At 73.1% G+C, this 85,814-nt stretch carries 71 protein-coding genes and 1 tRNA gene (1 of these 72 cut by a window edge); 28 read left to right on the top strand and 44 right to left on the bottom strand.

The annotated features are described in order from the left end of the window. On the bottom strand, nucleotides 1-1,057 hold a 1,057-nt coding region (locus ACZ6ZT_RS18160), incomplete at its 3' end, for an adenosylhomocysteinase (RefSeq protein ID WP_469720156.1). Nucleotides 1,058-1,412: 355 nt separating this feature from the next. Here ACZ6ZT_RS18160 and ACZ6ZT_RS18155 point away from each other — a divergent pair. Both ACZ6ZT_RS18155 and lepB read left to right on the top strand, forming a co-directional pair. Next, a complete protein-coding gene (locus ACZ6ZT_RS18155) occupies nucleotides 1,413-3,482 on the top strand; it encodes a fructose-specific PTS transporter subunit EIIC (RefSeq protein WP_469720155.1) in 2,070 nt (689 codons plus the stop codon). Nucleotides 3,483-3,654: 172 nt separating this feature from the next. Continuing rightward, complete coding sequence (gene lepB, locus ACZ6ZT_RS18150; protein WP_469720154.1) at nucleotides 3,655-4,419, top strand: signal peptidase I; 765 nt, start codon at nucleotides 3,655-3,657, stop codon at nucleotides 4,417-4,419. Nucleotides 4,420-4,497: 78 nt separating this feature from the next. Here the strand turns inward: lepB and ACZ6ZT_RS18145 are convergent, their stop codons facing one another. The 6 genes from ACZ6ZT_RS18145 to ACZ6ZT_RS18120 form a co-directional block, all read right to left on the bottom strand. Continuing rightward, nucleotides 4,498-5,448: a cation diffusion facilitator family transporter gene (locus ACZ6ZT_RS18145; RefSeq protein WP_469720153.1), complete on the bottom strand. Its 951-nt coding sequence runs from the start codon at nucleotides 5,446-5,448 to the stop codon at nucleotides 4,498-4,500. Nucleotides 5,449-5,522: 74 nt separating this feature from the next. Further along, on the bottom strand, nucleotides 5,523-6,680 hold the full coding sequence (manA, locus tag ACZ6ZT_RS18140; RefSeq protein ID WP_469720152.1) for a mannose-6-phosphate isomerase, class I: 1,158 nt from the start codon (nucleotides 6,678-6,680) through the stop codon (nucleotides 5,523-5,525). Between the two features lie 85 nt (nucleotides 6,681-6,765). After that, on the bottom strand, nucleotides 6,766-7,899 hold the full coding sequence (locus tag ACZ6ZT_RS18135; RefSeq protein WP_469720151.1) for an SIS domain-containing protein: 1,134 nt from the start codon (nucleotides 7,897-7,899) through the stop codon (nucleotides 6,766-6,768). 80 nt (nucleotides 7,900-7,979) lie between these two features. Beyond that, complete coding sequence (locus tag ACZ6ZT_RS18130) at nucleotides 7,980-8,165, bottom strand: Trm112 family protein (RefSeq protein WP_351829954.1); 186 nt, start codon at nucleotides 8,163-8,165, stop codon at nucleotides 7,980-7,982. A gap of 494 nt (nucleotides 8,166-8,659) precedes the next feature. After that, nucleotides 8,660-10,030 carry a phosphomannomutase/phosphoglucomutase gene (locus ACZ6ZT_RS18125; RefSeq protein ID WP_469720150.1) on the bottom strand — a complete coding sequence of 457 codons (1,371 nt, stop codon included), beginning with the start codon at nucleotides 10,028-10,030 and terminating at the stop codon, nucleotides 8,660-8,662. Nucleotides 10,031-10,108: 78 nt separating this feature from the next. Then, nucleotides 10,109-10,483: a DUF3499 domain-containing protein gene (locus ACZ6ZT_RS18120; RefSeq protein WP_469720149.1), complete on the bottom strand. Its 375-nt coding sequence runs from the start codon at nucleotides 10,481-10,483 to the stop codon at nucleotides 10,109-10,111. A gap of 261 nt (nucleotides 10,484-10,744) precedes the next feature. Here ACZ6ZT_RS18120 and ACZ6ZT_RS18115 point away from each other — a divergent pair, with 261 nt between their 5' ends. Continuing rightward, a complete protein-coding gene (locus tag ACZ6ZT_RS18115; protein ID WP_469720148.1) occupies nucleotides 10,745-11,227 on the top strand; it encodes a metallopeptidase family protein in 483 nt (160 codons plus the stop codon). 25 nt (nucleotides 11,228-11,252) lie between these two features. Here ACZ6ZT_RS18115 and ACZ6ZT_RS18110 read toward each other — a convergent pair whose 3' ends face one another. From ACZ6ZT_RS18110 to ACZ6ZT_RS18100, 3 genes are all read right to left on the bottom strand, one after another. Next, nucleotides 11,253-12,728: a DUF5719 family protein gene (locus ACZ6ZT_RS18110; protein ID WP_469720147.1), complete on the bottom strand. Its 1,476-nt coding sequence runs from the start codon at nucleotides 12,726-12,728 to the stop codon at nucleotides 11,253-11,255. Continuing rightward, nucleotides 12,725-16,375: a glycosyltransferase family 2 protein gene (locus ACZ6ZT_RS18105; RefSeq protein WP_469720146.1), complete on the bottom strand. Its 3,651-nt coding sequence runs from the start codon at nucleotides 16,373-16,375 to the stop codon at nucleotides 12,725-12,727. The genes ACZ6ZT_RS18110 and ACZ6ZT_RS18105 overlap by 4 nt, the downstream gene beginning before the upstream one ends. A 400-nt stretch (nucleotides 16,376-16,775) precedes the next feature. After that, a complete protein-coding gene (locus ACZ6ZT_RS18100) occupies nucleotides 16,776-17,039 on the bottom strand; it encodes a WhiB family transcriptional regulator (protein ID WP_469720145.1) in 264 nt (87 codons plus the stop codon). A gap of 651 nt (nucleotides 17,040-17,690) precedes the next feature. Here ACZ6ZT_RS18100 and ACZ6ZT_RS18095 point away from each other — a divergent pair. The 3 genes from ACZ6ZT_RS18095 to ACZ6ZT_RS18085 are packed head-to-tail and all read left to right on the top strand — an operon-like array spanning nucleotide 17,691 to nucleotide 20,507. Then, entirely contained in the window at nucleotides 17,691-18,242 is a 552-nt protein-coding gene (locus ACZ6ZT_RS18095) for a cysteine dioxygenase (RefSeq protein WP_469720144.1), read from the top strand. A 13-nt stretch (nucleotides 18,243-18,255) separates the two neighbouring features. Then, nucleotides 18,256-19,215 (top strand): 2-phospho-L-lactate transferase, encoded by a 960-nt coding sequence (gene cofD, locus ACZ6ZT_RS18090; protein ID WP_469720143.1) that lies wholly within the window; start codon nucleotides 18,256-18,258, stop codon nucleotides 19,213-19,215. After that, entirely contained in the window at nucleotides 19,212-20,507 is a 1,296-nt protein-coding gene (locus tag ACZ6ZT_RS18085; protein WP_469720142.1) for a coenzyme F420-0:L-glutamate ligase, read from the top strand. The genes cofD and ACZ6ZT_RS18085 overlap by 4 nt, the downstream gene beginning before the upstream one ends. Before the next feature lie 17 nt (nucleotides 20,508-20,524). On the opposite strand, the gene ACZ6ZT_RS18080 is transcribed toward ACZ6ZT_RS18085, so the two are convergent. Beyond that, entirely contained in the window at nucleotides 20,525-21,523 is a 999-nt protein-coding gene (locus tag ACZ6ZT_RS18080; RefSeq protein ID WP_469720141.1) for a DNA-3-methyladenine glycosylase family protein, read from the bottom strand. Between the two features lie 93 nt (nucleotides 21,524-21,616). After that, entirely contained in the window at nucleotides 21,617-23,032 is a 1,416-nt protein-coding gene (locus tag ACZ6ZT_RS18075; RefSeq protein WP_469720140.1) for a peptidoglycan recognition protein family protein, read from the bottom strand. A 140-nt stretch (nucleotides 23,033-23,172) separates the two neighbouring features. Here ACZ6ZT_RS18075 and ACZ6ZT_RS18070 point away from each other — a divergent pair, with 140 nt between their 5' ends. From ACZ6ZT_RS18070 to ACZ6ZT_RS18055, 4 genes are all read left to right on the top strand, one after another. Beyond that, nucleotides 23,173-23,922, top strand: a complete 750-nt coding sequence (locus tag ACZ6ZT_RS18070; protein ID WP_469720139.1) for a TIGR03089 family protein — start codon at nucleotides 23,173-23,175, stop codon at nucleotides 23,920-23,922. Between the two features lie 144 nt (nucleotides 23,923-24,066). After that, nucleotides 24,067-25,329: an LCP family protein gene (locus tag ACZ6ZT_RS18065; RefSeq protein ID WP_469720138.1), complete on the top strand. Its 1,263-nt coding sequence runs from the start codon at nucleotides 24,067-24,069 to the stop codon at nucleotides 25,327-25,329. Between the two features lie 221 nt (nucleotides 25,330-25,550). Further along, nucleotides 25,551-27,290 carry an LCP family protein gene (locus ACZ6ZT_RS18060; RefSeq protein WP_469720137.1) on the top strand — a complete coding sequence of 580 codons (1,740 nt, stop codon included), beginning with the start codon at nucleotides 25,551-25,553 and terminating at the stop codon, nucleotides 27,288-27,290. Nucleotides 27,291-27,397: 107 nt separating this feature from the next. After that, on the top strand, nucleotides 27,398-29,110 hold the full coding sequence (locus tag ACZ6ZT_RS18055) for an LCP family protein (protein WP_469720136.1): 1,713 nt from the start codon (nucleotides 27,398-27,400) through the stop codon (nucleotides 29,108-29,110). 83 nt (nucleotides 29,111-29,193) lie between these two features. Here ACZ6ZT_RS18055 and ACZ6ZT_RS18050 read toward each other — a convergent pair whose 3' ends face one another. Further along, complete coding sequence (locus tag ACZ6ZT_RS18050) at nucleotides 29,194-30,234, bottom strand: glycosyltransferase family 2 protein (RefSeq protein ID WP_469720135.1); 1,041 nt, start codon at nucleotides 30,232-30,234, stop codon at nucleotides 29,194-29,196. 191 nt (nucleotides 30,235-30,425) lie between these two features. Here ACZ6ZT_RS18050 and ACZ6ZT_RS18045 point away from each other — a divergent pair, with 191 nt between their 5' ends. Continuing rightward, on the top strand, nucleotides 30,426-31,955 hold the full coding sequence (locus ACZ6ZT_RS18045) for an LCP family protein (protein ID WP_469720134.1): 1,530 nt from the start codon (nucleotides 30,426-30,428) through the stop codon (nucleotides 31,953-31,955). Between the two features lie 28 nt (nucleotides 31,956-31,983). On the opposite strand, the gene ACZ6ZT_RS18040 is transcribed toward ACZ6ZT_RS18045, so the two are convergent. Both ACZ6ZT_RS18040 and ACZ6ZT_RS18035 read right to left on the bottom strand, forming a co-directional pair. Beyond that, the gene (locus ACZ6ZT_RS18040; protein WP_469720133.1) at nucleotides 31,984-33,477 is read right to left on the bottom strand and encodes a glycosyltransferase family 39 protein; all 1,494 of its coding nucleotides are present in this window, start codon (nucleotides 33,475-33,477) and stop codon (nucleotides 31,984-31,986) included. A 144-nt stretch (nucleotides 33,478-33,621) separates the two neighbouring features. After that, complete coding sequence (locus ACZ6ZT_RS18035) at nucleotides 33,622-34,158, bottom strand: acyl-CoA thioesterase (protein WP_469720132.1); 537 nt, start codon at nucleotides 34,156-34,158, stop codon at nucleotides 33,622-33,624. Between the two features lie 106 nt (nucleotides 34,159-34,264). Between ACZ6ZT_RS18035 and ACZ6ZT_RS18030 the strand changes: the two genes are divergently transcribed. Then, complete coding sequence (locus tag ACZ6ZT_RS18030) at nucleotides 34,265-35,644, top strand: LCP family protein (RefSeq protein ID WP_469720131.1); 1,380 nt, start codon at nucleotides 34,265-34,267, stop codon at nucleotides 35,642-35,644. A 178-nt stretch (nucleotides 35,645-35,822) separates the two neighbouring features. Next, nucleotides 35,823-36,983 (top strand): acyltransferase family protein, encoded by a 1,161-nt coding sequence (locus ACZ6ZT_RS18025; RefSeq protein ID WP_469720130.1) that lies wholly within the window; start codon nucleotides 35,823-35,825, stop codon nucleotides 36,981-36,983. An 81-nt stretch (nucleotides 36,984-37,064) separates the two neighbouring features. On the opposite strand, the gene ACZ6ZT_RS18020 is transcribed toward ACZ6ZT_RS18025, so the two are convergent. From ACZ6ZT_RS18020 to ACZ6ZT_RS18010, 3 genes are all read right to left on the bottom strand, one after another. Then, entirely contained in the window at nucleotides 37,065-37,781 is a 717-nt protein-coding gene (locus ACZ6ZT_RS18020) for a polyprenol monophosphomannose synthase (RefSeq protein WP_469720175.1), read from the bottom strand. A 121-nt stretch (nucleotides 37,782-37,902) separates the two neighbouring features. After that, nucleotides 37,903-38,985, bottom strand: a complete 1,083-nt coding sequence (gene manB, locus ACZ6ZT_RS18015) for a mannose-1-phosphate guanylyltransferase (protein ID WP_469720129.1) — start codon at nucleotides 38,983-38,985, stop codon at nucleotides 37,903-37,905. Between the two features lie 387 nt (nucleotides 38,986-39,372). After that, the gene (locus ACZ6ZT_RS18010) at nucleotides 39,373-39,849 is read right to left on the bottom strand and encodes an ATP-binding protein (RefSeq protein WP_469720128.1); all 477 of its coding nucleotides are present in this window, start codon (nucleotides 39,847-39,849) and stop codon (nucleotides 39,373-39,375) included. A 202-nt stretch (nucleotides 39,850-40,051) separates the two neighbouring features. Here ACZ6ZT_RS18010 and ACZ6ZT_RS18005 point away from each other — a divergent pair, with 202 nt between their 5' ends. Further along, complete coding sequence (locus ACZ6ZT_RS18005; RefSeq protein WP_469720127.1) at nucleotides 40,052-40,903, top strand: helix-turn-helix domain-containing protein; 852 nt, start codon at nucleotides 40,052-40,054, stop codon at nucleotides 40,901-40,903. Between the two features lie 13 nt (nucleotides 40,904-40,916). Then, entirely contained in the window at nucleotides 40,917-41,108 is a 192-nt protein-coding gene (locus ACZ6ZT_RS18000) for a hypothetical protein (RefSeq protein ID WP_469720126.1), read from the top strand. Between the two features lie 282 nt (nucleotides 41,109-41,390). On the opposite strand, the gene ACZ6ZT_RS17995 is transcribed toward ACZ6ZT_RS18000, so the two are convergent. Then, the gene (locus ACZ6ZT_RS17995; RefSeq protein WP_469720125.1) at nucleotides 41,391-42,548 is read right to left on the bottom strand and encodes an acyl-CoA dehydrogenase; all 1,158 of its coding nucleotides are present in this window, start codon (nucleotides 42,546-42,548) and stop codon (nucleotides 41,391-41,393) included. A 226-nt stretch (nucleotides 42,549-42,774) separates the two neighbouring features. On the opposite strand from ACZ6ZT_RS17995, the gene ACZ6ZT_RS17990 reads away from it, so the two are divergent. Beyond that, entirely contained in the window at nucleotides 42,775-44,118 is a 1,344-nt protein-coding gene (locus tag ACZ6ZT_RS17990) for a UDP-glucose dehydrogenase family protein (protein WP_469720124.1), read from the top strand. A gap of 103 nt (nucleotides 44,119-44,221) precedes the next feature. After that, nucleotides 44,222-45,547 carry a glycosyltransferase 87 family protein gene (locus ACZ6ZT_RS17985; RefSeq protein ID WP_469720123.1) on the top strand — a complete coding sequence of 442 codons (1,326 nt, stop codon included), beginning with the start codon at nucleotides 44,222-44,224 and terminating at the stop codon, nucleotides 45,545-45,547. On the opposite strand, the gene ACZ6ZT_RS17980 is transcribed toward ACZ6ZT_RS17985, so the two are convergent. From ACZ6ZT_RS17980 to ACZ6ZT_RS17965, 4 genes are all read right to left on the bottom strand, one after another. Continuing rightward, nucleotides 45,544-46,629, bottom strand: a complete 1,086-nt coding sequence (locus ACZ6ZT_RS17980; RefSeq protein ID WP_469720122.1) for a membrane dipeptidase — start codon at nucleotides 46,627-46,629, stop codon at nucleotides 45,544-45,546. The genes ACZ6ZT_RS17985 and ACZ6ZT_RS17980 overlap by 4 nt on opposite strands. A 148-nt stretch (nucleotides 46,630-46,777) precedes the next feature. Next, nucleotides 46,778-47,956, bottom strand: a complete 1,179-nt coding sequence (locus ACZ6ZT_RS17975; protein WP_469720121.1) for a dipeptidase — start codon at nucleotides 47,954-47,956, stop codon at nucleotides 46,778-46,780. Next, a complete protein-coding gene (purE, locus tag ACZ6ZT_RS17970) occupies nucleotides 47,953-48,495 on the bottom strand; it encodes a 5-(carboxyamino)imidazole ribonucleotide mutase (protein ID WP_469720120.1) in 543 nt (180 codons plus the stop codon). The genes ACZ6ZT_RS17975 and purE overlap by 4 nt, the downstream gene beginning before the upstream one ends. After that, a complete protein-coding gene (locus ACZ6ZT_RS17965; RefSeq protein WP_469720174.1) occupies nucleotides 48,492-49,610 on the bottom strand; it encodes a 5-(carboxyamino)imidazole ribonucleotide synthase in 1,119 nt (372 codons plus the stop codon). Before ACZ6ZT_RS17965 ends, purE begins: the two co-directional genes overlap by 4 nt. Before the next feature lie 208 nt (nucleotides 49,611-49,818). Here ACZ6ZT_RS17965 and ACZ6ZT_RS17960 point away from each other — a divergent pair, with 208 nt between their 5' ends. Further along, on the top strand, nucleotides 49,819-50,379 hold the full coding sequence (locus ACZ6ZT_RS17960; RefSeq protein WP_469720119.1) for a GtrA family protein: 561 nt from the start codon (nucleotides 49,819-49,821) through the stop codon (nucleotides 50,377-50,379). Between the two features lie 61 nt (nucleotides 50,380-50,440). On the opposite strand, the gene ACZ6ZT_RS17955 is transcribed toward ACZ6ZT_RS17960, so the two are convergent. Beyond that, nucleotides 50,441-51,706 (bottom strand): ATP-binding protein, encoded by a 1,266-nt coding sequence (locus ACZ6ZT_RS17955; RefSeq protein ID WP_469720118.1) that lies wholly within the window; start codon nucleotides 51,704-51,706, stop codon nucleotides 50,441-50,443. A 48-nt stretch (nucleotides 51,707-51,754) separates the two neighbouring features. Continuing rightward, complete coding sequence (locus tag ACZ6ZT_RS17950; protein ID WP_469720117.1) at nucleotides 51,755-52,432, bottom strand: response regulator transcription factor; 678 nt, start codon at nucleotides 52,430-52,432, stop codon at nucleotides 51,755-51,757. Nucleotides 52,433-52,901: 469 nt separating this feature from the next. On the opposite strand from ACZ6ZT_RS17950, the gene ACZ6ZT_RS17945 reads away from it, so the two are divergent. Then, nucleotides 52,902-54,431: a peptide MFS transporter gene (locus ACZ6ZT_RS17945; protein ID WP_469720116.1), complete on the top strand. Its 1,530-nt coding sequence runs from the start codon at nucleotides 52,902-52,904 to the stop codon at nucleotides 54,429-54,431. A gap of 489 nt (nucleotides 54,432-54,920) precedes the next feature. On the opposite strand, the gene ACZ6ZT_RS17940 is transcribed toward ACZ6ZT_RS17945, so the two are convergent. The 8 genes from ACZ6ZT_RS17940 to hutU form a co-directional block, all read right to left on the bottom strand. Beyond that, nucleotides 54,921-56,303, bottom strand: coding sequence for a hypothetical protein (locus tag ACZ6ZT_RS17940; protein WP_469720115.1), 1,383 nt, complete (start codon nucleotides 56,301-56,303; stop codon nucleotides 54,921-54,923). Between the two features lie 14 nt (nucleotides 56,304-56,317). Beyond that, nucleotides 56,318-57,439 carry a hypothetical protein gene (locus ACZ6ZT_RS17935; protein WP_469720114.1) on the bottom strand — a complete coding sequence of 374 codons (1,122 nt, stop codon included), beginning with the start codon at nucleotides 57,437-57,439 and terminating at the stop codon, nucleotides 56,318-56,320. After that, nucleotides 57,436-58,419, bottom strand: coding sequence for a COG1470 family protein (locus ACZ6ZT_RS17930; RefSeq protein WP_469720113.1), 984 nt, complete (start codon nucleotides 58,417-58,419; stop codon nucleotides 57,436-57,438). The genes ACZ6ZT_RS17935 and ACZ6ZT_RS17930 overlap by 4 nt, the downstream gene beginning before the upstream one ends. A 17-nt stretch (nucleotides 58,420-58,436) precedes the next feature. After that, the gene (locus ACZ6ZT_RS17925; protein ID WP_469720112.1) at nucleotides 58,437-59,126 is read right to left on the bottom strand and encodes an LPXTG cell wall anchor domain-containing protein; all 690 of its coding nucleotides are present in this window, start codon (nucleotides 59,124-59,126) and stop codon (nucleotides 58,437-58,439) included. 102 nt (nucleotides 59,127-59,228) lie between these two features. After that, entirely contained in the window at nucleotides 59,229-60,413 is a 1,185-nt protein-coding gene (hutI, locus tag ACZ6ZT_RS17920) for an imidazolonepropionase (RefSeq protein WP_469720111.1), read from the bottom strand. 215 nt (nucleotides 60,414-60,628) lie between these two features. Then, nucleotides 60,629-61,978, bottom strand: a complete 1,350-nt coding sequence (locus ACZ6ZT_RS17915) for a formimidoylglutamate deiminase (protein ID WP_469720110.1) — start codon at nucleotides 61,976-61,978, stop codon at nucleotides 60,629-60,631. Beyond that, nucleotides 61,969-63,159 carry an allantoate amidohydrolase gene (locus ACZ6ZT_RS17910; protein ID WP_469720173.1) on the bottom strand — a complete coding sequence of 397 codons (1,191 nt, stop codon included), beginning with the start codon at nucleotides 63,157-63,159 and terminating at the stop codon, nucleotides 61,969-61,971. The genes ACZ6ZT_RS17915 and ACZ6ZT_RS17910 overlap by 10 nt, the downstream gene beginning before the upstream one ends. Nucleotides 63,160-63,275: 116 nt before the next feature. Further along, entirely contained in the window at nucleotides 63,276-64,940 is a 1,665-nt protein-coding gene (hutU, locus tag ACZ6ZT_RS17905) for a urocanate hydratase (RefSeq protein WP_469720109.1), read from the bottom strand. 106 nt (nucleotides 64,941-65,046) lie between these two features. Between hutU and ACZ6ZT_RS17900 the strand changes: the two genes are divergently transcribed. Beyond that, nucleotides 65,047-66,411: a type III PLP-dependent enzyme domain-containing protein gene (locus ACZ6ZT_RS17900; RefSeq protein WP_469720108.1), complete on the top strand. Its 1,365-nt coding sequence runs from the start codon at nucleotides 65,047-65,049 to the stop codon at nucleotides 66,409-66,411. Nucleotides 66,412-66,459: 48 nt separating this feature from the next. Here the strand turns inward: ACZ6ZT_RS17900 and ACZ6ZT_RS17895 are convergent, their stop codons facing one another. Beyond that, nucleotides 66,460-67,302, bottom strand: a complete 843-nt coding sequence (locus ACZ6ZT_RS17895) for a MurR/RpiR family transcriptional regulator (protein WP_469720107.1) — start codon at nucleotides 67,300-67,302, stop codon at nucleotides 66,460-66,462. Nucleotides 67,303-67,457: 155 nt separating this feature from the next. Here ACZ6ZT_RS17895 and ACZ6ZT_RS17890 point away from each other — a divergent pair, with 155 nt between their 5' ends. After that, the gene (locus tag ACZ6ZT_RS17890) at nucleotides 67,458-67,844 is read left to right on the top strand and encodes a hypothetical protein (protein WP_469720106.1); all 387 of its coding nucleotides are present in this window, start codon (nucleotides 67,458-67,460) and stop codon (nucleotides 67,842-67,844) included. A 582-nt stretch (nucleotides 67,845-68,426) separates the two neighbouring features. Here the strand turns inward: ACZ6ZT_RS17890 and ACZ6ZT_RS17885 are convergent. Further along, complete coding sequence (locus ACZ6ZT_RS17885; protein WP_469720172.1) at nucleotides 68,427-69,812, bottom strand: cystathionine beta-synthase; 1,386 nt, start codon at nucleotides 69,810-69,812, stop codon at nucleotides 68,427-68,429. A 126-nt stretch (nucleotides 69,813-69,938) separates the two neighbouring features. On the opposite strand from ACZ6ZT_RS17885, the gene ACZ6ZT_RS17880 reads away from it, so the two are divergent. The 3 genes from ACZ6ZT_RS17880 to ACZ6ZT_RS17870 all read left to right on the top strand — a co-directional run bounded on the left by ACZ6ZT_RS17880 (nucleotide 69,939) and on the right by ACZ6ZT_RS17870 (nucleotide 73,596). Next, entirely contained in the window at nucleotides 69,939-70,940 is a 1,002-nt protein-coding gene (locus ACZ6ZT_RS17880; protein ID WP_469720105.1) for an SGNH/GDSL hydrolase family protein, read from the top strand. A gap of 275 nt (nucleotides 70,941-71,215) precedes the next feature. After that, nucleotides 71,216-72,436, top strand: a complete 1,221-nt coding sequence (locus tag ACZ6ZT_RS17875; protein ID WP_469720104.1) for an acetyl-CoA C-acetyltransferase — start codon at nucleotides 71,216-71,218, stop codon at nucleotides 72,434-72,436. 326 nt (nucleotides 72,437-72,762) lie between these two features. Continuing rightward, nucleotides 72,763-73,596 carry a hypothetical protein gene (locus tag ACZ6ZT_RS17870; protein WP_469720171.1) on the top strand — a complete coding sequence of 278 codons (834 nt, stop codon included), beginning with the start codon at nucleotides 72,763-72,765 and terminating at the stop codon, nucleotides 73,594-73,596. On the opposite strand, the gene ACZ6ZT_RS17865 is transcribed toward ACZ6ZT_RS17870, so the two are convergent. Next, a complete protein-coding gene (locus ACZ6ZT_RS17865) occupies nucleotides 73,580-73,978 on the bottom strand; it encodes a hypothetical protein (RefSeq protein ID WP_469720103.1) in 399 nt (132 codons plus the stop codon). The genes ACZ6ZT_RS17870 and ACZ6ZT_RS17865 overlap by 17 nt on opposite strands. Nucleotides 73,979-74,080: 102 nt before the next feature. Here ACZ6ZT_RS17865 and ACZ6ZT_RS17860 point away from each other — a divergent pair, with 102 nt between their 5' ends. Beyond that, on the top strand, nucleotides 74,081-74,311 hold the full coding sequence (locus ACZ6ZT_RS17860; RefSeq protein ID WP_469720102.1) for a DUF4287 domain-containing protein: 231 nt from the start codon (nucleotides 74,081-74,083) through the stop codon (nucleotides 74,309-74,311). 99 nt (nucleotides 74,312-74,410) lie between these two features. Here the strand turns inward: ACZ6ZT_RS17860 and ACZ6ZT_RS17855 are convergent, their stop codons facing one another. Together ACZ6ZT_RS17855 and ACZ6ZT_RS17850 are read right to left on the bottom strand one after the other, a co-directional pair. Further along, nucleotides 74,411-75,265 carry a Bax inhibitor-1/YccA family protein gene (locus ACZ6ZT_RS17855; protein ID WP_469720101.1) on the bottom strand — a complete coding sequence of 285 codons (855 nt, stop codon included), beginning with the start codon at nucleotides 75,263-75,265 and terminating at the stop codon, nucleotides 74,411-74,413. Between the two features lie 156 nt (nucleotides 75,266-75,421). Beyond that, nucleotides 75,422-75,503, bottom strand: a tRNA-Leu gene (locus tag ACZ6ZT_RS17850). A gap of 462 nt (nucleotides 75,504-75,965) precedes the next feature. On the opposite strand from ACZ6ZT_RS17850, the gene ACZ6ZT_RS17845 reads away from it, so the two are divergent. After that, nucleotides 75,966-76,733, top strand: coding sequence for an ABC transporter ATP-binding protein (locus ACZ6ZT_RS17845; RefSeq protein WP_469720170.1), 768 nt, complete (start codon nucleotides 75,966-75,968; stop codon nucleotides 76,731-76,733). Between the two features lie 66 nt (nucleotides 76,734-76,799). After that, nucleotides 76,800-79,343, top strand: coding sequence for an ABC transporter permease (locus ACZ6ZT_RS17840; protein WP_469720100.1), 2,544 nt, complete (start codon nucleotides 76,800-76,802; stop codon nucleotides 79,341-79,343). A gap of 65 nt (nucleotides 79,344-79,408) precedes the next feature. Here the strand turns inward: ACZ6ZT_RS17840 and ACZ6ZT_RS17835 are convergent, their stop codons facing one another. Next, nucleotides 79,409-80,785 carry a class I SAM-dependent methyltransferase gene (locus ACZ6ZT_RS17835; protein WP_469720099.1) on the bottom strand — a complete coding sequence of 459 codons (1,377 nt, stop codon included), beginning with the start codon at nucleotides 80,783-80,785 and terminating at the stop codon, nucleotides 79,409-79,411. A 165-nt stretch (nucleotides 80,786-80,950) separates the two neighbouring features. Next, the gene (locus ACZ6ZT_RS17830; protein ID WP_469720098.1) at nucleotides 80,951-82,336 is read right to left on the bottom strand and encodes an NAD(P)/FAD-dependent oxidoreductase; all 1,386 of its coding nucleotides are present in this window, start codon (nucleotides 82,334-82,336) and stop codon (nucleotides 80,951-80,953) included. Between the two features lie 492 nt (nucleotides 82,337-82,828). On the opposite strand from ACZ6ZT_RS17830, the gene ACZ6ZT_RS17825 reads away from it, so the two are divergent. Next, on the top strand, nucleotides 82,829-83,101 hold the full coding sequence (locus ACZ6ZT_RS17825) for a type II toxin-antitoxin system Phd/YefM family antitoxin (protein ID WP_469720097.1): 273 nt from the start codon (nucleotides 82,829-82,831) through the stop codon (nucleotides 83,099-83,101). Nucleotides 83,102-83,255: 154 nt separating this feature from the next. On the opposite strand, the gene ACZ6ZT_RS17820 is transcribed toward ACZ6ZT_RS17825, so the two are convergent. From ACZ6ZT_RS17820 to eno, 4 genes are all read right to left on the bottom strand, one after another. Then, a complete protein-coding gene (locus ACZ6ZT_RS17820; RefSeq protein WP_469720096.1) occupies nucleotides 83,256-84,227 on the bottom strand; it encodes a Ppx/GppA phosphatase family protein in 972 nt (323 codons plus the stop codon). Next, entirely contained in the window at nucleotides 84,224-84,763 is a 540-nt protein-coding gene (locus ACZ6ZT_RS17815) for a DUF501 domain-containing protein (protein ID WP_469720095.1), read from the bottom strand. Before ACZ6ZT_RS17815 ends, ACZ6ZT_RS17820 begins: the two co-directional genes overlap by 4 nt. Before the next feature lie 67 nt (nucleotides 84,764-84,830). Beyond that, nucleotides 84,831-85,319, bottom strand: coding sequence for an FtsB family cell division protein (locus tag ACZ6ZT_RS17810; protein ID WP_469720094.1), 489 nt, complete (start codon nucleotides 85,317-85,319; stop codon nucleotides 84,831-84,833). 90 nt (nucleotides 85,320-85,409) lie between these two features. Continuing rightward, nucleotides 85,410-85,814: the 3' portion of a phosphopyruvate hydratase gene (gene eno, locus ACZ6ZT_RS17805; RefSeq protein ID WP_401185177.1), read on the bottom strand. Its footprint extends 882 nt past the window's final position; the window shows 405 of its 1,287 coding nt (coding positions 883-1,287); its start codon lies beyond the right edge, outside the window — the gene reads right to left on this strand; its stop codon occupies nucleotides 85,410-85,412.

Below are 85,814 nucleotides of genomic sequence, written 5' to 3'. Positions count from 1 at the left end.
TGTCGATCTCGTTGTCGAAGTGACCGATGTTGCCCACGATCGCCTGGTGCTTCATCCTGGCCATGTCGGCGGCCATGATGATGTCCTTGTTGCCCGTCGTGGTGATGAAGATGTCGGCCGTCTCCACCACGTCCTGGAGCGTGGCGACCTGGTAGCCGTCCATCGCCGCCTGGAGCGCGCAGATCGGGTCGATCTCGGTGATGATGACCCGAGCGCCCTGGCCGCGCAGCGACTCCGCGCAGCCCTTGCCGACATCGCCGTAACCGCAGACGACGGCGACCTTGCCGCCGATCAGCACGTCCGTGGCCCGGTTGATGCCGTCGATCAGCGAGTGGCGGCAGCCGTACTTGTTGTCGAACTTCGACTTCGTCACCGCGTCGTTCACGTTGATCGCCGGGAAGAGCAGGGTGCCCTCGGCCATCATCTCGTAGAGGCGGTGGACGCCGGTGGTGGTCTCCTCCGTCACGCCGCGGATCTCGGACGCGAGCTGCGTCCACTTCTGCGGGGCCTCACCGAGGGTGCGGTTGAGGAGCGTGAGGATGTGGGCGTACTCCTCGGAGTCCGCGGTGGACGGGTCCGGGGCCGCGCCGGCCTTCTCGAACTCGACGCCCTTGTGGACGAGGAGGGTGGCGTCGCCACCGTCGTCGAGGATCATGTTCGGGCCGCCGGTGGGGGTGTTCGGCCAGGTCAGCGCCTGCTCCGTGCACCACCAGTACTCCTCCAGCGTCTCGCCCTTCCAGGCGAAGACGGGGACGCCCTGCGGGTTCTCCGGGGTGCCGTTCGGGCCGACGGCGATGGCGGCGGCCGCGTGGTCCTGGGTGGAGAAGATGTTGCAGGACGCCCAGCGGACGTCGGCGCCGAGGGCGACGAGGGTCTCGATCAGGACGGCGGTCTGCACGGTCATGTGCAGGGAGCCGGTGATGCGGGCACCGGCCAGCGGCTGCGCCTCGGCGTACTCCCGGCGGATCGACATCAGGCCGGGCATCTCGTGCTCGGCGAGGGTGATCTCCTTGCGGCCGAAGGCGGCGAGGGAAAGGTCGGCGACCTTGAAGTCCATGGGTGCTGCTCCTCATGGGTCGAGAGGGTGGGTACGGCTGAGCCTGGCACCGGCCGAGCCTGGGCAGGGCGGCGCACCGCGCACAGTCCGTCGGGGGCCCTCTCTCCCCTCGGCCGGTCACGAGGACCGCCCGACCGCCATCAGCAGCGACGCCTGACACTGATGACGAATCTACACCGGTCGGCCTAGCGGCCCCAGTCGGCCGGGCTTCATGTCATGCGCTCGTTTCGGGTCCTCCGGCGGAACGGTTCGGGGTCTTTCGGACTTTTGATGCCCGCCTCACCTGGGGCAGGATGCCGAGTGGATCGGGTCGTGTGCGCGGTCCCGCAGGACCTACGGGTGAAGGAGATTTCCAGTGACCAGTCCAGCCGGCCCTCCCGGTGGCGGGGGCGCAAGCGGGCACAAGCGCCTGAAGTTCGTGGCCGTCACGGCCTGTCCGACGGGGATCGCCCACACGTACATGGCCGCGGAGAAGCTACAGCGGGCCGCCGAAGAACTCGGCGTGGACATCAAGGTGGAGACCCAGGGGTCGATCGGGGCCGAGAACGTCCTCTCTGACAACGATGTCAGGGAGGCGGATGGCGTCATCATCGCCGCCGACAAGGAGGTCGACCGCGAGCGCTTCGCCGGCAAGCGGGTCCTGTCGACGGGGGTGGCCGACGGCATCCACCGGCCGAAGGAGCTGATCGAGCGGGTGCGGAGCGCGCCGGTACAGACGGCCGCGACCGTGGCCGGCGGGGGCGGGGGCGGGGGCGCTGGCGGTGGCGGTGGCGGCAAGGAGCGCAGCCTCGCCTACAAGGCGCTGATGAACGGCGTCTCGTACATGATCCCCTTCGTGGTGGTCGGCGGTCTGCTGATCGCCATCGCGCTGGCGCTGGGCGGCCATGCCACGGACCAGGGGTACGTGGTCACCCCGGGCACCTTCTGGGACCACCTCTTCCAGATCGGCGTCATCGGCTTCACCCTGATGATCCCGATCCTGTCGGGCTACATCGCGTACGCGATCGGCGACCGGCCGGCGCTCGTGCCCGGCATGATCGGCGGGTTCATCGCGAACACCGGCGCGCTGTACGACTCCAAGTCGGGCGCGGGCTTCATCGGCGCCATCGTGACGGGCTTCCTGGCGGGCTATCTGGTCCTGTGGATCAAGAAGGTCAAGGTCCCCAAGGCGGTCCAGCCCATCATGCCGATCATCGTGATCCCGATCGTGGCGACGACGGCGCTCGGCCTGTTCTTCATCTACGTCATCGGAAAACCCATCGCGTGGGTCTTCGAGAGCCTCACCGGCTGGCTGGCCGGCATGACCGGCACCAGCGCGATCCTGCTCGGCGCGATCCTGGGCCTGATGATCGCCTTCGACATGGGCGGTCCGGTCAACAAGACGGCGTTCCTCTTCGGTACGGGGCTCATCGCCTCCGGCAACTACGCCGTCATGGGCATGTGCGCGGCGGCCATCCCGGTGATGCCGCTCGGCCAGGGCCTGGCGACCCTGCTGCGCCGCGGGCTCTACTCCGACCAGGAGCGCGAGACGGGCGTGGCGGCCCTCTTCATGGGCATGTTCGGCATTTCGGAGGGTGCGATCCCCTTCGCGGCGGCGCGGCCCGCGCTCGTCATCCCGGCCAACATGCTCGGCGGTGCGGTGGCCGGCGCCATCGCCGGTGTGGCGGGTGTGGGCGACCACGTCCCGCACGGCGGCCCGGTGGTGGCCGCGCTGGGCGCCGTCGAGGGGGTCGTCTGGTTCCTGATCGCCATCGTGGCCGGCACGGTGGTGACGGCGCTGACGACGAACGCGCTGATCGGCATCAAGGAGCGCGGCGGCGGCCGGGTGGCGCCCGCCGCCGCCCCGGCCGCCGCGCCCGAGCCGGTACCGGCCATGGTGGGCGCCGGTCCCGCCGCGATGACGGCGGCCCAGGCCGTGCCCATCGCCGCCGCGGTCGCCGCCGCCCCGGCCCTGGAGGACGCGGGGCCCGAGGTGCTGTCGGGGTACCTGACCGCGCGGACGGTCAAGACGGAGCTGGCCTCCGACTCCAAGGAGGCGGCGATCCGGGAAATGGCCGAGATGCTGGCCACCACCGGCAACGTCCGCGACGTCGACGAGCTGGTCCGGGTCGCCCTGGCCCGCGAGGCGCAGGGCACGACGGGGCTCGGCGAGTCCATCGCCATCCCGCACGCCAAGACCGACGCGGTGGCGCGCCCGACGGTGGGCTTCGCCCGGTCCGGCGAGGGCATCGAGTGGGGCGCGCTGGACGGTACGAAGGCCCGGCTCATCTTCATGATCTCGGTACCGGAGGCCGCCGCCGGTGACGAACACCTGCGGATCCTCGCGCTGCTGTCGCGCAAGCTGATGGACACCGCTTTCCGGGAGCGGCTCCAGTCCGCGCCGGACGAAGCCGCCGTCCTCGACGTGCTGAGCGAGATCCGCTAGCGCGCCGCGCGCCGCTCCCCCGTCGGGCCCCGTACCGCTCCGGTACGGGGCTCGACGGCGTACACGCAGTGTCCGAATCGGTATGTCCGGAGTCGGCACAGCGGCCCCCCGGCGGCATCGGGGGCGTCCCCGTCGACCTACGATGCAAGGCAGGTACATCGGAAGGGACGAAATGGAACACAGGCCAGGACGCAGACGCGGGATCGCGGCGATCGTCCTGCTGGTGCTCGGAGCGGTCATCCTCGGGGGGGTGACGGTGGCGAAGGCCGTGAACCCGCCCCCGCGGTACACGGAGGGCAGGCAGGTCGGCTGGACCATGACGCCGACGTACACCAACGGGGAGAGCATCTACCTGGAACCGGTCGCCAAGGGAACGCTGCGGCGGGGGGACGTCGTACTCGCTTCCGTGCCGTGGTCCCTGCAGAAGACCCAGATGAACCGGGTCGTCGCAGTCGGCGGGGACCGCATCCGCTACAAGCCCAGCAGCAAGGTCGCGGGCCAGTACCGGCTGGTGCTGAACGGCATGCCGCTGGACGAGCCGTACCTGGAGCAGTGGAAGAACCCGTCGGCGGTGGCCTTCGACGTGACGGTGCCCAAGGGGTACGTCTTCCTGATGGCGGACAACCGGATGAACTCGGACGGCTCGCAGTACGCGAACAACGGCCCGGTCCCGGTCGGCAAGGTCACCGCCAAGGTCGTGGCGTACCCGATGGCTAAGCTCGCCGTGTGGGGGCAGCTGGCGGGTGGGCTGGTGATCCTGATCGGCGCCGCGCTGCTGGCCGTGGCCCGGCGGGCGCGCGGGCGCGGCGGGCGGACGGCCGCCGCGGCTCCGGCCACGGCCCCGTTGCCGACGTCGGCGTCGGTGCCGGCGGCCGCCGCGGGTGGCGAGGCGCAGGCGCCGGTGGTGCCCGGTGGGCGCGCGGACGTGTCCTCGTAACGTCTCCCCCGTACGGACCGATGACGAAGGCCCCCACGGCTCATGCCGTGGGGGCCTTCACGCGTACGGGGCCGGGTGTCAGCTCCCGAGGGTCTTGCCGGTGTTCTTCTCGGCGGCCGCGGGGTGGTAGATGTCCGGCTCCAGGTAGATCACGCGGGCGATCGGGACGGCGGCGCGGATGCGGGCCTCGGCGGCGTTGATCGCGTCGGCGACCTCGGTCGCGGTGTCGTTGCCCTCGACCGCGATCTTGGCGGCGACGAGCAGCTCCTCGGGGCCGAGGTGCAGCGTGCGCATGTGGATGACGCGGGTGACCACGTCGCCGTCGACGACGGCGGCCTTGATCTTCTCGACCTCTTCGGTGCCCGCGGCCTCGCCGAGGAGCAGCGACTTGGTCTCCAGGGCCAGCACGACGGCGATGACGATGAGCAGGACGCCGATGCAGAGGGTGCCGATACCGTCCCAGACGCCGTCGCCGGTCAGCAGGGCGAGGCCGACGCCGGCGAGGGCGAGGACGAGGCCGATGAGCGCGCCGAGGTCCTCCAGGAGGACGACGGGCAGTTCGGGGGCCTTGGCGCGCTTGATGAACTGGGGCCAGGTCTGGCTGCCGCGCGTCTCGTTGGACTCCTTGATCGCGGTGCGGAAGGAGAAGCCCTCCGCGACGATCGCGAAGAGGAGGACGCCGACGGGCCAGTACCAGGCCTCGATCGGGTGCGGGTCGTGGATCTTCTCGTAGCCCTCGTAGATGGCGAACATGCCACCGACGGTGAAGAGCACGATGGAGACGAGGAAGGCGTAGATGTAGCGTTCCCGCCCGTACCCGAAGGGGTGTTGGGGGGTCGCCTCGCGCTGCGCCTTCTTTCCGCCGAGGAGCAGCAGGCCCTGGTTGCCGGAGTCCGCCAGCGAGTGGACGCTTTCGGCGAGCATCGACGAGGATCCGCTGAAGAGGAATGCCACGAACTTGGCTACAGCGATGGCGAGGTTGGCGGCGAGTGCCGCCACGATCGCCCTGGTACCGCCCGACGCGCTCATGGGTGCCGTTGTCCCTTCCTAGCCACTGACTACGGCCGCACATTGTTGCAGCCACTTGTGCGGCCGACGGTACGTCAGACGACCACCGTGGCGCGGAAGAGGGTGCCCGAACCGGACAGTTCGACCTTTTCGCCCGCCGGTACGAAAACGGATTCGCCCGGGGCGAGGGTCACTTCGCCGGCCGTGGGCGCGCCGGCCGTGCAGAGCAGGATCTGCGGGGCGCCGTCCGGGAGGGTGTGGGGGACGGCGCCGGGGGCCAGGACGAAGCGGGAGAGCCGGAACTCGTCGATGGGGGTCTCGTAGACCTCCTCGTCGCCGCCCTCGGGGCGCAGGACGCCCGGGGCGCTCGGCTCGAAGTGGACGACCTTGAGCAGTTCGGGGACGTCCACGTGCTTGGGGGTCAGCCCGCAGCGCAGCACGTTGTCGGAGTTGGCCATGAGCTCGACGCCGAGGCCGTCGAGGTAGGCGTGCGGGATGCCGGCGCCGAGGAACATGGCTTCGCCGGGCTGGAGCCGTACGTGGTTGAGCAGCATGGCCGCGATGACGCCCGGGTCGCCCGGGTAGTCGTGGACGAGCGTGGCGTACGGCTCGTACGGGCCGCCGAGGCGTTCGGCGGCGGCCGCGGCCTCCGTGACCGTACGGGTCATCTCGGCGCGGTCCGCGGTCAGGACGGCGGTGAGCACCTCGCGCAGGGCCGCCTCTTCGGGGTGGGCGCGCAGCAGGTCGGCATACGGCTTGAGGGAGTCGACGCCGAGGCCTTCGAGCAGTGCGGCGGCCTCCAGCGGCGGGCGGAAGCCGCACAGGCCGTCGAAGGGGGTGAGGGCGCAGATGAGCTCGGGCTTGTGGTTGGCGTCCTTGTAGTTGCGGTGGCCCGCGTCGATCGGGACGCCGCGCCGCTCCTCGTCCGCGAAGCCGGCCCGGGCCTGGGCGAGGTCGGGGTGGACCTGGAGGGAGAGGGGGGCGCCGGCGGCGAGCAGCTTGAGGAGGAACGGCAGGCGGGGGCCGAACTTGGCGACGGCCGCGGAGCCGAGCTGGCCCTCGGGGTCGGCCGCGATGACGGCGGCCAGGGTGGTCTCGCCCTCGCCTCGGTCGAGCCGGGAGGGGGCGCCGGGGTGGGCGCCCATCCACATCTCGGCCTGGGGCTCACCCGTGGGCTCGGCGCCGAGGAGGGCCGGGATCAGGGTGGGGGATCCCCAGGCGTAGGGGCGGATCGTGTTCGTCAGGCGGTCCATCGTGGTCTTCCGTCGGTCTTCATGGATCTGTGGATCTGTGGCTCTGCGTGCGGGGGCGCGGGGGCGGGCGTCGCGGGGGCGCGCCTCAGCCGTGGCCGCGGGAGGCCAGCGCCAGGTAGGCGGTGGCGAAGTCGGTGACGGCGAGGAGTTCGGCGAGCTGTTCCAGCTCGGTGCCCTCTTCGGGTTCGAGCTCGCTGATCGCCGTGTCGTGGCTGAGGGCGAGCTCACGGGCGGCGGGGGCGGCGGAGAGTCCGCCGGTGGGCCGGTCGCGCAGCAGGACGACGCGGGCGTGCAGGGGCTGGGGCTCCTCGACGCGGTCGCGGAAGAAGTCCTCGGGGTCGGCTCCGGCGGCGAAGGCCCCGGCGAGCAGGACGCCGTGCGCGGGCAGCGCCTCGGGGAGGTCGGCGGCGAGCGCGGGGCGGCCGGCGAGCTCGGCGAGGGTGGCGGCGAAGCGGCGGCCGGCCGGGCCGGCCGCGGGGCCCTCGCTCCAGATGAGGGGGAGGGAATCGGCCAGCTCGGCGGCGAGGGTCTTGGCCGGGTTGGAGTAGGTGACGATGGCCGGGCCGCAGCGCTCGGCGGTGCGGTCGAGGCGGTCGGCGACGAGCTGGAGGGTGTCGGGGGCGGCGGTGACCAGCCCGAGCTTGTCCAGCAGGACCAGCAGCGGGGTCAGCAGCGCCCACAGGGCGCCGGGGCCGGCCGCGGCGGACTCGTCGTACTCCTGGTACGGGGCCTTGGCCATCGGTACGAGAACCCCGTGCGCGCCGTCCACCGCCTCGCTCAGCGGCGAGCGTTCGGGGGCGACGGCGACCACGGTGCAGCCGCGCCGGTAGGCCTGCTCGGCGAGGACGGCGAGGCCGGGTTCGGTGCCGTCGGTGGTGGCGATGAGCAGCAGGTCGACCGGGCCGGCCCAGCCGGGGAGCGCCCAGCGCAGGGCGCCGGCGGCGTGGGCGACGCCGGTGGGGTGCAGGCGGGTCACGGGGGCGGAGGCTCCGGCGAGGGCGCCGAGGAGGTCGGCGACGCCGGTGGCGGCGGTGCCGGGGCCCGCGATGAGGACGGCACGGGGCCGGCCGTCGGGGCGCAGGTCGGCGAGGCCGGCCTCGGTGGCGTGCCGGGCGGCGGTGCGGACCCGGGCCCCGGCTTCGGCGGCGCCGCGGAGCAGGCCCCGACGGTCGGCCCGGGCGAGATCGTCCGGTGCGTCGAGGAGTGGCTCGTCGAGCATGGCGGCCTCCGGCGGTGGTGTCGGGGTCTGCGGTGTGCGGGGCGCTGCGCGGGCGGGGTGGGGCGTGGTGCGGGGTGCGGTTACGCGGGGCGGCGGGCCTCGTCCACGAGGAGGACCGGGATGCCGTCGCGGACCGGGTACGCGAGGCCGCAGTCCTGGCCGGTGCAGATCAGCTCGGGTGCGGTCTCGTCTGCCGAGTTGTCCTGGAGGGGAGCGTGGCAGGCGGGGCAGGCGAGGATCTCCAGCAGGCCGGCTTCGAGCGGCATGGGGCGTTTCCCTTCGGGGAGGCGGATCGCTTATCGCGGATGGGGCGTGGTCAGCGTACCGCCGAGTCACCTGGCGGTGGGCCTGGTGGTGGGGGCGGCGTCCGGTGGGCCGGGTCGGCGCCCTGGGGTGGGTGGTGGCGCGGGCCGCGGGCGGGTGCGGGTCTGTTGCCGGGGGCTCTGCCCCCGGACCCCCGCGCCTCAAACGCCGGCGGGGGCTGGTTTTCGCGACCCGGAGCCGGAGCGGTGGGGGCTGCCGGGCCGAGCTCAGCGGTCCGGCAACGGACCGGTGCAGCCGACCCGGCTGATGTCGGCCCCGGCACCAGCCGAGGGCGGTCAGCCGGACTGCGTTCAGAGAGTCGGCACCAACCGCTGCAGCCGGTCCGGCCGAATTCAGAGAGCCGGCGCCAGACCGGTGCCGGCGGCCGGGGGGATTGCGGAGAGCCGGTGGCGGGCCTGGGGCGCCGCCCGCCCGGGGGGGTGGGCGGCGCCGGGGGTCAGGCGCGGATCAGGGTCAGGACCTCGTCGCGGATCTTGGTCAGGGTGGCCTCGTCGCGGGCCTCTACGTTGAGGCGCAGGAGGGGCTCGGTGTTCGAGGGGCGGAGGTTGAACCACCAGTCGGCGGCGGAGACGGTGAGGCCGTCCAGCTCGTCGAAGGTGACGCCCTCCTGGGAGGCGTACGCGGCCTTGACGGCGGCCGTGCGGCCCGCCTGGTCGGCGACGGTGGAGTTGATCTCGCCGGAGCCCAAGTAGCGGTCGTACTCGGCGACCAGGTCGGACAGGGTGCCCTGCTGGCCGCCGAGGGCCGCGAGGACGTGGAGCGCGGCGAGCATGCCGGTGTCCGCGTTCCAGAAGTCCTTGAAGTAGTAGTGCGCCGAGTGCTCGCCGCCGAAGATGGCGCCGGAGCGGGCCATCTCCGCCTTGATGAAGGAGTGGCCGACGCGGGTGCGGACCGGGGTGCCGCCGTTCTCGCGGACGACCTCCGGGACGGACCACGAGGTGATCAGGTTGTGGATGACCGTGCCCTCGCCGCCGTGGCGGGCCAGCTCGCGGGCCGCGACCAGGGCGGTGATGGCGGACGGGGAGACGCCCTGGCCGCGCTCGTCGACGACGAAGCAGCGGTCGGCGTCGCCGTCGAAGGCGAGGCCGATGTCGGCGCCCTCGGCGATCACGCGGGCCTGGAGATCGACGATGTTCTTCGGGTCGAGGGGGTTGGCCTCGTGGTTCGGGAAGGTGCCGTCCAGCTCGAAGTACATCGGGACGAGCTCCAGCGGGAGGCCCGCGAAGACGGTGGGGACGGTGTGGCCGCCCATGCCGTTGCCCGCGTCGACGACGACCTTCAGGGGGCGGATCGAGGTGAGGTCGACCAGGCCCTTGAGGTGCTCGGCGTAGCCGGGGAGGCTGTCCAGCTCGGTGATGGTGCCCGGGACCGTGCCGGCGGGGATCTCGGGGGCGCCCTCGTCGGTCCACTTCTCGGCGAGCTCGCGGATGGTGGCGAGACCGGTGTCCTGGCCCACGGGGGCGGCGCCGGCGCGGCAGAGCTTGATGCCGTTGTACTGGGCCGGGTTGTGGGAGGCCGTGAACATGGCGCCGGGCAGGTCCAGCTTGCCCGAGGCGTAGTACAGCTGGTCGGTGGAGCACAGCCCGATCAGGGTGACGTCCACGCCGCGGGCGGCGGCGCCGCGCGCGAAGGCGGCGGACAGGCCGGGCGAGGAGGGCCGCATGTCGTGGCCGATGACGATCGCCGTCGCGCCGGTGACCTCGACGAACGCAGCACCGAACAGCTCGGCCAGGGGCTCGTCCCACTCGTCCGGTACGACGCCCCGCACGTCGTATGCCTTGACGATGTTCGAAAGATCTGCGGCCACTGCCTGCCCTCCTGAAGGTTCTGTGCGGTGGAGCAAACCTACCCTGTGCGGAGCGGGGCTTTTCAGACGATCCCGGTGTCAGGAGTCCGGCGAACGCAGGACGCGCAGGTGTCCGCGGCGGGTCTCGCCGCCGGCCTGCGGGCCGGGGCCGGCGCCTCCGGCCTCGGCCGCGCGCTCCGGCGGACGGGCCGCCTCGCGTACGGCGTTGGCGAGTGCCTCCAGGTCGTCACCGCTGGGGCGGGACGGGCCGGATCCGTCCGAAAGGCGTACGACGTCCCAGCCGCGCGGGGCGGTCAGGCGCTCCGAGTGCTCGGCGCACAGGTCGTAGCAGTGGGGTTCGGCGTAGGTGGCGAGCGGGCCGAGAACTGCGGTCGAGTCGGCGTAGACGTACGTCAGTGTGGCGACGGCAGGGCGGCCGCACGCGGTGCGCGAACAGCGACGTACAAGGCTCACGACGTTGGACGGTACCGCACTCTTGACCGGGCCGCGACGACTCGCCCCCCGGCCGGCCCCCCGTGTCGGCTCCGGCGGCGGGTGTGGCGGCGGGTGCGGAGGGGCCCGGCGGGGCGGTGCGGGGGCCCGGAGGCGGCCGGATCGTGCGGGACGTGGCCCTGGTGTGGCCCTGGTGCGAGCCCGGCGGGACACCGGCGCGACACCGGCCCGTGACCGGATCGGGGGCCTTCCCGCCGGTCGGGTGAGGGCTACCCTGCGGGGGTGACGGACAGTTCGCTTCCCCCCCGCCCCACCCCGCCCGCCGACGTCCCGCCCCCGGGGGAGCCGAGGCCGCGGCGGCGCGACCGGCACGGCCGGGGGATGCGGGGGCCGCTGGCGCCGCCGCAGGTGCCGCTGTCGGCGAGCCGGGCGGAACTGTTCGGGGACCTCGTACGGGATTCGGTGGAACGGCTGGAGCGGCGCTGGGCGCAGCTCGCCGAGGTGGAGTTCGTGGTCGCGGACGTGCCGGGGCCGCCCGGCGGCCCGGACGGCGGCTGGAACGACGAGGCGGTGCCGCTGGGCGCCCTGGTGGACGCCCGCGACGGGCTCCCGGCGCGGGTGGTGGTCTTCCGGCGGCCGGTGGAGATCCGGGCGAAGACGCGGGACGAACGGGCGCTGTTGGTGCACGAGATCGTGGTCGAGCAGGTGGCGGAGCTGCTGGGGCTGTCGCCGGAGACCGTGGACCCCCGGTACGGGCAGGACTGAGCCGTACCGGGAGCCGGGGCGGCCGTCAGCGGACCAGGATCGAGGGGTCCTGGACGGCCCGGGGGACGGAGACGGCCGACTGGTCGTCGCCGAAGGTCTGGACGGTGAACATCGGGATGCCCTCGTGCGGGAGGGTCAGGGTGCGGGCCGCGTGGACGGGGCCGCCGGAGAGGGTCTCCAGGGTGAGCGCGTAGGCGCCCTTGCCGCCCGCGGGGGCCGGCGGCGGGGTCACCGCGAGGGTGGTGCCCGCCTTGACGGTGACCTCCTTGACGGTGGGTTCGCCGCCCTCGGTGCCCGCCGAGGCGGAGACGCGGACCTTGGCGTCGGAGCCGGTGGCGGTCAGCGCGAGGACGGTGGCCTTGTCGTCGGTGCGGTTGTCGGCGACGGTGGCCCGCGCGCCGACCGGGGCGCTCGCCGGGATGAAGCCCAGTTCCTGCTTGGCGCCGGCGCCGCGGACCACCCGGAGGGCGGCGACCACGGGGACGGCCTTCTTCGGGTCGGCGGGGGTCAGCAGGACGGAGCCGGCCTCGCCGCGGGTGAGGTCCTTGAGGTCCACGCTCGCGGTCATGCCGGCCTTGAGGTGGACCTGGTCGTTGCCGGCGGGGCTGATGGAGCCGGTGGGGCCGGCGAGTTTCAGGCCGAGGTCGGCGTCGTCCTCGCCGGGGGCGAAGGCGACCAGCCGTACGGAGGTGGCGTCGGCGGGGATGCCGGGCAGGACGAGGGAGCCGGCGGGGCCCGTGGAGGCGGGCAGCCAGTCGGCGCCGACGCCGTCCTCGCCGATCTGGGCGGAGGCGCCGACCCGGCCCGAGCCGGCGGTCACGTGCGCGGTGACGTCGGTGAGCTGGGTGTCGGGGGCGAGGGAGGACAGCAGCACCCGGGTGGTGGAGCGGGGGTCGACCGCGATGACGGCGTCGGTGGTGCCCGGCTTCCCCTTGACCAGTCCGTCCGGCCCGTACAGCTTGACGGCGACCTCGGCGACGGTGTCGTCGGGGTTGGTGAGGTGGAGGTAGTCCTGGCGGCCCTTGGCGGTGCTGACGCCCGGGAACCAGAAGTCGGTGCCGGGTGCGGTGCAGGCCACGCCGAGCAGGCCGCGGGCCTGGCCGACGGCCACCTTGGTGGTCTGCTGGGCGGTCCAGCCGGGGGCGAGGGCCCCGTCGGCGGCGCCCGTGAGCGCGGGGGCCTCGGCGCCGGAGGCGGTGGCGCCGACGGGCTTGCCGGGCTGCTTGACGTCCAGGACCGCCTTGCCGTCCTTGGTCAGCAGCCGGGCCGTGCCCGTGCCGGAGCCCTTGCCGGGGGTGAGGGAGGTGTACGTGGTCTCGGCGATGTCGGAGGCGCTGGGCGAGGGGCACACCAGTACGGAGCGCTCCACCGGCATCCGGGCGGCGGCGGGGCGGGCGCCGCCGGCCGGGGTGGCGGCGGGGGCGGTGAGGAAGGCCAGGCCGCAGACCGCGGCGAGGGCCGCCGTCACGGCCGCGAGCGTCAGGGGGGCGCGCTGCTTCACTGCTGGGGGCTCCCGTCCGGACGCGGGTCGTGCTGTCCGTAGGCGTCGTACCGCTGGTCGTACTCGTACTCGTACTCGTACGGGTGGGGCTGCTGCTGGTGCTGCTGGTGCGGGAAGTGCGACTGCTGGGGGTCGTACGGCTGCTGCGGGTCCGGGTAGGGCGGCGGGGCGGCGGCCGGCTGGGGCTGCTGGGCGTACGGGTCCTGGTAGGCGTCCGGGTAGCCGTCCTGGTAGGGCTGCTGCTCGTGGACCTGGGGGGCGTAGGGCTCCTGGTAGGCGTAGGACTCCTCGCCGTACACCTGCTGCGCGGGGATCTGCGCGTACGGGTCGACGACGGCGCCGTCCGGTTCGGGCCCGGCGGCCGCGGGGGCGGCGAGGCGGCGGGCGCGGCGGCCCTGTCCGGCGCCGTCGGCGGCGGGTGCGGCGTCGGCGGCGGGGGCCTCCTCCGCCTCCTCCTCGGGCAGGTCGTCGTCGAGCCGGGCCCGGCGGCCGGGCAGAGCCATCACCAGCAGCACCAGCGCGAGGAGGCCCTGCGCCCAGTGCCAGGCGTCGCGGGGCAGGGAGTCGGCGTGGTCGAGGTCGAGGCGGCCGCCCTCCTTGGGGAGGGCGAAGCCCTGGGCCCAGCCGTCGACGGTCTTCGGGGTGAGCGGCTTGCCGTCGAGGGTGGCGTGCCAGCCCGGGTCGGCGCGGTCGGCGACGCGCAGGGTGCGGCCCTCCTCGCCGGCCGGGATCTTGGCGTGGGCCGCGACGGGTCCGGCGTCGACGGCGATGGGGGCCTGTCCGCGCTTGGCGGGGACGACGGTGACGCGGGCGGGCAGCCGCTGGACCTCCCAGACGGCGGTGCCGTCGTCCTGGTGGCGCTGGCGCAGGCCCGGGGTGGCGTCGAGGGTCCGGCGCATCGCGGCGGAGCCGCCGGGCGGGATCATCACGTAGCGGACGGCGAAGGCGCCGAGCTGTTCGGACTGGTCGGCGCCGGAGCCGGAGGCGAGGCTGGAGACGGCCTTGGCGAGGCGGGGCTCCGAGCCGGCCTCGGCGAGGAGTTCGGCGTCGCCGAGGCGGACGCCGGAGCCGCGGACCAGGGTGTAGGAGACGGTGGCGGGCGAGTCGCCGCCGAGGACCAGGGTGCGGGTGCGGTTGCTGTCGTCGGACTGGGCGGCGACGAACGCGGGGACCTGTACGGGGTCGCGCCGCCTGATCGGCCCATCGGCCCCGGCGGCCGCCCAGGTGGCGCCGAGGAGCAGCGGACCGCAGGCGGCGGCGAGGGCGACGAGGACGGCGAGCGGCTGGCGCCAGCCGAAGCTGCGGGCGGCGACGCGTTCGCGGGCGCCGTCCGCGCCGAGGACGGCGGCGGCGAGCAGGGCGAGCCCGTAGACGAGGGTGGCGGGGCCGGCCCAGCCGTCGTGGTTGAGGAGGACGGCCAGGAGCAGCGCGGTCAGGGCGGTGGCCCAGGCGGTGCGGACGGCGAACCGGCGGTCGGCGCGCAGCAGCGCGGCGAGGGCGGCGAGGACGGTGCCGGCGAGCAGCAGCGCGGCGGCGGTGCCGGGGCCGCCGGGATTGGCGCCGAGCAGGCCGAGGGGGGTGGCGGAGCCGCTGCCGTAAGGCAGTCCGGCCTCGCGCAGGAAGCGGGACGGGTGTGTGAGCAGGCCCAGGGACCAGGGCGCGAGGACGGTCATCGGGACGGCGAGGGAGGCCAGCAGCCGGGGGGCGTACGTCGTCCAGCGCGCGCGGCGCGCGAGGAGCGCGCCGGCTCCGAGGACGGCGGCGAGCGGCCATACGACGGGGGTGAAGGCGGTGGTCAGGGTCAGCAGGAGGGTGTACGTCCACACGGCGCGCCAGGATCCGGTGCTCCCGGGGGCCGCGAAGCCGAAGGCGGAGACGGCGCAGCGGGCCAGCAGCGGCAGGAACACGGCGAGGACGGCGGTGCCGAGGCGGCCTCCGGCGAGGGCGCCGGTGACGGCGGGCAGGAAGGCGTAGGCGACGGCGGCCCAGGCGCGCAGCAGCCGGGAGGTGACCAGGGGCCGGGAGGCGAAGTAGGCGGTGAGTCCGGCGAGCGGGACGGAGCAGACGAGGAGCAGGGTCAGGGCGGCCTGGGTGGAGCCGAGGAAGGGGAGGGCCAGGGCGGCGAGGACGGCGAGGTAGGGGGGTGCGCCGGCGGTGGTGCCGGTGCCGACGGGCTGCCAGTCGCCGGTGTAGCCGTGCCACAGGTCGAGGGCTCCGGCGGGGGCGGGCAGGAGGGCGCCGCCCATGAGGGAGCCGCCGCCGATGAGGGCGCGGCAGGCGACGAGGGAGACCAGCAGGAGGAGCGCGAAGAGGACGGGGGCGGGTCTGCGGGCAATCCGCTTGAGCCGGCCGGAGCCCGCGGTGTCCAGGTATTCGGCGTCCTCGCCGCCGGGTCCGGATTCGACGGCTCCGCCGTGGCGTCCGGCGGGGGCGGTGTCGGCGCCGCGGCCGGAGCCGAAGTACCCGGCGAGCTGTTCGGCGTTGGCGCGCAGGGTGGCGCCGGGCGGCGGGAAGAGGGGGCGCAGGTCGGCGGCGGGGACGGCGGGGCGGCGGCGGGCCCGGCGCGCGGCGAGGATCCGGCCGGGGCGCAGCAGGGTGGCGAGGAGGCCGGTGAACTCGTCGACGGCCTGGCCGGGGGCCTTGCCGATGAGGTAGCCGAGGGTGCGCAGGGCGGTGCCGAGGACGAGGCGGAGCAGGACGTAGGGCAGGGCCCGGCCGGAGGAGTTGGCGAGGACGGTGTAGACGGCGCCGGCCTTGTCGACGCGGTGGGGGTCGACGGCGGAGCGGCCGGCGCAGTCGACGGTGCGGCGTTCGCGGGCGGCGGCCTCGGCGTGGCGCAGGACGGCGTCGGGGGCGACGAGGACGGTGTGGCCGGCGCTGTGGGCGCGCCAGCAGAGGTCGACGTCGTCGCGCATGAGGGGCAGGCGGCGGTCGAAGCCGCCGAGGGCGTCGTAGACGTCGCGGCGTACGAGCATGCCGGCGGTGGAGACGGACAGGACGGTGCGGACCTGGTCGTGCTGTCCCTGATCCTGTTCGCGGCGGTCGAGGCCGGTCCAGCGGCGGCCGCCGCGGGCGATGGTGACGCCGGCTTCGAGGAGCTGCTTCCCGTCGTACCAGCCGCGCAGTTTGGGGCCGATGACGGCGGCGTCGGGGTTCTCGTCGGCGACGCGCAGCAGTTCGGCGAGGGCGTCGGGTTCGGGCGCGCTGTCGTCGTGGAGCAGCCAGAGCCACTGGACGGGTTCGCCGTACGGGAGTTCGGGGAGGTCGTAGGCGTCGTCGCGCCAGGTGCGGCTGACGGGGTCCCAGCCGCTGGGGCGCTTGAGGTACGGGAGTTCCTCGGGGGTCAGGACGCCGGCGGAGCGGACGGCTTCGTCGACGGCGGTGCCGAAGCCGGTGCGGCGGGCGAGGTGCAGGACCCGGTCGCCGCCGAAGGCCTCGGCGAGCAGGCGCGCGGAGTCGTCGGCGCTGCCGGTGTCGGCGGCGACGTGGCTCTGGGCGGGGCGTTCCTGGGCGAGGAGGCCGGCGAGGGTCTGGGGCAGCCAGCGGGCTCCGTCGTGGGCGACGAGGACCGCGGTGACGACGTGCCGGGGGAACTCGGGGGTCGCGGCGCTCTGGTGGGAGGCCGTCGAGTTGCTGTGCAGGGACATCGCGGTACGGGCCCTCCGGCCGGGGATCCGGGGGTGGTGTGCCCTCGGGGCTGCTGGACAGCGCCCCACCCTAACGGCTGGGAGGGGGCGGGTCCGCCTCCCGCCGGGAAGGCCTTGAACGCAGCCGTCCGCTTAGCCCGGCCCCGGCCTCGGCGCGGCGGCGGACGCGGCCGTGAACACGGACGGGAGCAGCGGCGGGGGGCAGGGGCGGGGGCATGGCCGCGAACGCGGACGGGAGCCGGGACGGGAGCCGCGGCGGGGGCCGGGGCGCGGCCGAACGCGACGGTCCGCCTCCTGCGGGGAAGGTGCGGGAGGCGGACCGTTTGCTCGGTGCGGGCCGTGCTGTGGGGTATGTGGTCGGCGGTCGGGTGGGTGTCCGGGCGGGTGCGCCGCGGCCGGTTCAGACCGCTGCCTTTTTCAGCCGGCGGCGCTCACGCTCGGACAGGCCGCCCCAGATGCCGAATCGCTCGTCGTTGACGAGGGCGTACTCCAGGCATTCGGAGCGGACTTCACAGGCCAGGCAGACCTTCTTGGCCTCGCGGGTGGAGCCGCCCTTCTCCGGAAAGAAGGACTCGGGGTCGGTCTGGGCGCACAGTGCGCGCTCCTGCCATCCGAGCTCCTCGTCCGCCTCCTCGACCAGCAGTTCCTGAAACAGCTCGGTCATGTGCGCCCCTCGCTCTGTCTGTGCGTCCCCGTGATGTTGCCGCTACCGGTCACCGGGTAACGACACGAGTGAAATTACAAGTGTGTGGCTCCGGCGCAGTCAAGCCGAGATCTGCTATTGGGCCCCTTATTCACTCTGCGGAACCAAGCGTATGCAGAAAGTGTTCATATCGCCAAAAATCGTGACACATGCCACCGGCCTACCACCGCACCCCTCCTGCCGCCTCCCCACCCCTTAGCCACGTATGACCCGTGAGCGGGGTTGCAATCCGGCCGAAGATGCGGTGCGGATCACATTCCGGTCACGAGTGGGCGCGGCTGGTTTGAGAGCGGTGAGGACGGGACCGAGCGGCACATCCCCTGGCATCGACTGCACAAACCTTTCTCCGCGCACGGCAACCGGATGAGGTGAAACTTTTCCCGCTATTCGGACATTGGGTTGACAGTCCGGCCCTCCCCCGCTCTCCTTGTACGCATGTCAGCGCCCGCAGCCGCCACCCGGACCCCCATTCGTGGGTTCCTGCGTGCTGCCCAGGTTCGCTGTTGCTGTTGCAGCTGTTGATGCTCCCGGAGCCCCGGCTCCCCCGAGCTCCGGCCACCACCCCCACGGCAACCGCCCCGCACGACTGACATCCGTCGAGGACACCCCACGATGAACAGCGCCCCCGCCACCCCCGCCGCTTCCGTCGACGCCCCCGCGGCCCCCGCCGCCGAGATCGAGAGCGACCTCCAGATCGCCGGCGACATCCTGGCCGTCCAGCACCTCCTCCAGCCCGCCCGCGAACACCCGGCCACCGTCGCCGAGTTCGCCGGCCTCGCGCGCTCGATCGCCGAGGACCGCGCGAGCTGGGAGCACCTCGTCCAGTACGACGCCACCACCCGCTGGTACCACCGCCTGCGCACCGGTCCCGGCTACGAGGTCTGGCTGCTCAGCTGGGTCCCCGGCCAGGGCAGCGGCCGCCACGGCCACGGCGCCTCCTCCGGCGTGCTGACCGTCCTGGCCGGCGAGCTCACCGAGCACAGCGCCCGCGGCCCCCTCGCCCTCGGCCCCGGCTCCCAGCGCGTCTTCGCCCCCGGCTACACCCACGAGGTCGTCAACGACACCCTCGACGGGGCCGTCAGCCTGCACGTGTACTTCCCCGGCCTGACCGAGATGCCCGTGCACAGCTGCTCCCCGGCCCGCGAGGAGCACGTACCGGCCTGACACACTGCGGAGCATGCGCATTGTTGTTCTGGCCGGCGGTATCGGCGGCGCCCGTTTCCTGCGCGGACTCATGTCCGCGGTCCCCGACGCGGACATCACGGTCATCGGCAACACCGGTGACGACATTCACCTGTTCGGGCTGAAGGTGTGCCCCGATCTGGACACGGTGATGTACACCCTCGGCGGTGGCATCAACGAGGACCAGGGCTGGGGCCGCACCGACGAGTCCTTCACCGTCAAGGAGGAGCTCGCGGCGTACGGCGTCGGACCCACCTGGTTCGGCCTCGGCGACCGCGACTTCGCCACCCACATCGTCCGTACCCAGATGCTCGGCGCGGGCTACCCGCTCAGCGCCGTCACCGAAGCCCTCTGCGACCGCTGGAAGCCCGGCGTCCGGCTGCTGCCCATGTCCGACGACCGCGTCGAGACCCACGTCGCGCTCACCGACCCCGAGTCCGGCGAGCGGCGCGTCGTCCACTTCCAGGAGTACTGGGTGCGGATGCGCGCGGCGGTGGACGCGGAGGCCGTCGTGCCCGTCGGCGCCGACCGGGCCAAGCCCGCGCCGGGTGTCCTGGAGGCCATCGCCGCCGCCGACGTCATCCTCTTCCCGCCCTCGAACCCCGTCGTGTCCGTCGGCACCATCCTCGCCGTCCCCGGCATCCGCGAGGCCGTCGCCGCCGCCGGGGCGCCCGTCGTCGGGCTCTCCCCCATCGTCGGCGGCGCGCCCGTGCGCGGCATGGCCGACAAGGTGCTGGCCGCCGTCGGCGTGGAGGCCAGCGCGGCCGCCGTCGCCCTGCACTACGGCACCGGGCTGCTCGACGGCTGGCTGGTGGACACCGCCGACGCGGACGCCGTCGCGCCCGTGGAGGCGGCCGGCATCACCTGCCGGGCGGTGCCGCTGATGATGACCGACCTGGCCGCCACCGCCGCGATGGCCCGGGCCGCGCTGGAGCTCGCCGAGGCGTCCCGGTGACGGTGCCCTCGTACGAGGTGCGCGCCCTCGCCGGGATCCCCGAGGTCCGGCCCGGCGACGACCTGGCGGCGCTGATCGCCGCCGCCTCGCCCGGTCTGCTCGACGGGGACGTGCTGCTGGTCACCTCGAAGGTCGTCTCCAAGGCGGAGGGGCGGATCGTCACCGCCTCCTCCCGCGAGGAGGCCATAGACGCCGAGACCGTACGGGTCGTGGCGCGGCGGGGCGCGCTGCGGATCGTGGAGGACCGGCGGGGGCTGGTGATGGCCGCCGCCGGGGTCGACGCCTCCAACACCGAGCCGGGCACGGTGCTGCTGCTGCCCGAGGACCCGGACGCCTCGGCGGCCCGGATCAGGGCGCGCCTGCGCGAGCTGCTGTCCGTGGACGTCGGGGTGCTCGTCACCGACACCTTCGGGCGGCCCTGGCGCAGCGGGCTGACGGACGTCGCGATCGGCGCGGCCGGGGTGCGGGTCCTGGACGACCTGCGCGGCGGCAGCGACGCGCACGGCAACCCGCTGAGCGCGACCGTGGTCGCCACCGCCGACGAGCTGGCCGCGGCCGGCGACCTCGTCAAGGGCAAGGCGGCGGGGCTGCCGGTGGCGGTCGTGCGCGGGCTGGCCCATGTACGCGGTGAAGGGTCCTCGGCGCGGGACCTGGTGCGCGCGGCGGCCGACGACATGTTCCGTCTCGGCACCTCGGAGGCCGTACGGGAGGCCGTCACGCAGCGGCGTACCGTACGGGCCTTCACCGCGGAGCCGGTCGATCCGGGCGCGGTACGAAGGGCCGTGGCGGCGGCGGTGACGGCCCCGGCGCCGCACCACACGACGCCGTGGCGGTTCGTGCTGGTGGAGTCGGCGGCGGCGCGGGTGAAGCTGCTGGACGCGATGCGGGACGCGTGGGTCGCGGACCTGCGGGCGGACGGCAGGACGGAGGAGTCCATCGCGAAGCGGGTGCGGCGCGGGGACGTGCTGCGGCAGGCGCCGTACCTGGTGGTGCCGTGCATGGTGACGGACGGCGCGCACGACTACGGGCACGCGCGGCGGGACGCGGCCGAGCGGGAGATGTTCGTCGTCGCGATGGGCGCGGGCGTGCAGAACTTCCTGGTCGCGCTGGCCGGGGAGCGGCTGGGCTCGGCATGGGTGTCCTCGACGATGTTCTGCCGGGACGTGGTGCGCGAGGTGCTGGCGCTGCCGGAGCACTGGGACCCGATGGGCGCGGTGGCGGTGGGGCATGCGGCGGAGCCGCCGCGGGAGCGGCCGGCGCGGGCGGCGGAGGAGTTCGTCGAGGTCCGGTAGGCCGCCGCCGCCTGGCTTCAGAGGCGGGCGATGTCGCTGCGGTACATGCGCGGGGCGCGGCGGGGCGGGGTGCGGCCAGCCAGGAGGATCAGGCGGGCGGCGCGGTGGCGCTGGCCCGCGTACGGGGCGAGCAGCTCCAGCATCCGGTCGTCGTCGGCGTCCCGCTCGCCGGTGAGGGCGTAGCCGACGATGCCCGGGAGGTGGAGGTCGCCGGTGGTGACGGCGTCGGGGGCGCCGTTGCTGCGCTGGAGGGTCTCGGCGGAGGTCCACGGGCCGATGCCGGGAACGGCCTCCAGGCGGGCGGCGGCCCGCGGCAGGTCCATGGCCGCGGCTTCCTCCAGCCGGGCGGCGACGCGGGCGGCGCGGACGATGGTCGAGGACCGCTTCATGTCCACGCCGGCCTGGTGCCAGCCCCAGGAGGGGATCATCGCCCAGGCGTGGGCGTCGGGCATGACGTACATGTCCTGCGGGCCGGGGGCGGGCTCCCCGTAGCGGCGCACGAGGCGGCGCCAGGAGCGGTAGGCCTCGTCGGCGGTGACCTTCTGCTCCAGGACGACCGGGATCAGCGATTCGAGGACCAGGCCGGTGCGGGTCAGGCGCAGGCCGGGGCGGCTGCGGTGGCTGGCGTGCAGGAGGCGGTGGCGGGGGACGAAGGCGGCGGGGTCGTCGTCGGCGCCGAGCAGGGCGGGCAGTCCGGCCAGTACCCAGTCGGCGCCGGGTCCCCAGGCCCGCGCGTCGACCGCCCCGTCGGGGGCGGTGGCCACCCGCAGGGTGGCGGGTCCGTCGGGGGTCCGGGTGGCCCGCCAGAGCGCTCCGTCGGGGGCCACCCGGAAGGTGGGGTCGCCGGGTCCGCGCCGCAGCGGCCCGAGGACGAGCCCCAGGTCGACGGGCCCGCCGGGAACCCAGCGCCGATGGCGCGCGGCGGGCGTGGCGGAGCCCCCGCCCGCGGGCGGGGGCACCTGGGTGCGGCCGCCGCGGACGGCGGCGCGGGTGAGGGGGTCGAAGCGGCCGGCCATGCTTCGAGCCTAGCCCGCCGCCCCGCCCCGGCGGACCGCCGCGGAGGAGCGCCCCGGCGGGCCGCTGCGGGGAGGCCCCCCGCCCGGCGGGGGTCAGCGGCCCTGGAGCCGCGCCGAGGTGGTGCGGGCCGGGGGGAGCTGGTTGTAGAGGAGGCGGCCCGGGCATTCCGTGGCGAAGCCGTCGCGGTGGCCCGAGATGACGTTCAGCCTGACGTGGGTGCCCTTCTTGTACAGGTTGCCGCCGCCCGACGTCAGGGTGGTCTTGCCCCTCGGGTTGGCGCCGAAGAGGCCGAGCTTCCAGGCCGTGAGGCGGGCCACCGCGTCGACGGCCGCCTTCGGCGGGGCCGCGGAGCCGAAGGATCCGATCACCGCGATGCCCATGCTGTCGGAGTTGAAGCCCATGGTGTGGGCGCCGAGCACCGGCTTGGCGACGCCGCCCGCGCGGCCCTCGTAGACCGTTCCGCAGCGGTCGACGGCGAAGTTGTAGCCGATGTCCCGCCACCCCTGGCTGACGACGTGGTAGCGGTAGAGGCTGCGCAGCACCGCCGGGGCGTCCTTGCAGGCGTACTTGTTGCCGGAGGCGGTGTGGTGGACGAAGGCCGCCTTGACGGTGTGCGTGTAGACGAAGCCCTTCTCGCGCAGGCCCTCGTTCGCGCCCCAGCCCCGCCGGGTGACGATGCGCGGGCGCGGGCCGATGTACGGGCGGGCGGCCTCGGCGATGGTGCCCTCGGCGGCCAGGACCGCGTCGGCGGTGGAGTCGGCCTTGTCGAGCTCGCCGATCTCCAGGGCGCCGAGCGAGGCGAGCGGCACGTTGGCCTCGGAGGCCTCGGCCGCCTCCATCCCCAGGTCGGGCAGGGCCACCGCCTTTTCGTCGCCCTTGTCGTCGGCGTCCGGGATGTCGGCGGCGTTCTTGCCGTCGACGACGGTGACGGGCTCGGCCGCGCCCGGGTCGACGAGTTCGATCCGCAGGCCCGACGGCAGCCGGGCCGGGGCGCGGGTGTCCGGGCTGCCGGTCTCGGCCTGGACCCGGACCTCGACGCCGTCGGAGGCGCCGACCCACAGCGGGGCGGTGCTGCCGCGGACGCGGCCGCTGCCGCGTTCCACCGCGTCGGGGTCGGCGGCGTGTTCGCTGTTGTGGGTCTCGACGTCCTGCCAGTCGGACCAGTTCCCGGTGCCGAGTGCGCGGGTGCGGACCTGGACGCGGCCCAGCAGCTGGGTGGCGGCGTCGTCCCATACGACGCCGACCAGCGAGAAGGTCCGCACGTCGCGGGCGGCGAGGCCGCGGGTCTCGGGGCCGCCGGGCGCGGTGCTCATGCCGGGGACGCCGGGGATCCGTCCGCCGGAGGAACCGAGGGGGGTGAGGGGGAGGGACTGGGTGGACCCCGCGGGGGTCACGGGGGCAGCCACGCCCACGGACGGGGTGGCCAGGGCCGGGGTGGGGAGCGCGAGCGGCAGGGCCAGTGCGGCCGCGGTCGCGACGCCGATGGAGGAAGCAAGGAATCCACGCATGGAAGCGATGCTGGGCACTGTCCCGGCCGCCCGCCATCGGAGAACTGACGATCCGTCCGGCAGCGGCGGGCGGGCGCCTCCCTCGTACGGGCGAGCCGGCGCCCCCCGTACGGCGGAGGCGCCCGCGTACGCTGGGGCGGGTGAACGCCACTGACCGCACCCCTGCCGACCTGCTGCGATCCGCGCTCGCCGCCGATCCGGGCCGCCCCCTCGTCACCTTCTACGACGACGCCACGGGCGAGCGGGTCGAATTGTCCGTCGCCACCTTCGCCAATTGGGTGGCCAAGACCGCCAATCTGCTCCAGGGCGACCTGGGCGCCGGGCCGGGCGACCGGCTCGCGCTGCTGCTGCCCGCGCACTGGCAGAGCGCCGTGTGGCTGCTCGCCTGCGCCTCCGTCGGCGTCGTCGCCGAGGTGGGCGGCGACCCGGCCGGGGCGGACCTGGTCGTGAGCGGGCCCGACACCCTGGAGGAGGCCCGCGCCTGCTCCGGCGAGCGGGTGGCCCTCGCGCTGCGGCCGCTGGGCGGACGGTTCCCGCAGCCGCCGGCCGGGTTCGCGGACTACGCCGTGGAGGTGCCGGGGCAGGGTGACCGCTTCGCCCCCTTCGTCCCGGTCGACGCCGACGGCCCGGGGCTGGTGGTCGGCGGCGAGGAGCTCTCGTACGCGGACGTGGTCGACCGGGCCCGCCGGGACGCGGCGGAGCGGGGGCTCGGCGAGGGCGCCCGGGTGCTGTCCGGTCGGGGCTACGACACCTGGGAGGGACTGTCGGCGGGCCTGTACGGGGCGCTGGCCGCCGGAGGCTCCGTGGTGCTGTGCCGCCACCTGGACCGGCTCGCGCCGCACGCGCTGGAGCAGCGCGTCGAGAGCGAGCGCGTCACCCACACCGTCTAACGGCGAAACCGCGCGATCTGTCACCCGGACGGCCCTTGACGGGGCCCCGCCCAAAGGCCGTCCCCGGCCCCCGGGGGCAGGATCGGCCCGAGGCCGTGCTCACCGTACGGCCGGGGGCCGGTACGGCGAGGGGACGGAGCGCCAGTGAGGGACAGCGCGGGCATACCGGGCGGCGACCGCCGCCCGGCCGCGGGCGGTACGCCGCCCACGGCCGGGCGCCGGCGCCGTCTGCTGCGCTGGTCGGGAGCCGGGGCCGCCGCGCTGGCCCTGGCCGGGGCGGGCGCGGGCTGGTGGCTTTACGCGAAGCTCGACGGGAACATCACGTCGGACACCTCCGCCGAGGCCGAGCTGCGCCGCTACGAGCGCGAGCGCCCGGCGCACCTCGCGGAGGGCGCCCAGAACGTCCTGCTCATCGGCTCGGACTCGCGGGCCGGCCGGGAGAACGCGCGCTACGGGCAGGACAAGGGCACGCAGCGCTCCGACACGACGATCCTGCTGCACCTGCCGGCGGACCGGAAGAGCGCGACGGCCGTGTCGATCCCCCGGGACCTGCTGACGCGGATCCCGAGCTGCCTCAGCGCGGACGGTACGCGCACCCCGGAGCGGTTCGCCCAGTTCAACTGGGCCTACGAGTGGGGCGGGGCCGCCTGCACGATCCGTACGACCGAGAAGCTCACCGGGATCCGGATCGACCACCACATGGTGCTGGACTTCGGCGGCTTCAAGAAGATGGTCGACGCGGTCGGCGGGGTGGAGGTGTGCCTCAGCCGGCCGGTGAACGACCCGGAGGCCGCGGTGAGACTGCCGGCGGGGCGCCAGCTGCTGCGCGGGGAGCAGGCGCTCGGTTTCGTCCGGGCCCGGCACAGCCTGGGCGACGGCAGCGACACCGAACGCATGGAGCGCCAGCAGCAGTTCCTGGGCGCACTGGTCACGAAGGTGCAGAGCAACGGTGTCCTGCTGAACCCGGGGCGGCTCTACCCGCTGCTGGACGCGGCCACCTCGGCGGTGACCACGGACCCCGGGCTGGCCTCGCTGCGCGGACTGTACGAACTCGTCCGGGGCGTTCGGGACATACCGTCCGACCAGGTCAGGTTCCTGACCGTGCCGCGGCGGCCGTACCCCGCGGACCCGAACCGGGACGAGCTGGTGGAGCCCGACGCGAGCAGCCTCTTCGAGCGGCTGCGGCGGGACCGGCCGGTGACGGTCACCCCGCCGACGGCCACACCGACGCCCGCCGCGTCGGGGACGGGTGCCGGAACAGGCGCCGGGACGGCCACGGGCGGCCGTGGGGAGGGCTCCGCCGAGGATGTCCGAAAGTCTGTGCGGCCAAAAAACGGAACCACCTCCACCCCCACACCCGTCCCCACCTTCACAGGAACCACGGCCGACACGGCCGAGTGCCGGTAAAGCAATCCAAAAGCCCGTGTTCCCACCGCGTGGGATGGGCGCTTTGCCCCTTATCGGGGGAGTGGATTTTGTCACCGGCATGGTTCGCGGCTGACCTGGCCGGATAAGGTGAGCGATCCGGTGCACAGGAAGCCAAGAGACCATGCACCAGCAGCCGGATCGTTGACCGCGCGCCTGGGGGGAGGCGCGTCGTGAGGCACCGACGGAGGATTCGAGCAACCGTGGATGCGCAAAGCCGTGGGCGGGCGGACGAGATCGACCCCGCAGACCAGTGGGTGCTCAATCCCCGCACTGGCAACTACGAACTGCGACTGGGTCATTCCCCTGCGCAGCAGCCCTCCGTCACCACCCCCCGCAGAACCCGCAGATCCGCCGCGGCTCCCCCGGCGCCGGCGGTCCCCGCGGTCCCGAAGCCGCGCCGCGGCGACGGCCCGCCCGGCGGTCGGCGCTCCGGCCGCCCCCGCGGGCCCGGCGGCAGCGGCGGCGGTGGCGGCGGGATGTCGGCGCGGCGCCGCAAGAGGCTGGCCATCACCGGCGGCGCGCTGGCGTTCCTGCTGGTCGGCGGCGGGCTGGGCTCGTACCTCTACTACCAGCACCTCAACGGCAACCTGAACGTCATCGACACCGGTGGCGCGGGCGGCGGCTTCAAGAAGGACCAGCCGATCAACATCCTGGTCATCGGCACCGACAAGCGCAGCGGCGAGGGCAACCAGGGGTACGGGGACGCCGACAGCGTCGGCCACGCCGACACCACGATCCTCTTCCACGTCTCGAAGGACCGCAGCAACGCCACCGCGCTGTCCATCCCGCGCGACCTGATCACCGACATCCCGGTCTGCCCGACGAAGTCGAACGGCTCGGTGAAGCAGATCCCCGCCTCCAACGGCAGCCGCTTCAACAACAGCCTGGGCCAGGAGGGCCGCGACCCGGGCTGCACGATGCGCACGGTCAAGCAGCTCACCGGGCTCGACGTCGACAACTTCATGATGGTCGACTTCAACGCGGTCAAGGCGCTGAGCACGGCGGTCGGCGGCGTGCCCGTCTGTGTGGCGAAGGACGTCAACGACCGTGACTCCAAGCTGAACCTCAAGGCCGGCGAGCACCGGCTCCAGGGCGAGCAGGCGCTGGCCTTCGTACGGACCCGGCACGCCTTCGGCAACGAGAGCGACCTCGACCGGATCAAGACGCAGCAGCAGTTCCTCAGTTCGATGATGCGCGAGATGAAGTCCAAGGAGACGCTGACCAGCCCGAAGAAGTTCTTCTCGCTCGCGGAGGCGGCCACCCAGTCGCTCACCGTCGACCAGGGTCTCGGGTCCATCGGCAAACTCACCGATCTCGCCGGTGAGCTGAAGGACATCAACCTCAAGAACGTCACCTTCACCACGCTCCCGGTGCTCGACAACCCGAACGAGCCGTCCAACCGCAAGGCGACCGTCGTCCTCAACACCGCGCAGGCCACCCCGCTGCTGGACATGATCCGGGGGGACGTGTCGCTCACCGAGGTCGAGAAGAAGGAGCACGCGGCGAAGGAGGCGGCCGGCGCCAAGCAGGACGCGCTGCTCCAGGGCAACCGCGCGCCCGCCGGGGACGTCCGGGTGGACGTGTACAACGGCGGGGGGCCGCCGGGATCGGCCTCCACCACGCTGACCTGGCTGCAGAACGCCAAGGGCGTGTACAAGGCGAGCAACCACGGCAACGCCTCCGCGCGGCTCACCGCCACGCAGCTGGAATTCGCGCCCAACCAGGCCGACATGGCCCGGGCCCTGGCGGACATGATGGGGCTGTCCGCCCCGGCCCTGAAGATGGGCACCGTGGACGCGGGGCCGAAGACCCCGATGAAGCTGACCCTGGGCTCCGACTTCAAGGAGCCCGGAGCACCCCTCGGTGCGCCCGAGGCCCCGCAGCAGGCCCCGGACGGCCTCCAGCGGGTCGAGGCGGACAAGGCGGTCTGCGCCAAGTGACGGGGCCGCGGTGATGTGACCGCTCACCCACCGGCCGCCACGGGGCGGGCGGTCGCCGGCAGGCCCGGCACGACTTCGACCATGAGTGAATTCCTAGGGGGGTACGCGTGAGGCAGAGCAGCGTGCGGGGGGAGGGGGCGCCCGACCAGGCCGCCGGTGGCATATCCGGCGGGGCGGCGGGCGCTTCCGGCGCGGTGCCGCCACCGCGGGCGGGTGCGGGCGGCGGCGGTGGCAGACCCGTACGGCGACGCCGCCGGCGGGTGCTGTTCTGGGTGGCCTCCGTACTGGCGTTCCTGATCCTGGGAACCTCCGCGGCCGGGTACCTCTACTACCGTCACCTCGACGGGAACATCCGCAGCGGACAGCGCCTCAGCGGCGAGAGCGGCGTGGAGAAGACCCACGCCAACGCCAAGGGCCAGAGCCCGCTGAACATCCTGCTGATCGGCTCGGACAGCCGCAACAAGCCGGAGAACGTGGAGCTCGGCGGCAGCCGCGACACGGTCGGCAACCCCCCGCTGGGGGACGTCCAGATGCTGCTCCACGTGTCGGCCGACCGGGAGAACGCCTCCGTGGTGAGCATCCCGCGCGACACCAAGGTGGACGTGCCGGAGTGCACGGACCCGAAGACCGGGGAGAAGTTCAAGAAGGCCCGGCTCATGATCAACGAGTCCCTCGCCCGCGGCGGCCCCGGCTGCACCCTGGCCACCTGGGAGAAGCTGACCAACATCTACATCGACCACTGGATGATGATCGACTTCTCCGGTGTGGTGCAGATGGCGGACGCGATAGGCGGCGTGCCGGTCTGCGTCAAGGAGAACGTCTGGGACCGTCCGCTGGCCACCTCCGACGGCGGCTCCGGCCTCAAGCTGACGGCCGGCACCACCAAGGTCAAGGGCGAGCAGGCGCTCCAGTGGCTGCGCACCCGGCACGCGTTCAGCAGCGACCTGGGCCGGGCGCAGGCCCAGCACATGTACATGAACTCGATGATGCGCGAGCTGAAGGGCCAGAACGCCTTCACCGACGTCGGCCGGATCACGGCGCTCGCCGAGGCGGGCACCAAGGCGCTGGAGGTCTCCGAGGAGATCGGTTCGGTGAAGAAGCTCTTCAACCTGGCCATGCAGCTCAAGGACATACCGACCAACCGCATCACCATGACGACGATGCCGACGCTGCAGGACCCGCAGGACGAGGACCGGCTGATCGTCAACCCCGGTGACGCGGACCGGCTGTGGACGATGGTCCGCCAGGATGTCGCCTTCGACAAGAACGGCGCCCCGACGGCCCCGCAGAGCCCCTCCCCCTCGGCTCCGGCCTCGGCTCCGGCCTCGGCGCCCGCCTCTCCCCCGGCCCCCGGCGCCTCGGCGCCCGGTACCGCGCCGGGCCAGGGGCCCTCGAAGGCTCCGGTCACCACCCCCGACAAGATCGCCGTCCAGGTGGTCAACGGCACGGCGGCCGATATGCCGCTGGCGCCCCGGCGGGCCGCGGAAGTGACGCAGGCGCTGGTCTCCAAGGGCTTCACCGGGGCCCGCGCGGACAGCGCGCTCACCCCGGAGAAGACCACCGTCGTGCGCTACCCGACGCCCGACCTGGAGGACGAGGCGCGGAAGGTGGCGGAGGCCCTCGGGGTCCCCGGGACCGCGGTGCGGCAGTCCGCCGACGTCGCGCGGATCACCCTGGTGGTGGGCGCCGACTGGCGTCAGGGCACCGCCTATCCGCAGCAGGCGCCGCCGGAGGCCGGTGCGCTGCCGGACACCGCCGACGCCATCAACGGCTCGGACAGCGGGGCCTGCATGGACGTATACAAGCCCTACCGCTGGTAGCCGCGGGGCGCGGGAACGCGGAAGGGGTGATCCGGTCCGGGAAGGACCGGGTCACCCCTCGCGCGTGGACGGCGCTACGGCGCTCAGACCCCGGAGGCGTCGCGGCGCACCGACGGGCGGCGGCTGGCGATGACCTTCGCGGCGAGCGCGCGCGGGCTGGTGAGGAAGCCGAAGCCCCAGCTCATGTGCATGGTGGCGAGGGCGACGGGGATCTGCGCGCGGGCCTTGAGGGAGAGCCCCCGGCCGGCCGGTACGGAGCCGGCGGTGATCGCCGCGAGGTAGCCGGCCGGGAGGACGAGGGCCCACGGGGTGAGCGCCGCGCCCGCGACCAGCCCGGCCGCGATCGCGCAGACGGCGGCCGGCGGGGCGAGGTAGCGCAGGTTGATGGAGCCCGGGTGGTAGCGGGCCACGACGTGCCGCCAGCGCCCGTAGTCCTTGTACTGCTTGGCCAGGGCCCGTACGGAGGGCCGCGGGCGGTAGCGGACCTTCAGCTCGGGCGAGAACCAGATGAGCCCGCCGGCCTCGCGGATGCGGAAGTTGAGCTCCCAGTCCTGGGCGCGGATGAACTCCTCGTTGTACCCGCCCTGCTGTTCGAGGGCCTCGCGGCGGAAGACGCCGAGGTAGACGGTTTCGGCCGGGCCGGCCGCGCCGCCGGTGTGGAAGGCCGCGTTGCCGACGCCGATCTTCGAGGTCATCGCGGCGGCGACGGCGTCCTCCCAGGCGTTCTCGCCCTCGGCGTGCATGATGCCGCCGACGTTCTGCGCGCCGGTCTCCTCCAGGAGGCGGACGGCGGTGGCGATGTAGTCGGGCGAGAGCAGGCCGTGTCCGTCGACGCGGACGACGATCGGGTGGCGGGAGGCCTTGATCGCGGCGTTGAGGGCGGCGGGGGTGCGGCCCGTGGGGTTCGGGACGGTGTGGACGCGCGCTCGGGGGTGGGAGGCGGTCTCGCGGACGAGTTCGGCGGCGATCTCGTCGGTGCGGTCCGTGGACGGCCCGAGTGCGATCACCACCTCCATCTCGCCTGCGTACTCCTGGCCGAGGATGTGCCGGACGGAGTCGCGCAGGTGACGCTCCTCGTTGAGCACCGGCATGATCACCGAGACTGCGGGCTGCTGGGCGGGCATGTGGTCCTTCACGGTCGGGTACCCGTGTCACGTTACCGCGTACGGGGGAACGGGGTGCGCGGCGGACGGGCGGTACGGACAGAGGCTGATCGTATGGGCCTACTGTTCGGACGAATGTGAATAATCCCCGCACATCGCATGCTTTCGCCTGCTGTCCGCTGTGCCCGCCGTCCCCCGCGGAGGTGTCCCCCGTGCCCCAGCCGCAGCCTTCCCTCCGACGCTCCCCCGGTTTCCCGCCGCCCCCGCCGCCGCCCCCGCCGCAGCGTGCGCGGGGCGGCGGGGGCGGCGGCGGGCGCCGGACCGGACGGCGCCGCCGGGAGAACCGGCCGCGCTGGGGCGTACGGATCGCGGCGGGCGTCTCGCTGGTGGTGCTGGGCTCCGGCGCGGTCGGGCACGCCGTCATGACCGGCCTGGACACCGGGATCGAGCGGGTCGACCCCTTCAAGGACATGAAGAACCGCCCGCAGGCCGGGCACGGCCTGAACATCCTGCTCGTCGGCACCGACGGCCGCGAGAAGATCTCCCCGGACGAGAAGCGCGAGTACCGGCTCGGCGGGGCGCCCTGCCACTGCACCGACACGGTGATGCTCGTCCACCTCTCCGCCGACCGGGAACGGGCGAGCGTCATCAGCCTGCCCCGCGACAGCTACGCCGAGGTCCCCGCGCACCAGGACCTGATCAGCGGCACACCGCACCAGGCGCACCCGGTGAAGCTGAACGCCGCCTACGCCGAGGGCGGACCGAACCTGACCGTGCGGACCGTGGAACACATGACCCGGGTGAAGATCGACCACTACCTGGAGGTCGACTTCACCAGCTTCATGAAGACCGTCGACGCGATGGGCGGGGTGGAGATCTGCACGGCCAAGGCCATGCACGACAGCCACACCGGTCTCGACCTGCTGCCCGGCACCCACCGGCTGACCGGCGGCCAGGCCCTGCAGTACGTGCGCTCGCGCTATGTGGACGGGGCCTCGGACCTCGGCCGGATGCAGCGCCAGCAGCGGTTCATCGCCGCGCTGATCAAGCAGGCCACCGGCAGCGGGGTGCTGCTGAACCCGGTGAAGTTCAAAGAGGTGAGCTCCACCCTGCTGGGCTCGGTGCGCGCCGACCGGGGCTTCGGCTCGGAGCAGATGGTGGCGCTCGGGCAGGCCATGCGGGACTTCACCCCCTCCTCGTCGGAGTTCGCCTCCGTGCCGGTCGGGGACGCCTCGTACGAGGTCAAGGGCATCGGCTCGACGGTGAAGTGGGACGAGCCGAAGGCCGCCAAGCTCTTCGACGCGCTGCGCCACGACCGCCCGCTGGCCCCCGCCCGGCCGGGGCGGGCCGCGCACGGGCCGGCCGCCGTACCGGTCGACGTACCGCCGGGGCAGATCCGGGTCCAGGTCGAGAACGGCACCCGGATCGACGGGCTCGGCGGGCGGGTGGACGCGGCCCTGCGCGCCACCGGCTTCGACACCACCCAGGCCCCGGCGGCCGGCGCCAGCCGGGAGGTCCGGCGCACCGTGATCGCGTACGACCCGCGCTGGGACCGCTCCGCCCGGACGGTCTCGACGGCGCTTCCGGGCAGCGAGCTGCGCGCGGTCGCCGGGCAGGGCCGTACGGTGCTGGTCATCGCGGGGACGGACTTCAAGAAGGTCGTACCGGTCCGGGCCGAGGACCCCTACCAGGGCGAGTTCGGCGTGGTCACCGGCGACCAGGTGGTGTGCGGGGCGCCCTAGGGCCGGGCGCCGCTTTGACGACAGGCCCTTAGCGGGTGCGTTCCAGCAGGGAGACGTGCAGGCCGCGCACGTCGGTGGTCGAGGCGATCCGGTAGTGGGCCTTCAGCGCGCGGGCCTGGTCGGCGGGGAGCCGGTCGTACGGGTCGTGCTTGGCGGTGGCGCGGGTGACGAGCCAGATCCGGCCGGTGTCGCCGAGGCACCGCTCGGCGTCCGGGCATTCCTGCGGGAACAGGTCGTCCCGCTGCCGCGCGGAGCGGGCGGCGAAGACGTCGCGGAGGTGGACGCGGTCGGGCAGGTAGTACGCGATCTGGTAGTCGACCATGTAGACCCGGTCCTCGCCGCGTCCGGGGACGAAGCCGTCGCCGGGCCGGTAGCCCTGGGCGATGACCCGAGCGGCGGCCCGGCCGTCGGAGGTCTCCTTCGCCTGCTCGGTGCGCAGGTGGCGCTGGTCGGGCACGCCGAGCAGGATCAGCGCGGCCAGGCCGGCGGCGCCGGCGGCGCGCGGCCTCAGCGCGGCCAGCCCGGCGGCGGCCAGCATCACCCACGCCGGGACCGTGAAGAGCACGTAGCGGTCGATGAAGTACGAGGTGCCGCCCTGGGAGACCACGTAGACGGCGGCGATGGGCGCGGCGCCCAGCAGCAGCAGTTCCACGGCGGGGCGCCGGCCCCGGCTCCAGGCGAGCGGCAGCAGGGCCACGGCGGCGATGCCGAGTGCCACGAGGGGGGAGGCGAAGAGGTTGTCCCAGAGGCCGGCGATGTCCCTCATCCGGGGGGTTTTGATCCAGTTGATCTGCCGGCCGACCTGCTGCCGGCCGAGCAGCACCAGCGGGAGAACCGGCAGCAGTCCGGCGAGGGCCGCGGCGGCGAAGGACAGCGCGGTGCGGGTGCGCCGGTCGCGCCACCAGCGCAGGGCGGTGATCAGGGCGTGCGGCAGCAGGAACAGCAGCGCCACCATGTGCAGCAGCCCGGCGAGCGCCACGGCGACGGCGTACGCGGCCCAGCGCCCCGGGGCCGGCCGCTCCAGCGCCCGCAGCAGCAGCCAGGTCGCGGCGCTCACCGCGAGCACCACGAAGGCGTACGAGCGGGCCTCGGTGCCGTACCGGGTCACCACGGGCAGCAGCGCGAACAGCAGCCCGGCGAACACGGCGGTGCGGCGGTCGAACAGGGCCCGGGCGGTCAGCACCACCAGGGCGGCCGAGCCGGCCATGGCGAGCGCGGAGGGCAGCCGGAGCATCGCGGCGGAGTCACCGAAGACGGCGACCCAGCCGTGCAGCAGCAGGTAGTAGAGGCCGGAGACGGCGTCGACGTGGCCCAGCATCGCGAGCAGCTCGCCGGTGTCGCGGGAGGCGGCGTTCCAGCTGGCCAGCTCGTCCCGCCAGAGCTGCGGGGTGCCGCCCCGGAAGGCGGTGACGGAGAGGGTCAGCAGCGCCGCCCACAGCCAGTCGGGCCCGGGCAGCCGCCGGGCGCCCCGGCGGGCGGGGGCGGGCGCCGGCGCGGCGGTGGTCTGGGTGGCGGTCGGCATCAGGGTTCTCCGCGGCAGGGCCGGTCGGGGGGCGGGCCGTCGCTCGGGCGGAGCAGCCGGACGTCGGCGCCCCAGTCTACGGGGCCCTGGTAAGCCGGGGGTGAGGCGATGGCGCGGGGGGCCACCCCGCCCCCCGCGCCCCCGTCAGTCTTCCAGGCCGTCCGCGGCGCGGCGGGCGCGGAGTTCCGTGATGGCCTGGCGGCGGGCGAGGCGGTGCGTGCGGCGGATCTGGGCCTCCTGGTAGCGGCGCTCGTCCTGTTCGGTCTCCGGGATCACCGGCGGGACCTGGCGCGGCTTGCCGTCGGCGTCGACCGCCGTGAAGACCAGGTACGCGCTGCCGACCTGGGTGGCGGGGGTGGACTCGTTCCACCGCTCGGCCAGGACCCGTACGCCGATCTCCATCGAGGAGCGGCCGGTCCAGTTGCACTGCGCGCGGACGTGGACCAGGTCGCCGACCCGGACCGGGGCGAGGAAGGCCATCTCGTCCATCGACGCGGTGACGGCGGGCCCGCCGGAGTGGCGCCCGGCCACCGCGCCCGCGGCGTCGTCCACCAGCTTCATGATCACGCCGCCGTGCACGGTCCCGAGGAGGTTGGTGTCGGCGGCCGTCATGATGTGGCTGAGGGTGGTCCGCGAGGCCGAGATCGGCTTGCCCGGGGGCGCCGCCGGTATGTCTGTCATGGGCCCACCTTAAGTGGGTACGGCAGGCATCAGCTCTGCAACAGCCCCGGTACGAAGCGACCACCGGGGTGTCGGGCGACACGCCCGGGCAGGCATGCTTGTGCGCATGAGTGACAGGGACGGGTGGAACGGCGAGCGCGACGCGCGCGGCCGCCGCGATGACGGGTACGGGCGCGGCAGCGGGCAGGCGCAGCCGGAGGGTGCGCAGCGGATGCGCCACGTCCAGCGGCAGCCGCAGCAGCCGCCGCGCGGGCCCCAGCCGCACCCGCCGCAGCGCCCGGGCCGGCCGCCGGTCCCCCCGCAGGCGCCGCCGCCGGGAGGACCCGCGTACGGGGTGCCGCAGCAGACGCCGGGCCCGGAGGCCTCGTACGACAGCGGCTACAACACCGGCCAGGTCTACGGGCGCCCCCAGGGCCCCGGCGGCCCGGCCGGCCCGGGCCGCCCCGGGCGTCCGGGTCCCGGCGCCCCCGGAGGGCCGGCCGGACCCGCCGGACCCGCCGGGCCGGCTCCGGACTGGCGCAGGCGGATCAAGATCGGCTCCATCGTGCTGGTCTCCGTCCTCGTGGTCACCGGCGTCGGCACCTACTTCTGGGCGGACTCCAAGGTGCGCCGCGAGGTGGACCTCTCCAAGGTGATCGAGCGCCCCAAGGAGGGCGACTGCACGACGTACCTGATCGTGGGCTCCGACAGCCGCGAGGGCATGTCCGACGAGGAGAAGAAGAAGCTCCACACCGGCTCCGCCGAGGGCAAGCGCACGGACTCGATGATGGTCCTGGCGAAGTGCTCCGGCGGGAACACCATGATCTCGCTGCCGCGTGACTCGGACGTGGAGATCCCCGCCTTCGTCGGCTCGCAGTCGGGCAAGAAGTTCCCGGCCCAGGGGCGGCGCGTCAAGCTCAACGCGGCGTACGCGGAGGACGGTCCGGAGCTGCTCGTGCGGACGGTGGAGTTCAACACCGGGCTGCGCATCGACCACTACGCCGAGATCGGTTTCGCCGGGTTCGCGAACATCGTGGACGCGCTGGGCGGGGTGGAGCTCGACATCGAGCAGGGCTTCAAGGACGAGAAGTCGGGCGCGGACTTCAAGGCGGGCCGGCAGACCCTCAACGGCGAACAGTCGCTGGCCTTCGTACGCACCCGGTACGCCTTCGCGGAGTCGGACCTCCAGCGGACGAAGAACCAGCAGAAGTTCCTGTCGTCGCTGGCGAGCCAGGCGGCCACGCCCGGCACGCTCCTCAACCCCTTCTCCCTCTACCCGGTGCTGGGCGCGGGCCTGGACACCCTGGTCGTCGACAAGGACATGGGGCTGTGGGACCTCGGGCAGATGTTCTTCGCGATGAAGGGCATCACCGGGGGTGACGGCGTGTCGATGAACATGCCGATTTCCGGTCAGCGGGGCGGCAACCTCGTCTGGGACAAGGCGAAGGTGCAACAGCTGGTCAAGCAGATCCAGAACGACGAGAAGGTCACCGTCCGGGGGCAGTGAACCGGCCCGCGGGGCCCGTCACCGGGCGTGTGGTCAACCACGTGTGGTGGACAGTGCGATGGTTTTCTCGTAAGACTGTTCCGGCCCAAGCGCCGGGGGGGATAGCCCGGATGGGCCGCGCCGTCGGGCGCGGCCGCCGCACATCCGGGCACGCGTCCGTCCTGCCCGTGGAGCGTCCATGTCGTTGCATCCGTCCCCGCGCGTCCTGACCGAACCGCGGGAGGACGGCGCACCCCCCTTTCCCCGGCCCTCCGTGCCGGACGAGCCGCCACCCGTGCCCCCGCCCGCCCGGCCGCGGCTGCGCGTCCTGGACGGGCTGCGGATCCTCGCGGCGGTGCTGGTGCTCATGCACCACTACACCCGTCAGGAGGTGTGGGGGCGTGACGCTTTCGGGTGGTTGACGGTGGTGGGCCGCTACAGCTGGATGGGCGTCGAGCTGTTCTTCATGATCAGCGGCTTCGTCATCTGCATGTCGGCCTGGGGACGGCCGCTCGGCGGCTACCTGCGCAGCCGGGTGATCCGGCTCGGGCCCGCGTACTGGTTCTGCGTACTGGTCACCATGGGGGTGCTGCTGGCCGACCGGAAGCCCTTCGGCGGCGCCGGGCCGGGACTGAGCCAGATACTGACGAACCTGACGATGTTCCAGACCCCGCTGGGCAGCGCCGAACTGGACGGGTCGTACTGGACGCTCTGGTCGGAGGTGCGGTTCTACCTCATCTTCGCGGCGCTCGCCTGGACCGGTCTGACGTACCGGAAGGTCCTGAACTTCTGCTGGATCTGGACGGTGGCCTCGCTGCTGGCGCCCGGCTCCGGGCTGCCGATCCTGAACGTGCTGGCGAACCCGACGTACTCCCCGCTCTTCATCTCCGGCATCTGCTTCTACCTGATCCGCCGTGAGGGACCGCGCGTCGGCGAGCCGTGGGTGCTGCTCGCCTTCTCCTGGCTGCTGATGCAGCGCTGGCTGAACGACATCGTCCAGTGGAACACCGTGAAGGGCGACCGGCTGTCCTGGGAGATGTGCCTGGCCGTCGTGACCCTCTGCTACGTGGCCATGGCCGCCGTGGCCCTGGGATGGTTGGACCGGATCGACTGGCGCTGGCTGTCGGTCGCGGGCGCGATGTCGTACCCGCTGTACCTGCTGCACCAGCAGATCGGCATCACGCTGCTGCACCAGTGGCGCAAGGACGTCGAGCCGTGGACGCTGCTGCTGTCGGCGACGGCCGTGATGCTGCTGGCGTCCTGGCTGATCCAGCGGTTCGTGGAACGGCCGCTGGCGGGCCGTCTGAAGCGCTTCCTGGAAAGCCGCCCGGGCCGGCCGGGTAGGCCGGTACGGACCTGAACCGGGCCGCGGGCGTACGGCCCGCGGGCACACGGAGAAGGGGCACCCCCGAGGGGGTGCCCCTTTCCCGTACGCGTGGGGTTACTTGCCGGCGCGGGCGCGCAGCTTCCACGGCATCGCGATGGACTCCAGCTGGACGGCCAGGTTCATCTTGGACTCGCCGACGGTGCGGTCCTCGAAGTGGATCGGGACCTCCATCACCTGGAAGCCGCGGCGCAGGGCCTTGTACTTCATCTCCACCTGGAAGCTGTAGCCGGCGCTGCCGATCGACGCGAGGTCGATCGCCTTCAGCGCGTCGGCGCTCCACAGGTTGAAACCGCCCGTGATGTCACGGACGCGGGTGCCGAGGATGGTGCTCGCGTACGCGTTCGCCCAGCGGGAGAGCAGCTTGCGGTGCGCGCCCCAGGCGTCGGAGAGGGTGCCGCCCGGCACGTAGCGGGAGCCGACGACGAGACCGGCGCCGGTGGAGCGGGCGACGCCCAGCATCTCGGCGACCTTGCCGGCCGGGTGGGAGCCGTCCGCGTCCATCTGGAGCACGTACTCGGCGCCGTCCTCGACGGCCTTGGCCATGCCGGCCGCGTAGGCGCGGCCGAGGCCGTCCTTGGCGGTGCGGTGCAGGACCGACATGCGCGGCTTGCCGTCCTCGGTGAGGAAGCCCTCCGCGAGCTCGTCGGCGATCTTGCCGGTGCCGTCGGGCGAGGAGTCGTCGACGATCAGCAGGCGCAGGCCCGGCTGGTCGAGACCCATGAGCAGCTCCACCATGCCCGGCAGGTTGCCCGCCTCGTTGTACGTGGGCATGACGACGGTGAGCGGGGTGTCCGCCCAGGTGTCGGGGAGCTTCGTGGTGGCGACGTCGGTCGCGCGGGGAGTCTGCTGCTCGCCTATCACAGGTTGTGCCTCACTGGAGTTGGTCACAGGATCAGCGGTCGGAGGAGAAGCGGACGGCGGCGTCGGGCAGTTCGGCCTCGCACCACACCCGCACCCCCGCACGGAGTTCGTTGTCGGCGCCGACGACGGCACCGTCACCGATGACCGCGCCGTTCACCACCGTGCGCGAACCCACCGAGGCGCCGGCGCCGATGAGGCTGGCGCTCACCATCGAGTCCGGGCCGAGGATCGCACCGTCCAGGACGATCGAGCCCTGGACGACCGCGCCCGCTTCGATCCGGGCTCCGGCGCCCACCACGGTACCGCCCGACAGCTTGGCGCCGTCGGCGACCACGGCACCCGGCAGCACGAGGGCCTCACCGCGCGGGCCGGGGACGGCCGGGGAGGCCACGATGCCGCGTACGAGGTCGGCGGAGGCCTGGACGAAGGACTCGGGCTTGCCGAGGTCCAGCCAGTACGTGTCCTCGGTGACGCCGTGCAGCCGGGCGCCGGAGTCCAGCAGACCGGGGAAGGTCTCGCGCTCGACGGATACCGACCGGCCGGCCGGAATGGAGTCGATGACGCTGCGGCGGAAGACGTAGCAGCCGGCGTTGATCTGGTCGGTGATGATCTCTTCGGGGGTCTGCGGCTTCTCGGTGAAGGCCAGCACCCGCCCCTCGGAGTCGGTGGGCACCAGGCCGAAGGCGCGCGGGTCCTCGACCCGCACCAGGTGCAGGGAGACGTCGGCGTCGGCCGCCTGGTGGGACTCGACCAGGCCCGCGATGTCCAGGCCGGTGAGGATGTCGCCGTTGAAGACGAGGACGGGCGAGTCCGGGCCGCCGGTCAGCCGCTGCGCGGCGTTGCGGATGGCGCCGCCGGTACCCAGCGGCTCGTCCTCGACGACGTACTCAAGGGTGATGCCGAAGTCGGAGCCGTCGCCGAAGTAGGGCTCGAAGACCTCGGCGAGGTAGCAGGTGGCCATCACGATGTGGGTGACACCGGCGGCGGCGGCCCTGGCTATCTGGTGGGCGAGAAAGGGAACTCCGGCCGCCGGAACCATCGGCTTGGGGGTGTTCACCGTCACGGGGCGCAGTCGCGTCCCCTGCCCGCCGACCAGCAGGATCGCTTCCGTCATTGTTTTCTCCCCAACCGGTTCGGGCGTACGAAGGTTCAAATTTAGCCCATCCGGGGACATGCCAAGGCCGTGGGCGGCCCGGGCGGGGGCCGCTACGGCCACGTTCCGGTTACGGGCGGGCGCCCTCGCGGAGACGGACGGATTGCGCGTACCGGACACCGCCCGTCACGGCTGTCCCCTATACAAGGGGCACACCACGGCCGACAATCCGCCCCGCCCCCCATCACCGCTGGTCACAGCCTCGCGCCCGCCACGCCCTGCCGTCCTGGACCCGTCGGCGCCGCCGCGCGCTCCCGTACCGGACCCGGCCCGTGAGGGTGTATCGGCCGTCACCATTGACGACGACTTGTTCCGAACCTGTCGGCAAGCCGTTACGAAGGCCCGCCCTTACGCGACCGCCCGGTACGGCAGCGTCGCCCAACTCCGCGTCCCGCCCCCGGGCTCCCGCGCCGGCCCGAACCCCCACTCACCGTCACCATCCCGGACCACGGCGGCGAGCACGCGCAGATGCCCCCGCCGACGGGCCTCGCAGAGCGCGGCGATGCGCGGGTGGGCGTGCGTGCCGTGGGCGTCGTAGACGAGCAGGCGCAGCGAGTCGTCCCGGTAGCGGACCGAGAGGTAGAGGTCCGTGCCGGGACTGCTGTGCCAGCCGGCGGCCATCAGCTCGGCGGTGACCTGCGCGGCGCTCGGCACCAGGGCGTCGAGCCGGTGCGTGCGCAACACCGCCGCGACGGCCCCGCGGGCGACGCCCGCGCTGTACGGCTCTCCGGGGAGGGTGAGGCTGTAGCTGAGTGCGGCGGGGGCCGGCGCGGGGTAGGGGGCGGGGACCGGATCGGCCTGACAGGCCGTGATGATGCGGGACATCGCTGACTCCTCACGGTGGGCTGGAACCGTGGCCTGCCGGTCGCTCCGCGGAGGGCAGGGCGAACCGATGCGCTTCGGCTCCACTGGGTGAGCTTTGCGCTACCGAACGTAGGACATGGGGTGGCACGAGTGCTACCCACTGGAGGCAATTGCCCCCTATCGAGATGGACCGCAGATCTGTACGCCCGGCAGACTGGCCCGCATGCCGACAAGAGCAGCGCCCACGGAGCGCCAGAAGCGGCTCGGAGCGGAGCTGCGCAAGCTGCGCACCGCAGCCGACGCCACCACCGAATACGCGGCCGGGCTGCTGGGCCTCGACCGCACCAAGGTGTCCAACATGGAGTCGGGCATCCGCGCTGCGTCGCCGGAACGTGTCCGGATACTGGCCAGCAACTACGAATGCGCGGACACCGCCTACGTGGAGGCCGTGGTCGCGATGGCGTCCGACCGAACGCGGGGCTGGTGGGAGCAGTACCGCGGCTCCCTTCCCCAAGGGCTTCTGGACGTCGCCGAGCTGGAATGGCACGCCACCCGCCTGCGCACCATGCAGACCATCCACCTGCCGGGGCTGCTGCACCAGAGCGACTACGCCCGGGCGGTGTTCGCCTCTGCCATCCCGCCTCTGTCCGCGTCCGAGATCGAGCTGCGCGTCACCCACCGGCTCTCGCGGCAGCAGGTCCTGGAAGGTGCGAACGCTCGTGAGTACGTGGGGTACATCCACGAGGCAGCCCTACGGATGCAGTTCGGCGGCCGGCGTGCGACGCGCGCCCAGCTGACCCACCTCTGCGAGGCCTCCGAACGGCGCAATGTCAGCCTGCGCGTGCTGACGGTGGAGGCGGGAGAGTTCCCCGGCGCGGGGCACGCGGTGATGTACGCGCACGGGCCGGTCCCCCAACTGGACACAGTGCAGCTGGACTCCGCACACGGCCCGGAATTCACCCACGCCGAAGCGCAGTTGTCGAAGTACGACGCGCACTTGAACTGGATGGCCGAGCACTCCCTCGACGAATCCGCTTCGCGCGACTTCATCCACGGCATCGCCCGACAACTCTGAGGAGCCGCCCGCCATGGCCGACATCGCATGGGAAGACGCCTTCTGCGCCGAAGGCAACAACTGCTACCGCTTCGGCACGGACGCGAACGGGAGCAGCTACATCGCCATCGCCGGCCAGGAGGACACGTACCTCACCGACACCGGCGACGCCCTCCGCCAGCTGATCCGCGACATCAAGGCGGGCAAGGCGGACCACCTGCTCTGAGCGGCCGGTCTTGTTGCCCTCGCGCTATCCGGGAGCGACCGCTCACCCGTAGTGGCCCGACTGGCCTCAGCTGCGTTCGAACGCGCCGTCCCGCACGAGAGGTACACGGTCTGACCTGACGGAAGACGAAGAGCCCACTCATGTCCGCTTCCCCTCGTCCAGCGCCCAGGCCGCCCCCGAGGTCATCGCAGCCCGTCCCGAAACCCCGGGACCGCGAAAATCCCCCGCACTCGGCGAGGGTGCGGGGGATTTCCGGTTGCGGTCGGCCTGGTCGGCGGCGGGCTACGGCAGGTTGCGCGCCATGACGATGCGCTGGACCTGGTTCGTGCCTTCGTAGATCTGCGTGATCTTCGCGTCGCGCATCATGCGCTCGACCGGGTAGTCGCGCGTGTAGCCGTAGCCGCCGAGGAGCTGGACGGCGTCGGTGGTGACCTCCATCGCGACGTCGGAGGCGAAGCACTTGGCCGCAGCGCCGAAGAAGGTGAGGTCGGAGTCGACGCGCTCCGACTTGGCGGCGGCCGAGTACGTCAGCTGGCGGGCGGCCTCGATCTTCATGGCCATGTCCGCGAGCATGAACTGCACACCCTGGAAGTCGCCGATCGGCTTGCCGAACTGCTTGCGCTCCTGGACGTAGCCCTTGGCGTAGTCCAGGGCGCCCTGGGCGATGCCGAGGGCCTGGGCGGCGATGGTGATGCGGGTGTGGTCGAGGGTCTTCATCGCGGTGGCGAAGCCGGTGCCCTCGGCGCCGATCATGCGGTCGGCGGGGATGCGGACGTTGTCGAGGTAGACCTCGCGCGTCGGGGAGCCCTTGATGCCGAGCTTCTTCTCCGGGGCGCCGAAGGAGACGCCCTCGTCCGACTTCTCGACGACGAAGGCCGAGATGCCCTTGGAGCGCTTCGAGGGGTCGGTGACGGCCATGACCGTGTAGTAGTCGGAGACACCGGCGTTGGTGATCCAGCGCTTGACGCCGTTGAGCACCCAGAAGTCCCCGTCGCGCACGGCGCGGGTCTTCATGCCGGCGGCGTCGGAGCCCGCGTCCGGCTCGGAGAGCGCGTACGAGAACATCGCGTCGCCCTTGGCCAGCGGGCCGAGGTACTTGGCCTTCAGCTCCTCGGACCCGGAGAGGATCACCGGGAGCGAGCCGAGCTTGTTGACGGCCGGGATGAGGGAGGAGGAGGCGCAGACGCGGGCCACCTCCTCGATCACGATGACGGTGGCGAGGGCGTCCGCGCCGGCGCCGCCGTAGGTCTCGGGTACGTGGACGGCGTGCAGGTCGCTGGCGACCAGGGCGTCGAGGGCCTCCTGCGGGAAGCGGGACTCCTCGTCGACCGCGGCCGCGAACGGCATGATCTTCGCCTCGGCGAGCGAGCGGACGGACTCGCGGAGCATGTCGTGCTCCTCGGCCGGGCGGTACAGGTCGAAGTCGGCAGAACCCGCCAAGATCTCTCACTCCCCAAGGTGACGCGTGCCGCCGGAGCGCCATGCGTATGCGTTGCCTGATGCTAACTACCGTTAAGTAACCCAAAGCCTAGTGCCGGTCACCGGGCTGCGACATGGACGGCGTACGTGAGCTGCGTGACAGCCGGGACTCCGCCGGAGAACGTCCCCCGCCAGGGGCCCGACTATGCTCGGTGGCCGCAAACGGCCCCGCACCTCTGGAGCACTCATGGCCCCCCTCAAGATCACTGTGATCGGCACCGGCTACCTCGGCGCGACGCACGCCGCCGCGATGGCCGAGCTGGGCTTCGAGGTGCTGGGACTGGACGTGGTCCCGGAGAAGATCGAGATGCTGGCCGCGGGCCGGGTCCCCATGTACGAGCCCGGCCTGGAGGAGCTGCTCGCCGCGCACGTGGCCGGGTTGCCGGGTTCCACCGGGCGGCTGCGGTTCACCACCTCCTGGGAGGAGGCCGGCGCGTTCGGCGACGTCCACTTCATCTGCGTGAACACTCCGCAGAAGCACGGCGAGTACGCCTGTGACATGTCGTACGTCGATTCCGCGATCACCTCGCTGGCCCCGCACCTGACCCGGCCGGTCCTGGTGGTCGGCAAGTCCACCGTGCCGGTGGGCTCGGCGGTCCGGCTCGCGGCGATGCTCGCGGAGCTGGCCCCGGCGGGCGCGGACGTGGAGCTGGCCTGGAACCCGGAGTTCCTGCGGGAGGGCTTCGCGGTGCAGGACACCCTGCACCCCGACCGGATCGTGATCGGCGTCGAGGGCGAGCGCGCCGAGAAGGTGCTGCGCGAGGTGTACGCGACGCCGATGGCGGAGGGCACCCCGCTGGTGGTCACCGACTTCCCCACCGCCGAGCTGGTGAAGACGGCCGCGAACTCCTTCCTCGCCACCAAGATCTCCTTCATCAACGCGATGGCGGAGGTGTGCGAGGCCGCCGGCGGTGACGTGGTCAAGCTGGCCGAGGCCATCGGCCACGACGAGCGGATCGGCGCGAAGTTCCTGCGGGCCGGGATCGGCTTCGGCGGCGGCTGCCTGCCCAAGGACATCCGCGCGTTCATGGCGCGGGCCGGCGAGCTGGGCGCCGATCAGGCGCTGACCTTCCTGCGGGAGGTCGACTCCATCAACATGCGCCGCCGCGGCCACATGGTGGAGCTGGCCCGCGAGGCGGTCGGCGGCTCCTTCCTCGGCAAGCGGGTCGCCGTCCTCGGCGCCACCTTCAAGCCGGACTCCGACGACGTCCGCGACTCCCCCGCCCTGAACGTCGCCGGGCAGATCCACCTCCAGGGCGGCCAGGTCACCGTCTACGACCCCAAGGGCATGGACAACGCCCGCCGCGTCTTCCCGACCCTCGGCTACGCCGGCTCCGCGCTGGAGGCGGCCCACGGCGCCGAGGTCGTCCTGCACCTCACCGAGTGGCGCGAGTTCCGCGACCTCGACCCGGCGGTCCTCGGTGAGGCCGTCGCCGACCGGCTCGTCCTCGACGGCCGGAACGCGCTGGACCCCCTGCGGTGGCGGGCGGCGGGCTGGACGTACCGGGCGATGGGGCGCCCGCACGCGTAAGGGAGTTGGGGGACGCGTGGGGCCGCCGGGGCGGTTCTCCGTAACCCTTTTGTTGGGGCGCCGTCAAGTAAGTGGAATAAATGACTGGGTAGACTTCGCGCCGATGACCACGACCAGCAGCCCTCCGACCAACCCCACCGCATCTGCGACGGCGGCGCCCGCCACGCGTGACCGGCGGGGATCCTTCGAAGCAGCCATGCGAGGACGCGGCGCCCTTCTGGGCATCGCGGGCTTCTGGCTGGCCAGTCGGGCCGCGATGCTCTGGATGCTCGTCAACGACTTCTACAGTTCGAACGTCGTACGAGTCGAGATCACCGCGACCTACCACAACTGGTACAACGTCCTCGTCACGTGGACGATGCCGCACAACGACATCATGTGGCAGTACCCGCCGGCGGCCGCGGCGATCTTCCTCTCGCCCGATCTGCTGCCCTTCCTCTCCTACTTCCAGGCCTTCGTCGCCCTGACGGTGCTCTGCGACGGTGTGATCCTCGTCGGCCTGATGCGCGCGGCCCGCCGCAACGACGGCAGCATGGCCGGCGCCGCGCTGTGGCTCGTGACGCTGCCGATGCTGATGGCGACCCCGTTCGCCCGCTACGACGTCCAGGTCACCCTGCTCGCCGTCGCCTCCCTGCTGTGCCTGCGCTACCGCCCGAGGCTCGGCGGGGTCATCGCCGGCATCGGCGCGATGGTGAAGGTGTGGCCGCTGCTCACCCTGCTCGGCACCCCGCGCGGCAAGTCGACGCGCGAGGCGGTCATCGCCGCCGCGCTGTCCTGCGTCGCGCTGCTCGCCGTCTTCGCCGCGCTGTTCCGCGACACCCTCGGCTTCCTGGGCAACCAGGGCGACCGCGGCGTGCAGGTCGAGTCCCTCGGGGGCAGCGCGCTGATGGCGGCGCGGCTGGTGCACCTGTGGCCCGGCAAGATCAACTTCCAGTACGGGGCCTTCGAGTACGTCGGCCCGTACGTCTCCAGCATCGCGCGGGCCTCTCTCGGGCTCACCGTGATCGGCTTCCTGCTGCTCCTGCTGTGGCGCGTGAAGGCCAACCGCTGGTCGACCGCGACGCCGTTCGACGCGGCGCTCTGCGCCATCATGGTGTTCACCGTCACCAGCCGCGTCATCAGCCCGCAGTACATGATCTGGCTGCTCGGCCTCGCCGCGGTCTGCCTGACGTCCCGGCACACCACCCAGCGTCCCGTCGCCTGGCTGCTGGTGGCCGCGACCGCGCTCACCACGCTGATCTTCCCGGTCTGGTACGGCTCGGACATCCTGACCAACTCCACGCTCGGCACGATCCTGCTGTGCGGGCGCAACGGCCTGCTGCTGTACGCGACCGTGTGGTCCGGCCTGCGGCTGTGGAAGGCGACCGTGCTGCCCAAGGGCGAGCCGGCCGCGCAGGTCCCGGCCGCCGAGGCGGCCGCGTCCCGCTAGGACGTCTTACGGTGCTGGGCGGCGCGGGCCGTGAACTCCGCGTCGCGCAGCACCCGCTGGGCGTTGCCCCAGGTGAGCAGGGCCAGATCGGACTCCGGCCAGCCCCGCTCCAGCAGTTCCGCGAGGAGCTTCGGATAGCCGGAGGGATCGGTGAGCCCGGCCGGGCGGGGCACGCCCCCCTCGGCGCCGAAGCCGGCCCCCAGTCCCACGCACTGCGGACCCGCGAGGGCCCGTACGTGGTCGAGGTGGTCCGCCACCGCGTGCAGGGAGTCCCCGGTCCGCGCGGTGTCGAAGGTGACCATCGCCAGGCCGTTCGCCGCCCGCAGCGCGAGGAGCACGTCGTCGCCGACGTTGTCCGGGTGCGGGTTGAGCGCCGCCGCCCCCGTGTTCGAGACGATCACCGGTGCCTTCGAGGCGCCCGCGAGCTGACGGGCCACCACCGGGGGGCACCCCGTCAGGTCCACCAGCATCGCGAGCCGGTTCATCTCCTTGACCACCTCGTGGCCGAAGACCGTCAGCCCCTCCTGCGCCCAGGGCGCCCCCGCGGGCGCGAGGATGCGTACGCCCAGGGCGTGGAAGGCCCGCAGCGTGCCCAGCCCGCCGGTCAGCGCCGGCCCCGGCGCGGGACCCAGGAACGAGGCGATCCGGCCCCGGTTGCGGGCGTCCGCCATGTCGTCGGCGCACAGCGCGAGGCTCAGGGCGTCGGGGTAGCGGCGTATCAGGGCGAGCGCGGCGTCGATCTGTTCGAGGGTGTCGGAGACCACCTGGTCCGGCGTCCGGCCCGGCTCGCCCGGGGGGACGAGCAGCGACCAGAACTGGGCCCCCACCCCGCCGGTCCGCAGCCGGGGGATGTCGGTGTCCACGCCCCGGTCCGGGGTGTCGATGTCGTGGTACGGGCTCTGGCGCAGGGTCCAGACGAGGGTGTTGCAGCCGTCGGCCACGGGGTGGGCGGCGAGCAGCGCGCCGGCCCGGTCCAGGGCGCAGGCCGCCGCGGGGGCGGGTGTGCCCGGGGCCCCCGCGGAGCCGGGGCCGCCGGGGAGGGCGGGGGCCGCGTCGTGCGGGTCGTCCTGCAGGTCGGCCATGGCGTTCGCTCCGGTCTCGGCGGCAGCAGGGAGAGTGCTGCCACCGTGACACGCCGGACACGCCGACCGCCCGGCGAGCGGACCGTTCGGGTGGCCCCCGCCCCGGCCGGGGCCCGGGCGGGGGCCCCGGAGCCGGGCCCGCCGGAGGTTACGGCGTGGCGTTGGACGGCGGGCGGGCCGCCGAGAGGGTGCGGGACACCGATTCGGCGTCGCGCAGCGCGCGTACCGCGTTCGACCAGGTGAGCTTCGTCAGGTCGGCCCTGGACCAACCGCGGCCGAGGAGCTCCGCGATCAGGTTCGGGTAGCCGGCGACGTCGTCCAGCCCGGACGGGGTGAAGGCGGTGCCGTCGTAGTCCCCGCCGATGCCGATGTGGTCGGCGCCCGCCACCTCGCGCATGTGGTCCAGGTGGTCGGCGACCGTGGCGGCCGTGGCCACCGGACGGGGCCTGGCCTCCTCGAAGGCCCGATGCAGGGCCATCGCCTCGGGTGAGGTGTCGAGGTGGTGGAAGCCGTGGGCGCGCAGGTTCTCGTCCGCCGCCGCCGTCCACTCGACGGCCGCCGGGAGGATGAACTTCGGCACGAAGGTGGCCATGGCCACCCCGCCGTTGGCCGCCAGCAGCTCCAGCACGCCGTCCGGGACGTTGCGCGGGTGGTCGCAGACCGCCCGCGCCGAGGAGTGCGAGAAGATCACCGGCGCCGCCGTGACGGCGAGCGCGTCGCGCATCGTCGTCTCGGCGACGTGCGAGAGGTCCACCAGCATCCCGACCCGGTTCATCTCGCGGACGACCTCGCGGCCGAAGTCCGTGAGCCCGCCGTGGCGGGGCGCGTCGGTCGCCGAGTCCGCCCAGTCGATGGTGTCGTTGTGGGTGAGCGTCATGTACCGCACGCCGAGCCGGTGCAGGGCGCGCAGGGTGGCGAGCGAGTTGTTGATGGAGTGGCCGCCCTCGGCCCCCATCAGCGAGGCGATCCGCCCCTCGGCGCGGGCCGCCTCCATGTCGTCGGCCGTCAGCGCCCGCACCAGCGTGTCCGGGTAGCGGTCGGTCAGCTGGCCGACCGCGTCGATCTGCTCCAGGGTGGCGCTGACCGCCTCGTCCCCCGCGTAGTCGGACCGTACGTAGACGGACCAGAACTGCGCGCCGACCCCGCCGGCGCGCAGCCGGGGGAGGTCGGTGTGCAGGTACGCGGACTGGTCGGCGCCGATGTCGCGCCGGTCCAGGTCGTAGCGGACCTGGCTGCGCAGCGCCCAGGGCAGGTCGTTGTGGCCGTCGACGACCGGGTGCTCGGCGAGCAGTTCGCGCGCCTGGGCCAGGCGGTCGGCCGCGCTCACTTGGCGAACCCGAAGGACTCCGCGCCGGCGGCCTTGGCCCGCAGCCGCCTGCCCTTCTCGGTGGCCTGGTCGTTGAGCTCCTGCTGGAAGTCCCGCATCCGAGCCAGCAGCTCCGGGTCGTGCGCGGCCAGCATCCGTACGGCCAGCAGGCCCGCGTTGCGCGCCCCGGCGACCGAGACGGTGGCGACGGGAACCCCGGCGGGCATCTGGACGATCGACAGCAGCGAGTCCATGCCGTCGAGGTACTTCAGCGGCACCGGCACCCCGATGACCGGCAGCGGGGTGACCGACGCGAGCATCCCGGGCAGGTGGGCGGCGCCGCCCGCGCCCGCGATGACCGCTTTCAGGCCGCGGCCGGCGGCCTGCTCGCCGTACGCGATCATCTCGCGCGGCATCCGGTGGGCGGAGACGACGTCGACCTCGTAGGGGATCTCGAACTCGTCGAGCGCCTGCGCGGCGGCCTCCATGACCGGCCAGTCGGAGTCGGACCCCATGACGATGCCGATGACGGGGCCGGCGGACGCGGACGAAGTGCTCATGCGGTGATCGTTCCTCTGAGGTAGCCGGCTGCGTGACGTGCGCGCTCCAGCACATCGTCCAGATCGTCGCCGTAGGTGTTGACGTGGCCGACCTTGCGGCCCTGTTTCACGTCCTTGCCGTACATGTGGATCTTCAGCTGCGGGTCGTGGGCCATGCAGTGCAGGTACGCCGCGTACATGTCGGGGTAGTCCCCGCCGAGGACGTTGGCCATGACGGTCCAGCGGGCCCGGGGGCGGGGGTCGCCCAGGGGGAGGTCCAGGACCGCGCGGACGTGGTTGGCGAACTGCGAGGTGATGGCCCCGTCCTGGGTCCAGTGCCCGCTGTTGTGCGGGCGCATGGCCAGTTCGTTGACGAGGATGCGGCCGTCGGTGGTCTCGAACAGCTCCACGGCCAGGTGGCCGGTCACGCCGAGTTCCCGCGCGATGCGCAGGGCGAGGGTCTGGGCCTCGCCGGCCAGCTCCTCCGAGAGGTTCGGGGCGGGCGCGATCACCGTGTCGCACACGCCGTCCACCTGGATGGACTCCACCACGGGGTAGGCGACGGCCTGGCCGTGCGGGGAGCGGACGATGTTCGCCGCGAGCTCGCGGGCGTACTCGACCTTCTCCTCCGCGAGGACCGGGACGCCCGCCTTGAAGGGGGCCTCCGCGTCCTCGGGCGTGCGGACGAACCACACGCCCTTGCCGTCGTACCCGCCGCGCACCGTCTTGAGGATGACGGGGAAGCCGCCGACCTCGTCCGCGAAGGCCGCCACGTCCGCCGGATCGCTCACGATCCGGTGGCGGGGGCTGGGCGCGCCGATCTCGTCGAGGCGGGCGCGCATCACCCCCTTGTCCTGGGCGTGCACCAACGCGTCGGGCCCCGGGCGGACGGGAATGCCGTCCGCTTCCAGGGCCCGGAGGTGTTCGGTGGGCACGTGCTCGTGATCGAAGGTGATCACGTCGCAGCCGCGCGCGAAGGCGCGCAGTGTCTCCAGGTCGCGATAGTCGCCGATGACGACATCGCTCACGACCTGGGCCGCCGAGTCCTGTGGGGTGTCACTGAGGATCTTGAATCTGATGCCGAGGGGGATGCCCGCCTCGTGGGTCATGCGGGCGAGCTGTCCGCCGCCGACCATGCCGACTACCGGGAACGTCACCTCTCCAGGGTATCCGCCGGTATTCCGCCATCCGGACGGGACCCTGGCGCATACCCGTGTGCCGTGCGTCGCACGGGGCGCCGAGGCGCGTACGGAGCCCGGGGGCGACACTTACCATGGCGGGGTTGGTGAAACCGAGTGACGCTCCAGCCGGGGCGGCGACGACGGACAGGGACTGAAGGATCACATGAGTACGCCGAAAGCAGCACCGCTGTCCGAGCGCTTCCGCGGTCTCGCCCGGGAGGCGGTCAAGTTCGGCGCGGTGGGCGGGCTGGGCGTCCTGGTCAACTTCGGCGTGTTCAACCTGCTCCGGAGCACGACCGACCTCCAGACCGTGCGCGCGAACGTCATAGCCATCGTGGTGGCCATCGTCACCAACTACGTCGGCTTCCGTTACTTCACCTACCGCGACCGCGACCTGGGGGGCCGCCGTCGCGAGATGATCCTCTTCGTCCTGTTCAGCCTGATCGGCATGGTCATCGAGAGCGGCGTGCTCTACGTCGCCACGTACGGCTTCGGCTGGGACAGCTCGCTGCAGAACAACGTCTTCAAGTTCCTCGGCATGGCCGTGGCCACCGTCTTCCGCTTCTGGTCCTACCGGACCTGGGTCTTCCAGGCCCTGCCCACGCCCGCCGCGCCCTCACTGGTCGTCGAGCAGCGTGACGGCCTGGACGTGCCCGCCGTGACCCCGGTGGCTTCCGCCGTGACCCCGGCCGCCGCTCCCGCCGTGGCCCCGGCCGCGCAGTAGACGAAGCGGAAGGCGCAGCAGAAGTGAGCGACGTACGTACGCCGACCGCCCCCGGGCCCCGCTAGCGCACCGTCTGGGCCGGCTCCGGGCGGGCCGGCGCGGTCCGGCTGAGGAACAGCGCGAACACCGGCGGCTGGCTCTGGAGCAGCTCCAGGCGGCCGCCGTCCGCCTCCGCGAGGTCCCGGGCGACGGCGAGGCCGATCCCGGTGGAGTTGCGGCCGCTGATGGCCCGCTCGAAGATCCGGTTGCCGAGGTCCGGGGGGACGCCGGGACCCTCGTCCGTGACCTCCAGGACGGCCTGGTTGCCGGTCACCCGGGTGCGCAGCGCGACCGTGCCGCCCCCGTGCATCAGCGCGTTCTCCACGAGGGTCGCCAGGACCTGGGAGACCGCCCCCGGGGTGCCGACGGCCCGCATCCCCGTCTTCCCGGAGCGCACGATGGCCCGCCCGGCGCTGCGGTAGGCCGGCCGCCACTCCTCCACCTGCTGTTTGACGACCTCGTCCAGGTCGAAGGGGACCGCCGAGCCGGTCCGCGGGTCCCGCGAGTTCGTCAGCAGCCGCTCGACCACGTCCGTGAGCCGCTCCACCTGGGTGAGGGCGATGGTCGCCTCCTCCCGTACGGTCTCCAGGTCCTCGGTGACGGTGATCTCCTCCAGCCGCATCGACAGCGCCGTCAGCGGGGTCCGCAGCTGGTGGGAGGCGTCCGCGGCGAGCCGGCGCTCGGCGGTGAGCATCCGGGCGATCCGTTCGGCGCTGGAGTCGAGCACGTCGGCGACCCGGTCCAGCTCGGGGACCCCGTAGCGCTTGTGCCGGGGCCGGGGGTCGCCGGAGCCCAGCCGCTCGGCCGTCTCGGCGAGGTCGGTGAGCGGGGAGGCGAGCCGGTTGGCCTGCCGTACGGCGAGCAGGACGGCCGCCACGACCGCCAGCAGCGCCACCGCGCCGACCACCGCGAGGGTGCGCCCGACCTCCCGGGTGACGGTGGAGCGGGACTCCTCCACGGTCACGGACTCGCCCTGCTCCCCGCGGGCGCTGCCCCGGATGACGCTGTCGGGGATCCGGTCGCCGACCTCGACGACCGGCCGGCCCGGGACGGCGATGCGGGCGTACGAGCCCACGTCGAGCTGCTCGGCGAGCGCGGAGGCGTCGACCGGTTTGTTCTCCAGCACGTCCGCCTCGACGATGCCCAGCAGCCGCAGCGCCTCGGACCCGATGCGGTCCTGGGCGCTGCTGGTGATGGTCCGGGTCTCCACGATGACGAGGGAGACCCCGAACACGGCGATCACGACGAGCACCACGGCGAGCGTGGAGTTGATCAGGCGGCGGCGCATGGCTAAGAGGATGCCCTAGCGGACGGGTCGTACCGGCCCGGCTCCCGCTCAGCTCTTCTCGAAGCGGAACCCGACGCCCCGGACGGTGGCGATGTAGCGGGGGTTCGCGGCGTCGTCGCCCAGCTTCTTGCGCAGCCAGGAGATGTGCATGTCCAGGGTCTTGGTGGAGGACCACCAGGTGGTGTCCCAGACCTCGCGCATCAACTGGTCGCGGGTGACGACCCGGCCCGCGTCGCGGACCAGGACGCGCAGCAGGTCGAACTCCTTGGCGGTGAGCTGGAGCTCCTCCTCCCCCATCCAGGCGCGGTGCGACTCGACGTCGATGCGGACGCCGTGCGTGGCGGGGGTCTGGCCCGCCTCGTTGGCGCCGCGCCGCAGCAGGGCCCGCACGCGGGCCAGCAGTTCGGCCAGCCGGAAGGGCTTGGTCACGTAGTCGTCGGCGCCGGCGTCGAGGCCGACGACCGTGTCGACCTCGTCGGCCCGGGCGGTGAGCACCAGGATCGGGAAGCCGTGGCCCTCGGCGCGCAGTCGCCGGGCCACCTCCAGGCCGTCCATGCCGGGCAGTCCCAGGTCCAGGACGACGAGGTCGACGCCGCCCTGCAGTCCGGCTTCCAGGGCGGTGGGGCCGTCTTCCCGGACCTCGACCTCGTAGCCCTCCCGGCGCAGGGCACGGGCCAGGGGTTCCGAGATGGATGCGTCGTCCTCGGCGAGCAGTACACGCGTCATGTGGGTGATGGTAGTCCGCGGCGGGTCGAAGGAGGCGCGTGCCCGCGAACCCCTCTCTATCTGGGCTTATGAACTACTAACGGCCTTCGAATATGGTGAAACGGTTCCCCGGAATCCTGTGATCCATATCTCAAGTCCTTCCATATGCCGCAGTGTCCTGTCGTATGGTGGCGAGACGCCTGATGCACTACCCAGGGGATCTTTGTGCCGAAAAGCGAGCCAAAGACCTCAAATTCTGCTCTGGTCGGTCGCAGCCGGCCCAGATGACAGTGAATGACCTGTGGGCCGGGCCCCGAACGCGAAGTGCGTACGGGGCGTGGATCCCGGTGACTGCTGTCCCTTCGTCTCCCCGACCGGAGCCGAGACCCCCGGGCGTGGGGTGGGACACCCGTCTGCCGGTGCCGGCCACCCCCCACCGGGCGCTGCACAGCTCACGAAGCCGAGCGTCCCGAGCAAGCAAGGATCGACCATGGCTTCCAGCCTGACGAAGGACTCGGCGGCGACTCCGTCCACCGAGAAGACCTTCTTCGGCCACCCCCGTGGCCTGGCCACTCTGTTCATGACCGAGATGTGGGAGCGGTTCAGCTTCTACGGCATGAAGGCCCTTCTCCTCGTCTACCTGCTCTCGGGTGGCCCGGACGCCAAGAAGGGCAGCCTGGCCGGCGGTATCGGGATGGACGAGGGCACGGCGATCACCGTGTTCTCCATCTACGTCTCCATGGTCTACCTCCTCGCCATGCCCGGCGGCTGGCTGGGCGACCGCGTGTGGGGCCCCCGCAAGACCGTGACCATCGCGGCCGTGACGATCATGTCCGGCCACATCGTCCTCGCCCTCCCGGGCGGCGGCACCTTCTTCTTCGGTCTCGCGCTGGTGGCCATCGGCTCCGGTCTGCTGAAGGCCAACATCTCGACGATGGTCGGCCAGCTGTACAAGGACGCGAACGACCCGCGTCGTGACGGCGGCTTCACGATCTTCTACATGGGCATCAACATGGGCGCCTTCTTCGCCCCGCTGCTCATCGGCACCGTCGGCCAGAAGGTCAACTGGCACCTCGGCTTCGCGCTCGCCGCGGTCGGCATGGGCATCGGTCTGGTGGCCTTCCTGCTGGGCACCAAGAACCTCAACCCGGTCAGCTCGGTCGTCCCCAAGCCGCTGTCGGCCGAGGAGCGCGCCTCCTGGCTCCGCAAGATCGCCATCGCGGTCGCGATCGTGGCCGTGTTCTACACCGCCGTCGGCATGGCCGGCATGTTCACCAAGGCGTGGGCGACGATCCCGCTGACCCTGGTCGGCCTGATCGTCCCGACCGGTGTCCTGATCCGCATCAAGCGGGACAAGGACCTCGACCGCGGCGAGCAGTCGAAGATGACCGGCTACATCTGGTTCTTCGTCGCCGCCGCCGTCTTCTGGATGATCTACGACCAGGGCGCCTCGACCGTCCAGTCCTTCGGTGAGACCAAGGCCGCCGGCTCGCTGCTCGGCTTCGAGTTCCCCTCGTCCTGGTACCAGTCCCTGAACCCGGTCTTCATCATGGCGCTGGCCCCGGTCTTCGCCTGGATCTGGCTGTGGCTGAACCGCAAGGGCAACGAGCCCTCCACGGTCGGCAAGTTCGCGGCGGGCCTGTTCTTCGTCGGCGTCTCGTTCTTCTTCTTCCTGGTCCCGATCGCCCTGGCGGCGAACGGCCACGAGGTCAGCCCGATGTGGCTGGTCGGCATCTACCTGATCCAGACGGTCGGCGAGCTGTGCATCTCCCCGGTCGGCCTCTCGGTCACCACGAAGATGGCGCCCGCCAAGTACGCCTCGCAGATGATGGGTGTCTGGTTCCTGGCGGTCACCGCCGGCGACTCCGTCACCAGCCTGCTGTCCGACCCCGCCGTGTTCGGCATCGACCTCAACGGCACCAGCGCCGTGGCGATCGAGGCCACCCTGGCCTGCCTGGCGGCGGTCGCGGTGTTCATGTACCGCAGGAAGGTCAAGACGCTCATGGGCGACGTGCGCTGACGCACCGCCGCCCCCGCGCGGAGAACGGCCCGGCACACCGGAAGGTGTGCCGGGCCGTTCTTTTTTCCGACGCGGCCGAAAACGTACGGTGAATTCGGCGGAAATCAAGCCATCGAGTCCGCTTCATTTCGGGTGGAAAACCCGCCGGGGGAGGGTGTCAACCCCCGGCCGGCCATGGCGTGCGGTCCGGTACGGGTGCGCGCGCCGTGCGGAGCCGCACGGGCCGGACCGGGCCGGGGCCGTCAGCGCGGCCCCGGCGGGCAGGACGGACACGCCCTGCGCGGGTACCGCTCCTTTTGCGGAATAGGGAACAGGGAGAGAAAAGCGAAAAGCACCGGAAAGGGCAGTCGCCCGCCGGCGGACCGGGCTTCTTTTTCGGCAAGCGGGCCGACCGCACGCGCCCGGTACGAAAAGGCGCGCGCACCCCGCCGTCGGACGGAATGCGCGCGCTGCTTTTATCGGATTTCATTTCCCGGGGTCATGCGCCGTTCAGCGGTTGCCGCGCAGCCGGCGCCAGGGGGTGAAGGTGAAGACCGCCGCGCCGAGGAGGATCACGGTGCCGGCGACGAGGGCGAGGGCCTTGACGCCGCCCGCGTCCTCGGCGCCGGTCTCGGCGAGGCCGCCGGAGGCGGCGCTGCCGCCCGTGGTGCCGGAGGTGGTGGTGCCCGAGGTGGTGGCGCCGGTGGTGCCGCCCGGCTGGGCGGTGGTGTCCAGCTCCAGCGAGACGCCGCTGCTGGCCGCCTTGCAGGGCACGTTGATCGGGGTGGAGCCGGGGGCCATCGTGACGTCGATCGTCAGCTGGTCGGGGCTCAGCGTCACCTTGCCCGATGCGCCCGGCTTGTAGGTGCCGGTCATGTCGCTGAGGCTGACCGGCGCCTTGTCCGGGATGGGCTCCGCGTTGGCCGGGCCGGTGACCTTGACGGAACCGCTGTCGGCGCCGCCGAGCTTGACGTCCATCGAGGGCTTGAGGGCCCCGGCGGGCAGGGCCATGGGCGCGGCCATCGCGCCCTTGGCGGTCTTGACGGTGAGGTCGTAGTTCCCGCCGTTCTTCTTGGCGCTGATGGTGACCGGCGTCTTGATCCCGCCGGGGACCACCGCCCCGCAGTCGTACGCGACCTCGACGGCCTTGCCCGGGAAGTCGGTCTGGCCGCCGCTGCCGCCGGTGGTCGCCCCGCCGGTGGTCGCGCCCCCGGTCGTCGCGCCGCCCGTGGTGGCCCCGCCGGTGGTCGCGCCGCCGGTGGTGGCTCCGCCCGTGGTGGCCCCGCCAGTCGTCGCGCCGCCCGTCGTCGCGCCGCCCGTCGTCGCCCCGCCGGTCGTCGTGCCCCCGGTCGTCGTGCCGCCGGTGCTGCCCGCCGAGACGTCGATCGTGGCCCCGCCGCTCACCTCACCCGTCGGTCCGCACTTGGTGACGAACGTGCCGAAGGGGAAGCTGACCGCGACCTCGTACCTGCCGGGGGTCAGGGTGATCTTCCCGGCCTTGGCCAGCTTCAGCTTGCCCTTCATGACGGACATGACCATCGGCGCCTTCTTGGGGATCTCGGGGTTCTTCTTCTCCCCGACCACCTGCAGCTCGCCCGCGCCCCCGCCGAGCGTGATCCAGCCCGTGGGCAGGACCGCGTCCTTCGGTATCACCATCAGGTCGGTGGTGTTCGAGGCCGGCTTGACGGTCTCCCAGGACACGTCGACCTCGTCTCCCACCTTCGCCGTGGCGGGCGCCGTGATCCTGGCGGTGGTCTCGCCCTCCACCGGGTCGCCGCCGCCGGCCGGCGGTACGCACCTGACCTTGTACGTGGCGTCGGCGGCCTGGGCGGGCGAGGCCGCCATGGCGATTCCCGCGCCGCTGAGCAGCAGCGCGGCCGCGGCCGCGCTCACCCTCCGTTGGCTCTTCACGAGTGTCCCTTCGTCGTCGGACCGGTGTTCTCGGACGGTGCGGATGTCTGTGGGGGGCGCGGCGGGCCGGGCGCCGGGGCCGGTTCCGGGGTGAACCAGGGCAGGGCCGGCCCGGAGCCCCCCGGCGGCGGCGGCTCCGGTACGGGTCCCCGTACGGTGGTGAAGCGCGGCAGCCGGGCCGTCACCGCCGTGGCGGCGTGGCGGCGGTTCGCGCCGCCGGGCACGGCGGCCCGCGGGCGGACCCGGTCGACGACGGCCATGCCGAGCCGGAAGAGGGCCGTCGGGATCACCACCAGGAGCAGGCCCCAGAACAGCAGCACCCCGTACGGGCGGTCCACGCCCCACGGCTGGGCCGCCAGGACGGTGTCCCCGTACTTGAGGGAGACGGTGTAGTCGCCGTGCGCGCCGGCCGGGAGTTCCACGTCCAGCGCGATCTCGGCCTTGCCGCCGGGTGCGATGGTGCCCTTCCAGCGGGCCTCCTCCCAGCGCGGGGCGAAGACCCCGTGGGCGGTGCCGAGCTGGAAGACGGGGTCCTTGACGGGCGCCGGGCCGAGGTTGCCGACGGTGGCCGTGAACCTCCGGCTCGGCGGGGCCCCGAACCAGGTCAGTACGCCGTCGTCGCCCTTGAGGCGGACCCCGGTGAGCAGGGCGAGGCGGCCGGTGCCGGATTCCGCGGGCAGGTCGGCCACCGGATGGTCGGTGATCTTCAGCGGGACGGCCACGGTGGACTGGTCCCCGTTGACGGAGGTCACGTTCACCACGCAGGGACACGGCTTGGGCGGCGCCACGACCGGCAGCCGGGCGCCGAAGTGCCCGTCCTCGCCGACCGCGACGGCCACCCCGTCGGCGTTGGCGCAGCTGTTGGTGCCGCCGATCATGTTCTGGCCGCAGACCAGCAGCATGACCAGGGTCCTGGCCTTCCAGCCGGTGCCGTCCACGGTGAGCTCGGTGCCCTTGGCGGCCTCGGTGAGGGAGAGCGTCACGGCGGCTCCGCCGGTGTCGGCGGCGGCCGGGGCGGGGGCGGGGAACAGGACCAGGCAGAGGGCGGCGAGGGCCGCCAGGAGGGCCGCGGCCCGGCCGCGCCCGCGGGGGCCGTTGCGGATGCCGGCGCCGGTCATCTGGGTGCTCCCGTCAGCTCGGGTTCGGGTTCGGGTACGGGCCGTCCGGCCGCCGTACGGGGCCCCGCGGACGGCTCCCCGTCCGGCACCCGGCCGTGCCGGCGCCGTCGTACGAGGAACAGCGCGGCGGCGGCCCCGAGCGCGAGCAGTGCGGCGCCGGTCCGGGAGGCGGCCCCGCCGGGCAGGAACCAGGCCGAGGCCCGCGCGGTGGCCGGGGCGGCGCCCGGGGCGGTCACGGCGAGGGTGAGGACGGCCCGGTCGAGGGCGGGCGCGCCTGGCCAGGGCTCGCTCAGCCGGACCCGCTGACCGGGCAGCAGCTCCACGGGCAGGGCGCGGGCGGCCCGGCCGGGGAGCCCGCCGAAGTGGCCCTCGGCGCGCAGCGCCAGTTCGGGGGTGAGGGCGACGTTGCCCCGGTTGACGAGGGTGTACCCGACGGTGGTGGCCGCGCCCCGGCCGCGTACGGAGACGTCCTCGACGGTGAGCGCGGCGAGCGTCGGGCCGCCGACCCGCAGGTGGACCCGTACGGCCGCCTCGTGCCCGGCCCCGGCGGCGACGACGGCGGCGGGGTGGTCGCCGGGCGGGGCGCCGGGCGGCACGGTGACGGTGAAGGGGACCACCGCGCGGGTGCGGGGCGGGACGGTGACGGTGGCGGCGGCGCCGAAGCCGATCCAGGACCCGGCCCCGGCGGCCTGCCCGGCGGGGCGGACCGCGAGGGCGCCGTCGGGGGTGTTGTAGGCGTCGGCCCCGCGCAGGGTGAGGACCTCTTCCCGGTCGCCGGTGTTGGTGAGGGCGACGCGGTCCTCCAGTACGGCTCCGGCGGTGCCCGCGAGGTAGAAGTACGGGCGCGCGGCGCCGGGACGTCCGGCGGCCGGTTCGGCGCTCCAGCCGGGGTCGTCGGCGGCCGCGGCCGGGGCGCCGTGGAGGGCGGCGGCGGCCAGGAGCACGGCGCCGAGCCGGGTGAGGGTGCGGAGCACGCGCATGGACGGGGCGTCTCCGTTCAGGACCGGCTCCGCCGGGCCCGGCCGCCGCGCCGGGTCAGCCAGAGCGTTCCGGCGGCGCCGGAGAGCAGCACGGTGGCTCCGAGGGTGCCGAGGGCGATCGCGGAGTCGGCGGGTCCGGTCTGCGGCAGGGTGTCGCCGCCCGCGCCGGGGCCGGGCGGCGGGGCGGCGGCGCCGCCGGCCGCGGTGACCTCCAGCTCCAGCGAGGGGCCCGGGCCGTTGCCGGGGGTGCAGGTGGTGGTGGTCCCCATGGCCTTGATGGTGAGGACCCCGGCGGTGAAGGTGACCTTGCCGCTCTTCTTCGGGGTGTAGGTGCCCGACAGGTCGCTGATCTTGATGGGGGTGTTGGCGGGCACGGCCTCGGAGTTGGGCGGGCCGGAGACCGGGACGGCGGTCTTCTCGGCGCCGTCGGCCTGGATGACGGCGCTGGGGCTCATGGCGCCCTTGCCGAGCTCGATGGGGCTGGAGGAGACGCCCTTCTGGAAGGACATCGTGAGCTTGTAGCCGTCGCCCTCCTTGACGGCCTTGATGTCGATGGGCGAGACCGCCGACTTGTCCCCGATGGGGGTCTGGCACTTGTACTCGACGTCGACGACGTTGGCCTGGGCGGCGGGGGCCGTGAGCAGGACCGCCGATCCGGCCAGTGCGGAGGCCAGCGCGAGCGCGGTGGAACGTTTCCGGTCGGACACCTTCGTCTTCCCCTCGGGCCACAAGTTACTGACGACACATCAGATTGGTGGCTCAAGGTACGCCCGGGACCTTACGGAGGGAAGACAAAGGTGCGCGGGACCTCAGACGGCGCGGACCCCGCGCTGCCAGACCGCCGAGACGAGCGGAACGCCGGGCCGGTAGGCGAGGTGGACGTGGCTCGGCGCGTCGAGGAGCACCAGGTCCGCGCGGGCCCCGGGGACGACGCGGCCCAGATCGGTGCGGCGCAGCGCGGCGGCGCCGCCCGCGGTGGCCGACCACAGGGCTTCGTCGGGGGTCATGCCCATGTCGCGGACGGCGAGGGCGACGCAGAACGGCATCGAACTGGTGTAGGAGGAGCCGGGGTTGCAGTCGGTGGACAGGGCGACGGTGGCGCCCGCGTCGAGCAGCCGCCGGGCGTCGGGCCACGGGGCGCGGGTGGAGAACTCGGCGCCGGGCAGCAGGGTGGCGACGGTGGTGCCGGCCGCCTGGGCCAGGGCGTCGACGTCCGCGTCCGTGAGGTGGGTGCAGTGGTCGGCGGAGGCGGCTTCCAGCTCGACGGCGAGCTGGACGCCGGGGCCGTGCGAGAGCTGGTTGGCGTGGATGCGCGGGATCAGCCCGGCGGCGGCGCCCGCGGTGAGGATGGCACGGGCCTGGTCCCCGTCGAAGGCGCCCTTCTCGCAGAAGACGTCCACCCAGCGGGCGTACGGGGCGCAGGCCTCCAGCATGGCGCCGGTGACGAGGGCGACGTAGCCGGCCGGGTCGTCGGCGTAGTCGGGGGAGACGATGTGCGCGCCGAGGTAGGTGACCTCCTCGGTGTGCGCGGCGGCGATGCGCAGGGCGCGGGCCTCGTCGGCGACCGTGAGGCCGTAGCCGGACTTGGTCTCGAAGGTGGTGGTGCCCTGGCGGCGGGCCTCGTCGAGGTGGCGGACGAGGTTGGCCTCCAGCTCGGCGTCGGTGGCGGCGCGGGTGGCGGCGACGGTGGTGCGGATGCCGCCGGCGGAGTAGGCGCGGCCGGACATGCGGGCGTTGAACTCGGCGGTGCGGTCGCCGGCGAAGACGAGGTGGGAGTGGGAGTCGACGAAGCCGGGGATGACGGCGCGGCCCTGCGCGTCGAACGCGGAGTCGGCGGCGGGGGCCCGGTCGGCGGGGCCGGCCCAGGCGATGGTGTCGCCGTCCAGGACGACGGCGGCGTGCTCGATCAGGCCGAGGGGGGTGCCGTTGGCTTCGCCGTGGGTGGGGTCGTTGGTGACGAGGCTGCCGATGTTGGTGATGACGGTGGTGGTCATGGGTTCCTCTCGGGGGTGCGTTTCCCCCACCCCGCCCCTTCCCGAAACCGGGGGCTCCGCCCCCAGACCCCCGCGCCTCAAACGCCGGCGGGGCTGGAATGTGCTGCGCACATCCAGCCCGCGCGGCGTTTGAGCGCACCGGGCGCGCAGCGCCCGGAACGGGGTCCGGGACGGAGCCTCGGTTTCGGGAAGGGGCGGGGTGGGGGATTTCGGCGTCAGCTGCGGACGGCGGCGATGGACTCGGAAAGGGCCGACGCGACGTCCCCGACCAGGGCGTGGGCGCCGTCGCGGACCACGTGCCGGCCCCCGACCACCGTGTGGCGGACGTCGGCGGCCGAGGCCGCGAACACGGCCGTCTCCGCCCCGAGCCTCGGCAGCGGCCCCGCCGTGCGGACCGAGTCCAGCGCGACGGTGGTGAAGTCCGCGAGCGCCCCCGCCTCCAGGCGCCCCGCGTCGGGCCGCCCCAGCGCGGCGTGCCCGTCGGCGGTGGCGGCGGTGAGCAGGGCGTTCGCCGTCCAGTGCCCCCGGGTGTGGCTGCGCAGGCGCTCGTTGAGCTCCATGGCCCGCGCCTCTTCGAGCAGGTCGATCACCGCGTGGCTGTCGCTGCCGAGCGACAGCGGGCTGCCCGCCCGCTGGAGCCGCCCGGCCGGGCCGATGCCGTCGGCGAGGTCGCGTTCGGTGGTGGGGCACATGCAGGTGCCGGTGGTGGTGGCGCCCAGCAGGGCGATGTCGGCGTCGGTGAGGTGCGTGTTGTGCACGCCGGTGGTGCGCGGGCCCAGCACGCCGTGGTCGGCGAGCAGCTGGGTCGGGGTCCGGCCGTGGGCGGCCTGGCAGGCGTCGTTCTCCGCCGTCTGCTCGGAGAGGTGGACGTGCAGCGGCGCCCCCCGCTCCGCCGCCCAGGCGGCCACGGTGGCGAGCTGTCCGGCCGGGACGGCCCGTACGGAGTGGATCGCGGCGCCGATCAGGGCGTGCTCGCGGGGTTTCAGGGCGCCGACCCGCTCGGCCCAGGCGTCGGCGGTGCCGTCGGAGAAGCGCAGCTGGTGCCGGTTCGGGGCCTCGCCGAAGCCCGCGGCGAGGTAGGCGGTGTCGAGGAGGGTGATGCGGATGCCCGCCTCGGCCGCCGCCTCGATCAGGGCCTCGCCCATCGCGTTGGGGTCGGCGTACGGGACGCCGCCGGGGGCGTGGTGGACGTAGTGGAACTCGCCGACGTTGGTGATGCCCGCGAGCGCCATCTCCGCGTACACGGCCCGCGCGAGCGCGAAGTAGGTGTCCGGGGTGAGGTTCTGGGCGACCTGGTACATGAACTCGCGCCAGGTCCAGAAGGTGCCCGAGCCCACCTGGACGAGGGAGCGCAGCGCCCGGTGGAAGGCGTGCGAGTGGGCGTTGGCCAGGCCCGGGACGGTCAGGCCGCGCAGCACCACCGCGCCGGGCGGCGGGGCGTCCACCCCGGTGCGCAGGGCGGCGATCCGCCCGTCGGCGGCCACCTCCAGGGCGACGCCCGGCTCGACATGGGTGCCGAGCCAGGCGTGTTCCAGCCAGTACGTTGTGTGCGCGGTCAGCGGCACGCGAGACCTTCCAGTACGTCGGCGAGGGCGAGGACGCCGGCCACGCAGTCGTCCTCGGCGGCGAACTCCCGCGGGGAGTGGGAGACGCCGGTGGGGTTCCGTACGAACAGCATCGCGGTCGGGACGGCGGCGGAGAGGATTCCGGCGTCGTGTCCCGCTCCGGTACCGAGGACGGGGACGGATCCGCCCAGGATCCGGTCGATCTCGTCGCGCAGGGCGTGCGCGAACTCGACGACCGGGGTGAAGGACTCCCGTACGACGTCGAGGTCGATGCCGTCCCGCTCGGCGTGTTCGCGGGCGGCCTTCTCGACGGCGGTGACGACCGTGTCGAGGGTGGCCTGGTCGGCGGCCCGGGAGTCGAGCCAGCCGCGGACGAGCGAGGGGATGGCGTTGACCCCGTTGGGCTCGACGGCGACCTTCCCGAAGGTGGCGACGGCCCCGGCGAGGGCCGCTTCGCGGCGGGCGGCCAGGACGGTGGCCGCGTAGGCGAGCATCGGGTCGCGGCGGTCGGCCAGGCGGGTGGTGCCGGCGTGGTTGGCCTCGCCGTGGAAGTCGAAGCGCCAGCGGCCGTGCGGCCAGATCGCGGAGGCGATGCCGACCCGGTCACCGGACAGGTCGAGGGCGCGGCCCTGTTCGACGTGCAGTTCGACGAAGGCGCCGATACGGGCGAGGCGTTCGGGATCGGCCCCGATGGTCTCCGGGTCGTAACCGGCCCGCTCCATGGCCTGCGGCAGGCCGACGCCGTCGCCGTCGCGCAGGGCGTACGCCTTCTCCTTGGTCAGCTGTCCGGCGGCGAGCCGGGAGCCGACGCAGGCCAGCCCGAAGCGGGCGCCTTCCTCGTCGCCGAAGTTGGTGATGGCCAGCGGCCGGGTGAACGCCGCGCCCCGGGCGCGCAGTTCGTCCAGGGCCGCGAAGGAGGAGACCACGCCGAGGGGGCCGTCGAAGGCCCCGCCGTCGGGGACGGAGTCCAGGTGGGAGCCGGTGACGACGGCGTCGCCCGCGAGGGGGTCGCCGAGCCAGGCCCACTGGTTGCCGTTGCGGTCGCTCTCGTACGTGAGCCCGCGCGACTCGGCCTGCGCCCGGAACCAGGCCCGGCAGTCGGCGTCGGCGCCGGTCCAGGCGTAGCGGCGGTAGCCGCCGGAGCCGGCGTGGCGGCCGAGGGGGGCGAGGTCGGCCCACATGGCGTGGAAGCTCGCACCGCCCGGCGCCGGGGCGGAGGCCGCGGGGGCCGGGCCGGAGCCCGAGGGGGCCGCGCCCGGGGCCGGGTCCGGGGCGGCCGACCAGCCGGAATCGGAGGTCACTCGGAGTCACCCTCGCGCATCGGGACGCGGACGCCGCGCTCGTCCGCGACCGTCTCGGCGATGTCGTAGCCGGCGTCGACGTGGCGGATGACGCCCATGCCCGGGTCGTTGGTGAGGACGCGGCGGATCTTCTCGCCGGCCAGCGGGGTGCCGTCGGCGACGGTGACCTGGCCCGCGTGGATCGAGCGGCCCATGCCGACGCCGCCGCCGTGGTGGATGGAGACCCAGGACGCGCCGGAGGCGACGTTGACCATGGCGTTGAGCAGCGGCCAGTCCGCGATCGCGTCGGAGCCGTCGAGCATGGCCTCGGTCTCGCGGTACGGGGAGGCCACCGAGCCGCAGTCGAGGTGGTCGCGGCCGATGGCGAGCGGGGCGGCCAGCGTGCCGTCGGCGACCATGTCGTTGAAGCGCTCGCCGGCCTTGTCGCGCTCGCCGTAGCCGAGCCAGCAGATGCGCGCGGGCAGGCCCTGGAAGTGGACGCGCTCCCCGGCCATCTTGATCCAGCGGTGCAGGGACTCGTTCTCCGGGAACAGCTCCAGCATCGCCTTGTCGGTCTTGTGGATGTCCGAGGCTTCGCCGGAGAGGGCCGCCCAGCGGAAGGGGCCCTTGCCCTCGCAGAACAGCGGGCGGATGTAGGCGGGGACGAAGCCGGGGAAGGCGAAGGCGCGGTCGTAGCCGGCCAGCTGGGCCTCGCCGCGGATGGAGTTGCCGTAGTCGAAGACCTCGGCGCCCGCGTCCATGAAGCCGACCATGGCCTCGACGTGCGTGGCCATGGACTCGCGGGCGCGGGTGGTGAAGCCGGCCGGGTCCTTGGCCGCGTAGTCGGCCATGTCGTCGAAGGCGACACCGGTCGGCAGGTAGGCGAGCGGGTCGTGGGCGGAGGTCTGGTCCGTCACGATGTCGATCGGGGCGCCCTCGGCGAGCATCTGCGGCAGCAGGTCCGCCGCGTTGCCGAGCAGGCCGATGGAGAGCGGCTTGCGGGCGTCGCGCGCCTCGACGGCGAGCTGGAGCGCGTGGCGCGGGTTGTCGGCCTTCACGTCCAGGTAGCGGTGTTCGATGCGCCGCTCGATGGCGCGCGGGTCGACGTCGATGCAGATCGCGACGCCGTCGTTCATCGTCACGGCCAGCGGCTGGGCGCCGCCCATGCCGCCGAGACCGGCGGTCAGGGTGATGGTGCCGGCCAGCGTCCCGTTGAACTTCTTCGCGGCGACGGCCGCGAAGGTCTCGTACGTGCCCTGGAGGATGCCCTGGGTGCCGATGTAGATCCACGAACCGGCGGTCATCTGCCCGTACATGGTCAGGCCCAGGTGCTCCAGGCGGCGGAACTCCTCCCAGTTGGCCCAGTCGCCGACCAGGTTGGAGTTGGCGAGCAGCACGCGCGGCGCCCACTCGTGGGTCTGCATCACGCCGACCGGGCGGCCGGACTGGACGAGCATCGTCTCGTCCTGCTTCAGGGTCCGCAGGGTGCGCACCATGGCGTCGTACGAGCGCCAGTCGCGCGCGGCCTTGCCGGTGCCGCCGTAGACGACCAGCTTGTCGGGGTGCTCCGCGACCTCGGCGTCGAGGTTGTTCTGCAGCATGCGCAGGGCGGCCTCCTGCTGCCATCCCAGGGTGCTGAGCTCGGTGCCTCGCGCGGCCCGTACGGGGCGGGGTCCTGACATGGCGGGTGCCTCCAGACGATGTTGGTCAATCCATTCACATCCTCTCTGGATGAATAGATCCAGTCAACAGCTGCACGGGGACCGGCTGGATGATGGGATGGCGGGCATGGCCGACCAGACGCACCCCCGTACGCCTGAACCCGACCCCACCGCCCTGCGTGACCTGGCCGTACGCGCTGCGGTCGAGCAGGGCCTGCTGGACGCCGAGCCGGTCGTCTGCCTGCTGGACGTGGCCGGGATCCGGGCCTCCGCCGCCGCCCTGACCGCCGCCTTCGCGGCCGCCGCCGCCCCCGGCACCCCCCTCCTGCACACCTTCGCCGTGAAGGCCGCCCCGCTCGTCCCCGTCCTGCGGCTGCTCGCGGACGCCGGGATCGGCTGCGAGGTCGCCAGCCCCGGCGAACTGGCACTGGCCCGCGCGGCCGGGGTCCCGGCGGAGCGGACCGTGCTGGACTCCCCCGCCAAGACGGAGGTCGAGCTGCGCGAGGCCCTGGCCCTCGGCATCGCCGTCAACGCCGACAACGCGCAGGAACTCGCCCGGCTCGACGCCCTGGCGCCCGCCGGCAACCGCTCCCCCCTCGGGCTGCGGATCAACCCGCAGACCGGCGCCGGCACCATCGACGCCCTGTCCACGGCCACCTCCACCTCCAAGTTCGGCTTCCCGCTGCGCGACCCCGGCGCGCGGGAGCGGCTCGTACGGGCCTTCCTCGACCGGCCGTGGCTGACCCGGCTGCACACCCACTCGGGCTCGCAGGGGGTGCCGCTGTCGCTGATCGCCGAGGGCGTACGGGAGGTGCACGCGCTGGCGCAGGAGATCAACGCGGCGGCCGGGACGCGCCGCATCGACACCCTCGACATCGGCGGGGGCCTGCCGGTGAACTTCGCCTCCGACGCGCACACGCCGGCGTACGCGGCCTACGTGGACGCCCTGCGCGCGGCCGTCCCGGCGCTCTTCGACGGCTCGTACGGGCTGGTCACCGAATTCGGGCGGTCCCTGCTGGCCAAGCACGGGCTGATCCTGGCCCGGGTCGAGTACACGAAGGAGACCGGCGGGCGCCCCATCGCGCTCACCCACGCGGGGGTCCAGCTGGCCACCCGTACGGTGTACGCCCCGGCGTCCTGGCCGCTGCGGATCCTCCCGTACGACGCCAAGGGCGCCCCGCGCACCGGCGACCGCGTCGCCCAGGACATCGCCGGCCCGGCCTGCTTCGCGGGGGACCTGCTCGCCACCGCACGGGAGCTGCCGCGGCTGCACCCGGGGGACGTGATCGCCGTCCCGGACACGGGGGCGTACTTCTTCACCGCCCACTACGGCTACAACAGCCTCCCCCGCCCGGCCGTCCACGGCTTCACGGCCACCGCGCGGGGCGACGTCCGCTTCGCCCTGGCCCGCCCGGCCCAGTCCGTCGAGTCCCTCGTCACCGAGGCGGGCGGCGCCCACCGCGACGCGCTGCTCGGAGCGGGGCCGGCGTAGCCGCGAGGGCGTCCCGGGGCCCGGGCGGTTCCCGGCGGCCCCGGGGCCTCACTCCACGAACAGCCCGCGCGCGGCGGCCCGCGCGTCGAAGGCCTCCAGGCGGGCCTGCGCGTCCGGCAGCGCGTCCGCCATCGCCTCCAGCAGCACCCGCCCCAGCAGCATCGGGGCGCACGCCGTGTCGAAGGCCAGCCCGGTGCCGACCGGCGCCGGGATGAGCAGGTCGCTGTGGCGGGCGACGGGCGCGAACGCCGAGTCGGCGACCGTCACCACCCGCAGCCCGGCCCCCCGCGCGTGATCCAGCGCCTCCACGACCTCGCGGGGGTGGCGGGGCAGCGCGAAGCACAGCAGCGCCGAGGCCCCGGCGGCGGCCGCCGCGTCGATCCGGTCGGCGAGCATGGAGCCGCCCTCGTCCAGGAGCCGTACGTCCGGGTGCACCTTCGCCGCGAAGTACGCGAACCCGCGCGCCTGCGAGGACGCCGCCCGCAGCCCCAGCACCGGCAGCGGGGCCGAGGCGGCCAGCAGCCGGCCCGCCTCCTCGACCGGCGCCGGATCCGCGAGCAGCGCCGAGAGCCGCCGCAGGTTCTCGATCTCCCCCTGGACGGCCTGCTGGTACTCGTTGTACGCGTCCTCGCGCGCGGGCTCCGGCCGCCCGGCGGGGGCCACCTCGCGCAGGTGGCGCCGCAGCGCCGGGTACCCGTCGAACCCCAGCGCCACCGCGAACCGGGTCACCGACGGCTGGCTCACCCCGGCCAGCTCGGCGAGCTCCACGCTCGACAGGAAGGGCACCTCCGCCGCGCCGCGCACCATGCAGTGCGCGATCCGCCGCTGCGTCGGCGTCAGCCGGTGCCCCTCGAACAGCTTCTGCAGCCGTGCGGCCGGGCTGTCGCTCATGGCCGTCCCTCCGTCCCGCTCCCGGCGTCCCCGGTGAGATATTCAGTCACGGTGCACTCTGCATGTGGTTATGCAGGACGGCAACCCGCGCCCGCGATCCGGATACGGGGGCTAACCCCAGTGCCCGGGGCTCCGCCGGTTCCTAGGGTGGGCGCATGACAGCCTCAGCCCACTCCCCGCAGGCCCAGGAGCTCGAAAAGGAGCTCGCCGCGACCCTCGAAGCCCGGCGGGAGCTGGGACCGGAGTACGAGGCCGCCCTCGTGGCCTCCTTCGTCGAGAAGGTCGACACCCAGGTCCGGCGCCGGCTGGCCGAGGACCGGCTGCGCACGGCCCGCGGCGGCCCCGGGGAGGCGGACTCCGCGGTCGGCGCCTTCGGGGAACGCTTCGGCTTCGCGATCGTCACGCTCGTGCTGGCGATCCCCCTGTCGGCGATCGGCGCCGCCCAGGCGGGCATCGGCGGCCTCCTGGTGGCCTGGGCAGGCATCCTGGGCGTCAACTTCGCCCACGCCACCCACCGCCTCCGCCGCGACCGTACGACGTGACCAACCGCCCCAGACTGCCCGCGACCCCCGCCACGGCCCTGACCCCCAGCGGCCCCGCCACGGCCTGACCGCCCACGGCCTGACCGCCCGTGGCCTGACCGCCCGTGGCCCCGTCGCCCCACAGGCCTCGCAGCCCGCACAGGCTCGCAGCCCTCACAGATTTCGCAGCCCGCACGGGGCTCCCGAGCCGAAGGGGCGCGCCGGGGGAACAGGCCCGGCCGCGCGAAGGAAACCGCGAGGAACGAGCGGTTTCCGAGCACGGCCGGGCCTGTGAGCCCGGCAAAGGCGCCCCGGAGGCGAGGGAACCCCAAAAAAGGGGGGGACCGCCGGCACCCCCGGCCAAAGCCGGGGGGCGGGACGACGGCGGTCCCCGCGAGGGACACGGGCCGGGTCAGGGCCGGCCGCGTCCATGGCGTCCGCGCGGTCCGGGAGCCGCTCCGGAGGCGCGCCGACGCCGTTCGTGGCGCCGGCGGGGGTCCCGGTCTCCCGGGGTTCCCTGCCGACGACCACCACTGTGCCGGGGCCGTGTTAAGCCGGTGCTGCCGCCACGTGTCGGGCTCGTACCGTTTGCGCGTCGTGTGACTACTTCGCGCCCTTGGCGAGGAACGCCAGCAGGTCCTGGCGGCTGACGACCCCGGTGGGCTTGCCCTCGACCAGCACGATCGCCGCGTCGGCCTCGCCCAGCACCGCCATCAGCTCGGTCACCGGTTCGCCGGAGCCGACCTGCGGCAGCGGCGCGCTCATGTGCTTCTCCAGCGGGTCGCCGAGGGAGGCGCGCTGCGCGAACAGCGCCGCGAGCAGTTCCTTCTCCACCACGGAGCCGATGACCTCGGCGGCCATCACGTCGGGGTGGCCGGCGCCGGGCTTGACGATCGGCATCTGCGAGACGCCGTACTCGCGCAGGACCTCGATGGCCTGGCCGACGGTCTCCTCGGGGTGCATGTGGACGAGGGAGGGGATGCCGCCGTCCTTGTCCGCGAGGACCGCGCCGATGCGGGCCGCGGGGCCCGCGTCCTCCAGGAAGCCGTGTCCGGCCATCCACTCGTCGCTGAAGATCTTGCTCATGTAGCCGCGGCCGCTGTCCGGCAGCAGGACGACGACCACGTCGTCCGGGCCCAGCCCCTCGGCGGCCTTCAGCGCCGCGACGACGGCCATGCCGCAGGAGCCGCCGACGAGGAGGCCCTCCTCCTTGGCGAGGCGGCGCGTCATCTGGAAGGAGTCCTTGTCGGACACCGCGATGATCTCGTCGGTGACGTTCGGGTCGTAGGCGGTCGGCCAGAAGTCCTCGCCGACGCCCTCGACCAGGTACGGGCGGCCGGAGCCGCCCGAGTAGACCGAGCCCTCGGGGTCGGCGCCGATGACCTTCACGTTCCCGCCGCTGACCTCCTTGAGGTAGTTGCCGGTGCCGGAGATCGTGCCGCCCGTGCCGACGCCGGCGACGAAGTGGGTGATCTTCCCGTCCGTCTGCTCCCACAGCTCGGGACCGGTGGTCTCGTAGTGCGAGCGCGGGTTGTTCGGGTTGCTGTACTGGTCGGGCTTCCAGGCACCGGGGGTCTCGCGGACCAGGCGGTCGGAGACGTTGTAGTACGAGTCCGGGTGCTCGGGGTCGACCGCGGTCGGGCAGACCACGACCTCGGCGCCGTACGCGCGCAGCACGTTGATCTTGTCCAGGGACACCTTGTCAGGGCAGACGAAGATGCACTTGTAGCCCTTCTGCTGGGCCACGATGGCGAGTCCGACACCGGTGTTGCCACTGGTGGGCTCCACGATGGTGCCACCGGGCTTGAGGGCACCGCTCTGCTCGGCGGCCTCGATCATCCGGACGGCGATCCGGTCCTTCACGGATCCGCCGGGGTTGAAGTACTCGACCTTCGCAAGGACGGTGGCCCGCAGGCCTTCGGTCACACGGTTGAGCTTCACCAGCGGGGTGTTGCCGACGAGGCTGATCATCGAGTCGTGGAATTGCACCATGTTCTCCAGGGAGGGGACTCCACGGGTTCTCCGGGAGGTTTGGCCAGAGTATGCGGAAAGGGATTGGCCGACCGTGCGTACGGGGCAGGAAGGTCAACAAGAGCGAGGGAGGTGGCCTGAAGGGTGTCCAGGGCGAGAACGGCCCGCCGGATCGCGGCGGGGGCAGCGTACGGCGGGGGCGGACTCGGACTGGTGGGGGTCGCCGCGGTCGGTCTGGTACTGGCGGAGGTGCAGTTCGCGAAGCGGACGGTGGGCAACGGGCTGCCGGATCCGCCGCGTGCCGACGGTCTGTACGGGAGCGAGTTCTCCGGGCCGGAGCTGAGTCCGGGACCGCTGCGGATGGGCATGCTGGGCGATTCGACGGCCGCCGGTCTGGGCGTGCGGCGGGCCCGCCAGACGCCGGGCGCGCTGCTGGCCTCGGGCCTCGCGGCGGTGGCGGAGCGGCCGGTGGTGCTGCGGAACGTGGCGCTGTCGGGGGCCATGTCCGACGATCTGGACCGCCAGGTGGGGCTGCTGCTGGACGGGGACGCGCCGCCGCCGGACGTCTGCGTGATCATCATCGGCGCGAACGACGTGACCAAGCGGATGCCGCTCACCCAGTCGGTGCGGCTGCTGACGGCGGCCGTGCGCCGGCTGCGGCTCGCGGGCGCCGAGGTGGTGGTCGGCACCTGCCCCGACCTGGGCACGATCGAGCCGGTGTACCAGCCGCTGCGGTGGATGGCCCGACGGGTCTCGCGGCAGCTGGCCGCCGCGCAGACCATCGGCGTCGTGGCGCTGGGCGCGCGCACCATCTCCATGGGGGACCTGCTGGGGCCGGAGTTCGCGGCGAACCCGCGCGAGATGTTCGGTCCGGACTCCTACCACCCCTCGGCGGAGGGGTACGCGACGGCCGCGATGGCGGTGCTGCCGACGCTGTGCGCGGCGCTGGGCCTGTGGCCGGGTTCCGACCGGCTGGACGTGTCGCGCGACGAGGACATGCTGCCGGTGGCGAAGGCGGCGTCCGCGGCGGCGGGCGAGGCGGGTACGGAGGTCACCCCGGCCCGCGGCCCCTGGGCCCTGCTCAAGCACCGCCGCCGGCGCCGGGTGCCGGATGTGGTGGCGGCCCCGTCGCCGCCGGGACACTGACGCCGACCGCGGGTCCGGCCGCGCCGGGATCCCGGTACGGGCTGCGGGGCGGCGAACAGCGGCGCCCGGCCACGGTCCGGCGCCGCCGGCGGGTGAGGCGCGGACCCGGGAGCACGGCCCCGCGAACCGGGCGGGCGGCGGGACACTGGAGGGGCCCCGGCCCCGGCCGGAACCCGTGAAGCGACGGGGGTCACACATCCAGGGCGGTGACCTCGACCGTACGGGGCGGTAACTTCGCTTGCGGTCCCGCAACGACGCACCCCCTTGGAGCCCCGATGCCCGAAGCCGTCATCGTTTCCACCGCCCGTTCCCCGATCGGGCGCGCCTTCAAGGGGTCCCTCAAGGACGTCCGCCCGGACGACCTGACGGCGACGATCATCCAGGCCGCCCTCGCGAAGGTCCCCGGACTGGACCCGCGCGACATCGACGACCTGATGCTCGGCTGCGGCCTCCCCGGCGGCGAGCAGGGCCACAACCTCGCCCGTATCGTCGCCGTCCAGATGGGCATGGACTTCCTGCCGGGCGCCACCATCACCCGGTACTGCTCCTCCTCCCTGCAGACCTCCCGCATGGCGCTGCACGCCATCAAGGCGGGCGAGGGCGACGTGTTCATCTCGGCCGGCGTCGAGATGGTCTCCCGGTCCGTGAAGGGCAGCTCCGACGGCATGCCGGACACCCACAACCCGCTCTTCGCGGACGCCGAGGCCCGGACCGCCGAGGTCGCCCAGAGCACGGGCGCGTCCTGGCACGACCCGCGCGAGGACGGCCTCGTCCCGGACGCCTACATCGCGATGGGGCAGACCGCCGAGAACCTGGCCCGCCTCAAGGGCGTGACCCGCCAGGACATGGACGAGTTCGGCGTGCGCTCGCAGAACCTCGCCGAGGCCGCCCTGAAGAACGGCTTCTGGCAGCGCGAGATCACCCCGGTCACCACCCCGGACGGCACCGTGGTCTCCGCCGACGACGGCCCGCGCGCCGGCGTCACGCTGGAGGGCGTGCAGGGCCTCAAGCCCGTCTTCCGCCCCGACGGCCTGGTCACGGCCGGCAACTGCTGCCCGCTGAACGACGGCGCCGCCGCGCTGGTCATCATGAGCGACACCAAGGCGCGCGAGCTGGGCCTGACCCCGCTGGCCCGCATCGTGTCCACCGGCGTCACGGGCCTCTCCCCCGAGATCATGGGCCTGGGCCCGGTGGAGGCCTCCAGGCAGGCCCTCAAGCGCGCCGGGCTGACCGTCGGTGACATCGACCTGTTCGAGATCAACGAGGCCTTCGCGGCCCAGGTCATCCCCTCCTACCGGGACCTGGAGATCCCGCTGGAGAAGCTGAACGTCAACGGCGGCGCCATCGCCGTCGGTCACCCGTTCGGGATGACCGGCGCCCGCATCACCGGCACGCTGATCAACAGCCTGCAGTTCCACGACAAGCAGTTCGGCCTGGAGACCATGTGCGTCGGCGGCGGCCAGGGCATGGCCATGGTGATCGAGCGGCTCAGCTGAGCCGGACGCCGTAGCGGAGGGTGAGGGCCCGGTAGCGCCCGGGCGCGGCCCCCCAGGCCCCGCAAGGAATCCTCCCGGTCGCCGCGCCCGGCCGACGCCGGATCCAACCCCGTCGCGGCCGAGCTGTGACCGAATCTCCCCCAGGATGTGACCTACATCCTGGGGGTTCGGCATTTCCCCAGGTCAGCGGCCCTCCCCCCAAGGTCGCCAGGCCGAAAGACCTGTCCAATTCATGACGTAATGCACTGCACGCCATTCCCAGCGGAGGACAAGCTGATGTAGGAAGTCGGGGGATCGAATCAATCAGGAGTTAGTCAGTGAGCGCCATGTCTCTTGCCCTGCTGCTGACCACGGCCGCTGCCACGGCCGTGGGCGCTGCTGCGCTGCACGCCGTCCACGGACTGCGCAAGCAGGTCACGGCCCTGCGCGGTGAGCTGGCGGCGCCGGCCCACCCGCACGCCGCGACCGTCCCGCACGCGCGCAGCGCCGTGGCGTCCCCCGCCGCGGAGATACGAGCCGCCGTCGCCGAGGCCCTCGCCGAGGAGCGCGAGCGCGAGCTGGCCGAAGCGCGGGCCTTCTGGGCCGCGCAGGAGGCCCGCGACGCCGCCGACGCCCCCTCGCTGCTGGGCGGCCTGTCCGGCCTCGGCGAGGAGGGCCCGCTCTTCCTGCCCCGGCAGTCGGACCTGGTCGGCCTGGAGCCGGTCCTGGGCGACGACCTCCTCGCGGGGGGCCTCTCCCTGCCGGACGCCGCGGCGGAGTACCCGGAGGACTCGGCCGAGCTGGCCGCGGCCCGCCGGCGTCACCCCTCGCACCCCGACTTCGTCCCGGTCCAGTCGCACCCCGGCGCCGACCACGAGCGCACGGTCAGCCGCCTGGAGGAGCTCGCGGAGGCCCGTACGGCCCTCGCGGACGTCCGCCCGGGACCCCTGGGCACCCTGGACGTGTACGTCTTCACGGACGGCACCACGCTGTGCATGACCCCGGGCCACCGGGAGACGGCGGAGCGCCTGTGCGAGGCCCTGCGCGCGGGCACCGCGCCCGTCCTGCTGGGCGGCTCGGGCATCTCCGGCGCCTACGCGCTGACCTTCTCCTGCGGTGACTCCGAGGATCCCGACAGCAACGTCTACATCCTGGCGGACCGGGTCATCGCATCGCTCTGACTTCCGCCCGCTCCACCAGCGCCACGGCCTCGTCCAGCAGTGCGGACGGGGCCTTCGCGCCTTCCACATCCCCGCCCCCGTCCCGCAGCGCGGCCAGCGCCTCGGCGAGGTCCAGGCCGGCCACCGCCACCTGGTCCCCCACGACGAAGACCCCCGCGTCCGGCATCACCCGCGCCTCGGACGCCCCGGGCGCCCGCTGATCCCCGCGGGCTCCCTCTGCCCCCTGCGCCGCGGCCTCCAGCCGTTGCGCCCGTACGGCGAGCTCCCGGGCCAGCTCCAGCGCCTCGGCGGCGGCCCCGCGCGTCAGGCGGCTCTGCGGGGCGGCCCGCAGCCGGTCGGCGAATCGTTCCACGGCGTCCGTCAGGGGTGAGGTATCGAGCACCCGGCGACCCTACGCGCCGTCCCGGCACCATTGCCAACGGGCGAACTCTCCGGCACGGTGACGTGAAGAGAACAGCACACGGCGATACCCCCGGAGGCGCCCATGTCCGTAGAGTTCTCCGAGCAGACCCACCGCAACATGATCGACAGAATCCCCCAGACCACCGGTCGTGAGATCTCCGACTGGCTCCAGACCGTCGACGAGGGCCCCTCGCTCGTCCGGTTCGAGGAGAAGGTCAGCTGGCTGCGCGGCGCGCACGAGCTCTCGTACGGCCAGGCCAAGGCGATCATCCACGAGTACGACCTGCGCCGGGCCGCCCGCCGGTTCGGCTGACCCTCCCCCCTCCGCACACGGGAAGGCCCCGCGAGCAGTGCGCTCGCGGGGCCTTCCCCATGCTGTGGAGGACTCCCGCCGGGGCGGGAGCCGGTCCGGCTAGTCGTCGCCGGAGAGGATCTGGAAGAGCCGCAGCAGCTCCAGGTAGATCCACACCAGGGTCAGGGTGAGGCCGAAGGCCGCCAGCCAGGACTCCTCGCGCGGGGCGCCGTAGGTCACGCCGTCCTCGACCTGCTTGAAGTCCAGGGCGAGGAAGCAGGCGCCGAGGACGACACCGATCAGGCCGAAGACGATGCCCAGGCCGCCGCTGCGGAAGCCGAGGCCGTCACCGCCGCCGAAGAGGGCGAACAGCGAATTCGCCAGCATCAGCAGGACGAAGCCGAGGGCCGCGGCCATCACGAAGCCGGTGAAGCGGCGGGTGACGCGGATCCAGCGCATCTTGTACGCGACGAGCACGGCGGCGAAGACGCACATCGTGCCGAGCACGGCCTGGACGACCACGCCGGGGCTGATGTAGGTGCTGGTCACCATGCTGATGACGCCGAGGAAGACGCCCTCGAAGGCCGCGTAGGCCAGGATCAGCGCGGGGGACGGCTTGCGCTTGAAGGACTGGATCATCGCCAGGACGAACGCGACGACCGCCGCGCCGACGGCGATGCCGTACGACTTGTTGACGTTCGCCGGGTCGACGGGCAGCGCGATCCAGGCGAGGGTCGCCGTCACGATCAGGGTGCCGAGCGTCATGGCCGTACGGCTCACGACGTCGTCGATCGTCATGGCGTTGCCGCGCGCCGGCGCCGCCGGCATGCCGGTGGCCGGGTCGGTGGCGTAAGGATTCGTCGCGTACGGATTGGTCGCGGTCCCGGCCTGCGCGTGCTGCGCCTCGAAGCCCGCGTAGCCGCCGTTGTCGCGGCTGAACCCCCGTCGCGAGAAGACCGGGTTGCTGCTCCTCATCTCACTCCTCCATGGCCACCGTGCGCGGCCTTGCCTTCAAGAGTAATGCGCTCGCAAAGAAAGCACCCTACTGCTGAAGGAGGATCTTGGGCGGAGGCGCGGCGAGGTGCCGGCGTGCCGGGGACCAACCGGTGACACGGGGCGGGGCCGCGGAAGTGCCCGGAGCCGGACTTGAACCGGCACGGCCCGAGGGCCAGCGAGGTTTAAGCTCGCCGTGTCTGCATTCCACCATCCGGGCAGCGCGGCGGGCCCCCGTGGAAAAGCCTTGAACGCTGTGCCGAGCCTATCGGGAACCCGGTGGCGGGCAGACGGCCGTCTATCCGATGTTGTCTGATTTTATTGGCGCTTGAGGGGGTGTCAGGGCCGATAAGTCACGGTCGGCACCGTTCCGGGCAAGGCTCTTCCCCTCCCCCGGAATGACGTGATTTCGCTGCCCCGCGCCACCCCGTCCGCCACCCCTGGCCACCCCCCGCCCCGCCCCCGGCGCGCGCCCGCGCGCGGCGGCCGTGCCGGGTCGCCGGGGCGGCCGTCCTCAGGGCTCCTGTCATACCAGAGGAGGAGGCGGACACGCGTGCGGTCAGACTCCAGTGGGCCCGCGAACGGGCACCGGGGCTGATCCGGAGCGGGGGTGGCCGCGGCGAGGATGGAACGGTTCCGTCCCCACCGCAGCAGCCGCTCGACAGGAGTCCCCGTGACCGCCATGAACTACGCCCCGCACCACACCTCCCAGGCCGTGGCCGCCCGCGCCACGCAGCTGTCCAAGGTGTACGGCCAGGGCGAGACCCAGGTGGTCGCGCTCGACAACGTCTCCGTCGACTTCGCCCAGGGCCAGTTCACCGCGATCATGGGCCCCTCCGGCTCCGGCAAGTCCACGCTGATGCACTGCGTCGCCGGCCTGGACACCTTCTCCAGCGGCTCGGTCCGCATCGGTGACACCGAGCTCGGCAGCCTCAAGGACAAGCAGCTCACCCAGCTGCGCCGCGACAAGATCGGCTTCATCTTCCAGGCCTTCAACCTGCTGCCCACCCTGACGGCGCTGGAGAACATCACGCTGCCGATGGACATCGCCGGCCGCAAGCCCGACCGCCAGTGGCTGGACAACGTGATCGCCATGGTCGGCCTGTCCGAGCGCCTCTCCCACCGCCCCACGCAGCTCTCCGGCGGCCAGCAGCAGCGCGTGGCCGTGGCCCGCGCCCTGGCCTCCCGCCCCGAGATCATCTTCGGCGACGAGCCCACCGGAAACCTCGACTCCCGCTCCGGCGCCGAGGTCCTGGGCTTCCTGCGCAACTCGGTCCGCGAGCTCGGCCAGACCGTCGTGATGGTCACCCACGACCCGGTCGCCGCCTCCTACGCGGACCGCGTCGTCTTCCTCGCCGACGGACGCATCGTCGACGAGATGCGCGAGCCCTCCGCCGACGGCGTGCTCGACCGGATGAAGGCCTTCGACGCCAAGGGCCGTACCAGCTGACGCCGGGCCGCCCCGCGGCCCCCCGCAGCCCTCCGCACAGACTTCCAGCCCCAGGACTGAGACCCCATGTTCCGTACCGCCCTGCGCAACGTCCTCGCGCACAAGGCCAGGCTGCTGATGACGGTCCTCGCCGTCACCCTCGGCGTCGCCTTCGTCTCCGGCACCCTCGTCTTCACCGACACGCTCAGCAAGGCCATGTCCAACCAGTCCGCGAAGTCCTACGAGGGCGTCGCGGTCTCCGTCACAGATTACGGCCGCACCCGCGGCGAGGACGGCCAGAAGCAGGGCGAGCCCGGCATAGGCCAGCCCACCCTCGACAAGATCAAGGCCGTCAAGGGCGTCGACTCCGTCTCCGGCCGCGTCCAGGGCTTCGCGGGCGTCGGCGACCAGAACGGCAAGCTGATCGGCAGCGGCTGGGCCAACGCCGGCTCCAACTTCGCCCCCGTCAAGGACGGCAAGGACCCGCGCTACACCTTCACCGACGGCGCCGGCCCGCTGGCGGACGACCAGGTCGCCCTCGACAAGGACAGCGCCGCCAAGGGCGGTTACCACGTCGGCGACAAGGTCCGCGTCGCCACCAACGGCCCGGTCAGGGAGTTCACCCTCACCGGCGTCTTCACCACCGAGGACGGCGCCGTCAACGCGGGCGGCAGCCTCGTCCTGTTCGACACCAAGGTCGCCCAGGAGCTCTACCTCCAGCCCGGCTACTACAGCGAGCTCTCCATCGCGGCCAAGCCCGGCACCACCGCCGACCAGCTGCTCGCCGACGTCAAGCCGCTGCTGTCGAAGAGCGCCGACGCCAAGACCGGCGCCGCGCTCGCCGCCCAGCAGGCCAAGGACATCCAGACCGCCATGTCCGGCATGAGCACCGGCCTGCTGATCTTCGCCGGCGTCTCCCTCTTCGTCGGAATCTTCCTCATCTACAACACCTTCACCATGCTGGTCGCCCAGCGCACCAAGGAGCTGGCACTGCTGCGCGCCGTCGGCGCCCACCGCGGCCAGGTCAAGCGCTCCGTCCTCGCCGAGGCCGGACTCGTCGGCCTGATCTCCTCCGTCATCGGCCTGGCCTGCGGCATCGGCCTGGCGGTGGCCATGCGCTCCGCGATGGACCTCTTCGACGCGAAGATCCCGGCCGGCCCGCTGGTCGTCGCCCCGGTGACCGTCCTGGTCGCGCTGGTCGTCGGTGTCCTCGTGACCATGCTGGCCGCCTGGATGCCCGCCCGCCGGACCGCCAAGATCGCCCCGGTCGCCGCCATGGGCAGCGTCCACCTGCCCGCCACCATGAAGTCCCTGGTGCTGCGCAACATCATCGGCAGCGTCCTGGCCGTCGCCGGCGTCGGCGTGGTCCTGCTCGGCGCCGGGCAGAAGAGCGAGGGCCGCACCACCATCGCCGCCGGTGCGTTCTTCCTGGTCATCGGCCTGTTCGTGCTGCTGCCGATGCTCTCGCGGCCGGTCATCGCGGCGGTCCGCCCGCTGCTGGAGAAGGTGTTCGGCGTCTCCGGCAAGCTGGCCGCGCAGAACGCGGTCCGCAACCCGCGCCGCACCGCCGTCACCGCCGCCTCGCTGACCATCGGCCTCACCCTGGTCACCGCGATGTCGGTCATGGGCATCACCATCGGCCAGGCCGTCGACCGGCTGAGCACGCAGAACATCAAGGCCGACTACCGGGTCACCATGGCCGGCGAGGGCATGAACCTCGACGCGTCGGTGCTCCCCGCCCTGGAGAAGGGCAAGGGCGTCACCGCCGTCTCCCCGAAGACCATGGAGAGCGTCAAGATCGGCGGCGAGTTCCGGACGGTCAGCGGCGTCAACCCGGCCGCCCTCGACGCGGTGCTGAACGTCAAGACCACCGCCGGCGACCTCGCCGCCCTCGGTCAGGGCAAGCTGATGGTCTCCGCCAAGGAGGCGGCCAAGCGCGGCCTCGCGGTCGGGTCCACCGTCGAGGCCCGGTACGACGACGGCCGACAGGCCACGCTCCAGGTCGGCGCCCTCTTCGACGGCAAGGACCAGCTGGAGGACTACGTCCTCGACAACAAGCTCCTCGCCGCGCACAACGAGTCGCAGTACCTGCCCGAGGTTCTCGTCAAGACCTCCGGCGGCGCCTCCGAAGCCGGCCGGCAGGCCGTCATCGACGCCCTCGGCAAGAACCCGGCGATCAAGGTCTCCGACAAGGCCGCCATGCGCGACGAGATGGCCGGCATGATCAACACGTCCCTGAACATCATGTACGGGCTGCTCGGCATGGCCCTGATCATCGCGGTCCTCGGCGTGATCAACACCCTCGCGATGTCCGTCTACGAGCGCCAGCAGGAGATCGGCATGCTGCGGGCCGTCGGCCTCGACCGGGGCAAGGTCAAGAACATGATCCGCCTGGAGGCCGTGGTCATCTCGCTCTTCGGCGCGGTCCTCGGCATCGGCGTCGGCGTCTTCCTCGCCTGGGCCGGCGGCAGGACGATCGCGGGCTCCGTCCCCGGCTACGAGCTGGTGATCCCCTTCGACCGGATCGGGATCTTCTTCCTCCTCGCCGGACTGGTCGGCGTCCTGGCCGCCATGTGGCCGGCCCGCAGCGCCGCCCGGCTGAACATGCTGACCGCCATCAAGACCGAGTAGCGGCGGCGCGGTACGCACACGAGGGCCCCGGGGCGCACCGCCCCGGGGCCCTCGGCGTCACCGCGTCACGCCGTCCAGGTGCGCGTCCGCAGTGGCAGCCCCGAGGCCCCTCCGCCCCCGGGCCGTACCGCCAGGACCTGGTTGACGCCGAGCCGGCCCCGTTCGAAGCCGAGCGCCGAGGCCGCCATGTAGAGCAGCCAGACCCGCGCACGTCCCGGCGAGGTCAGCCGTACGGCCTCCGCCCAGTGCTCCTCCAGCCGCGCCACCCAGGCCCGCAGGGTCAGCGCGTAGTGCTCGCGCAGCGCCTGGACGTCACGCACCTCGAAGCCGGCCCGCTCCAGTTCGCCGACCGTGGTGCCGATCGGGGAGAGCTCCCCGTCCGGGAACACGTACGCGTCGATGAACTCGTCGATCCGGTACGCCTCCTCGTCGGGCTCCGGCCGGCGCGCGATCTGGTGGTTCAGCAGCCGGCCGCCGGGCGCGAGCAGCGCGTAGAGGTCGTCGGCGTACTCGCGGTAGCGGGCGGAGCCGACGTGTTCGGCCATCCCGATCGAGGAGATCGCGTCGTACGGGCCGTCCTTGACGTCCCGGTAGTCCTGCACCCGGATCTCGATCCGGTCGGTCAGGCCCTCCTCGGCGATCCGTTTGCGGGCGTACGCGGCCTGCTCGCGCGACAGGGTCACGCCGGTGACCCGGACCCCGTACTCGCGGGCGGCGTGCAGGGCCATGGAGCCCCAGCCGCAGCCGACGTCGAGCAGCCGGTCGCCCTCCTTCAGGCCGAGCTTGCGGCAGACCAGGTCGAGCTTGTCGCGCTGGGCCTCCTCCAGGGTGGCGCCCGGGCTCCAGTAGGCGCACGAGTAGACCATCGAGGGGCCCAGCACCCGCGCGTAGAACGCGTTGCCCACGTCGTAGTGGTGGCTGATGGCCTGGCGGTCGCGGCCCTTGGAGTGGATCGGTCCGCCGTGGCGGACCGCTTCCTCGGGGGGCGGCGGCGGGGCGGTCCAGGGCCGGGCCAGCGCCACGAGTTCCCGTACGGCGGCCCGGGCCGCCGGGTCGCGCAGTAACGCGGCCGTCCCGGCGGCGCCGGAGGCCCGCGCGGGCAGGTGCGGGCGCAGGGCGGCGAGCCGGGCCAGGCCCGCGCGGGGCGGCGGCGGGGCGGGGGCGGCGGCGGGCTCGCGTTCCCAGAGCAGCCCGGCCACCCGCTCCAGTACGTCGAACAGGTCGCCGTCGACCGTCAGGTCCCCGGCGACCCAGGCGCGGGCGAGCCCCAGCTCCCCCGGCTTCCACAGCATCCGGCGCAGGGCGCGCCGGTGGTTCAGCACCAGGGCGGGTCCGGTGGGGGGTCCGGCTTCGCTGCCGTCCCAGGCCCGTATGCGGACGGGCAGGGGGGCGCCCAGCAGGGTTTCGGCAAGAGCGGCCAGCCGCGGCGCGGCGTCGGTCATCGTAGGCACCTCCAGAAGTTCCGACCGGACGGCCTACCCATTCCGGGCTCGCGTCAACCGGATCCCGGCGCCGGGTACGCCGAAGGGGCCGCCCGCACCACGGATGGCGGGCGGCCCCTTCGGGGACGTGCGGTACTGCTCAGGTTCCCGGCGGCGTGCGCCGGGTCAGGAGGCCTTGGCCTTCGCGGCCGGAGCGGTCGCGGCGGCCGGAGCCGGGGCCGGCTTGGCGGCCTCGTAGAACTCCTCGCGCGGGGTCTCCAGCGCACCGAGGGAGACGACCTCGCGCTTGAGGAACATGCCGAGGGTCCAGTCGGCGAAGACGCGGATCTTGCGGTTCCAGGTCGGCATGGCCATGCCGTGGTAGCCACGGTGCATGTACCAGGCGAGCCGGCCCTTGAGCTTGATCTTCATCTTGCCCATGACGATCATCGCGACGCCCTTGTGGAGGCCGAGGCCCGCCACCGCACCCTTGTTGGAGTGCGAGTACTCCGACTGCGGGAAGCCGCGCATGCCGGAGATGACGTTGTCGCCGAGGACCTTGGCCTGGCGCAGCGCGTGCTGGGCGTTCGGCGGGCACCAGGCGTTCTCGACGCCGGCCTTGCGGGCGGCCATGTCGGGAACCTGGGCGTTGTCGCCGGCGGTCCAGATGTAGTCGGTGCCCTTGACCTGGAGGGTCGGCTCGGCGTCCACGTGGCCGCGGGGGCCGAGCGGCAGGCCATAGAGGGCCAGGACCGGGTTGGGCTTGACGCCGGCGGTCCAGACGATGGTGTTGGAGTCGACCTCAAGGCCGTTCTTCAGCACCACGTGGCCGTCCACGCAGGAGTCCATGGAGGTGTTCAGGTAGATCTCGATGCCGCGCGACTCAAGGTGCTCCTTGCCCCAGGTGCCGAGCTTGGGCCCGACCTCGGGGAGGATCTTGTCGGCCGCGTCGACCAGGATGAAGCGCATGTCCTCGCGCTTGATCGTGGAGTAGTACTTCGCGGCGTCGCGGGCCATGTCCTCGACCTCGCCGATCGTCTCGGCGCCGGCGAAGCCGCCGCCGACGAAGACGAAGGTGAGCGCCTTGCGGCGGACGTTCTCGTCCGTCGTGGACTCGGCCTTGTCGAGCTGTTCGAGGACGTGGTTGCGCAGGCCGATGCCCTCTTCCACGCCCTTCATGCCGATGCCCTGTTCGGCGAGGCCGGGGATCGGGAAGGTGCGCGAGACGGCGCCGAGCGCGATCACCAGGTAGTCGAAGGGCAGCTCGTACGCCTCGCCGACCAGCGGCGTGACGACGGCGACCTTGCGGTCCTGGTCGATGGTCGTGACCCGGCCGGTGAGGACCTCTGCCTTGGGCAGCACGCGTCGCAGCGGTACGACGACGTGCCGAGGCGAGATGCTGCCTGCGGCCACTTCGGGGAGGAAGGGCTGGTAGGTCATGTACGAGCGCGGGTCGACGACCGTGACGGTCGCCTCGCCGTAGCGCATCTTCTTCATGATGCGCTTGGCTGCGTACAGGCCTACGTACCCACCTCCTACAACGAGGATCCTGGGACGCTCCGTGGTGCTCATGCAACGAGTATCCAGCACCCTCAGGGGTGACGCTCGTGAGCCCCTTCACAAGGTGCTACGGGGCCTCTGCTACACTGCGCCGCCCACGTGACCCAGATCATGACGCGCGACGGGAACCACAGCCCCCCGAAGATCGTTGTTCACCCGTCCTGAACTGGCCTCCGAGGCCCGGACCGGACTGGACCACCGGCCTTCGTCCCTACCTCCGATACGAAACCCGTCGCCTGCCTTCTTCACACAAACGCACGGAGAAACGGCCCTGCGACCCCCCGAAACCCCTCGAACGGCCCTTCTGTTGACCGACCGAGGGGCTTTCTCTTGTGAAGAACTTCACGAACTTCGTACGACCGGAAGCCCTCCGGCCCCCCGAAGATCGTCCACACCACCCCCGCACGGCCCACACCCGTCCCGCCCTCCCCCACCCCACGACCCACCCACCGGGCGGAACCCGAGCTTCAGCGTGGGTGCAGGCCGCAAGCGCACACTGAGGCCATGAGTGAGAACGTCGTGACCGTGCGCGAAGCGCGTGCCCACCTCGCCGACCACATCAACCGCGCCGAGCAGGGCTCCCCGACCGTCATCACGCGCGATGGCGCCCCCGTGGCGGCCCTCGTCCCCATCGCCGACTTCCGCGCACTGGAAGACGCGGCCGACGAGCTGCTCGCCCGCGAGGCCGAGGCGGTTCTGGCCGGGGGCGGCCCCACGGCGACGATGGCCGCCCTGCTCGCCGACCTGTTCACGGAACGAGGCGGCGGCCCGGCGTGAAGTACGCGTTCCGTTCCACTGCGGGGCTGGACGGCGAGCTCGTCGTCCTCATCGTCACGGCCGGTGACCGCCGCCACGTCCACCGCGCCATCCGAACGCGACCGCGGCGCTCTGGTCGGCTCACCAGAGCGCCGCGGCGCAACACAACGGCGCGTCAGGGCCCCGGCTTCTCCGTCTCCACCGCGTCGGCGGCGGACCAGGCGATGCCGTCCAGGATGTCGTGTTCCGAGACGACGACCTCGGTGGCGCCCGTGCGTTCCATGATGGCGAGGAGGACCAGGGCGCCGGCGCCGATCACGTCGACGCGGCCCGGGTGCATCACCGGGATCGCGGCGCGTTCGGCGTGGGTCGAGGTCAGCATGCGCTCGCTGATCTCGCGGACCCGCTCGTAGGGGACGCGGGCGTGGTGGATCGCCGTGCTGTCGTACTCCGGCAGGTCCAGGGCGATGGCGGCGACCGTGGTCACCGAGCCCGCCAGGCCCACCAGCGTGCGGGCCCGCGCCAGCGGGACCGTCTCGGCGGCCAGGTCCAGCGCCGCCTCGATGTCGGCGCGCAGGGCGGCGACCTGCGCCGGAGTCGGCGGGTCGGTGACCTCGCCGTCCACGACCAGGTGGCGTTCGGTCATCCGGACGCAGCCCACGTCCACCGAGCGCGCGGCCTCCACGTGCTCCCCGCCGACCACGAACTCCGTCGAGCCGCCGCCGATGTCCACCACCAGGAACGGCCGTTCCAGGTCGGTGCGGCCGGTCAGCTCCTTGGTGGCGCCGGTGAAGGAGAACTCCGCCTCCTGGTCGCCGGAGATCACCTCCGGCTCGACGCCGAGGATGTCCACGACGCCCCGTACGAACTCCTCGCGGTTCTCGGCGTCGCGCGAGGCCGAGGTGGCCACGAAACGCACCCGCTCGGCGCCCAGCTCCTTGATCACCGCCGCGTAGTCGCGGCAGGCCGCGAAGGTGCGCTCCAGCGCCTCCGGGGCCAGCCGGCCGGTGCGGTCGACGCCCTGGCCGAGGCGGACGACGGTCATCCGGCGGTCCAGCTCGGTCAGCTCACCGGTGGCCGGGTCCAGGTCGGCGACGAGCAGGCGGATGGAGTTCGTACCGCAGTCGACGGCCGCGACCCGGGTCACTCCGCGGCCTCAGCGCGCTCCGCGCACGGGGTCACGCAGGCGCCCTTGGCCCACCACTCGGGCAGCATCGCCAGGGCCTCGTCGCCGAACGGGTTCACCCCCGGGCCGGCCGCCAGCGAGTGGCCGACCAGCACGTGCAGGCACTTGACCCGGTCCGGCATGCCGCCGGCGCTCGGGAAGCCCTGGAGCACCTCGATGGCGTCCCGGCGCCGGATGTAGTCCTCGTGCGCGGCCTGGTACGCGGCGGCCAGCTCGGGGTCCTCCGCGAGGCGGGCCTGCATCTCCTTCATGACGCCGTTGGCCTCCAGCGTGCCGATGGCGGAGGCCGCCCGGGGGCACGTCAGGTAGTACAGCGTCGGGAAGGGGGTGCCGTCGGGCAGCCGCGGGGCGGTCTCCACGACGTCCGGCTGCCCGCAGGGGCAGCGGTGCGCGATGGCGCGCAGCCCGCGCGGGGGGCGGCCGAGCTGCTGCTCGAACGCCTCGATGTCCGCGTCGGTCGGCTCGGTCCGGTCGGTCTGGGGCGGGGGCGTCTGCATGCCTGGAGGGAGTCTCTTCGTTCTCGTGGATGGGTGGGTGCGGGCGGGACGGGCGGGCGCGCGGGGCTCACTCGCCGGGGCGGTCGGCCTTGTCGACGCCGTCCCAGACGTTGGAGTACCAGGGCCGCTCGGCCCCGTTCTGTCCGCCGCGGCGGTGTTCCGCAGCGCCCGATCCGGGGTCGGTCATGATGTAGCCGACCTCCCCCGGGCGCAGGAAGTGCAGGTGCCTGCGGGCCTGCTGCTCCGCGTAGGCGGGGTCCTGCCAGCGGGCCTTCTCGTCGCGGAGCTGGTCGAGGCGCCTGCGCGCGTCGGCGGCGGCCCGCTGCTGGTCCGCGATCTCCGAGCGCTGGGAGACGTACTGGCGCATCGGATACGCGAGGGCGACGACCAGGGTACAGAGGACGAGCACCAGCAGGGCCGCCCGGCCGGTGAGGCGGCTGCGCCGGACGACCCGGCGCGACTGCGAGCGGTAGACGTGCGCGGCGGTCCGTTCGCCGAGCTGCCTCAGCCGGGTCGCCGTCGAGAAGGTGGAGAACCGGTCCCGGTTCCCGGCCATGATCCCGCCTCCCCTGTGCGCGCCCTACGCAATACGTCCCCGCACACGGTACGGGACCGAGTGCGGGGACGTACGGAGGCTGGATCGGGATTAGCCCTTGAAGCGGGGGAAGGCGGAGCGGCCCGCGTACACGGCGGCGTCGTCGAGGATCTCCTCGATGCGCAGCAGCTGGTTGTACTTGGCGACGCGGTCCGAGCGGGCCGGGGCGCCGGTCTTGATCTGGCCGCAGTTCACGGCGACGGCGAGGTCGGCGATGGTGACGTCCTCGGTCTCGCCGGAACGGTGCGACATCATGCACTTGAAGCCGTTGCGCTGGGCCATCTCGACGGCGTCCAGGGTCTCGGTCAGCGAACCGATCTGGTTCACCTTCACGAGCAGGGCGTTCGCGGAGCCCTCCTCGATGCCGCGGGCCAGACGCTCCGGGTTGGTGACGAAGAGGTCGTCGCCGACGATCTGGACCTTGGAGCCCAGCTTGTCGGTGAGGGTCTTCCAGCC

Source organism: Streptomyces sp. NPDC102258 (assembly GCF_055584685.1).
This window is presented reverse-complemented; position numbering and strand designations above follow the sequence as displayed.

What these genes read in the sequence shown, in the direction of transcription:
- lepB (WP_469720154.1), top strand. Translation starts at nt 3,655, where the DNA reads ATGGAACACAGGCCAGGACGCAGACGCGGGATCGCGGCGATCGTCCTG.
- ACZ6ZT_RS18145 (WP_469720153.1), bottom strand. Translation starts at nt 5,448, where the DNA reads ATGAGCGCGTCGGGCGGTACCAGGGCGATCGTGGCGGCACTCGCCGCC.
- manA (WP_469720152.1), bottom strand. Translation starts at nt 6,680, where the DNA reads ATGGACCGCCTGACGAACACGATCCGCCCCTACGCCTGGGGATCCCCC.
- ACZ6ZT_RS18135 (WP_469720151.1), bottom strand. Translation starts at nt 7,899, where the DNA reads ATGCTCGACGAGCCACTCCTCGACGCACCGGACGATCTCGCCCGGGCC.
- ACZ6ZT_RS18130 (WP_351829954.1), bottom strand. Translation starts at nt 8,165, where the DNA reads ATGCCGCTCGAAGCCGGCCTGCTGGAGATCCTCGCCTGCCCCGCCTGC.
- ACZ6ZT_RS18105 (WP_469720146.1), bottom strand. Translation starts at nt 16,375, where the DNA reads ATGTCCCTGCACAGCAACTCGACGGCCTCCCACCAGAGCGCCGCGACC.
- ACZ6ZT_RS18100 (WP_469720145.1), bottom strand. Translation starts at nt 17,039, where the DNA reads ATGACCGAGCTGTTTCAGGAACTGCTGGTCGAGGAGGCGGACGAGGAG.
- ACZ6ZT_RS18095 (WP_469720144.1), top strand. Translation starts at nt 17,691, where the DNA reads ATGAACAGCGCCCCCGCCACCCCCGCCGCTTCCGTCGACGCCCCCGCG.
- cofD (WP_469720143.1), top strand. Translation starts at nt 18,256, where the DNA reads ATGCGCATTGTTGTTCTGGCCGGCGGTATCGGCGGCGCCCGTTTCCTG.
- ACZ6ZT_RS18080 (WP_469720141.1), bottom strand. Translation starts at nt 21,523, where the DNA reads ATGGCCGGCCGCTTCGACCCCCTCACCCGCGCCGCCGTCCGCGGCGGC.
- ACZ6ZT_RS18075 (WP_469720140.1), bottom strand. Translation starts at nt 23,032, where the DNA reads ATGCGTGGATTCCTTGCTTCCTCCATCGGCGTCGCGACCGCGGCCGCA.
- ACZ6ZT_RS18050 (WP_469720135.1), bottom strand. Translation starts at nt 30,234, where the DNA reads ATGCCCGCCCAGCAGCCCGCAGTCTCGGTGATCATGCCGGTGCTCAAC.
- ACZ6ZT_RS18040 (WP_469720133.1), bottom strand. Translation starts at nt 33,477, where the DNA reads ATGCCGACCGCCACCCAGACCACCGCCGCGCCGGCGCCCGCCCCCGCC.
- ACZ6ZT_RS18035 (WP_469720132.1), bottom strand. Translation starts at nt 34,158, where the DNA reads ATGACAGACATACCGGCGGCGCCCCCGGGCAAGCCGATCTCGGCCTCG.
- ACZ6ZT_RS18030 (WP_469720131.1), top strand. Translation starts at nt 34,265, where the DNA reads ATGAGTGACAGGGACGGGTGGAACGGCGAGCGCGACGCGCGCGGCCGC.
- ACZ6ZT_RS18025 (WP_469720130.1), top strand. Translation starts at nt 35,823, where the DNA reads ATGTCGTTGCATCCGTCCCCGCGCGTCCTGACCGAACCGCGGGAGGAC.
- ACZ6ZT_RS18020 (WP_469720175.1), bottom strand. Translation starts at nt 37,781, where the DNA reads ATGCCCACGTACAACGAGGCGGGCAACCTGCCGGGCATGGTGGAGCTG.
- manB (WP_469720129.1), bottom strand. Translation starts at nt 38,985, where the DNA reads ATGACGGAAGCGATCCTGCTGGTCGGCGGGCAGGGGACGCGACTGCGC.
- ACZ6ZT_RS18010 (WP_469720128.1), bottom strand. Translation starts at nt 39,849, where the DNA reads ATGTCCCGCATCATCACGGCCTGTCAGGCCGATCCGGTCCCCGCCCCC.
- ACZ6ZT_RS18005 (WP_469720127.1), top strand. Translation starts at nt 40,052, where the DNA reads ATGCCGACAAGAGCAGCGCCCACGGAGCGCCAGAAGCGGCTCGGAGCG.
- ACZ6ZT_RS18000 (WP_469720126.1), top strand. Translation starts at nt 40,917, where the DNA reads ATGGCCGACATCGCATGGGAAGACGCCTTCTGCGCCGAAGGCAACAAC.
- ACZ6ZT_RS17990 (WP_469720124.1), top strand. Translation starts at nt 42,775, where the DNA reads ATGGCCCCCCTCAAGATCACTGTGATCGGCACCGGCTACCTCGGCGCG.
- ACZ6ZT_RS17985 (WP_469720123.1), top strand. Translation starts at nt 44,222, where the DNA reads ATGACCACGACCAGCAGCCCTCCGACCAACCCCACCGCATCTGCGACG.
- ACZ6ZT_RS17980 (WP_469720122.1), bottom strand. Translation starts at nt 46,629, where the DNA reads ATGGCCGACCTGCAGGACGACCCGCACGACGCGGCCCCCGCCCTCCCC.
- purE (WP_469720120.1), bottom strand. Translation starts at nt 48,495, where the DNA reads ATGAGCACTTCGTCCGCGTCCGCCGGCCCCGTCATCGGCATCGTCATG.
- ACZ6ZT_RS17965 (WP_469720174.1), bottom strand. Translation starts at nt 49,610, where the DNA reads ATGGTCGGCGGCGGACAGCTCGCCCGCATGACCCACGAGGCGGGCATC.
- ACZ6ZT_RS17960 (WP_469720119.1), top strand. Translation starts at nt 49,819, where the DNA reads ATGAGTACGCCGAAAGCAGCACCGCTGTCCGAGCGCTTCCGCGGTCTC.
- ACZ6ZT_RS17955 (WP_469720118.1), bottom strand. Translation starts at nt 51,706, where the DNA reads ATGCGCCGCCGCCTGATCAACTCCACGCTCGCCGTGGTGCTCGTCGTG.
- ACZ6ZT_RS17950 (WP_469720117.1), bottom strand. Translation starts at nt 52,432, where the DNA reads ATGACGCGTGTACTGCTCGCCGAGGACGACGCATCCATCTCGGAACCC.
- ACZ6ZT_RS17945 (WP_469720116.1), top strand. Translation starts at nt 52,902, where the DNA reads ATGGCTTCCAGCCTGACGAAGGACTCGGCGGCGACTCCGTCCACCGAG.
- ACZ6ZT_RS17935 (WP_469720114.1), bottom strand. Translation starts at nt 57,439, where the DNA reads ATGACCGGCGCCGGCATCCGCAACGGCCCCCGCGGGCGCGGCCGGGCC.
- ACZ6ZT_RS17930 (WP_469720113.1), bottom strand. Translation starts at nt 58,419, where the DNA reads ATGCGCGTGCTCCGCACCCTCACCCGGCTCGGCGCCGTGCTCCTGGCC.
- hutI (WP_469720111.1), bottom strand. Translation starts at nt 60,413, where the DNA reads ATGACCACCACCGTCATCACCAACATCGGCAGCCTCGTCACCAACGAC.
- ACZ6ZT_RS17910 (WP_469720173.1), bottom strand. Translation starts at nt 63,159, where the DNA reads ATGTGGGCCGACCTCGCCCCCCTCGGCCGCCACGCCGGCTCCGGCGGC.
- hutU (WP_469720109.1), bottom strand. Translation starts at nt 64,940, where the DNA reads ATGTCAGGACCCCGCCCCGTACGGGCCGCGCGAGGCACCGAGCTCAGC.
- ACZ6ZT_RS17900 (WP_469720108.1), top strand. Translation starts at nt 65,047, where the DNA reads ATGGCCGACCAGACGCACCCCCGTACGCCTGAACCCGACCCCACCGCC.
- ACZ6ZT_RS17895 (WP_469720107.1), bottom strand. Translation starts at nt 67,302, where the DNA reads ATGAGCGACAGCCCGGCCGCACGGCTGCAGAAGCTGTTCGAGGGGCAC.
- ACZ6ZT_RS17890 (WP_469720106.1), top strand. Translation starts at nt 67,458, where the DNA reads ATGACAGCCTCAGCCCACTCCCCGCAGGCCCAGGAGCTCGAAAAGGAG.
- ACZ6ZT_RS17875 (WP_469720104.1), top strand. Translation starts at nt 71,216, where the DNA reads ATGCCCGAAGCCGTCATCGTTTCCACCGCCCGTTCCCCGATCGGGCGC.
- ACZ6ZT_RS17870 (WP_469720171.1), top strand. Translation starts at nt 72,763, where the DNA reads ATGTCTCTTGCCCTGCTGCTGACCACGGCCGCTGCCACGGCCGTGGGC.
- ACZ6ZT_RS17860 (WP_469720102.1), top strand. Translation starts at nt 74,081, where the DNA reads ATGTCCGTAGAGTTCTCCGAGCAGACCCACCGCAACATGATCGACAGA.
- ACZ6ZT_RS17855 (WP_469720101.1), bottom strand. Translation starts at nt 75,265, where the DNA reads ATGAGGAGCAGCAACCCGGTCTTCTCGCGACGGGGGTTCAGCCGCGAC.
- ACZ6ZT_RS17845 (WP_469720170.1), top strand. Translation starts at nt 75,966, where the DNA reads ATGAACTACGCCCCGCACCACACCTCCCAGGCCGTGGCCGCCCGCGCC.
- ACZ6ZT_RS17840 (WP_469720100.1), top strand. Translation starts at nt 76,800, where the DNA reads ATGTTCCGTACCGCCCTGCGCAACGTCCTCGCGCACAAGGCCAGGCTG.
- ACZ6ZT_RS17835 (WP_469720099.1), bottom strand. Translation starts at nt 80,785, where the DNA reads ATGACCGACGCCGCGCCGCGGCTGGCCGCTCTTGCCGAAACCCTGCTG.
- ACZ6ZT_RS17830 (WP_469720098.1), bottom strand. Translation starts at nt 82,336, where the DNA reads ATGAGCACCACGGAGCGTCCCAGGATCCTCGTTGTAGGAGGTGGGTAC.
- ACZ6ZT_RS17825 (WP_469720097.1), top strand. Translation starts at nt 82,829, where the DNA reads ATGAGTGAGAACGTCGTGACCGTGCGCGAAGCGCGTGCCCACCTCGCC.
- ACZ6ZT_RS17815 (WP_469720095.1), bottom strand. Translation starts at nt 84,763, where the DNA reads ATGCAGACGCCCCCGCCCCAGACCGACCGGACCGAGCCGACCGACGCG.
- ACZ6ZT_RS17810 (WP_469720094.1), bottom strand. Translation starts at nt 85,319, where the DNA reads ATGGCCGGGAACCGGGACCGGTTCTCCACCTTCTCGACGGCGACCCGG.